This is a genomic window from Acidovorax sp. FHTAMBA, from assembly GCF_038958875.1.
Lineage (GTDB): Bacteria > Pseudomonadota > Gammaproteobacteria > Burkholderiales > Burkholderiaceae_C > Acidovorax.
The window spans coordinates 2,373,172-2,485,184 of record NZ_CP152407.1; the positions used below are offsets into that span (position 1 = coordinate 2,373,172).

At 63.8% G+C, this 112,013-nt stretch carries 103 protein-coding genes, 3 tRNA genes and 4 pseudogenes (2 of these 110 only partly in view); 56 read left to right on the forward strand and 54 right to left on the reverse strand.

What is annotated here, in order from left to right:
• The 3 genes in view from AAFF19_RS11180 to AAFF19_RS11190 are tightly spaced (at most 10 nt apart) and all read left to right on the forward strand, a layout consistent with a single transcriptional unit that may run on beyond the window.
• Positions 1-574, forward strand: the end of a protein-coding gene (locus tag AAFF19_RS11180; protein WP_182120285.1) for a 3-hydroxyacyl-CoA dehydrogenase. Its footprint begins 968 nt before the window's first position; only the last 574 of its 1,542 coding nucleotides appear in the window; its start codon lies beyond the left edge, outside the window; its stop codon occupies positions 572-574.
• A gap of 10 nt (positions 575-584) precedes the next feature.
• Entirely contained in the window at positions 585-1,385 is an 801-nt protein-coding gene (locus tag AAFF19_RS11185; RefSeq protein ID WP_182120286.1) for an enoyl-CoA hydratase/isomerase family protein, read from the forward strand.
• Between the two features lie 4 nt (positions 1,386-1,389).
• Positions 1,390-1,857, forward strand: coding sequence for a MaoC family dehydratase (locus AAFF19_RS11190; RefSeq protein WP_182120287.1), 468 nt, complete (start codon positions 1,390-1,392; stop codon positions 1,855-1,857).
• Positions 1,858-2,226: 369 nt separating this feature from the next.
• On the opposite strand, the pseudogene AAFF19_RS11195 reads toward AAFF19_RS11190, so the two are convergent.
• From AAFF19_RS11195 to parA, 6 genes and pseudogenes are all read right to left on the reverse strand, one after another.
• Positions 2,227-2,544 (reverse strand): annotated as a pseudogene (locus AAFF19_RS11195) (transposase); the annotation flags it as partial.
• A gap of 358 nt (positions 2,545-2,902) precedes the next feature.
• Positions 2,903-4,882, reverse strand: a complete 1,980-nt coding sequence (locus AAFF19_RS11200; RefSeq protein WP_182120288.1) for a relaxase/mobilization nuclease and DUF3363 domain-containing protein — start codon at positions 4,880-4,882, stop codon at positions 2,903-2,905.
• A gap of 448 nt (positions 4,883-5,330) precedes the next feature.
• Positions 5,331-5,930: a S26 family signal peptidase gene (locus AAFF19_RS11205; protein WP_182120289.1), complete on the reverse strand. Its 600-nt coding sequence runs from the start codon at positions 5,928-5,930 to the stop codon at positions 5,331-5,333.
• A complete protein-coding gene (locus tag AAFF19_RS11210; RefSeq protein ID WP_182120290.1) occupies positions 5,927-6,472 on the reverse strand; it encodes a DUF2840 domain-containing protein in 546 nt (181 codons plus the stop codon). Before AAFF19_RS11210 ends, AAFF19_RS11205 begins: the two co-directional genes overlap by 4 nt.
• The gene (locus AAFF19_RS11215; protein ID WP_182120291.1) at positions 6,469-6,741 is read right to left on the reverse strand and encodes a chromosome partitioning protein ParB; all 273 of its coding nucleotides are present in this window, start codon (positions 6,739-6,741) and stop codon (positions 6,469-6,471) included. The genes AAFF19_RS11210 and AAFF19_RS11215 overlap by 4 nt, the downstream gene beginning before the upstream one ends.
• Positions 6,738-7,376 (reverse strand): ParA family partition ATPase, encoded by a 639-nt coding sequence (parA, locus tag AAFF19_RS11220; protein WP_182120292.1) that lies wholly within the window; start codon positions 7,374-7,376, stop codon positions 6,738-6,740. The genes AAFF19_RS11215 and parA overlap by 4 nt, the downstream gene beginning before the upstream one ends.
• On the opposite strand from parA, the gene AAFF19_RS11225 reads away from it, so the two are divergent.
• Positions 7,375-7,524, forward strand: a complete 150-nt coding sequence (locus AAFF19_RS11225; protein ID WP_182120293.1) for a hypothetical protein — start codon at positions 7,375-7,377, stop codon at positions 7,522-7,524. The two genes, parA and AAFF19_RS11225, sit on opposite strands and share 2 nt — an antisense overlap.
• A gap of 141 nt (positions 7,525-7,665) precedes the next feature.
• Here the strand turns inward: AAFF19_RS11225 and AAFF19_RS11230 are convergent, their stop codons facing one another.
• The 4 genes from AAFF19_RS11230 to AAFF19_RS11245 form a co-directional block, all read right to left on the reverse strand.
• Positions 7,666-8,523 (reverse strand): replication initiator protein A, encoded by an 858-nt coding sequence (locus tag AAFF19_RS11230; protein ID WP_182120294.1) that lies wholly within the window; start codon positions 8,521-8,523, stop codon positions 7,666-7,668.
• Between the two features lie 26 nt (positions 8,524-8,549).
• Positions 8,550-8,831: a helix-turn-helix domain-containing protein gene (locus tag AAFF19_RS11235; protein ID WP_182120295.1), complete on the reverse strand. Its 282-nt coding sequence runs from the start codon at positions 8,829-8,831 to the stop codon at positions 8,550-8,552.
• An 83-nt stretch (positions 8,832-8,914) separates the two neighbouring features.
• Positions 8,915-9,712, reverse strand: coding sequence for a DUF2285 domain-containing protein (locus tag AAFF19_RS11240; RefSeq protein WP_182120296.1), 798 nt, complete (start codon positions 9,710-9,712; stop codon positions 8,915-8,917).
• Between the two features lie 340 nt (positions 9,713-10,052).
• Positions 10,053-10,400 (reverse strand): DUF2958 domain-containing protein, encoded by a 348-nt coding sequence (locus tag AAFF19_RS11245; RefSeq protein ID WP_182120307.1) that lies wholly within the window; start codon positions 10,398-10,400, stop codon positions 10,053-10,055.
• Between the two features lie 210 nt (positions 10,401-10,610).
• On the opposite strand from AAFF19_RS11245, the pseudogene AAFF19_RS11250 reads away from it, so the two are divergent.
• From AAFF19_RS11250 to AAFF19_RS11260, 3 genes and pseudogenes are all read left to right on the forward strand, one after another.
• Positions 10,611-10,814, forward strand: a pseudogene (locus AAFF19_RS11250) (helix-turn-helix transcriptional regulator); the annotation flags it as partial.
• Positions 10,810-11,691: pseudogene (locus AAFF19_RS11255) on the forward strand (alkaline phosphatase family protein); the annotation flags it as partial. The pseudogenes AAFF19_RS11250 and AAFF19_RS11255, both read left to right, overlap by 5 nt.
• Positions 11,691-12,836: a hypothetical protein gene (locus tag AAFF19_RS11260; RefSeq protein WP_182120297.1), complete on the forward strand. Its 1,146-nt coding sequence runs from the start codon at positions 11,691-11,693 to the stop codon at positions 12,834-12,836. The pseudogene AAFF19_RS11255 and the gene AAFF19_RS11260, both read left to right, overlap by 1 nt.
• Here the strand turns inward: AAFF19_RS11260 and AAFF19_RS11265 are convergent.
• Complete coding sequence (locus AAFF19_RS11265) at positions 12,833-13,711, reverse strand: hypothetical protein (protein ID WP_182120298.1); 879 nt, start codon at positions 13,709-13,711, stop codon at positions 12,833-12,835. The two genes, AAFF19_RS11260 and AAFF19_RS11265, sit on opposite strands and share 4 nt — an antisense overlap.
• 321 nt (positions 13,712-14,032) lie before the next feature.
• Positions 14,033-14,446, reverse strand: coding sequence for a hypothetical protein (locus AAFF19_RS11270; protein WP_182120299.1), 414 nt, complete (start codon positions 14,444-14,446; stop codon positions 14,033-14,035).
• 66 nt (positions 14,447-14,512) lie between these two features.
• Here AAFF19_RS11270 and AAFF19_RS11275 point away from each other — a divergent pair, with 66 nt between their 5' ends.
• A complete protein-coding gene (locus AAFF19_RS11275) occupies positions 14,513-15,778 on the forward strand; it encodes an IS256 family transposase (protein ID WP_342720204.1) in 1,266 nt (421 codons plus the stop codon).
• A gap of 44 nt (positions 15,779-15,822) precedes the next feature.
• On the opposite strand, the gene AAFF19_RS11280 is transcribed toward AAFF19_RS11275, so the two are convergent.
• From AAFF19_RS11280 to AAFF19_RS11300, 5 genes are all read right to left on the reverse strand, one after another.
• Positions 15,823-16,701, reverse strand: coding sequence for a hypothetical protein (locus AAFF19_RS11280; RefSeq protein WP_182118847.1), 879 nt, complete (start codon positions 16,699-16,701; stop codon positions 15,823-15,825).
• A 19-nt stretch (positions 16,702-16,720) separates the two neighbouring features.
• A complete protein-coding gene (locus tag AAFF19_RS11285) occupies positions 16,721-17,644 on the reverse strand; it encodes a toll/interleukin-1 receptor domain-containing protein (protein ID WP_182118848.1) in 924 nt (307 codons plus the stop codon).
• Between the two features lie 125 nt (positions 17,645-17,769).
• The gene (locus AAFF19_RS11290) at positions 17,770-19,692 is read right to left on the reverse strand and encodes a UvrD-helicase domain-containing protein (protein WP_182118849.1); all 1,923 of its coding nucleotides are present in this window, start codon (positions 19,690-19,692) and stop codon (positions 17,770-17,772) included.
• Positions 19,689-21,644 carry an AAA family ATPase gene (locus AAFF19_RS11295; RefSeq protein WP_182118850.1) on the reverse strand — a complete coding sequence of 652 codons (1,956 nt, stop codon included), beginning with the start codon at positions 21,642-21,644 and terminating at the stop codon, positions 19,689-19,691. Before AAFF19_RS11295 ends, AAFF19_RS11290 begins: the two co-directional genes overlap by 4 nt.
• 427 nt (positions 21,645-22,071) lie before the next feature.
• Entirely contained in the window at positions 22,072-23,148 is a 1,077-nt protein-coding gene (locus AAFF19_RS11300) for a TatD family hydrolase (RefSeq protein ID WP_182118851.1), read from the reverse strand.
• Positions 23,149-23,444: 296 nt separating this feature from the next.
• Here AAFF19_RS11300 and AAFF19_RS11305 point away from each other — a divergent pair, with 296 nt between their 5' ends.
• A complete protein-coding gene (locus tag AAFF19_RS11305) occupies positions 23,445-24,173 on the forward strand; it encodes a hypothetical protein (protein ID WP_182118852.1) in 729 nt (242 codons plus the stop codon).
• A gap of 59 nt (positions 24,174-24,232) precedes the next feature.
• Here AAFF19_RS11305 and AAFF19_RS11310 read toward each other — a convergent pair whose 3' ends face one another.
• A complete protein-coding gene (locus AAFF19_RS11310) occupies positions 24,233-24,874 on the reverse strand; it encodes a hypothetical protein (RefSeq protein WP_220459064.1) in 642 nt (213 codons plus the stop codon).
• Positions 24,875-25,126: 252 nt separating this feature from the next.
• Between AAFF19_RS11310 and AAFF19_RS11315 the strand changes: the two genes are divergently transcribed.
• The 4 genes from AAFF19_RS11315 (at position 25,127) to AAFF19_RS11330 (ending at position 28,426) form a co-directional block, all read left to right on the forward strand.
• On the forward strand, positions 25,127-26,122 hold the full coding sequence (locus AAFF19_RS11315) for a hypothetical protein (RefSeq protein ID WP_182118853.1): 996 nt from the start codon (positions 25,127-25,129) through the stop codon (positions 26,120-26,122).
• Positions 26,116-26,901, forward strand: coding sequence for a hypothetical protein (locus AAFF19_RS11320; protein ID WP_182118854.1), 786 nt, complete (start codon positions 26,116-26,118; stop codon positions 26,899-26,901). The genes AAFF19_RS11315 and AAFF19_RS11320 overlap by 7 nt, the downstream gene beginning before the upstream one ends.
• A 73-nt stretch (positions 26,902-26,974) precedes the next feature.
• A complete protein-coding gene (locus AAFF19_RS11325; RefSeq protein ID WP_182118855.1) occupies positions 26,975-27,220 on the forward strand; it encodes a hypothetical protein in 246 nt (81 codons plus the stop codon).
• 135 nt (positions 27,221-27,355) lie between these two features.
• Positions 27,356-28,426, forward strand: coding sequence for a DUF6352 family protein (locus AAFF19_RS11330; protein ID WP_342720205.1), 1,071 nt, complete (start codon positions 27,356-27,358; stop codon positions 28,424-28,426).
• A 99-nt stretch (positions 28,427-28,525) separates the two neighbouring features.
• Here the strand turns inward: AAFF19_RS11330 and putA are convergent, their stop codons facing one another.
• Complete coding sequence (gene putA / locus AAFF19_RS11335) at positions 28,526-32,284, reverse strand: trifunctional transcriptional regulator/proline dehydrogenase/L-glutamate gamma-semialdehyde dehydrogenase (RefSeq protein WP_342720206.1); 3,759 nt, start codon at positions 32,282-32,284, stop codon at positions 28,526-28,528.
• A gap of 126 nt (positions 32,285-32,410) precedes the next feature.
• Here putA and AAFF19_RS11340 point away from each other — a divergent pair, with 126 nt between their 5' ends.
• From AAFF19_RS11340 to rlmD, 3 genes are all read left to right on the forward strand, one after another.
• Positions 32,411-32,884, forward strand: a complete 474-nt coding sequence (locus AAFF19_RS11340; RefSeq protein ID WP_182118858.1) for an Lrp/AsnC ligand binding domain-containing protein — start codon at positions 32,411-32,413, stop codon at positions 32,882-32,884.
• A 102-nt stretch (positions 32,885-32,986) separates the two neighbouring features.
• A complete protein-coding gene (locus AAFF19_RS11345; RefSeq protein ID WP_008904019.1) occupies positions 32,987-33,280 on the forward strand; it encodes a hypothetical protein in 294 nt (97 codons plus the stop codon).
• A 61-nt stretch (positions 33,281-33,341) separates the two neighbouring features.
• Positions 33,342-34,802, forward strand: a complete 1,461-nt coding sequence (gene rlmD / locus AAFF19_RS11350; protein ID WP_342720207.1) for a 23S rRNA (uracil(1939)-C(5))-methyltransferase RlmD — start codon at positions 33,342-33,344, stop codon at positions 34,800-34,802.
• A gap of 80 nt (positions 34,803-34,882) precedes the next feature.
• Here rlmD and AAFF19_RS11355 read toward each other — a convergent pair whose 3' ends face one another.
• Together AAFF19_RS11355 and AAFF19_RS11360 are read right to left on the reverse strand one after the other, a co-directional pair.
• Positions 34,883-35,257 (reverse strand): hypothetical protein, encoded by a 375-nt coding sequence (locus tag AAFF19_RS11355; protein ID WP_342720208.1) that lies wholly within the window; start codon positions 35,255-35,257, stop codon positions 34,883-34,885.
• Positions 35,258-35,371: 114 nt separating this feature from the next.
• Positions 35,372-36,067, reverse strand: coding sequence for a Bax inhibitor-1/YccA family protein (locus tag AAFF19_RS11360; RefSeq protein WP_008904022.1), 696 nt, complete (start codon positions 36,065-36,067; stop codon positions 35,372-35,374).
• Positions 36,068-36,302: 235 nt separating this feature from the next.
• Between AAFF19_RS11360 and AAFF19_RS11365 the strand changes: the two genes are divergently transcribed.
• Positions 36,303-36,710, forward strand: coding sequence for a heme-binding protein (locus AAFF19_RS11365; protein WP_182118860.1), 408 nt, complete (start codon positions 36,303-36,305; stop codon positions 36,708-36,710).
• A 271-nt stretch (positions 36,711-36,981) separates the two neighbouring features.
• On the opposite strand, the gene AAFF19_RS11370 is transcribed toward AAFF19_RS11365, so the two are convergent.
• Entirely contained in the window at positions 36,982-37,206 is a 225-nt protein-coding gene (locus AAFF19_RS11370; RefSeq protein WP_008904024.1) for a hemin uptake protein HemP, read from the reverse strand.
• 422 nt (positions 37,207-37,628) lie between these two features.
• On the opposite strand from AAFF19_RS11370, the gene AAFF19_RS11375 reads away from it, so the two are divergent.
• A complete protein-coding gene (locus AAFF19_RS11375) occupies positions 37,629-38,681 on the forward strand; it encodes a DMT family transporter (protein WP_182118861.1) in 1,053 nt (350 codons plus the stop codon).
• 172 nt (positions 38,682-38,853) lie between these two features.
• Here the strand turns inward: AAFF19_RS11375 and AAFF19_RS11380 are convergent, their stop codons facing one another.
• The 8 genes from AAFF19_RS11380 to AAFF19_RS11415 form a co-directional block, all read right to left on the reverse strand.
• Positions 38,854-39,264 carry a biopolymer transporter ExbD gene (locus AAFF19_RS11380; protein WP_182118862.1) on the reverse strand — a complete coding sequence of 137 codons (411 nt, stop codon included), beginning with the start codon at positions 39,262-39,264 and terminating at the stop codon, positions 38,854-38,856.
• A 3-nt stretch (positions 39,265-39,267) separates the two neighbouring features.
• On the reverse strand, positions 39,268-39,987 hold the full coding sequence (locus AAFF19_RS11385; protein ID WP_182118863.1) for a MotA/TolQ/ExbB proton channel family protein: 720 nt from the start codon (positions 39,985-39,987) through the stop codon (positions 39,268-39,270).
• 37 nt (positions 39,988-40,024) lie between these two features.
• The gene (locus tag AAFF19_RS11390; RefSeq protein ID WP_182118864.1) at positions 40,025-40,735 is read right to left on the reverse strand and encodes an energy transducer TonB; all 711 of its coding nucleotides are present in this window, start codon (positions 40,733-40,735) and stop codon (positions 40,025-40,027) included.
• Positions 40,736-40,833: 98 nt separating this feature from the next.
• Positions 40,834-41,106, reverse strand: a complete 273-nt coding sequence (locus AAFF19_RS11395; RefSeq protein ID WP_034693432.1) for a (2Fe-2S)-binding protein — start codon at positions 41,104-41,106, stop codon at positions 40,834-40,836.
• 159 nt (positions 41,107-41,265) lie between these two features.
• On the reverse strand, positions 41,266-42,384 hold the full coding sequence (locus tag AAFF19_RS11400; protein ID WP_182118865.1) for an alpha-hydroxy acid oxidase: 1,119 nt from the start codon (positions 42,382-42,384) through the stop codon (positions 41,266-41,268).
• An 81-nt stretch (positions 42,385-42,465) separates the two neighbouring features.
• On the reverse strand, positions 42,466-43,155 hold the full coding sequence (locus AAFF19_RS11405; RefSeq protein WP_182118866.1) for a Fe2+-dependent dioxygenase: 690 nt from the start codon (positions 43,153-43,155) through the stop codon (positions 42,466-42,468).
• Positions 43,156-43,194: 39 nt separating this feature from the next.
• On the reverse strand, positions 43,195-45,477 hold the full coding sequence (locus tag AAFF19_RS11410; RefSeq protein WP_342720209.1) for a TonB-dependent siderophore receptor: 2,283 nt from the start codon (positions 45,475-45,477) through the stop codon (positions 43,195-43,197).
• 222 nt (positions 45,478-45,699) lie between these two features.
• A complete protein-coding gene (locus AAFF19_RS11415; protein ID WP_008904034.1) occupies positions 45,700-46,020 on the reverse strand; it encodes an SWIB/MDM2 domain-containing protein in 321 nt (106 codons plus the stop codon).
• 311 nt (positions 46,021-46,331) lie between these two features.
• Here AAFF19_RS11415 and rraA point away from each other — a divergent pair, with 311 nt between their 5' ends.
• On the forward strand, positions 46,332-46,847 hold the full coding sequence (gene rraA / locus AAFF19_RS11420) for a ribonuclease E activity regulator RraA (RefSeq protein WP_342720210.1): 516 nt from the start codon (positions 46,332-46,334) through the stop codon (positions 46,845-46,847).
• Between the two features lie 36 nt (positions 46,848-46,883).
• Here rraA and AAFF19_RS11425 read toward each other — a convergent pair whose 3' ends face one another.
• Positions 46,884-47,846: a DMT family transporter gene (locus AAFF19_RS11425; protein WP_342720211.1), complete on the reverse strand. Its 963-nt coding sequence runs from the start codon at positions 47,844-47,846 to the stop codon at positions 46,884-46,886.
• A 110-nt stretch (positions 47,847-47,956) separates the two neighbouring features.
• On the opposite strand from AAFF19_RS11425, the gene AAFF19_RS11430 reads away from it, so the two are divergent.
• From AAFF19_RS11430 to AAFF19_RS11485, 12 genes are all read left to right on the forward strand, one after another.
• Positions 47,957-48,364, forward strand: a complete 408-nt coding sequence (locus AAFF19_RS11430; RefSeq protein WP_342720212.1) for a gamma-glutamylcyclotransferase family protein — start codon at positions 47,957-47,959, stop codon at positions 48,362-48,364.
• Positions 48,365-48,637: 273 nt separating this feature from the next.
• Positions 48,638-49,969, forward strand: a complete 1,332-nt coding sequence (gene aceA / locus AAFF19_RS11435; protein WP_008904038.1) for an isocitrate lyase — start codon at positions 48,638-48,640, stop codon at positions 49,967-49,969.
• Positions 49,970-50,290: 321 nt separating this feature from the next.
• A complete protein-coding gene (gene thrS / locus AAFF19_RS11440; RefSeq protein WP_182118871.1) occupies positions 50,291-52,210 on the forward strand; it encodes a threonine--tRNA ligase in 1,920 nt (639 codons plus the stop codon).
• Between the two features lie 81 nt (positions 52,211-52,291).
• The gene (gene infC, locus AAFF19_RS11445) at positions 52,292-52,900 is read left to right on the forward strand and encodes a translation initiation factor IF-3 (RefSeq protein ID WP_085942513.1); all 609 of its coding nucleotides are present in this window, start codon (positions 52,292-52,294) and stop codon (positions 52,898-52,900) included.
• A 182-nt stretch (positions 52,901-53,082) separates the two neighbouring features.
• Positions 53,083-53,286, forward strand: a complete 204-nt coding sequence (gene rpmI / locus AAFF19_RS11450; RefSeq protein WP_008904041.1) for a 50S ribosomal protein L35 — start codon at positions 53,083-53,085, stop codon at positions 53,284-53,286.
• Between the two features lie 26 nt (positions 53,287-53,312).
• Entirely contained in the window at positions 53,313-53,672 is a 360-nt protein-coding gene (gene rplT, locus AAFF19_RS11455) for a 50S ribosomal protein L20 (protein ID WP_008904042.1), read from the forward strand.
• A gap of 101 nt (positions 53,673-53,773) precedes the next feature.
• Positions 53,774-54,826 (forward strand): phenylalanine--tRNA ligase subunit alpha, encoded by a 1,053-nt coding sequence (gene pheS / locus AAFF19_RS11460; protein ID WP_008904043.1) that lies wholly within the window; start codon positions 53,774-53,776, stop codon positions 54,824-54,826.
• Between the two features lie 122 nt (positions 54,827-54,948).
• On the forward strand, positions 54,949-57,396 hold the full coding sequence (pheT, locus tag AAFF19_RS11465; protein WP_342720213.1) for a phenylalanine--tRNA ligase subunit beta: 2,448 nt from the start codon (positions 54,949-54,951) through the stop codon (positions 57,394-57,396).
• A 24-nt stretch (positions 57,397-57,420) separates the two neighbouring features.
• On the forward strand, positions 57,421-57,741 hold the full coding sequence (locus tag AAFF19_RS11470) for an integration host factor subunit alpha (protein ID WP_008904045.1): 321 nt from the start codon (positions 57,421-57,423) through the stop codon (positions 57,739-57,741).
• 97 nt (positions 57,742-57,838) lie between these two features.
• Complete coding sequence (locus AAFF19_RS11475) at positions 57,839-58,264, forward strand: MerR family transcriptional regulator (protein ID WP_182118873.1); 426 nt, start codon at positions 57,839-57,841, stop codon at positions 58,262-58,264.
• 28 nt (positions 58,265-58,292) lie between these two features.
• A tRNA-Pro gene (locus tag AAFF19_RS11480) sits at positions 58,293-58,369 on the forward strand.
• Positions 58,370-58,554: 185 nt separating this feature from the next.
• The gene (locus AAFF19_RS11485) at positions 58,555-58,878 is read left to right on the forward strand and encodes a single-stranded DNA-binding protein (protein ID WP_182118874.1); all 324 of its coding nucleotides are present in this window, start codon (positions 58,555-58,557) and stop codon (positions 58,876-58,878) included.
• A gap of 137 nt (positions 58,879-59,015) precedes the next feature.
• Here AAFF19_RS11485 and AAFF19_RS11490 read toward each other — a convergent pair whose 3' ends face one another.
• Positions 59,016-61,097, reverse strand: a complete 2,082-nt coding sequence (locus AAFF19_RS11490) for a sodium-translocating pyrophosphatase (protein WP_182118875.1) — start codon at positions 61,095-61,097, stop codon at positions 59,016-59,018.
• 235 nt (positions 61,098-61,332) lie between these two features.
• Here AAFF19_RS11490 and ppa point away from each other — a divergent pair, with 235 nt between their 5' ends.
• Together ppa and AAFF19_RS11500 are read left to right on the forward strand one after the other, a co-directional pair.
• On the forward strand, positions 61,333-61,869 hold the full coding sequence (ppa, locus tag AAFF19_RS11495) for an inorganic diphosphatase (protein ID WP_008904049.1): 537 nt from the start codon (positions 61,333-61,335) through the stop codon (positions 61,867-61,869).
• A gap of 287 nt (positions 61,870-62,156) precedes the next feature.
• Positions 62,157-63,962 carry a methyl-accepting chemotaxis protein gene (locus AAFF19_RS11500; protein WP_182118876.1) on the forward strand — a complete coding sequence of 602 codons (1,806 nt, stop codon included), beginning with the start codon at positions 62,157-62,159 and terminating at the stop codon, positions 63,960-63,962.
• A 170-nt stretch (positions 63,963-64,132) separates the two neighbouring features.
• Here AAFF19_RS11500 and AAFF19_RS11505 read toward each other — a convergent pair whose 3' ends face one another.
• Positions 64,133-64,939 (reverse strand): alpha/beta fold hydrolase, encoded by an 807-nt coding sequence (locus tag AAFF19_RS11505; RefSeq protein WP_182118877.1) that lies wholly within the window; start codon positions 64,937-64,939, stop codon positions 64,133-64,135.
• Positions 64,940-65,295: 356 nt separating this feature from the next.
• On the opposite strand from AAFF19_RS11505, the gene AAFF19_RS11510 reads away from it, so the two are divergent.
• The 3 genes and pseudogenes from AAFF19_RS11510 to AAFF19_RS11520 all read left to right on the forward strand — a co-directional run bounded on the left by AAFF19_RS11510 (position 65,296) and on the right by AAFF19_RS11520 (position 69,431).
• Positions 65,296-65,820, forward strand: coding sequence for a chemotaxis protein CheW (locus AAFF19_RS11510; RefSeq protein WP_182118878.1), 525 nt, complete (start codon positions 65,296-65,298; stop codon positions 65,818-65,820).
• Positions 65,821-65,871: 51 nt separating this feature from the next.
• A pseudogene (locus AAFF19_RS11515) lies at positions 65,872-67,421 on the forward strand (methyl-accepting chemotaxis protein); the annotation flags it as partial.
• Between the two features lie 360 nt (positions 67,422-67,781).
• Positions 67,782-69,431 carry a methyl-accepting chemotaxis protein gene (locus AAFF19_RS11520; protein ID WP_342720214.1) on the forward strand — a complete coding sequence of 550 codons (1,650 nt, stop codon included), beginning with the start codon at positions 67,782-67,784 and terminating at the stop codon, positions 69,429-69,431.
• A gap of 51 nt (positions 69,432-69,482) precedes the next feature.
• Here AAFF19_RS11520 and AAFF19_RS11525 read toward each other — a convergent pair whose 3' ends face one another.
• Positions 69,483-70,667, reverse strand: coding sequence for a GNAT family N-acetyltransferase (locus AAFF19_RS11525; RefSeq protein ID WP_342720215.1), 1,185 nt, complete (start codon positions 70,665-70,667; stop codon positions 69,483-69,485).
• Between the two features lie 80 nt (positions 70,668-70,747).
• Here AAFF19_RS11525 and AAFF19_RS11530 point away from each other — a divergent pair, with 80 nt between their 5' ends.
• Positions 70,748-72,406, forward strand: coding sequence for an NAD+ synthase (locus AAFF19_RS11530; protein ID WP_342720216.1), 1,659 nt, complete (start codon positions 70,748-70,750; stop codon positions 72,404-72,406).
• Between the two features lie 54 nt (positions 72,407-72,460).
• Entirely contained in the window at positions 72,461-72,799 is a 339-nt protein-coding gene (locus tag AAFF19_RS11535; RefSeq protein WP_007857855.1) for a P-II family nitrogen regulator, read from the forward strand.
• Positions 72,800-72,927: 128 nt separating this feature from the next.
• Here the strand turns inward: AAFF19_RS11535 and AAFF19_RS11540 are convergent, their stop codons facing one another.
• Genes AAFF19_RS11540 through AAFF19_RS11565 form a run of 6 tightly spaced genes read right to left on the reverse strand, consistent with a single transcriptional unit; the run spans position 72,928 to position 76,501 of the window.
• Entirely contained in the window at positions 72,928-73,521 is a 594-nt protein-coding gene (locus AAFF19_RS11540) for a TIGR00730 family Rossman fold protein (protein WP_342720217.1), read from the reverse strand.
• Positions 73,514-73,924, reverse strand: coding sequence for a diacylglycerol kinase (locus tag AAFF19_RS11545; RefSeq protein ID WP_008905347.1), 411 nt, complete (start codon positions 73,922-73,924; stop codon positions 73,514-73,516). The genes AAFF19_RS11540 and AAFF19_RS11545 overlap by 8 nt, the downstream gene beginning before the upstream one ends.
• Before the next feature lie 54 nt (positions 73,925-73,978).
• The gene (locus AAFF19_RS11550) at positions 73,979-74,530 is read right to left on the reverse strand and encodes an RDD family protein (protein ID WP_034694522.1); all 552 of its coding nucleotides are present in this window, start codon (positions 74,528-74,530) and stop codon (positions 73,979-73,981) included.
• A gap of 42 nt (positions 74,531-74,572) precedes the next feature.
• Positions 74,573-75,463 carry a DUF3106 domain-containing protein gene (locus tag AAFF19_RS11555; RefSeq protein ID WP_342720218.1) on the reverse strand — a complete coding sequence of 297 codons (891 nt, stop codon included), beginning with the start codon at positions 75,461-75,463 and terminating at the stop codon, positions 74,573-74,575.
• A 19-nt stretch (positions 75,464-75,482) separates the two neighbouring features.
• A complete protein-coding gene (locus tag AAFF19_RS11560) occupies positions 75,483-75,935 on the reverse strand; it encodes a DUF3619 family protein (protein ID WP_342720219.1) in 453 nt (150 codons plus the stop codon).
• Positions 75,932-76,501, reverse strand: a complete 570-nt coding sequence (locus AAFF19_RS11565; protein ID WP_008905351.1) for an RNA polymerase sigma factor — start codon at positions 76,499-76,501, stop codon at positions 75,932-75,934. The genes AAFF19_RS11560 and AAFF19_RS11565 overlap by 4 nt, the downstream gene beginning before the upstream one ends.
• Positions 76,502-76,790: 289 nt before the next feature.
• On the opposite strand from AAFF19_RS11565, the gene AAFF19_RS11570 reads away from it, so the two are divergent.
• The 6 genes from AAFF19_RS11570 (at position 76,791) to pbpG (ending at position 84,386) form a co-directional block, all read left to right on the forward strand.
• A complete protein-coding gene (locus AAFF19_RS11570; RefSeq protein ID WP_034694525.1) occupies positions 76,791-78,584 on the forward strand; it encodes an acetolactate synthase 3 catalytic subunit in 1,794 nt (597 codons plus the stop codon).
• 150 nt (positions 78,585-78,734) lie between these two features.
• Positions 78,735-79,226, forward strand: a complete 492-nt coding sequence (ilvN, locus tag AAFF19_RS11575) for an acetolactate synthase small subunit (RefSeq protein WP_007857867.1) — start codon at positions 78,735-78,737, stop codon at positions 79,224-79,226.
• Positions 79,227-79,386: 160 nt separating this feature from the next.
• Positions 79,387-80,403, forward strand: a complete 1,017-nt coding sequence (ilvC, locus tag AAFF19_RS11580) for a ketol-acid reductoisomerase (RefSeq protein ID WP_008905353.1) — start codon at positions 79,387-79,389, stop codon at positions 80,401-80,403.
• 192 nt (positions 80,404-80,595) lie between these two features.
• A complete protein-coding gene (gene pssA, locus AAFF19_RS11585; RefSeq protein WP_008905354.1) occupies positions 80,596-81,429 on the forward strand; it encodes a CDP-diacylglycerol--serine O-phosphatidyltransferase in 834 nt (277 codons plus the stop codon).
• Between the two features lie 225 nt (positions 81,430-81,654).
• The gene (locus AAFF19_RS11590; protein ID WP_008905356.1) at positions 81,655-83,193 is read left to right on the forward strand and encodes a 2-isopropylmalate synthase; all 1,539 of its coding nucleotides are present in this window, start codon (positions 81,655-81,657) and stop codon (positions 83,191-83,193) included.
• 116 nt (positions 83,194-83,309) lie between these two features.
• Positions 83,310-84,386 carry a D-alanyl-D-alanine endopeptidase gene (gene pbpG / locus AAFF19_RS11595; RefSeq protein WP_342720220.1) on the forward strand — a complete coding sequence of 359 codons (1,077 nt, stop codon included), beginning with the start codon at positions 83,310-83,312 and terminating at the stop codon, positions 84,384-84,386.
• 70 nt (positions 84,387-84,456) lie between these two features.
• Here the strand turns inward: pbpG and AAFF19_RS11600 are convergent, their stop codons facing one another.
• From AAFF19_RS11600 to AAFF19_RS11625, 6 genes are all read right to left on the reverse strand, one after another.
• Complete coding sequence (locus tag AAFF19_RS11600; RefSeq protein ID WP_342720221.1) at positions 84,457-85,284, reverse strand: IclR family transcriptional regulator; 828 nt, start codon at positions 85,282-85,284, stop codon at positions 84,457-84,459.
• Between the two features lie 30 nt (positions 85,285-85,314).
• Positions 85,315-86,088, reverse strand: a complete 774-nt coding sequence (locus tag AAFF19_RS11605) for an arginyltransferase (protein WP_182118889.1) — start codon at positions 86,086-86,088, stop codon at positions 85,315-85,317.
• Positions 86,085-86,840 (reverse strand): leucyl/phenylalanyl-tRNA--protein transferase, encoded by a 756-nt coding sequence (gene aat, locus AAFF19_RS11610; RefSeq protein WP_182118890.1) that lies wholly within the window; start codon positions 86,838-86,840, stop codon positions 86,085-86,087. The genes AAFF19_RS11605 and aat overlap by 4 nt, the downstream gene beginning before the upstream one ends.
• A gap of 101 nt (positions 86,841-86,941) precedes the next feature.
• Positions 86,942-87,017 (reverse strand) — tRNA-Asn (locus tag AAFF19_RS11615).
• Positions 87,018-87,066: 49 nt separating this feature from the next.
• Positions 87,067-87,142, reverse strand: a tRNA-Asn gene (locus tag AAFF19_RS11620).
• 67 nt (positions 87,143-87,209) lie between these two features.
• Positions 87,210-87,629, reverse strand: coding sequence for a YbaN family protein (locus AAFF19_RS11625; protein ID WP_182119250.1), 420 nt, complete (start codon positions 87,627-87,629; stop codon positions 87,210-87,212).
• Between the two features lie 92 nt (positions 87,630-87,721).
• Between AAFF19_RS11625 and def the strand changes: the two genes are divergently transcribed.
• Positions 87,722-88,258: a peptide deformylase gene (gene def, locus AAFF19_RS11630; RefSeq protein WP_182119249.1), complete on the forward strand. Its 537-nt coding sequence runs from the start codon at positions 87,722-87,724 to the stop codon at positions 88,256-88,258.
• Between the two features lie 53 nt (positions 88,259-88,311).
• Here the strand turns inward: def and AAFF19_RS11635 are convergent, their stop codons facing one another.
• Both AAFF19_RS11635 and map read right to left on the reverse strand, forming a co-directional pair.
• Positions 88,312-90,903 carry a [protein-PII] uridylyltransferase gene (locus AAFF19_RS11635; protein WP_342720222.1) on the reverse strand — a complete coding sequence of 864 codons (2,592 nt, stop codon included), beginning with the start codon at positions 90,901-90,903 and terminating at the stop codon, positions 88,312-88,314.
• A gap of 96 nt (positions 90,904-90,999) precedes the next feature.
• Entirely contained in the window at positions 91,000-91,815 is an 816-nt protein-coding gene (map, locus tag AAFF19_RS11640; RefSeq protein WP_182119247.1) for a type I methionyl aminopeptidase, read from the reverse strand.
• Positions 91,816-91,910: 95 nt separating this feature from the next.
• On the opposite strand from map, the gene purL reads away from it, so the two are divergent.
• From purL to AAFF19_RS11655, 3 genes are all read left to right on the forward strand, one after another.
• Positions 91,911-95,918, forward strand: a complete 4,008-nt coding sequence (gene purL, locus AAFF19_RS11645; protein WP_182119246.1) for a phosphoribosylformylglycinamidine synthase — start codon at positions 91,911-91,913, stop codon at positions 95,916-95,918.
• Positions 95,919-96,050: 132 nt separating this feature from the next.
• Complete coding sequence (locus AAFF19_RS11650) at positions 96,051-97,040, forward strand: DUF808 domain-containing protein (RefSeq protein WP_182119245.1); 990 nt, start codon at positions 96,051-96,053, stop codon at positions 97,038-97,040.
• A 128-nt stretch (positions 97,041-97,168) separates the two neighbouring features.
• Complete coding sequence (locus tag AAFF19_RS11655) at positions 97,169-97,759, forward strand: OmpW family outer membrane protein (RefSeq protein ID WP_008904150.1); 591 nt, start codon at positions 97,169-97,171, stop codon at positions 97,757-97,759.
• A 106-nt stretch (positions 97,760-97,865) separates the two neighbouring features.
• Here AAFF19_RS11655 and AAFF19_RS11660 read toward each other — a convergent pair whose 3' ends face one another.
• Positions 97,866-98,870 (reverse strand): metal-dependent hydrolase, encoded by a 1,005-nt coding sequence (locus AAFF19_RS11660; RefSeq protein ID WP_342720225.1) that lies wholly within the window; start codon positions 98,868-98,870, stop codon positions 97,866-97,868.
• A gap of 128 nt (positions 98,871-98,998) precedes the next feature.
• Complete coding sequence (locus AAFF19_RS11665; RefSeq protein WP_182119272.1) at positions 98,999-99,589, reverse strand: protocatechuate 3,4-dioxygenase; 591 nt, start codon at positions 99,587-99,589, stop codon at positions 98,999-99,001.
• Between the two features lie 318 nt (positions 99,590-99,907).
• Between AAFF19_RS11665 and egtD the strand changes: the two genes are divergently transcribed.
• A complete protein-coding gene (gene egtD / locus AAFF19_RS11670; RefSeq protein ID WP_182119243.1) occupies positions 99,908-100,825 on the forward strand; it encodes an L-histidine N(alpha)-methyltransferase in 918 nt (305 codons plus the stop codon).
• A gap of 1 nt (position 100,826) precedes the next feature.
• Positions 100,827-102,032 carry an ergothioneine biosynthesis protein EgtB gene (egtB, locus tag AAFF19_RS11675; RefSeq protein WP_182119242.1) on the forward strand — a complete coding sequence of 402 codons (1,206 nt, stop codon included), beginning with the start codon at positions 100,827-100,829 and terminating at the stop codon, positions 102,030-102,032.
• Between the two features lie 39 nt (positions 102,033-102,071).
• Here the strand turns inward: egtB and AAFF19_RS11680 are convergent, their stop codons facing one another.
• On the reverse strand, positions 102,072-102,260 hold the full coding sequence (locus tag AAFF19_RS11680; RefSeq protein ID WP_182119241.1) for a hypothetical protein: 189 nt from the start codon (positions 102,258-102,260) through the stop codon (positions 102,072-102,074).
• On the opposite strand from AAFF19_RS11680, the gene chrA reads away from it, so the two are divergent.
• Positions 102,259-103,524: a chromate efflux transporter gene (gene chrA, locus AAFF19_RS11685; RefSeq protein ID WP_182119240.1), complete on the forward strand. Its 1,266-nt coding sequence runs from the start codon at positions 102,259-102,261 to the stop codon at positions 103,522-103,524. The genes AAFF19_RS11680 and chrA overlap by 2 nt on opposite strands.
• Before the next feature lie 41 nt (positions 103,525-103,565).
• Here chrA and AAFF19_RS11690 read toward each other — a convergent pair whose 3' ends face one another.
• Together AAFF19_RS11690 and AAFF19_RS11695 are read right to left on the reverse strand one after the other, a co-directional pair.
• Positions 103,566-104,849: an aminotransferase class I/II-fold pyridoxal phosphate-dependent enzyme gene (locus AAFF19_RS11690; protein ID WP_182119239.1), complete on the reverse strand. Its 1,284-nt coding sequence runs from the start codon at positions 104,847-104,849 to the stop codon at positions 103,566-103,568.
• A gap of 207 nt (positions 104,850-105,056) precedes the next feature.
• The gene (locus AAFF19_RS11695; protein WP_182119238.1) at positions 105,057-107,093 is read right to left on the reverse strand and encodes a U32 family peptidase; all 2,037 of its coding nucleotides are present in this window, start codon (positions 107,091-107,093) and stop codon (positions 105,057-105,059) included.
• A gap of 235 nt (positions 107,094-107,328) precedes the next feature.
• On the opposite strand from AAFF19_RS11695, the gene AAFF19_RS11700 reads away from it, so the two are divergent.
• The 4 genes from AAFF19_RS11700 (at position 107,329) to AAFF19_RS11715 (ending at position 111,327) form a co-directional block, all read left to right on the forward strand.
• On the forward strand, positions 107,329-108,441 hold the full coding sequence (locus AAFF19_RS11700) for a branched-chain amino acid ABC transporter substrate-binding protein (RefSeq protein ID WP_246330860.1): 1,113 nt from the start codon (positions 107,329-107,331) through the stop codon (positions 108,439-108,441).
• 131 nt (positions 108,442-108,572) lie between these two features.
• Positions 108,573-108,815, forward strand: coding sequence for a hypothetical protein (locus tag AAFF19_RS11705; protein WP_182119236.1), 243 nt, complete (start codon positions 108,573-108,575; stop codon positions 108,813-108,815).
• Between the two features lie 58 nt (positions 108,816-108,873).
• A complete protein-coding gene (tadA, locus tag AAFF19_RS11710; protein ID WP_182119235.1) occupies positions 108,874-110,265 on the forward strand; it encodes a tRNA adenosine(34) deaminase TadA in 1,392 nt (463 codons plus the stop codon).
• Between the two features lie 75 nt (positions 110,266-110,340).
• Positions 110,341-111,327 carry an LD-carboxypeptidase gene (locus tag AAFF19_RS11715; RefSeq protein WP_182119234.1) on the forward strand — a complete coding sequence of 329 codons (987 nt, stop codon included), beginning with the start codon at positions 110,341-110,343 and terminating at the stop codon, positions 111,325-111,327.
• Between the two features lie 41 nt (positions 111,328-111,368).
• Here the strand turns inward: AAFF19_RS11715 and AAFF19_RS11720 are convergent, their stop codons facing one another.
• A complete protein-coding gene (locus AAFF19_RS11720) occupies positions 111,369-111,719 on the reverse strand; it encodes a hypothetical protein (protein WP_182119233.1) in 351 nt (116 codons plus the stop codon).
• Positions 111,720-111,973: 254 nt separating this feature from the next.
• On the opposite strand from AAFF19_RS11720, the gene AAFF19_RS11725 reads away from it, so the two are divergent.
• Positions 111,974-112,013, forward strand: the 5' end (the start) of a protein-coding gene (locus AAFF19_RS11725; RefSeq protein ID WP_182119232.1) for an adenylate/guanylate cyclase domain-containing protein. It continues 890 nt past the right edge of the window; 40 of the gene's 930 nt are visible here — the first part of the coding sequence; its start codon is at positions 111,974-111,976; its stop codon lies off the right edge, out of view.

Here is a 112,013-nt window from a genome sequence, read left to right on the forward strand (position 1 = left end):
CGAGCACATGGCAGCGCGGCTCGCGGCCACGGTGGCGCGCGTGGAGCGCCGGCCCGACAGTGGCTGGGCAGGTATCGAAACCCCCCATGGGCAGTTGCGTGTGACGGACGGGCGCACAGCAGGGCAGTTGGCATTCGAGAGCCAGGTGCCCAACCTCTCGATCTGTGATCTCGCTGTGGTTGGCGCAAACGAAAGCGCGAACGGCGATGCCTTAGCCTGGGCCGCCGCCCCCGCCGCCACGCAAGCATGGCGTGCCGAGGTACAGGCGATGCTGCAGTTTGCGGGCTGGGAACCGGTGCTGTTCGGCGACGTTGCCGGCCTGGTGGTAGCGCGAACCATCGCTATGCTGATCAATGAAGCCTGCGACGCCGTGGTGCAGGGCGTATGCACCGAAGATGGCGCGGATACGGCCATGCAGTTAGGCGCGAACTATCCCAGTGGCCCGTTCCACTGGCTGGACGGTTGGGGTGCGGACGCGGTAGTGGCCGTGCTCGACCACCTAGATGCGCACTACCGCGGCGAACGCTACCGCGCCAGCCCGGGGCTGCGTCAGCGCGCTTGGGTATTAAATTGAAGGAGAACTGATGCCAAAGACGATTCCGGTAGATACCAACGATTTCCGCGTCGAACTGTGCGATGACGGGGTGGCCGAGGTCATCCTGGGCGAGCCGGGCGTCATGCCGACGACGAGCGTTACTGGGCATGGGGCCATCGCGGTGATCTGGCCTCGCCTGGCTGCCGAGCCCGGCGTGCGCAGCATTCTGGTGCGCAGCGAGGGCAAGGGATTTTGCGCTGGTGGGCATGCCGAGCTGGTGCGGCAGATGCTCGATTCCGCGCAGCACCGCGCGCGCGTGATGCGTGAAGCACGGTTGCTGGTTCAGTCAATGGTGGACTGTGACCTGCCCATCGTCTCTGCCATCAGCGGCGCTGCGGTGGGCGCTGGCGCCGCGGTGGCCTTGCTGGCGGACGTGTCGGTTGCGTCGCATACCGCCAAGATCATCGATGGTCACACCAAGATCGGAGTGGCGGCGGGCGACCATGCGGCGGTGATTTGGCCGCTGCTTTGCGGCATGGCCAAGGCCAAGTACCACCTCCTGACCTGCGCGCCCCTGACGGGCGCAGAGGCCGAACGCATCGGTCTGGTCAGCTTGGCCGTGCCCGAGGCCGAACTTCAGCACACGGCGCGGCGCATCGCCAAGGAACTGGCCGCCGGCAGCCCCGCGGCGCTGGCGCACACCAAACGCTCGCTGAACCACTGGCTGCGCGCGGCCTGGCCGGCGTTTGAGCATTCGCTCGCGCTGGAGATGATTGACTTCGCGGGCAGTGATGCGCGTGAAGGCCTTGCGGCCTTTGAAGAGCGCAGGCCCCCCCGTTTCGGTACCTGAAGCCATGAAGTTCGCAGACTTCCACCCCGGACAGGTGATCCACGGCGGCCGCTACCGGGTGACGCCAGCGGAATCGGTGGCTTTTGCCGCTGCGTACGACCCGCAGTGGTTCCACATGGATGCGCAGGTGGCGCAGGGCGGCAGCTTCGGCGGTCTGATCGCCAGCGGATGGCATACCTGCGCCATCGCCATGCGCCTGGTGGTCGAGGCGGCGCTGCAAGGCTCGGAGTCTTTTGCGTCACCGGGTCTGAAGTACGTGCGCTGGCCCCACCCGGTGCGGCCGGGCGACGAACTGCGCTTGGAGGCGCACGTCATTGCCGTCCGGCGCTCGGAAACCCGCAAGGAACTGGGCATCATGGAATGGCGCTGGCAGCTCTTCAACCAAGGGGGGCGGCAGGTGCTGGACCTGGAGGCCACGAGCCTGTTCAAGCTAGCAGTCACGTCCCCAATGGAGCGGCATTGCAGCACTTGATTTGCCTCCATGCGCTGTTTTGTGAACCTGCTGCGACAGCTGCAAAGCATTCCCGATCCGCAAAGCAGCGCACATACGGCTACGATTTGCGGGTTGTCCTGGCCGTGGCTCCGTGTGCACCATCGCGGGTGCAGACATCCTGGGCCGGGGCCCGGCGTCCGCTTCCTCAGGTCACCGTCTTATTCACCCGCCGATGAGCGAGGAGAAACGCATGAGCACCACACGCCACGCCTTAATAGGCAAGCAAATATGCGCTGTGCATCGGCGTGGGGCCGGACCCCGCCGTGGTGCTGGAGCGGGTGTGATAATGAGAGCTCCAGGATTTATCAAATTGATAGCTTCCAACAATTGACCAGCAAACGCTAGAGGCTATGCCAAGGTGGTGAATGCGGGTGTGGCGTTCTTCTGCGGCCGGCTGTAGCGGACCTTGGCCCTGGGTGCTTTGCTCGCTATCAGTGCTTTCTGGCGGGCATAGACCGGGTCGCCATAGACGCGCTGCTCGTTGCCGTGCAGCAAATCGGGCAGTGGGTGTTTGTCATGCACGTTGGCCGCCGTAACCGCCGCGCTTTGGGTCAGCCCCGTTTGGCTGTCCACACCGATGTGCAGCTTCATGCCGAAATACCACTGCTGGCCCTTTCGGGTCTGATGCATTTCGGGGTCTCTGGCCTTGCCTGCGTTCTTGGTGGAGCGCGTCGGTGGCCATCGCAAGGGTCTGCTGCCTCATGGTTCTGTAATTTACCCAGGCTGCAGGTGCAGCGGGGACTTTTCCGCATTGCCTTAACAATTCCCCTTCCAAATTCAACCGAAACTGGGTAGTGCGCACGCTCCACGGCGTGGACCTCCCCACCCGGAGAACGGGCCAACGAGTGCTCGGGCTTCATGTCGGATCTGAGTTAGTGAATTTTGAAACGAGGCGTTTGAACAAGCTTTTCAATGGTGCTCGCCCCGTTGGTCGGACAGAAATAGTCGCTCTACAACCGTTCTATGAGGTCGATTTCGAGGCTTCATGGAGGTTCGGTAGTGAAATCGAAAAGTTCGCAAACTCTCAGATGGACTGACCTTGTTTGCGCCCAGTTTCCCAGGATAGCGTGCTCCCGTGCACGGTCGCGGCGAGCTGCTGTCCCAGCCGCTGATCAATCACGGGCTTCCACGGCACCAGACTGAATCCCAGTCCGTCATCGAGCATGGCGAACCGCCCGCTGGCAAGCGTCACGCGGCGTCGGTAGATGCCGGTCACGCGCTGCCCGTCGGCGGTTGGCCGATGCTCCAGGCCGGTTTCCGTCGCGATGTCCTGCGCGGCCTTTGCCAACTCCTGATCGCGCAGCGTCGACAGCAGATTGCGCGCCAGGATCACGCGCTTGCCGCGCCGCTCAGCCAGCCCCAGTTCGCTCAGGAATTCAGCGCGTTTCTGTAGTGCCTCCTTGGCCTCGCTGCCAAAGCCCAGGTCGCCCAGCCCCTTACCACCGCCGATCAACTGCTGGTCCAGCCAGGTGGCGCCGATCACGCGCGCCTGCCGCTCGATTGGAAAGTGCGATTTCAGTTCCACCGCCACACCGCCGAGGCGCTTCTCGTCGTACTGACGACCACGCTCAGGCAGGTCGTCCGGCACCTTCCATAGCCCTTCGTCCACGCGCTCCACGATGCCGGCTCGACGTAGGGCTTCGAGCCGTCGAACGTGGGCGGCCACGACTTCCTGCGGATCGCGGCCAGCCTTGGTTTGGCCTTGAGCTATCGCCAAATGATGGTCGGCGCGGTACAGGCCGTCGCTCGCCAGCGCGGCGATGTTGCGGTCAGCGGCCCGTACTTCGGCGGAACCGCGCACCTCCACCACCGCCCCGGTGGGGCAGTTCGCCAGCCCGTCGCGGGCGTTGAGCGCGACGTAATGCGCCTTGCCGTCCACGCCGTCAATGACCAGATAGCCCCGATCACGCAGTTCGTCGGCCAGCCCCTTGGCGGCCACGCGGCCGATGATGGAGCGGCCATCGTCCCCCGGCTCGAACACCGCCAACTCACGCTGCTGCCAGCTCATCGCCCGCTGCATGGTGCGGATGATGTCGCCGCGCTCGCCCAGGGCGCGCAAGGTCTTCTCGGCGTCGGCATGGATGGCCCAGGTGCCGGGCTGAGTTTCATCGGCCAGGCCCAGGCGCTGCAAGCGTTGCAGGCGGCCGATCAGCAGCAGGCGCTGACGTTGTAGCTTCGATTCGTTGAAGCGTCCGACCCGCATACGGCCATCGTCGCCAGTCTCGCGTTGCAGCGTGCGATCCAGGCTCGTCCAGCGCTCCTGCTCCACCTCGCGCTGCAAGGTCTGCTGGATCTCCAGTTCGGTGCGCGGCCCCAGCCATTCAGTCGCCAGCTCGGCGGCCCGGTGCCGGAAGCCGTCGGCGATGTAGTCGCCCGCGATGATGAGGTCTTTGCCCGTGTCGTCGTGCCCGCGCACGATGAGGTGGGTGTGCGGGTTGTCGGTGTTCCAGTGATCCACCGCCACCCACTCCAGCCGCGTTCCCAGGTCAGCTTCCATGCGGTTCATCAGGTGACGCGTGTACGTCTGAAGATCATCCAGCTCGACCCCATCCTCGGACGAGACGATGAACCGGAAATGGTGCCGGTCATCGGCGCAGCATTCCTTGAACGCATCCAGATCGGCTTCGTCGGTTTGCGGCCCGTAGGCCCGGCCCGGCTCTCCATCGCGGCCCACGCCATCGCGCTCGATGTAGCGCAGGTGCTTGGCAAGCGACTGCGGACTGGCCTGGCGCTGGTTGACCAACAGGGTCTTGATGGTCACGCGCCGGGACAGCGGCGTGAGCTTCTCCCCCGCGAAGCGCGCCGCCGTGTGGCCGCGCCCCAGGCGCGAGCCGGGGCGCTTTCCGGTGCCGCCAGCCGACGCCGGGCGGCGCACCGAGGACTTGCCGCCGCTGGTCTTGCCGACCTGCTTGAGCACCTTGAACACGAAACCCTGGCCGCGGTTCTTCGGGGCCTTTGGAGGGTTTGGACGGATGCGGAAATCATCGTCGCGGCGGTTGCTCATTGCTGTCTCCCTGGAAAGTCGTGGCGTGTCCTGTCGTGCGAAGCACGCGGACATGCCTGTATTGGCGCGGGCCTCGCGCCCCCGGCGGCACGGCGGCGAAGCCGCGCCGTGCCGCCCAACCCCCACGTGCAGACTGGCTTTGCGGGCAGGCAGGTGCCGCCCCCTTTTGTCTTGCCTTCCGCCTTTGCCTCCCGCTTGCGCTCCCGGCAGCGGCGGCCCGGTGGCGCTGCGCTGCTGGCAGCCAGCCCACCGGCGAACGCGGCCAGGGCCGCAGGCCGGGCGCGTTCTAGGCAAGACTCCTGCACGGTGGGCGGCTGCGCCGGAGGCAGCGCGAAATGCAATGCGAACGCATTTGCACTGCACGCGCGACGATACGGCAGCAGCCACCGGATGGACACGCCTGATGGCACGATGCAATGCACGTCTGCGTGCAGTGAATCGGCGGCCATCATGGGCGAGACTCCAGCCAGACCGGACGCGCAACACCGATCACGGCGGACGCACTGACCGGCCCGAAATAGCGGCTGTCGAACGAGGCCGGGTTGGTCACGCTGAGCAGGAACAGTTCACCGGGGCGAAGCCGCCGGCATTGGCGCCAGGATGGCAGCGGCCGACCCAGGCGGTCGGCACGCAGCACGGCGGCCGAAGGCACGCCGTCGATGCGGACGCTACCGCCAGCGAGGCACACCTCCTGCGGCGCGGCCGCGCCCACGCGCTTGAGCAGCGGAACGCGCATCGGCAGGTAGCCGCGCTGCGCAGCCAGAGTGGCGGCCTCGGCCGGCAGCGGAACCAGCACGATGCTGCCCACGGACAACGAACGTGGCAGCGAGCCGGAGCGATGGTCGAGCGAATCGACGCGATACCAGCCGACCGCCACACTGTCGGACGGGTTGTAGATCAGACGCGGCAGCGGTGATACGAAGGACGCCCAGGCGAGCGCAGCGAGGCCGCAGGCGGACAGCGCAGCCAGCACGATGCGAGCGCGCAGGCGCGAGCGAGGATGCTGCGCGGCTTCAGCGGAATGTAAGGCGGTGGAATGAGTCGTCATGGCAGCGCCCACCCGGCCAGCCAGGCGGCGTGCCGCTCGGCGCTGTAGCCGGGCAGTGGCAAGCGCGCCGCGAGCCGGTTGCCCAGCGTGCGCCAGTACGCGGGCGACACGGCGGCGGGCGCGATGCCCAGCGCCTCGATGCCGTCGATGCGTTCCAGCACGGCGCGGACTTGGTTCTCGCCCTCGGCGTGCATCAGCAGGCGCGCGCCGGGCTGCACGCCGGGGATGCGCTGCGCCGCATCCAATGGCGTGCAAGCCTGCATCACCATGAGCTGCCAACGAATCGTGCCGTAGTCGTTGGACTGCCAGCGGATGCGGCAGAACATGGCGTTCGGCAGGAAGATGGCTACGCTGCGCCAGCGGTCGAGCCGCAGCGTGCGCGCCGACTCGCCAAAGCGCAGGTAGAGCTTGAAACGATGCTCAAGGAAGGCCAGCGAAACGCGCGTCAGCGGCGTTGAGGCCGGCCGGCCCGTGAGCGCAGAAAGTGTCGGCGACGGTACCGCCGTGGCTGCGGTAGCAGCAGGCAAAGCAGATGCGTTCATGGCATGTTCTCCGGGAATTCCCGCTCCAACAGTGCGCGCAAGAGGTCGGCCACCGTCACGCCCTGCGTGAAGGCCGATACCTTGATGCGCGAGCGCATGGCGGGCGTGATGTCGAGGGTCAGGCGGGCGGTGTAGAGATCGCCTTTGTTCAGCGCATCGGCGTCGCCCTGGCGAATCCACGCCTCGGCGTGCGGATTCGCAGGCGGGCGCGCGCCGATGCCGACGCGCTTGCCAGAGCGTGTGCTGTTGGGTGCAGGCTTCGCCGTCATGACGGCCACCGCAGCAGTTCGTCCACCAGCGCGGTGATTTCGCGTGCGGCGGCGCTGTCCGGCGCCGTCTCGCGTGCGAATCGGCCAGCGGCCACGCTGTCGGCGAAGACGATGCGCTGGCGCACTTCCGAGCGCAGCGCAGGAAGTGGCTGCTCGGCCAGCGCGCCGCGTGCTTCGCGTCCGATCACCGTGGTGCTGACGCGCCGGTTGATGACGAAGGCCGCGCGCAACGCAGGCCGGAACACCTGCGCCTCTCGGATCAGCGCCACCATCTCGGCGCTGGCCCACAGGTCGTAGGGGCTGGGCTGCACCGGAATCAGCACGCGCTCGGCCGTCAGCAGCGCGGAGCGCGCCAAGGCGGCGATCCTGGGTGGCCCATCGATGACGACGTGATCGGCCCGCCTGGCGAGTTCTGGCGCTTCCTGATGCAGGGTTTCGCGGGCCAGGCCGACAGCGCTGAACAGCCTTGGCAAGCCTTGCTGGCTTCTGCGCTGCGTCCAGTCCAGCGCGGAGCCTTGCGGATCGGCATCCAGCAGGATGACCGATTGCCCGCGCATTGCCAGTTCGCCGGCAATATGGGTGGCGAGCGTGGTCTTGCCCACGCCGCCTTTCTGGTTGAGCAAGGCAATGATCATGGCGCTGCTCTCCAAGCTGGAAAGCTGGCCAGCGCTTGCCTTGCAAGACGGGGTTGATTTGGGCTTTTGGCTTGCTGCGCCTTCTGCCTTTTGGCGGTTGTCCACCGAAGCGGCGCGCTGCTACTACAAGTTAGAGAATTTAAGTTAGGTAAGTTAAGGGAGGCCGAAACCCGCGCCAGCATTGGCTTTGCGGCCGATTTTGTTGCCTGATAGCACGAGGATTTGTTGCCTGATAGCACGATACCTGTGTTGCCTGATAGCACGAGCCCATCCACAGGCCACGCACCGTTTATCCCCGTGCCGTTGGCGGCACGGGCCGGAACGTCAGCAGCGGCGAGGAAAGACCCGAGACATGCTCGATGCCCAACTGGTAGCCCGGTAAGGCTTGCCGCGCCACCAGTGCCCGCAGGTCGGCGGCGAAGTCGTAGTAACGTGCCACGCTGCCCGATTTGCGGTAAAGGTGCTGGAAATCGAACTGCCAGCCGCCTGGCTGCCTGCCGCCGTGCTTGCGCACGAGCCGGTACAGCCAGCGCTCGATGCCACCCGTCAGCCGAAAATACGCCGGGTCGATGGTCAGTACCAGTGCCGCATCCAACACGCCCGCAAAGAACCAGTCCGGCAGGATCAGCTCGATACCCAGCGGCGTGCCGCGAGCATCGGCCAGCTCCTTCCACTCGTTGATCCACGAGAAGCGGTGCAGCCGCCTTCCCGTGGTCTCCCGGATGGAGGTGGCCACCGTGGTGGACTGCAAGCGATCCAAGGCCGCTTTGAGGCGCTGGTAATCGCGCAGCGACGTACCACGCCCGATGAAGCGCAGGATCTCGTAGGGCGTGGCCTGCATCAGCCGTGACGGACGCACGCCCGCATCGCGCGCTTCTACGATCTGGCTGGCGGCCCAGATCAGCAGGTCCGCATCCCAGATAGTGGCGATGCCGTGCTCGGCCGTGCCCTCCACGCGGATTGTCACGCCGCTGGTGCGGAAGTTGATCGGCGCAACGCGCCGCGACTTCGCCAGCGAGAAGAAAGGAAAGGCCATCAAGTCCTGGCTGTCGCGCGGCGCCATGTCGCCCGGCAGGGCGCGGAACAGGTCGAGTTGTTCGCGCTCCTGCGACGGTCGCTGCCGTGGTGGCAGCGATGGGCTGGACATGGCGAAGGACACCCGCGCGCCAGTGATCAGCGCGCACGGCTGTCCGCCGAGTGTTGCTCGGCGTACTCGGGATCGGACGTGCTCTCGAAGCTGCGCTCTGCAGCCCAGGCATCGAGATCGGCCACGGCGTACATGACGCGCCGCCCGAATTTTCGGAACTTTGGCCCACCACCGATCACGCGCTGCTTCTCCAGCGTGCGCGGCGACAGGCGCAAATAGTCTGCAGCTTCGTCGTTGGTCAGATAGCGCTGGGGCTGCGCGGGAGTAGTCGCGGGAGCGGCGGCAGGCCGCAAGGGAGCAGGACGCATGGTGTGAACCTCCATCGGTGTCAAAGCTCCGGCCACACAGTGCAACCGGATGGAGGCAGTCTCAGAAAACGAAGCTCCCTTGCTCAGGGTCGTTTTGCGTCCCCTTCAAAACGACCCTTCTCAAGCAGCGGCAGTTGTGCTAGGCGGCGATAGCCGCCGCGCATCAACGCATCGCCGCGCCGTACCAGGCGGCGCACCTTGGAGCGCAGGCCGCCGTCGCTGTACCAGTCGGCCGCCGCGTCCTCGCCAAACAGTCCTTCGGCGATCACGCGCAAGGACGCGCCCGCCAGGGTGGCGTCCAGCGCCTGCAAGGTGTGCAGTTCCTGCAGCGCCGACAGCGATGGCCGCACCGATGCCGCCGCCGTAGGCGAGGCATCAGCGGTGGTCGCGAGCTTTTGCAGCATGGCGGTCAGACCCTGCAACTGCGCGCAGGCGCGGATGGCATAGGCGAAGGCCATGCCATCGGCCAGGCCAGGCGCGATAGCCAGCCGCAGGCTGTAGCCCGGCCGGCGCAGCACCAGCATCAGGCGCTTGCCATCATGGATCAGGCACTTGCTGCCGGGCAGACTCCAGAACGCGAAGACGATGGCGTCCATTGGCGGATCAGCGTCCGGATAGAGCTGGAGCACGTCATCGTGGTCGGGGAACCAGGCTGGATGCGCGTCACGCGCATCCAGCGCCGGGTCTTCCAGCAGGTGCAAGCCCCAGCGATGCGCCACTGGCTGTGCCGCCGCCTGCGGCCGGCGATGACGGCGCAGCCAGTCGAGCCGGTAATCGGGATTGCGGCGCAGGTACTCCCAGGCCAGCGCGGGGCCATCAAGATGCAGCACGTAGAGATATGCCGCCGTGGGATACCACGGCTCGGTGCTTCGATCCGCCATGACGCAAGCTCCTGTGAAATTGCAGGAACACCACCGCAGACATCAACGCACAAGGGCTACCGCATCAGCATCCAAACGTGAAAAACTTGGATAGGTCGTAACTTTCGTGTCAAGACGATTTGAATCCGGTACTTTGCGCAAAGCGTCTGAATGCGACGATGGCGCAATGGAAATAGCCGCGCCCTGCAATATCCACCGTGCCGCAAGCCGCGCCGGTCATCGTGACCGTTTTCGCCAGAGTCACCCCAGTGCGCTGCAACAATGCGGATTGAGACCCGACAGGTCTTGAGCCAGACGGAAATAGTCTCAATGCGCCCGGCTTGGCCGGGGCATGAACGGTTCAATCGACGATGGAGCCGTTCTCCTGCGCCAGCCGCAGGTACTCCGACAAGGGCCGCACCGCCTGGAAATACCGATCCCGCATCACCGGCAGCTTGTTCGGGCCGACGATGGAGGCCAGATCGGACAGCTTGATATGGCCCAGCTCGGGCATGCCCAGCCCCAAGTCGACCAAGCCATGGGCGGTGTCCCGGTCCGCCGGATCGAGCGAAGCCAGTAGCCACGTCGCGTGGGCATCCGGCGTGAACAGCCGCACGACCGGCAGCGGATCAACGTCCTGACCGGCAGCGCGGGCCTGGCCGTTGGCCAGCAGTAGCACGCGCTCGTCCTCGGTGGTTAGTGGGTTCATGGTGACGATCCCTTCTTCGATGCACGAATCCGCCAAAGCGTGAAGGCGCAGAACCGCATCGGTGGTAGCCAGGAAAGACACGAATGTGGTTCTGTCGGAAGACACATAAGCGGATTTACTGATTTCCGTAAAAGCAAAAATGAGCCCTATAGATTGTAGTCCTATAGGGCGCAATCGAATGTCATCTTAGGTTTTGGGGAGAAACCTGAGGTGACGGCAAAGCACTCGTTGGCAACAGCATTGAAAACAGTCCGCAAGGTGCGTGGACTGAGCCAAGAAGCATTTTCCGACGTGTCCAGCCGCACGTACATGAGTTCGTTGGAGCGCGACCTCAAAAGCCCGACGATCAACAAGCTGGCCGAGCTGTGCGAGGTCATGCAGGTGCATCCCGTCACGCTGCTGGCGCTGGCCTACACAGGCAAGAGCCCGACCAAACCTGTCGCGCAAAGATCCGCAGTTCGCGCCTATCTCCTGGCGGGCGCTCCAGACCAAAGATCCGCTGGCGCTTCCCTTGATGGACGGTCAGCCTGGGTTCACCTTCGCACACCAGGTCGGCCCTGTCGCGATCATCGCGGCCGACTTGCGGACGGAGCGCTCCCGGACCCAAATCTTGGGCATGGCCACTTGGGACAAGCTTCAGAAATGGCTGTCGGCATTGCCTGGAAAAGGAAGCTCCGCACCGAACATCGGGTGCCAGCATCTGCTATTCCTTTCGTCGGTGCCGGTCGTGCACCCGAAACTGAGCCTTGCGGAAGGCCTGATGGATACGTTCGGTCAAGACCACGTGTTGGACAGCAGTGCGGACGACCTCAAAGACCATTGGGCAAACGACGACCACGAGGGCGAACGCAAGCGCCTGTTGGAAACGCTGGCCCGGACGGCCGAAGACAAGCTGCTACGGGTATCGATCGTGTCGGGTGACGTCCACGTGGCGGCCTGGGGCAGCGCCTACCGCCGCGATATCCCGCCGACTGCGACTTGGGCGCACATCCAGCAGTTCACATCGTCCGCCGTCGTGCATCCATCCTTGATGGGCGTCGCGGAGCGGCTCTTCTTGTATTTGCTCAACAGCACGGCGAGCAAGCCCCAGGTGATCGATGTCCAGCACGTCGTGGAGATGATGCTTTTCCCGGGACACAACCGTTACGTCATGCCGGCTCGGAACTGGCTCGCACTTGAACTCGACCTGGGCACGGATGGGCACGACTGCAAGTTGTGGGCGACCTGGCGGTGCGAAGCCGAAAATGGCTTCTCGAACCATCTGCAGGCGGTGCAACCCGCGCATCTTTAATGTCGTTCAAATGCACTTCAAGCGGTCAGGAACTTCTCTCCATCGATTTCGATGCTGAGGGCTGGGAAGACCTTCGGGCTCGAAACCGCAAGGATCGTGTTTTGAAGATGACGTGCTGCAGCGCTGACGTGACTCTCAGGAAAAAGAAGCTCGGCACACAGTATTTCGCGCATGCAAAGAAAGGGAGCTGTCCAGCTGGTACGGACTCCGCAGAGGTCATGCTGGCAAGGGAGATTATCGCCAAAGCTGTGCGCCGGGCGGGTTGGAGTATTTCGGTCGAGGCGGCTGGGACATTGAGTGAAGAGGACAGGTGGGCGGTCGATGTACTGGCAAGCCGGGAGGGCGAGAAGCCGGTGGCGTTCAAGGTCCAATGGGCGCGCTTGCCGCTGGATGAGGTGACTCGCTACCAAGCCCTGTCCCAGGCAGCAGGGATCCGCACGCTGTGGCTCATGCGGCAGCAGAGCATTCCCGTCGAGAAGGCAGCTCCGGCATTCAGGCTCGACCATGATGTCAACGCCAACATATGCGTTGTGTCACTGCCGGGGCCTTACTACCATTCGGCCTTTGCTACTAGCAAGAACAGTGATGGTCCGAACTACTGGCGTCAGCACATCGAACTGGGCAAGTTTTTCGAAGGGGCATTGGGTGGGAAACTGCGCTTTGCGCCACAAGTCGGCCGCACCTTGCCGCTGGAGGTCTGCGCGGCGTACACCGATTGCTGGCGGTGCAAGAAGACGACAGGCCTCGTCATCGATCTGTGTTTTGCCGCCAGTCGGGTGCTTCAAGGCGCCGCGGATGTGACGGCCAAGATCTACGATTTCGATGACGAGGGCAGGGGGGCCGCGCTGTTGATGTCGACCTTGCCGGCCGCGCTCCTGGCGCTCCACGGCATCGGTCCGATCAAGCCGCGATACAGTCGAACGGAAGGACAGCCCTACCTATCCAACGGCTGCATCCATTGCGACGCGCTGCAAGGGCGCTTCTTTGACCATGAGGTTGCCTACGACGCGCATCCGATCTTCAGCATCGATGTGCTGTTCGATGACCGCTGGGCCTCACACCTGGAAGACCGTGAAGCCATCGATAAATGGTGGTTCGACGATCGACCGGGTGAGGGCGCCGCAGAGGACGCTCCGCAGAGTTAGATTTTTTTAGCATCCCGCCAGGTGGACGTCACCGAACTGTGCACGGGCTGGTATCGAGCCTGACCGACCGGTGTCTGCTGTCCCAGCTGGAACAGCAGGGAGTCCTGCTCCTGCACCGTCATCCTGTCGAACAGCGCCCTCTCCGCTGCATTCAGGAGATGACCAAACTTCTCGTAGCGGGAGCGCTTGTCGTCTGACGGCAGCACGGTGAAACCCGGCGTGGTGGAGAGAACCACTTGGTCGTCCGCCCGGATTTCGGGAACGTCGCCGATGTCGATGAACCTTCCTCCGAGCCAGATATGGGTGGGCGGGAAGAACGAGAGCTGGCGGGTCTGCTTGTAGGCCTCCTCGAGGGAGGTGGGAGCGGCCGCGCCGAAGTAGCGGAAGAGCCGGTAGTTCTGTAGGTCGTCCAGTGCCGTGCCGGCCAAGTCTTCGGGTGACTGTGTCTCGAAGAGCGTAGTGCCAGTTTCGTCGTCACGGTAGTGGACCAGCCCCCGCCACAGATCTCTGGCCGCGAGGTACCAGCCATCGTCGCATTCCGCGTACTCGGAGGTCAACGAAAGCTCTTCCGCATCCTTGACATCCATGGCGAAGACGAACCCTTGGGCGAAAGCTTTCTGTGATTCGGCTGAAGCGGGATTGCGCGCGGCAGCCCGATCCAGAAGATCCTTCAGCGATTCGGGAAGGGGTTTGCTGCGACTTGCGCCGGCTGTCTGTTCAAGACAGACGGTCACATGCTTCCAGTGCTTGTAGCCGTGCTGCTTGGCGACAGCATCCAGCGCGACGGCAAGCGATGTACCCGTGGTTTTACGAAGCGTCTTGGCCAGGCGCTTGAGCTTTTCGGCGGCGGTCGCCGTTGTGGAGATGAATTCCATGGTGCATTCCTTCATGTTGCCGCGGATGTACCCGGTGCTCACTGCCGCGCTCCGCGAAACATGGGAAGCTCAGACGAAGGTCTTCAAGTCGTCCCGGCGAACCGGGTGGGCCATGGTGAGCAGCTAGCGTCGACGAACGCACTTGCAAAGTGTATCGCATTGCACGCGCATTGGGCTTTGGCCACGAGACGTGCGCGCCGTGGGAAGGCCTAATCCTGCCAGTGCGGGCCGGCCCGATCGGTGGCGCCCGATGGCAGCACCAGGAAACATTTCCCCAAGGGTCTTTCCTGGGTGGCGTGGACCGGGCACCATTGCGTGGTCTCAATCGAACGCCCAACATTCGTCCGGGGGGCTCTCTGGTACGAAATAGTGGCAGTAGATGTATTCGAGCTGTTTGTCACCTGGATCGAACTGGCGCGCCGTCGCGAGGATCTTGTCGTAGCGCAGGCGCTCGACCCTGTCTCCTTCGACCGCCTCGAAGCCGATGTGGACGACACACGGCCGACCGTCAGGCAGTTGAGAGGTCGCGTCGGATAACTTCTTGCGAATGTCGCGCGCCTTGCTATCCAAAGCGCCCTCGCTCAGGCTTTCCCAGTTCAGGACGATGGCAAGGTTGCACGCATCGACGTAGCGCGGATTTTCCCCGGGCATGGTTCGCAGCAGCGTTCGGTAACGGGCGTTGCGGACGTAGCGACCCGTCAACAGTTCGAGGATGCGGTGACTGCTGCCCAGCACACGGTCCTTCGACGAGCCTGTCAGAAATTTTGTGTGTGAGGCATAGCATGTCAACAAGGAGCATGAATGCCACGCAAGACGAAGACCACCGCATCAGCGGACAAGGCGGCGCAGCCGCAATTCTCAGCCGAGTTGCTCGAGCAACTCATCCCCGGGCCGGTGACACCGGCCGAGCTGGAGGGTATCTTTCAGCAGTTCAAGAAATCGGTGCTTGAGCGGGCGCTGGGCGCCGAGATGAGCCATCACCTGGGCTACGCGCCCGGTCAGGCCAAGCCCGAAGGGGCGGCGGCCAATCACCGCAACGGCAAGAGCGCCAAGACCGTGCTGACCGACGTGGGGGCCTTACGCATCGACGTTCCCCGCGACCGCGAGGGCACGTTCGAGCCGCAGCTCATCGGCAAGCACGAGCGGCGCTTCACGGGCTTTGATGACAAGATCATCGCCATGTACGCGCGCGGCATGACGGTGCGCGAGATCCAGGGCTTTCTGGCCGAGATGTACTCGGTGGACGTCTCGCCCGACCTCATCAGCCGCGTCACCGACGAGGTGATGAGCGAGGTCACGGCCTGGCAGACACGCCCGCTGGAGTCGATGTACCCGGTCGTGTTCTTCGACGCCTTGAGGGTCAAGATTCGCGAGGACGCCGTAGTGCGCTCCAAGGCTGTGTACCTGGCGCTGGGCGTGCTGCCAGACGGCAGCCGCGACATCCTCGGCATCTGGATTGAGAACACAGAAGGGGCCAAGTTCTGGATGAAGGTCTTCAACGATCTGAAGACCCGCGGGGTCAACGACATCCTGATCGCTGTCACCGACGGCCTCAAAGGCATGCCAGAGGCGCTGGGAGCGGTGTTCCCGGCCACCACGCTGCAAACCTGCATCGTGCACCTGATCCGGGGCAGCCTGGACTTTGCGTCATGGAAGGATCGCAAGGCGCTGGCCGCGGCCATCAAGCCGATCTACACAGCGGTCAACGCCGAAGCGGCCGAGGCCGAGTTGCACGCATTCGAGGCTGGGCCGTGGGGGCAGAAGTTCCCCACTGTCGCCAGCGCCTGGCGCAGGGCCTGGGACAAGGTCATCCCGTTCTTTGCCTTCCCGCCCGAGGTACGGCGCGTGATCTACACGACCAACGCAATTGAGAGCGTGAATGCGCGGCTGCGCAAGATCATCAAGACCAGAGGACATTTCCCTAGCGACGACGCGGCCACCAAGCTGATCTGGCTGGTACTGCGCAACATCACCGAGGACTGGGGGCGGGCGGCCAACAACTGGAAATCAGCGATGAACCAGTTTGCGATCCTCTACGAAGACCGGTTCACGAAATCGAGCACGTAAGATCTTCAACCAGCTTCACAAAATCGGTGAAGGTTCAATGAGCCTCACACACGAAAATTCGGACAAGCCCCCTTCGACAGCACCGCCTGCAGCGGGCGCAGATCCAGTGTGCCGATGGTGCCCGACGCGATGGCGTCGTCCCAGGCAAGCCTATCCTGTCCGGAGGCGAGCCAACTGAGGACTTTGTCCTTCAGGTAGTCGTCAGGCACGTTTGCTAGTTTCACGCAAAAGCCCGCCTGACACAGCGTGCTTCGTTCAAGTCTCGCCAAATGCGCAGAAGAAGCCGACCAAAGCCTTCCAAGCTGCAACCGCTCGCTCTCGCCGTACTCTCCGACTTCCATGCGCTTGCACTCGACCGCCCAGCTTCGACCATGGAGCGTGACATCCATGTCGTGAGTCTGGGCCCTGCCGGGCTGTTCGTCGACGAAAGCAACGCTCGCGCCCGCACGCCTGTAGCAGGCAGCGACCAGCAATTCAAACAGCCCTCCGTTTGGTTGGCCGCGCTCCTTGGTGACCATGCGCTGGACGCGAGTCTGGATGCCTTCGACCTGCAGGAGCAGGTCAAGATCGCGTCCGATGGCTTGAAAAACTGGCACCACACGGGAGCCAAAGACATAGTCGTAGTTGCCGATGTGATCCAGCAGGGATTCGGAAAGGAACAGGTACCAGCCGAAGCTGTCCTTGGCATCGAAAAAGCGTCCACCCTCGTCGCCGACCCCCATGGCGCTCAGGTACAGCCGGCGTGCGGCCTGCTCTCGGCGCTGCACCCACTGCTGATGCGGTATGAAGCTCTTGAACCAGTCGACGGCCCGGCGCAGGTCTGGGTTGTCCGGCCAGAAGTCGGGGCGCGGGTCGGGCGGGTCGAAGAAATCTGGTGGAAACGCCAGTTCTCTGGCCAGGCGGGCTGCGCGGTTGTCGGCCAATGGACAAGCTCCTTGACGACTAGACCGGAGGCTGCCCGAGAGGCGGCAACGGCACGCTGATGTCGTGCAGGTCGCGCACGAGGCGCAGCAGATTCGCATGCTGCTCTGGGCCGTCTGAGAGATCTATATACATACGCACAGCCAGTTCGTCGGGCAACTGCCGAGGGTGACCTGCCTGCCGGATGATCGGGATGAACTTCGAGGTGCCGACCTCCCTCATGATTTGCGCCGTGACAAGCATTTGTTCGTAGCCCACTCCACCTTGGCGTTGCTGTGCTTTTTGCACGTAGGTCTCGGTGCAGATCATCAGCACGCGATCGCTCTCGCGTAGCCCTCGCGCCATGAAGTGCGCCAAGTCCTCACCCGGGCGCACATGCCACTGATCGAGTGTCACTTCGACACCGTTTTGCCTGAGCGTCATGGCCAGCTGGGTGACCCACGAACGGTGCTCCGGTGAATCCCAGGAATACGAGATGAATACCTGGGGCGGGCGCCGCAGCGGCCCCAGCGTGCCCGTGGGTAACAGTCCAGCGCGGTGCAGCACATCTGCGAGATTGACGTTCTTCACGGCCCAATGGCTGCGATTGACTTCCCACTTCGGGTCGATGTCGAGCTCAGCCAGCAGTTGCATGAAACTGGCATGGGGAATGGGCGCAACGGTGGCATCGAAATTGAACGTGAAAGCGAACTCTTTCTGCCGGCGGCTGATGCCGGTGACCCGGCCCACATGGACCGGCGCACCCACGTATTTTTCGTAGGCAAAGAGTGTCGGCAGATCCAGGAGCGCTGCCAACGCCGTATCGTCCAGCGCTTCGAACTGCTGCTTGACCTGTGCGTTCGTATACTCGAACACGCGGTCGTATTCCATGACCCAAGATGTTCCGGTCCAAGCCGCCTCATTGCCAGACATCAAGAGGTTGTACAGGTTCTTCTGGATGGTCATGGCCTTCTATCGAATGAAGGGCCCTTTGCATGACCATGGCGATCCTTGGCAGATCGCATCTTGATGCATTTGCTCATGCCTTCATCAGTTCCTTGTATGGGGGCGGTCATCTTGGTTGGGTGTATCTAAAGTGGGCTGAGCTTGACTACCAGCCAGCCCTTGTCACGCAGGGCCTGCACATGTTGTTCGGGCGCGCGCTCGCTGTTCATCGCCAGGCAAAGCAAATGTGATGGACGGGATGCGGCGACATACAGATTCCGATAGAGACTGCGAGTCGAATCGTTGGCTTTGACGCTCAGAGGCGCGCCGCTGGCGATGCCGACAAGCGCAGCCTGCAGGTCATGGCTCCTTGCTGGATGCGCATGCGCCTCGAGCACAAGCGTCGCAAGGTGGGTCTCGCCCTTGACCGAGGCAATGGTTCCAACGTGCACCGGGATGGATCGTCCTTGGTGAAGGACAACATGCGCGTTGTTCACTCTGGATGTGGGCGTAGGTTCGGTGGCGACTTCAAAGACGCTCAGCGCGGCGAACGCGTCTCTGGTGAGTGCGGTTGGGAGCAAGGCGCTCAGGGCTTCGTACATCGTGTCAATCGTTGAGCGCCACCGTGCTGCCGATGTGTGCCCCGTACTCGTGGCCAGTTGGTGACAAAGCACGCGAATCGGATCAACGTTGGACCCCGCGAGCTCGAGCCGGCGGAGGAGATGGGTGGCATCTCTCAACTCTTGGACCGAGGGGGCAGCGGCGGCACGCAATGCGATCAATATCGCGCGCCTGATGTCGCGAACGCGTTGCTCGAGGCCCATGGCAACAACCCCCAAGGCATCCGGATCCGCCAGAAGGCAGTGGATGCTCTCGGAGCCGCTTGGCGACGTGGTCATCGCCACATATTCAGGCCAGTAATCACCAATGTGTCGGCCGGCAGCGCTTGCCGAATCGCTGCGCTTTCGGGCGCAGATTGCCTTCACCGCGCCAATGCCAAGCTCGGCATCTGAAAACGAGGACAACACATGTTTGCCGTAGGCTTCAATGACGGTCGTGACAGCCGTGGTCGCATAGAGGAACAACACGGGGGCGCGCGCATCGGCCACGACCGGGGCGGCCACCGCTTCGCCATGTTCCTGGACCGCGCGCACGACGGCCGCGATACTTTCCGGAAAACGCTTTGTTGAGGTCACGCTCAACGGATGGGGGCGAGGGAAGGTCAGTCTTGCGGCATCAGTGCCAGACGACAGGATGCGCTGGTTCCTGTCGCCGTAGCGCTGCATGACCACCGTATCGTCAAACAGCCTTGCCAACAGGTCTTCCTGGGCCCAACTTGTGTCCTGCATTTCATCGATCAGAACAAGCGGGAAGCGATGCGACAGCCGTTTGGGCATGTCGGGAAACCGAACCAGTAACCTCTCCGCAAAGGCGAACATGTCGTCGAATCGAAAAACGCCTTTTGCCCGCAGGCGGTCCTTGAGTTGCTGTGCTTCAGTCCACGAAGCCGTGCCCGGTCCCGGAAGGCCGCCGTCCTCATAGCCGAGCGTCAGGTCTGCCCCTTCATAGCGCAGCGACGCAATCGCGGCTGGCCCTCGCTGGGGGTTGTTACGGACCCAGGCATTGAGCGTCCACTTGGTGCGCAACAGGGAAAGTGCTTGCGCCGCAAAGATCTCGTTGTCCACAACGTCCACGGCTTCGCCGTCACTTCGCAACAGAGGCAGTGCCAGGAACTGATTGACGAAGGCGTGGATGGTTCCCACATAGTGCGGATAGCCGAGAAGCCGAGCGCCCGTGCTGGATGTGCTGAGCCGTCTGGAGATCTCGTCTCGTGCGACGTTTGTATGGCTGAGCACACAGATCCCGCGATGAGGGTGCGTCCATTTGTCGGCCAATAACTGAAGCTTCGCCGCAAGCAGCGTGGTTTTGCCGCTTCCAGGTGCGGCTTGTACGTCGCGTGACCCCATTTCCAGAAGGACCGCTTTTCGTTCGGCGTCGCTGAAGTCGAGCGAAGGAAAGTCAATGATGAGTTTTTCCAGGTCATGTTCGACCAGGAGAGGGACGCTCATGGGGTCGCCTTCATCACTGCAGCTGCCGGTGCCGGGTCTGACGTTGCCGTGAGGTGGCGCAGCGCCGCCTTTAGATAGGGTGGCAGTGCGTCCAGTAGAACTTGGTCGATGCCAAAGTTCTTGGTGCGAAGCAACTTGGCGGCGTACTGGGCCGTGACGGCCTTGGACGCGTCTTTCTCGTACAGAGGTCTGTATATCGCGATAGCCAGCGCTTCTGTCGTTGCATGGGCAGCTTTCTCGGCCGGCCAGGCCGCTTTCGCCTCTTCAAGCGTCTTCGCTTCGTCGGTGTCGGTCAGCCGTTCGCCCCTGCTTTTTTCCTTTTTTGCCATGGCAATGGCCAGGAACATGACTTCGGCCAAGCCAGCCGCTGCGAGGTCGTACTCCAGCGTCCAGTGGTTCGACACGAAGACTTTCACGGCAGGGTCGTCGGCCGCCTCCACCCGGGCGATCTTTTTGCCCACGGCCAAAACAGCTTCACCCGGTGGGTAGTCCTTTTCAAATCGGCGACCCTTTGTCGGTATGGACACGTAGCTTGCAGCGTCCGGCACGATGTCGCGGTCTGTGATGCAGGCCACGGGAACGGGAATGGCCTCGCTGGCAACCGATCGCTGAAATATCCTGGCGTAGTGGTACAGGCCAACGTCGCCCACATTGACAATGGAAACGCCATGCTTCGAAAACGAAAGACCTGCCACTTCAGCGATGGCGGGTAGGAGCAACGCTTCTGCCGGGCCTTCGACGATGGCCACGCCACGGGCAAAGAACAGATTCGACTTTGTTGCATCGATGAATCGGTGGAGGTACTCGTAGTCGGCTCGGGCGAGTTTGGTCTCATCCGGGCGCAGCGGAAAGGTCGTCCCCTTGTGAACCAAAGTCATCGATTCGAGGCGCGCGCCTGCGGCCAACGACGGGCTGTGCGTTGTCATGATGACCTGAACGGGATGTTGGTTCGCTTTTGGTCTTTGTTGGATGAGCGCCATCACCCGCTCTTGCAACTGCGGATGCAGGTGCGCTTCGGGCTCTTCGACGAGCAGCAGCCCAAGCTCATCGGTACTGCGAAGCAGGACGAGTTCCGTGGCCATGAACAGCGCATTGTTGTATCCAAGGCCCCGTGGACAGCGCTCGGCGGGATGGATCACGCCTGGAGGGAGTAGGCTGAGTTCAAAACGCTCCAGAATTTGCGTGAGGCTCGCATCCCCCGCGATGCGGATCTGCGAGGCCAACGTCTCACCGGCGAAGGACATAAGACCCAGGTAGTTGTCATTGATGTCGTCCTGCACAGAGCCAACGGCTGCGTGGCTGCCGATCTGGTGTTGCGCCTGATTCATCACCCCCACAAGCGTCTTCGCCGGCACGGTCGGATTCGTTGCGTCGAAGTCGCTCTTGCCTTGTTCGACCATGTCCACGTGGGCGCCCAAGATTTGAGAGAGGCGGGATTGACGGCCAGGCCGCAATTCAGCCTCGGCGTCACGCAGTGGGCGAAGGTATGTGGCACGCACCAGCTCGCGCACGGCGGAGCCGATTTCTGGACCAGTTCCGTTCTTGCCTGCCCGTGTGATGACGTCGATGCGGCCACGCGCGCCCGGCTGCGGCGGCCGCCTACGCGCCTGAAGGCTCAGTATCAGGCTGCGGGAACCATCGGTTTCGTAGGTCAGCCACTCCAAGACGGCGGCCTCTTGAGCGGGGGACAGGTCCCGCAGTGTGGCCTCGATGACAAGGGTGTCCGCACGGTTGGCGCCACGAACAAAGAAATCATGTTCTTGAAGGCGGACGGCTTCAAAACTGGTTGTCCAAAGCAGGAACCGAATGGCGTCGATGATGCTGGTCTTGCCTGCATCGTTCTCGCCGATGAGGATGTTCAGATTTGGATTGAGTTTCCAGTCCAGGGCTGGTGCGGTAGTGCCATCGCCGAAGGCGCGGAAATTGTGAGCGTGAATGTGCTGCAGATACATGTTTGTCCGCAGGTTCTCTGCGCCTGGTCAGGGGTCCCGCCACATCTCCGCAATGTTTTTTAGCGAGCTCATGTTGTCAAATGTAACAAAACAGCACTGTAAATGTGGACCTTCAGGCAATCGACATACCAAGCCTCGGTCAAGCGGGCTCGTACCAAGAGACCAAGGTGAACCTTGGGATGCTCTGTGTCTTTGAGCGCGTGAATCGGGAAGGACCGCCCGCAAGCCTGGAGAAGTGCGTTTGGTATGACGCAATCGTCCCCAGTGGGACACGCGTGGCGCGCCACCATGAAGTGTCTCGCATTCCCGGCTTACTTCGTTCGCCATCAGCACTTTCGGCGAAAGCAGGTGAGCGCGTCAGAGATCGCGCCTCAAGCCGAAGACTGTGCAGCGATACGTCTGAATCGGTTGCCATGCACCGGTCTATTCAATTGCCTGGAAGGTCGAACATCCGTCGGCTGTTGGAGCTGCAGGCTCGAATGATCTCGTCGACATCGCGACCCATGAGCTCTGCCACGCTGGCGGCGACCCAAGGAAGATTGGCCGGCTCGTTGTGTCCACGACGCGTTTCGGCATTCTTGGGAAACAGGTAGGGGGCATCCGTCTCAAGGTGCAGTCGATCCAGCGGTATGGCTGGCAGGGCCTCGCGAAGTGCTTGGCCGCGCTGGAGATCTGTGACCCAGCCCGTGATGCCGATGTCGAGCCCCATCGCGAGAAAGGCTTCTGCTTCCGCGCGGTTGCCCGTGAAACAGTGCACGACGCCGCGCGCTCCGTCGGCCACTACAGGCGTAAGCATGTCGTGGAAATCGATGAAGGCGTCGCGGCAGTGAAGAAAAAGCGGCTTGCGAGTCGCTACAGCCATTGACAGCTGCTGCTCGAAAGCAATGCGCTGTGTCTGCGGAGTCGAAAAGTTGCGGTTGTAGTCAAGGCCACACTCTCCAACCGCCACGACCTCCGGGCACTTCCAGAGTTCGGTCAGCTCGCGGAAGGTGCTTGGGTCGTACGACTTTGCGCCATGGGGGTGTACCCCCGCGGTCGCGAAGACGGTGCCCGGATTGGCTCTTGCAAGCTCTAGGGCCAGACGACTGGATGCCGCCGACGTGCCTGTGGCGATCATCTGGGCAACGTTTGCCGCCCTTGCACGCGTCAACAATTGGGCAGTCAGCGACACCAACTGCACCGAGTGAAAGTTGGCGCCGATATCGACCAGTTGCGCTCGTTCGGATTGTGTTCCCTTGCTCATTCGCCGATGGTACGGGGTGATGCATACGATCCATCGGCACTCAGGTCCGGTACCGTGATGGTGCAAGTCGACGACCGACATGTCGCTGCGAGTGACCGTTGCAGCTTGAGTGCTGACGATCAGCAATTCCCAGCTTGAGATTGTGGTTGGCAGCGAAAGTTGTCGATGACGCCTCTCGCAGCCGATGGCAAGTGTTTCGGTTTCATGCTCGGCATCGCGTTGGCCGAAGGAATGGCGGCCTGCAGGCTTGGCCGTCGACAACAGCTGCTGTGCGGCAAATATCGCGCTTTCAGCGACTTTGCAGGTAACCCGCCGAGACTGTTCCGTGCCAAACAGGGTTGCGCTTGTTCGAACTAGGCAGCGGATGCAACTTTGGATGCCTGTGGTGCGCGTCCGGCTCTATGAGTAAAATTGCTGCTAGGCGCCCGCCCAAGCTCTGGACAGCTTGAAAAAGGCCATTGGCAGTCTCCCGAAGTACTCTCGCCATCAACCATCCGGATACCGGCTGTTCGATAGCGACAAAACGTCCAGCGCTCGAACAGTATTGGAGTATTCCGATGAGTAATTATGTCCGCTCGGCCGCCTATGCGGCCTCCCAAGCACTTGCCGCGCAAGGCTTGACCGTCAAGCGTTCCCATCTTTCCGAAGTCGTCGCCGCGCTACTGGGCTACCGTGCCTACGCGGCTCTGGTCGTCGAAGACGCGAACCCCAAGCTCGACTACCACCTGGACGACGCCGAGATCGTCGTGCTCAACCTCCCGATGGGGGCGGCGCGCGTCCTTGAGCTGGGCCTTGAAGACGGTACGACACCGTCGATAGTGATGCCGGCGTGCGTCGTGGCGTTGAAGGCCAGTGCGGATCAGGTCGGTGTCTACGAGGGCGTCGCTGATTTCTATGATTCGCACGCACGCGAGGCGCTGGCCGAAGCAATCTACAACTCCGACGAGCTGGCAGGTGCAGTGGCTGAAAGCAATGCCGGCTATCCGGACGAACCTGAAATGGACGTCGAATGCCCGGCGACCGCGGACTTGTGGGCTGCGACAGACGAATGGACGATCGAGGCCGACGGGGACATGACCGGGGAGTACGACCCGGAAGGTGACCGCATGTTCAACGGGGACACGCTGAACTGCCGCGGGTGGCTGACCTACCGCAAGGCGGGGCGCGCGGGGTTGGTGTTCGTGGAGGCTGGCGGAACTGGCGGTGCCGATGACAGTTGGCGCGACCTGGATCGCGAAGCTGAGCTGGCGTACGAGCAAAGCCTGGAGGCCAAGCAGGCCGGCTAGCAAGGACGCACATACCGGCGGGGCGTCGATCGCGCCGCCGGTGCTTCAATCACGCAGCGTCACTTGGACGCGAGATGATTCTTGAGCAGGAACCAGCACATGTTGAGCGCGAAGGAGCGGCCAAGGCGGGTCATCTGATCCTCTGGAATGCCCACAGGGCGATGGGCGCCCGGGCTCAGAAATCCGAACACACCCGCCAGGCCCTTTTCCTCTTCGGGTGTGACCTCGCCGCTCGTGCGTAGGAACGCCAGCACTTCGCCCCATTTCGACGGGTTGTAGGTCGCGGGAACTTGCGCGCGTGAAGCCACGTCGGCGGCAACATCCGCCGCCAGCGTTTCCAGCGCGACACGGGCATTCACGAGGGCCGAGTTGTAGTCGGGCGGAGTCGCGAGAAAGGTCCGGGCCGAATCACCGATCTTGGCGATGATCTCCTGCGCGCGCGGCGCTCTCGAGTTCTGCAGCGCCACGATCAGGTCGTCCTCCAGTGGGGCCGCATCCGCAATCGACGGGTCGATCTGCACGAGTTTCGTGTCTTTTACGATGTAGCCGTCCAGGAGCAGGCATTGCGTCAGATCATGCATGCGCTCGTCGAATCGGTACTTCGGATTCACTCTTGCTCGCAGGTCGCCCTTGGTGGCCACGACTTCGGCCAGCACAAGCATGAGGGGGCGTTCGTAAAGCCCGCGCAACTCGTTCAACATACAGCAACTGGCCTGGCGACAACGACAGGTGTTGCACGCCGTACTTGCTGAGCAGCACGATGGACAACATGGGCTCCTGAAGCTCCAGGAATTGTGCGAGGGAATAGCGGGTCCTCGTTCCGATCATGTCTGGCTCCTTTCATCGGACGGCCCTGCAGAACCGTGAACAATCGATAACGCCATGATAACGCCAATTTGCACGATAACATTGCCTGTGTTATCGTGCGGAACTAAAGTTACATAGGATGAGCCTTGCCGAACCTCGCGACCGCCGTTCTGCACTACCTTCAGGAGGTCCTGGGCATTGACGCGCCAGACGTGAAGCCGTGGGCGCGTGCAAACGAACTGCCGTACTTCCTTCGCGATGCTTTCCAGTTCAGCGAGTTGGAACTGCTGGGGCAGCCGGTTGTGCTGGCGATAGGGCGGGCCGACGCCAAGCAGTCCCTCAGTGAAGTCAGGGCCTGGCTGGACAAGGTCAAGGCACTGGCCGGCCAGCCGGCGGTCTATGTCACCGATGCGCTGGCCTCCTATGACCGTCGGCGCTTGATCGAGCAAAAAGTCCCATTCATCGTGCCGGGCAACCAACTCTATCTGCCGGATCTGGGTCTGGACCTGCGCGAGTATTTTCGGCAGCGCGCTCCGGCCACGGAAGCGGCGCTGAGCCCGTCCGCGCAAGCCATGCTGATCACGGCCTTGTTGCGCCAGCCGTGGCAATCTGATTGGCAGCCTGCCAAGGTCGCAGTCGCCTTGGGCTACACGTCCATGACACTGTCACGCGCGGTCAAGGAACTGACTGCGGCCGGGCTGGCTACCGCATACACGGTTGGCCGTGCGCGCTGGTTGCGAATGGAGCTCCCGCCGGAGCATGTCTGGGAGCGTGCGAAGCCTGCGCTGCGAACGCCGGTCAAGCGCACGGTCTGGGTGGCAGCCCACGGGGTCGTTGCACATCGGCCCAGCCGCATCGCGGGCCTGAGCGCACTTGCGCGCTACTCCATGCTGACCGAGCCGAAATGGCCGGTGTATGCGATGACCTCTGCCGAATGGAAGGCCGCGACGGATGCCGGCGTGCGAGAGTTGCCTGAGCCCGAAACGGACGCACAAGAATGGCAGCTGTGGAGCTACAGCCCGACGTTGATGCCAGACGCCACCACGGTGGACCCGCTCTCGCTGACGCTCAGCCTGCAAGAGAACGCCGACGACCGAATCCAGCTCGCATTGGATGAACTGAAAGGACAACTTCCATGGTGAGAGGGTTGGACATTTTCCGGGAGCGGTTTGCTGCATACATCGACCAATACGTCCTGATTGGCGGCACGGCCGCGAGCCTGACGATGGAGGAGGCCGGGCTGGAATTCCGCGCCACCAAAGACCTCGACATCGTCCTGCATGTGGAGGCGTTGACCCCGGCATTTGGCGAGGCCTTCTGGAAATTCGTTGAGGACGGTGGCTACGAAATTCGCCAGGCCAGCGACACCGGAAAACCGATCTTTTATCGGTTCCAGAAGCCTGCTGATGATCGCTACCCGGCGATGGTCGAGCTGTTCGCGAGAGCCCCCGACGGATTGCAACCGGCCGAAGGCAGTCAGCTGACACCCATACCACTGGACGAAGCCGTCTCCAGCTTGTCCGCCATCTTGCTGGACGAGGTCTACTACGCATTCATCATGGCCGGGCGCCGCGAAGTCGATGGCCTGCCCAGGGTCGGCGAAGACCGCCTGATCCCGCTCAAGGCTATCGCGTGGTTGGAACTGACGGCCCGGAAAGAGCAGGGCGCCAAGGTCGATGCCAAGGACGTGCGCAAACACCTCAACGATGTACTGCGCCTTTCGCAACTGCTGGCGCCCGCCACACGCATTTCGGTCGACAAGAAGATCGGCGACGACATGACGCGGTTCCTTGTCGCCGTCGCTGCCGGCACGTCCATTGACCCGAAAACGCTGCAGCTCGGCAACGTCGCCGTCGCCGAGTTGGTGGCCCGCATCGCCCAAGCATATGAAATTGAACTGCCTGGGCAGGCGGCGGGATGATGGATGAGGAAGTCAATCGGAGCGGGTCGATGGGCAGCCCCCGCCCGAACAAATAAACTGAGCAGGATGAGGCATGGCATTGTTGAAGGCTTGGTGCACTGGCACCAAGAACAAAAGCAAGAAAAAGACGTTCCGAACGCACTCGAAAAAAGATGGCGGCCGTGCTGCCGTTCGAAGCGCGCGCTCCGGCGATCTCGGCGAATCCTGGGGTGCGGTGCGTTTTTCGGTATGCTTGCACCTGATTGACGATGATGTCGAAAACGTCGCTCCCCCGCAAATCGCTCCATCTCCCGCGCCAGCAAAAGATCTGCGCTTATGACGGTAAAAGCGACGGTAAAGACCCATGTCGATCACAGCCAAATCCTTTAACCATGCGGGTTTGGGAGCCTTGTTGATGATGGAGTGGGAGTGATCCCTCCCTTTGCGCAGATCACCACCTCCTGATATCTCTGCTATGACGTTTGGGACTGATTTCTGGCTCCATTGCGGCTTTCGCACGCTGGTGCGCACTGAACGCGGGTGGCTGATCCCTACCGGTGACTACTTTGTACAGGTGCTGGCCCGCCCCGAGCTGGCGCTGGTACCCGAGTCATGCGCCGCAGAAATCGCCCTGCACGAATCGTTGGCGGCGCAGCCCTTGCGGGCTGTTTCAGCCAGTGAGCTGGCCGCTGTGCAGGACGACGACGCCCGCGAGAACTACGCGGTGTTTTTGCGCTTTCGCGATGCGCTGCAAACCGCCGGCACGCTAGAGGCCTACTACCTTCAACTCATGCGCAGTGGGGTGGTGAACGTTCCTGCCGTGTTCATCGACGCCGTGGTGCAGGCGCTGCTGCGCAACCTGCTGGACAACTGCAACGACGCCTTCGAAGCCCGCGCCGCCGAAATGCTGTTTCGTCCGCAACGCATTACCTTGCAAGACGGGCAAATGCTGGCGGGCGACCGGGAGACGCTTGACATGCTCAATGAGACCGCGGGCCTGGGCGAGGTGGGGCGCTTGCTGCTGCAAAGCGGCGCACTGCAGCCTACGGCGCAGGTCAAGGTGCTGTCGGCCGACAATGCGGCGCAATATTGGCAGGAGAGCGACCGCCACCACTTTCTGCTCGACCTGACCCATGAGCTGACGCAGGACCTGAGCCATGGGTTGACCTTCAAGATGACCCGCGCCCGCTCGGGCCTCAAGGCGCTGGCGCGGGTGCTGGAGCGCTGGGTCGCCCACTTGCTGGGCGTGCAAGTGCAGATCGAGCCTGTGCACCAGGTCACCGACAGCGCGTGGCGCTGGCATGTGGGGCTGGATGTGGAGTCCACTGCCATCCTGAATGATCTGTACCAGGATCGGCCGGTGGAGGCCGAGCGCATGCAGCGTCTGGTGAGCCTGTTCAAGCTGACTTTTGCCAACCCGGCCGAGATGCGCGCCGATGTGGCGGGCAAGCCGGTGTACTTGGGGCTCGCCACCAATGCTGATGGCGTGGTGCGCATCAAGCCGCAGAACCTGTTGCTCAATCTGCCGCTGGCATCGGCATCTTGATTGCTATTGAATCAATAGCATATAGCGCTTGATGAATAAGCGCTAGCGGCCAATTTGATTCAAATTCTTCACGATGACTGGCCGTCCGGTGCTGGACGCTCATCCAATCGTCATCAGGCTCGCGTTTCCACCAGCAGCTGCCGTGTTCACACTGAGCGCACGCTCGATCAGCAGGCGCTCCAGCGGAATGTCGGTGGCGCCGGGCTGCAGCGCGGTCACGCCCACGATGGGCCCGGCGCGGCGGGCGAGGGCGGTGCACACCGCCTGCAGCGATGGGGCGTCGCCATGGTGCAACACGGCGTCCAGCGCGAGCGTGCCATCGTTCAGTGTGTTGTCCTGCAGCAGGATTTGCGCTTGCACCAGCGTGGGCAATGGCGTGCGCAGTTGGGCCTGGGCGTTGGGCCACAGGGCCGTGCCACCGGTGGCGAGCACGGCGGCCGTCTGCACCAGCAGGTCGTCCGCGCTCTGCGCGAGGCACAGCACGCGGGCACGTGGGGCCAAGGTGTACACATTGCGCTCGCCCGTCGGGCCGGGCAGGGTGCGGGCGGTGCCGCTTTGGGTTTGTTGGGCAAAGCGCTGGCAGGTGGCCGCCAGCGCGGCGTTGCCTTGGAGTTGGGCCCATTGCTCCAGCGTGGTCAGCGGTGCCAGCAGGCGCTCGCGCCGCTCGGTGTCGGGCGGACTGGTGCGGTCAGCCTCGGCAAAGGTGCGCGCCAGCGCATCGGCCGGGCGCTGCGACACCAGGCGCAGCAGGTACAGCGGCCCGCCTGCCTTGGGCCCCGTGCCCGACAGGCCCTCGCCGCCAAACGGCTGCACGCCCACCACGGCGCCGACCATGTTGCGGTTCACGTAGACATTGCCTGCATGGGCACGGTTCACCACGCGGGCAATGGTTTCGTCGATGCGGGTGTGTACGCCTTGCGTCAGGCCGTAGCCGGTGGCGTTGATCTGGTCGAGCAGGCGATCCAGGTCGTTGCGGGCGTAGCGCACCAAGTGCAGCACAGGGCCGAAGACTTCGCGTTGCAGCTCGCCGATGTGGTTCAGTTCGATCAGCGTGGGGGGCACAAAAGTGCCTTGGCTGGTCGCGGTCGCAAGGTGCTGCGGGTGCTGGAACACCCTATGGCCTTGGGCCTTGAAGTTCTCGATGTGTTGGGTGATGCCCGCTTGTGCTTCGGCGTCGATCACCGGGCCCACGTCCACGCGCAGCTCGCCAGGGTTGCCCACGCGCAGTTCACCCATGGCACCTTGCAGCATCTCCACCACGCGGTCCGCGGCATCTTCCTGCACGCACAACACGCGCAGCGCCGAGCAGCGCTGTCCTGCGCTGTCAAAGGCGGACGACACCGCATCGCCCACCACCTGCTCGACCAAGGCGGACGAGTCCACGATCATTGCGTTCTGCCCGCCGGTTTCAGCAATCAGCGGGATGGGACGGCCTGCAGCGTCCAGCCGCCCGGCCACGGTGCGTTGCAGTATGCGCGCCACTTCGGTGGAGCCGGTGAACATCACGCCCATCACGCGGGCATCGCCAACCAGGCGGGCGCCCACGGTCTCGCCCTGGCCGGGCAGCAACTGCACCGCCGCGCGCGGCACACCGGCCTGCCATAGCAGGCGCACGGCTTCAAAGGCGATCAGCGGGGTTTGTTCGGCGGGCTTGGCCAGCACGGGGTTGCCAGCGGCCAGTGCGGCCGCCACCTGGCCCATGAAGATGGCGAGCGGGAAGTTCCAGGGGCTGATGCAGGCCACCGGGCCCAGCGGGATGTGGGTGGCGTTGTCGAAGCTGCTCTGCACCTGGGCGGCGTAGTAGCGCAGGAAGTCCACGGCTTCGCGCACTTCGGCCACGGCGTTGCTGGCGCTTTTGCCCGCTTCGCGCATCAGCAGGCCCAACAAGGGTTGCATGCGCGCTTCCAGCAGGTCGGCGGTGCGCAGCAGGGCGGCGGCGCGGTCGGCGGGCGGCGTGGCGGCCCAGAGGGCTGTGGCGGCCTGGGCGTGGGCCAGGGCCTGGTCGACGTCGGCGGTCGTGGCCTCTTGCACCTGGCCCACAACATCGTTGTGGTCGGCGGGGTTGCGCACGGGTTGGGTGGTGCCTGCGGGCAAGTCAGTAGCCAGCAGGGGCGCTGCCGTCCAGGCGTGGCTTGCCGTGGCTTGCAGGGTGTTGGCCAGCTCGGTCAGCGTGTTTTCGTTCGACAAATCCAGCCCGCGCGAATTGGTGCGGTGCGCGCCATACAGGCCTTGGGGTGTAGCAATGCGGGGGTGGGGCAGACCAGCGATGCCTTCGGTGGCAGCTTGCTGGTCCACCACTTGCACGGGGCTCTTTACCAGCTCATCCAGTGCAATGGTCTCGTCGGCAATGCGATTCACAAACGAGGTGTTGGCGCCGTTCTCCAGCAGGCGGCGCACCAGGTAGGCCAGCAGCGTCTCATGCGTGCCCACGGGGGCGTAGATGCGGCACGGGCGGCCCAATTTACCGGCGGTGATGGCACCTACCACCTGCTCATACAGCGGCTCGCCCATGCCGTGCAGGCACTGGAACTCGTACTGCCCGGCGTAGTAGTTGCTCCCTGCCAGTTGGTAAATGGTGGCCACCGTCTCGGCGTTGTGCGTGGCGAACTGGGGGTATACGGCCTCGGGCGCGGCCAGCAGCTTGCGTGCGCAGGCGATGTACGAGATGTCGGTGTGCACCTTGCGGGTGTAGACGGGGTAGTCCTCCAGGCCATCGACCTGGGCTCGCTTGATCTCGCTGTCCCAGTACGCGCCCTTCACCAAGCGCACCATCAGGCGCCGCTCGGTGCTGCGGGCGAGTTGAACCACGTAGTCGATGACGAAGGGGCAGCGCTTTTGGTAGGCCTGGATGACAAAGCCAATGCCGTTCCAGCCCGCCAGCGTGGGCTCGTGGCACAGGCGCTCCAGCAGGTCCAGCGACAGCTCCAGGCGGTCGGTTTCTTCGGCATCGATGTTCAGGCCAATGTCGTACTGCTTGGCCAGGGCCGTGAGGCGCAACACCAGCGGGTACAGCTCGTCCATCACGCGGCCAAACTGTGCGCGGCTGTAGCGCGGGTGCAGGGCCGAGAGCTTGATGGAGATGCCTGGGCCTTCGTAAATGCCGCGCCCATTGGATGCCTTGCCAATGGCGTGGATGGCTTGCTCGTAGGACTGGTAGTAGCGTTGCGCATCCGCGTTGGTCAACGCGGCCTCGCCCAGCATGTCGTACGAATAGCGAAAGCCCTCGGCCTCCATGGTGCGGGCGTTGCGCAGGGCTTCGTCGATGGTCTCGCCGGTCACAAACTGCTCGCCCATCATGCGCATCGCCATGTCCACGCCCTTGCGGATCAGGGGCTCGCCGCCCTTGCCGATCAGGCGGCTGAGCGAATTGCCCAGGCTGCCTTCGCTGTGTGTGGCCACCAGCTTGCCGGTGATGAGCAGGCCCCAGGTGGCGGCGTTGACGAAGAGCGACGGGCTCTTGCCCAGGTGGGCATCCCACTGGCCGTGGCTGATCTTGTCGCGGATCAGCGCATCGCGTGTGGCCTTGTCGGGGATGCGCAGCAGCGCCTCGGCCAGGCACATCAGCGCCACCCCTTCTTGCGACGACAGCGAAAACTCCTGCAGCAGCCCCTGCACGATGCCCGCGCGCCCGGCGCTGGCCTTGCGTTCGCGCAGTGCTTTGGCAATGCGCAGCGCCAATTGTTCGGCCGACGCCGCTTGATCGGCAGGCAGGCGGGCCTCGGCCAGCAGCGGGGCCAGGGCCTCGGACTCGGGGCGGCGGGTGGCGGCGGTGATGGCGGCACGCAGGGGGTTGTTCAGTGGCGTGCGGGGGGCAAAGTCAGCGAACGGAGCAGAGGGCGGGGCGGTGGGCTGCGTCATGGCGGTGTCTTTCGGTGGATTTGTGGGCCAAAAGCCTCTTTGGCGTGTTGATGTCAATGATCCTTGGGCTGATGCTGAATAAATGTTCGAAAATTGCATCCGACGCCGAACTAATGACTATCCAGAATGCAAGCAGATCCCGATATCGACCGAATTGACCGCAAGATCCTGTCAATCCTGCAGAAAGACGGCCGTATTGCCAACCTCAAGCTGGCCGAGGCGGTGGCCCTGTCGCCCACGGCCGTGCTGGCGCGCGTACAGCGCCTCACGCGCGACGGCTTCATCCTGGGCTATGAGGCGCGCCTGAACCCCCTGAAGCTGGGCGCCGGCATGCTGGTATTTGTGGAAGTGCTGCTCGACCGCACCACGCCCAACGTGTTCGACCAGTTCAAGGCCGCCGTGCAGGTGCACCCCGAGATCATGGAATGCCACATGGTGGCGGGCGGGTTCGACTACCTGCTCAAGACCCGCTCCGCCGACATGAACGCCTACCGCGTGTTCGCGGGCAATGTGCTGTGGCAGTTGCCCGGCGTGCGCGAGACCCGCACCTATGCGGTGATGGAGGAGGTCAAGCACACCAACCACTTGTATCTGCGCTGAGGGTGCAAACGGTCTGGCGGCCTGAAAGCCACAGCCGCATTGGCTCGCTGGGCATAAGCCCGCATAATTGCTTGCAAAATTGCCCGATTGAGGAGAACACCCATGAACGCCATTCCCTTTGCTGCCGCTGCCCTGGTGGCGCTTTTCAGCCAATCGGCTGCAGCCTCGTGCTACGTTGTGTACGGGCCCGACAAGGACATCGTGTACCGCGCTCCTGAGCCGCCAATCGACATGTCCTACCAGATCCACGAAACCCTGCCGCTGGTGGCGCCCGGCGCCACACTGGTGTTCAGTCCTGACAACTACGGCTGCGACCAGACCATCAACAAGCTGCCGCTGGCGTCCGCGCAACGCGGCCTGCGCGGCGGCCGTCCGGCCCGCGCCGACCGGGGCTGACGCCTTCCCCGCCCCACCAAGCCCCCGGTCAGCGCGGCCCCGGGCCTGAGACAATCGGGGGATGAGTGAACCCAAAGAACTGTCCCCCGCGTTTGAGCCGACCGCGTTAGACGCCTCCGACCTGCCTGCCGACTGGCTGCAGGTGCAATCCCTGAACCTCGACGCGCAAGGCGTCGCCCGCAAGCCCGACGGCAAGGTCATCTTCATCGAGGGTGCGCTGCCCTTCGAGCTGGTCACCGCCAACACCCACCGCAAGAAGAACAATTGGGAGCAGGCCAGCCTGACGGCCATCCACCGCGAATCCTCGCAGCGGGTGCGCCCTGGCTGCCCGCACTTCGGCCTGCACGCCGGTGCCTGCGGTGGCTGCAAGATGCAGCACCTGCATGTGGGCGCCCAGGTGGCCGTCAAGCAGCGGGTGCTGGAAGACAACCTCTGGCACCTGGGCAAGGTCAAGGCCCAGACCATGCTGCGGCCCATCGAGGGGCCGTCCTGGGGCTACCGCTACCGCGCCCGGCTGTCGGTGCGCCATGTGATCAAGAAGGGCCAGGTGTTGATCGGATTTCATGAGCGCAAGAGCCGCTATGTGGCCGACATGGAGCAGTGCCCCGTGCTGCCGCCCCATGTGGATGCCATGCTCATGCCCTTGCGCGCGCTGATTGCCGGCATGGATGCACGCGACACCTGTCCGCAGATTGAACTGGCCTGCGGCGACACCGTGACCGCACTGGTGCTGCGCCACCTGGAGCCGCTGAGCACCGGTGACATCGCCCGGCTGCGGGCCTTTGCGGCGGAGCACCATGTGCAGTGGTGGCTGCAGCCCAAGGGGCCCGACACCGTGAAGCTGCTGGACGAGGGCGGCGAGCAGCTGTCGTATGCGCTGCCGGATTTCGGCATCACCATGCCGTTCAAGCCCACCGATTTCACGCAGGTGAACCCGCACATCAACCGCGTGCTGGTGTCGCGCGCGCTGCGCCTGCTGGACGTGCAGCCACACGAACGCGTGATCGACTGGTTCTGCGGCCTGGGCAACTTCACGCTGCCACTGGCCACGCAGGCGCGCGAGGTGCTGGGTATCGAGGGCAGCGAGGCCCTGGTGGCCCGTTCGCGCGAAAACTATGCATCAAATCAGGCTGCAGCGCCCGACCATAAAGCGCTGGCAGCTACTGATTTTGTAGCGAGAAACCTGTTCGACATGACGTCGGAGATGCTGGTCGCTGACGGGTCTGCCGAGAAGTGGCTGGTCGACCCACCGCGCGAAGGTGCGTTTGCGCTGGCCAAGGCCTTGGCGGACATCGAGCAGGCCCGCATCGGTGCCGAAGGCGCAGGCCCGCTGCCTGCCGGTGCCGAGGGCTGGACGCCGCCCAAGCGCATTGTGTATGTGAGCTGTAACCCCGCCACCCTGGCACGGGATGCTGGGCTGCTGGTGCACCTGGCGGGTTACCAGTGCACGGCAGCAGGCATGGTGAACATGTTCCCGCACACGGCGCATGTGGAGAGCATGGCGGTGTTTGACCGGGTGTGAGCGTGCGTGGCCGGTGATCCGGTCACCCGCCGCGGGCTTGCAGCCTTGCGGCACCGCTGGGGGCCGGGGTGGGCACCGCGTCAGCTGCGGTTGCGGCTGGATGCCGGCTCGCCTGTTTCGGTTTCGATGTCGGCGGGCTTTTCAGCGCGTTCGGGTTTTTCGACCTTGCCCAGCACCGACGGCGTGCCCTGGATGTTGTTCTCGCGCATGTAGGCGTCCATGTCCTTCCAGCCCGCAAACACCTGGGCCTTGGGGGCCTTGGGGTTCAGGGTGTAGCAGTCTTCCAGGCCCCGCAATGCGTGGCGGCAGGCGCCACCAATGGCCTTGGCCTCTTCCTCACGCTGGGCGACGCGCGGGTCGGGCCCGAGCCCGGGAATCTTGTCGCAGGCGGTCAGCAGCAGGATGCTGGAGAACGCCAGCAGCCGCAGTGCGGTGGAGGGAATTTTGGGATACATGTACTTGCATTATCGGCACGCTCTCCGCCGTATTGAGGCTTGACCCTGCAAGGCGCCTAGAAAAAAGGCTCCCGAGGGAGCCTTTTTGCCTTTGAGCGGAAATGGCAGCAGTGCTTACTCGCGCTCGCCACCCATGATGCCCAGCAGCGCCAGCAGGCTCTGGAACACGTTGAAAATGCTCAGGTACAAGCCCAGCGTGGCGCTGATGTAGTTGGTTTCACCGCCATCCAGAATGCGCTTGAGGTCGTACAGCATGAAGGCGCTGAAGATGCCGATGGCCGCCACCGAAATCGCCATCATGCCGGCCGTGGAGCCCACGAACACGTTGACGACGGCGCCCACCATGAGCACCAGCGCGCCCACCATCAGCCACTTGCCCATGCCCGACAGGTCGCGCTTGATCACGCTGGCCAGGCTGGCCATCACGAAGAACACGCCTGCGGTGCCGGCAAAGGCCGTCATGATCAGGTCGGTGCCGTTCTTGAAGCCCAGCACCATGCCGATCATGCGCGACAGCATCAGGCCCATGAAGAACGTGAAGGCCAGCAGCACGGGCACGCCGGCGGCCGAGCGCTTTGTCTTTTCGATGGCATACATGAAGCCAAACGCGCCCCCGAGGAACACGATCAGGCCCAGGCCGCCAGACAGCGAGCGCGTGATACCGGTGGCCACACCCACCCAGGCGCCCAGCACGGTGGGGATCATGCTCAGTGCGAGCAGCCAGTACGTATTGCGAAGCACCTTGTGGCGCTCTTCCTGCGAGATGCCATAGCCCGCAGAGTGGCCCAGGGTGGTGACTTGGTCGTTCATCATCTTGTGTCTCTCCTTGTTGGCCTGCACAGCGCAGACACAGCAAATTTTAGGTGGTGACGGTTTTCGGGCCTGCAATACCCGCATCCGGTTACCTACTTTTGGTAAGGGTTCTTTCACCCTGGGTGCGGGTGAAGGGGGCAAGGCATCCCGCTATGCTCCGGGTTCCTGCTGCGGGCAAGCCTCCGGCAACGCGCGTAATTCTGATTTCATTCCCCCATTTTTGGATTGCTCCATGAAAACCAAGCACGAACTCGAACTGGCCGATGTCAAGGCCGTTGCCGCCGCCGCCGAAGCTGAAGCCCTCAAGAACAACTGGGCCGTGACCATCGCCATCGTGGACGATGGCGGTCACCTGCTGTGGCTGCAGCGCCTGGACGGTGCGGCGGCGGTGTCGTCGCACATTGCGCCCTCCAAGGCGCGTACGGCAGCCCTCGGCCGCCGTGAGAGCAAGGTGTACGAGGACGTGATCAACGGCGGCCGCACCTCCTTCCTGAGCGCGCCCACCATTGACGGTCTGCTCGAGGGCGGCGTGCCGATCATGAAGGATGGCCAGTGCCTGGGTGCGGTGGGTGTGAGCGGTGTGAAGTCCACCGAAGACGCGCAGATTGCCCGTGCGGGCATTGTTGCGCTGGGCCTTTGAGGGAGCCCTTCAGCGTCTGTGATGCTATTTAATTTATAGCTTCACGCGCTTGTTGGTAAAGCGCTGGAGCCTGAAAAAGCTTGCAATGCAAGCCCCTGCGCAAAAAACCGGCCATGGGCCGGTTTTTTGTTGTGTGGATGAACCCTGGGGCGAGGGCGTTCAGAAAAAAAAGCCTGGCTACGCGGGCGAACCCGTTGGCTGGCAAAAACGACCTTTCGGGCTTGTGGCAAGCCCTGGAGTCGCCCCACGATGAAACCTGGGTGCCAAGGATTTACTTGGTCAGGATGAGTTTGCCCAGCTTGGTGGCCTGCAGGCGGTACAGCGAGCCGTTGTGGCTGATGGCAACGGCCTTCTGGCCTTGCAGCAGCGCGCTGCTGTCTACAGCACCTGGTACGGCGTCGTTGGCCGCATGGGCCGTGCCGCTGTCTGCACGCGAGACGGGCAGATCGGATGGGACGTTACGCAGGAGCGAGGCGGAGGTCAGTGTGGCTTGCATTGAAAAGTGTTCCTGTTGCATTGCAGTGCGTTTTGCTAATGATAACGATTCGCAATTACGAGTCAAGCAATTTCTGTGTTTCTTTTTGTTCTGTTTTCAAAACCGAATGGCGCATCTCGCGCTTGGGGGCTGAGCCATGCTGCGTTTGGCGCTCCCCGACATGTCTCCCATCGCCTTGTGGCGCTGCTGCAGCCGGGGTGCGGCCGGGGTGCAGCCACAAGCAGGTCAAGGCGCGTAAGCTCGATGTGTCCTCGGCCCCTGTCATGACCGGGAAAATCGAAACCGTGGACGGTTAAAAGGGCCAAGAATGCAAGCTGACCTTCAAGCACCTGGCAATTGCGGACGCCAGCAAATGGACGCTGTAAATGTTCTGCAGCTTGCCCGGCCACTTCATTGCCGCCAACTTCACAGGCCAGTGAGCCATGCGGCGTGATCTTTCCTCACCCGCGCTGCGGGGCGGCTTGCTTGCGCTGCTTTCTGCAGCCTTGTTCGGGTTGAGCACGCCGATGGTGCAAGGTTTTGGCGTGGGCGTCGGGCCGTTCACCACCGCAGCGCTGCTGTATGGCGGCGCGGCATTGGTGGCTGCGTTCATGCGCCGCACATCCGGGCACGAGGCGCAATTGCGCCGGGGCGATTTCCCGCGCTTGCTTGCCATGGCTGGCATGGGCGCAGTGGTAGGTCCGGTGGCGCTGGCGTGGGGTCTGCAACGCACCAGCGGGTCCAGCGCGTCGTTGATGTTGACCCTGGAGGCGGTGTTCACTGCCGTCCTTGCGTGGCGCTGGTACGGTGAGACGCTGGACAGACGCGTTATTGCCGCTGTCACTCTCCTCCTGCTGGGCGGAGTCGTGCTCGTTCTTGAACAGGGCCTGCTCGGCCAGGTTCAACTGCTGGGACTGCTTGCAGTCACCGTGGCCACCATCGCATGGGGCGTCGACAACACGCTGTCGAGGGGGGTTGCGGACCGCGATCCGGGACAGGTGGTCATGGTGAAGGCGGTGCTTGGCACGCTGGCGACCGTGTTGATGGGTAGGGTGTGGGGCGAGCCTTTGCCCGGGGCCGGTGCCGCGTTGGCCTTGCTGGCCGTTGGGGCCACTGGCTACGGTCTGAGCCTGCGGTTTTACCTGCTTGCACAACGGGCGTTTGGAGCGGCACGCACGGGGTCAGTCTTTGCGTTTGCTCCGTTCATTGGCGCCGTGGGTGCGTTCGCGCTGGGCGACCGGTCAGGGTCATGGTTGATGGCAATGGGCGGGGCGTTCATGGTCGGTGGCGTGTTGCTGCACCTTGCCGAGCGACATGAGCACATGCACACCCACGAAGCCCTGGAGCATGAGCACGCCCACACCCACGATGACGATCACCACACGCACGCCCATGCCGAGATGCCCGTGGGCCCACACAGCCACCGCCACAGCCACGGTGTGGTGAGCCACTCCCACCCCCATGTGCCGGATGCACACCATCAGCATTCCCATTGATGCTGTGGGCGCTGCATTCACTTTTTCAAGCTCGCAAGGCGCAAGGCGGCGAGGCGCCCTTCAGCCCCGAAGGCAGAAGAGGAAGCCAAACCCCTGCGGCCCCCGGAACGTGGACTGCCCGGTCGGCGGGTGGCTGGCCGGGCCGGAACGAGGTCACCCCTTGCGACAAGAATCAGGGCGTTGGCTCCGTCACAAACCCGATCTTGCGCACCCCGGCGCGCTGCGCGGCTGCCATGGCCTGGGCCACGCGTTCGTAGCGCACTTCCTTGTCGCCGCGGATGTGCAGGTCGGGCTGGGGCTCCTTGGCGGCTTCGGCCTGCAGGCGGGGCAGCAGCTCTTCGTCGGTCACCTGCAACTCGTTCCAGTAGTACTTGCCATCGGCCGCAACAGACAGGCGCACGGTTTCGGGCTTGATGAGCTCGGGCTGGTTGGTGGCGCGCGGCAAATCAACGTTGACCGAGTGTTTCATCACCGGCACGGTGATGATGAAGATGATGAGCAGTACCAGCATGACGTCGACCAGCGGCGTCATGTTGATCTCGTTCATCACCTCATCGGCATCGTCTTGGGTTCCAAAGGCCATGGCTTAGCTGCCTTTCTTCATGGGCAGCACCTTGCCCGGTTCGCCCCCGGCGTTCACGCGGGCGCCGGTCACAAAGTAGGCGTGCAGGTCGTGCGCAAAGCTGTTGAGACCGCCCAGGATGGACTTGTTGCCGCGCACCAGCGCGTTGTAGCCCAGCACCGCCGGGATGGCCACCGCCAGGCCCAGGGCCGTCATGATCAGCGCCTCGCCAATGGGGCCGGCCACCTTGTCGATGGTGGACTGGCCCGAGGTGCCGATGGCCAGCAGCGCATGGTAGATACCCCACACGGTGCCAAACAGGCCAATGAACGGCGCCGTGGAGCCCACCGATGCCAGGATGGCCAGGCCTGACTGCAGGCGGGCGGTGAATTCGTCAATGCAGTTGCGCAGGCAGCGCGTGACCCAGTCGCTCACGTCCAGGGCGTCGTGCAGGTGGGCCTTGGTGTTGCGGTGGTGGGCGGTGGCCTCGCGGCCTTCCAGGGCCAGGTGGCGGAAGGGGTTGGTCGGGTCCGGGCCCAGCTTGGTCAGGCCGGTCGCAAAGTCTTCGCTGTGCCAGAAATCCTTGGCCGCGCGGGCGTGCTTCTTGAACCGGATGATGTCCAGCGCCTTGATGAGGATGACGATCCACGTGACCAGCGACATGGCCAGCAGCAGCACAGCGACTGCGCGGGTGACAAAGTCGCCCTGGATCCAGACGTTGGCGATGCCGAATTGCGATTCCATGAGAAAACTCCCTGTATGTTGGTATGCGTTGAATGCGTTATTCGAGAACGAAGTTGATGGGCACCAGGTTCCACATGGCTTCCGGCACACCGTTGCGCTTGCCCGGCACAAAGCGCCAGCGCATCACGGCATCCTGGGCCTGCCGGTCCAGCCGGTCGAAGCCGCTGGATGTGCTCACCTCCACCTTCTGCGGCAGGCCGTCGGTGCCAATCAGCACGCGCAGCACCACCTTGCCCTGTTCACCCATGCGTTTGCTGATGGCGGGGTAGCTGGGCCTGGGGTTGTTGAGGTAGGCCGCGTCGCTGGAGGGCAACTCGATCCGGGGTGGCGCCGCTGGCGCGGGTGGGGCAGGAGGCGCCGGCGCGGGGGACGGCGGTACTGCAGGGGCATCCGTGGGTGGCGCGGGGGGCTGGGGCGTGGCAATGCCCGTGGGGGCTGTGGGTGCCGGTGTGGGGTCGGCAACGGCCACGGGCATCGGCGCGGGGCGCGGTGCGATCCGGGGCGGCGCCTTGGGTGCCGGTGTGGGTGGCGGCGGCGGCGCGGGGGGAGGTGGTGCCACCTTGGGCGGCGCGGGTGGCGCAATGAATTCGCTCAGCAGCTCCGCCGGCACGATGACCTCGGCAGCCTTGCGCACCAGGCCCGACTGCAGGGCCCAGATGCCGGCCACATGCAGCGCCACCACAGATCCCACGATCACGGCATTGCGGCTCACGCCCCCGGCGGGGGCAAAACGATCAGGGTGAGACATAAAAATGATAGCTGCCAGCGCTTGATGGATAAGCGCCAGAGGCCAAAAAGACCTAATTTATTTGCGAAAGACCCACCAGGCCGAGCCTGCGACGAGGATCAGGCTGCCTGCGAGTGTAGAGAGGAGTTCCATGACTTGCTTTCCAAAATGGAGCTGGCAAGCTGGATCGGTTGCGGCGCGGCCTCGTTGCGCAAGGCGGCCACAGGGGTCGATGCACTGCACTGCGCGACCACATCGCGGGCGCAGCTTTCGCAGCATCCGCATTGGGTGGCCACGCCCAGTTCGAACTGGATTTCGTCAAAGCTCATGCCTGCGCGTGCGTGGCGGGCAATCTCACGGTCCGAAATCCGGCGGCAAACACAGACGATCATGGCGGCAGGCAGTGTGGCTGGCTGTTGAAGAGAAGGGATGCGTGATTATAAATACGAATCCGTCGCATTTGCAATAAACATTCCTTGTGTCATGGGAAAGGCTACCTGCCGTGGCTGCCGGGCGTCCATATCGCCGCTCACTCGCCGCTCAGTCGCCGCTCAGTCGGGGCTCAGCAGGGCCTGGGTGGCATCGGCCAGGGTGGCACAGCCGGTGAGGGCCATGGCCACTTCCAGCTCGTCGCGCAGCAGTCGTAGCACATGGGCCACGCCCGTTGCCCCGGCGTTGGCCAGGCCCCACACGGCGGGGCGGCCTACCAGCACGGCCGATGCACCCAGCGCCATGGCTTTGAGCACGTCGGTGCCGCGCCGGATGCCACCATCCACCAGCACCGGCACTGCGCCCCCCACGGCCTGCACCACGCGGGGCAGGGCGGTGGCCGTGGGCGGGGCGGTGTCGAGCGTGCGGCCGCCGTGGTTGGAGACGATCAGCCCTGCCGCGCCCGCGGCCACGGCCTGACGCGCATCGGCAGGGTGCAACACGCCTTTGAGCAGCACAGGCAGTGCCGTGATGGACTGCAGCCAGGCCACGTCGTCCCAGGTGGGGGCGTGGTGCAGCAGGCCGTCGAACAGTGCACTCTGGCCGGGGCGCAGGTCGGGCGGTGGGGGCGGGGGCAGGCCGGCCAGGTTGACCGGGCCTATACCCTGGGGCAACCGGAACCCCGCACGCTGCTCGCGGTCGCGCACGCCGCTGGCGGGGGCGTCCACCGTGAGCACCAGCGCTTCGTAGCCCGCCGCCTCGGCGCGCTGCACCAGCGCCTGCGTAAAGCCCCGGTCGTGCTGCAGATAGAGCTGAAACCACAGGGGGCCCCGCCCCGGGTCGGGCAGCACGGCGCTGGCGATGGCTTCGAGCGACACGCTGGCCTGGGTGCTGAGCACCACCCCCGCGCCCAGCGCCGCAGCTGCGTAGGCCATGGCCAGCTCGCCATCCGGGTGCGCCAGGCGCTGAAAGGCGACCGGTGCGAGCAGGATGGGGTGGGCCAGCGTGCGCCCCAGCAGCTGCACACGTGTGTGGCCGCCGGCCAGCGGCTGCAGCACGTGCGGCCACAGGGGCAGTGCGTCCCAGGCGCTGCGGTTGGCGTGCAGCGTGGTCTCGTTCGCCGCACCGCCGCTGAAGTAGGCCCAGGCGTTGTCGTCCAGATGCTGGCGCGCCTGCAGCTCGTGGTCGGCCAGGGTGACGATCTCCGGGGGGATGTTTTGCCGTGCGGGGGTGTGGGTCATACAAGCGAAAAAAGCACCTGGCGCTTATGCAGCAAGCGCGAGGTGCTATTGAAAAGTGAGCTAATGCTGTGTGTGGCCGCCTTATGCATCGGCCCACATGCGCAGCAGGTTGTGGTAGGTGCCCGAGAGGGCAATCGCCGAGGGTTCTTTCTCGCCGTGCGCGTGGCGCAGCTTGAGCAGCGCCATGTCCATGTCGAACAGCAACTGGCGCTGCTCCAGCCCGCGCACCATGCTTTCCACCCAGAAGAAGCTGCTGATGCGGTGCCCGCGTGTGACGGGCGATACCTGGTGCACCGTGCTGCTGGGGTACAGGATCAGGTCGCCGGCTGGCAACTTGATGCGTTTTTCGCCCAGCGCTTCGCTGATGACCAGCTCGCCCCCGTCGTAGTCCTCGGGGGGCGTCAGGAACAGGGTGCACGACAGGTCGCTGCGCACCCAGCAGTTGTCTGCCCTGGAGTGCATGACGGCGCTGTCCACATGGTTGCCGTAGAAGTTGGCGCCATCGCCGTACTTGTTGAACAGCGGGTTGTAGATGCGGCGCGGCAGGGCCGCCGAGAAGAACAGCGCGTTGCGGTGCAGCGCGGCCTTGACCTGCTCCTGCAACCGGGCCGACAGCTCGCTGCCTTGCGCCAGTTGCAGGTTGTTTTTCTGGTGGACGGCCTGGCCACCCGCACTGCGTGCTCCGTCCACCCAGGGGGCTTGTGGCCCCAGGGCCTGGCGGAACATGCCCACTTCGTCTGGCGTGAGGACTTCTTTGATGTGCAGAAACATGCGGTGCGGTGGTTCAGGAAATCCGTCAGCGATATCCGTTCAGAAACGGGTCTTGAGCGTCAGCTGGGCCGAGCGCGCGGCCCCGGCGCCGTAGAAGCCGCGGTACAGCGTATCGGCGTAGAGCTTGTTGGCCAGGTTGGTGATGTTGAGCTTGAGCGAGGTCTTGTCGTCGAAGCTGTATTCCAGCATCGCATCTGCCGTGGCAAAGCCGCTGGCCTTCATGGCACGCGAGCCTTCGGGGTTCTGTGCGCCACGGTAGGTGAGGCCCGCTCCCACACGCAGCTGTGGGGTCACCACATAGGTGGTCCAGATGCTGCCGCTGTGCTTGGGGGTGAGGCCCGGGCGATCACCCTTCACCTGGGCACCGCCACCGTTGGCGGCCAGCACGGTGGTGCTCCGGTCGATCTTGGCGCTTGGAATCCAGGTGTGGTTCATGAAGATTTCCCACTTGGGCGTGATGCGGCCCGCCAGGTTGAACTCCATGCCGGTGGCGTGGCGCTTGCCCGAGAGCAGATAGCCCGGGTTGTCGGGATCGGTGTTGCGCTCGTTGTATTTTTCGCTGTAGAAAGCGGCCACCCCCAGCAGGGCGCGGCGCTCGAACAGCTCCCACTTGCCGCCGATTTCAATGTTGCGGCTCTTTTCGGGCGGCGTGTTGGCCAGGGATCCGGTGCCCGGGTTGGACACCGTGCCGCCAGCGCTCACGCCGCCAAACTGGTAGGTGTCTCCCGAGGTGTTGTACGAAGAGCCATAGGACACGTAGTACGACGACACCTCATCAGGCTGGAACAGCACGCCCGCGCGCGGGCTCCACAGGCCGTCGGAGGTCTGGTCGCTCAGCGAACCATCGGCATTGCGATAGGAGGCCTTGAACCGGTCGTAGCGCAGCCCGCCGACGAGCTTCACGGTCGAGGTGAGCGACATCGTGTCCTGCAGGTACATGCCAAAATTCTGCGCCTTGAACGTGTTGTAGGCCACCGGTGCGCGCGTGTCGGGCGCCCAGGCACCGTTGTCCGGTGTGCCGACGGTGGTGCCCAGCCCGTTGGTGGCCGATGAATTGCCGGCGGGATTGGCGTAATTGGAATTGCGGTTGGCGTCGTCACGGTAGAAATCGACGCCCGCCAGGATGTCGTGCTTCTTGCCGCCCCAGGTGAAGGAGTTGGTGTAGTCGCTCTGCAGCTGCGTCATTGTGCTGTCGCCGATGCGACCCTTGGAGCTGCGTGTGAGCGGCGTGCTGGCGTTGATCTGGTCGAGCGACGTGGTGGGCGTGCCAAAGCGGATCACGCTGGCCAGCAGGTCGCGCTCGTATTTGCCGTGGCGCAGCCGGGTCTGCAGCTCGCCGCCATCGCGGAAGCGGTGGATGTGGCCCAACGTCAGGTACTGCGATGACGTATTGAGGTGGTCGCTGTCCAGGCCGTAGTAGTTGCGGGCGGGCAGGGTGGGCACGATCTTGCCGTTGCTGTTGATCCAGGGGCTGTTGTAGATGGGGCGGCCCTTGACGTCCAGGTAGTACAGGCCCACCGAGAACTCGTCGGCAGTGCCGATGCCCCAGCTGAACGTGGGTGCGATGCCACGCTTGTCCTGCCGTGCACCGAAGTTGTCCGAGTTGTGCACCATCGCATTGAGGCGCACCGCGGCGTTCTCGCCCGTCTTGATGTTGAAATCGCCGGTGAGGCGGTGAAAGTTGCCGGTGCCCAGCGTGTACGAGACTTCGTGCTGGTCGATCAGCAGCGGGGCCTTGTTGACCTGGTTGACCACGCCCCCGGTGGAGCCCTTGCCAAACAGCATGGAGGCCGAACCCTTGAGTACTTCAACGCGGTCGAGGTTGAAGGTGTCGCGCTCGTACAGGGGTGCATCTTTCATGCCGTCGGTGTAGATGTCACCGGCCTGGCCCAGCGAGAAGCCGCGCAGGCGCACGTCTTCCTCGCCGGTTTCACCCGCCTGGAACGTTACCCCCGCGGTGGTGCGCAGCACCTCGCGGAAGTCGTCCTGGTTGCGGTCGTTCATGAGCTTTTCGGTGAACACCGTGACCGATTGCGGGATGTCCTTGATGTCCTGTTTGCCCTTGCCCACCGTGGTCTGCCTGAGCAGCAAGGTGTCTTTGCCCTGGACGTCTGCCGTTTCCTTCACGGTGACGGCGGGCAGTGTGGCCTCAGCCGCATGGGTCTGGGCCATGGCCCCCACCGAGGCTGCCAGCATCAGTGCGCCCAGCGGGAGCAGGGCCTTTTCCGATGCCGCAGTGCGAGCGGGCTGGGTGATGGGTTGTTGGGTTGATTGGGGCGCGCGCAGCGGGATGCTGCGGCGCAGAGCGCGTGATTTTGCCAAGGAGGCCTCCGTGGTGGGAATGTGCTGATGGCGCGCAGGTGCGCCAGGCGCAAGCGAGAGGCAGTGGCTAGATCAACATGGCTGTGCTTCGACGTGCTGCGTTATGTTACATCAAATGCGGGTCATTCTCATTTGCATTGATGTTTGTGAGCCACAGATTGCCCAGCTGCAGACGAAAAAAAGCCGGCATGGGCCGGCTTTCTGGGGCACTGGGTGCGGGGCTTACTTGACGTGCTTGCCGATCAGGCCGGCCAGTTCAAACATCGAGACCTGGGGCTTGCCGAACAATTCCTTGAGCTTGGCGTCGGCGTTGATGTTGCGCTTGTTGGCGGCATCCTGCAGGTTGTTGGCCTTGATGTAGACCCACAGCTTGCTGATGATCTCCGTGCGCGGCAGCGGCGCCGAGCCCACCACGGCGGCCAGCGCGGGGCTGGGCGTAAGTGCCTTCATGAAAGCAGCGTTGGGGGTGCGCTTCTTGGCGGGGGCAGCAGCCTTCTGGGCTGCGGGGGCTGTTTTTGCCGGAGCTTTTTTTGCAGTTGCCATGTCGGGTTTTCCTTGTTGGAAGTAGATTTTTCACCAGAGAAAGCTGGGCTTTCCCATAGGCAGACCGATGCTACTGGGAAAAAAACGCGTTTCCAAGGGAGAAAGGGCTTTTTTTGCCTCGATTTGTAGCAGTGGTGCCGCGTGTGCGCCAATTAGTCGCCCATGCAGCGCCGGTACCTTGACAAAGCGCCCTGGGATGCCGGCGTTTCCAGGTTGCTCACCCGGGCTGTATCACAATGCGCACCCATCCGTGGGGCACGGCGGTTTGCCGCTGTGCCCGTTGTTCATTTCGCCTGAAAGGCTTTCACTCCATGTCTGCTGCGCCATCCTTCCCATCTTTCAGCACCTGTGATTTTTGCGATGTGCACAAGGGCGACATGAGCGGTGCGTTCCGCGTCCTGCCCCCGGTCTTTCACAGTTATGGCGGTGTGGCCGCGTTTGCCGGCCCGGTGAGCACCGTCAAGTGCCATGAAGACAACACGCAGGTGAAGGCGGCCGTGGAGTCGCCGGGTGAGGGCCGCGTGCTGGTAGTGGATGGGGGGGGCTCGCTGCGCCGCGCGCTGGTGGGTGGCAATCTGGCGGCTGCCGCTGCGCGCAATGGCTGGGCCGGTGTGGTGGTGGACGGGTGCGTGCGCGATGTGGCCGAGCTCAAGGCGGCGGCTGTTGGCCTGTGTGCGCTGGCGTTGATACCGCTGCCCACAGAACGCCGTGGCGAGGGGCAGCGCGATGTGGCCGTGCAGATCCAGGGCGTCTGGGTGCGGCCGGGCGACTGGCTGTACGCCGATGCAGACGGCATTGTGGTGAGCGCACAGCCCCTGGTGGTGTAGCGGTCGCGGCCAGGAGGCCGCGCAGCCGGGTTGCCATCAGTCTGCGTGACCCGCCCGTCGGCCCACCCGCAGGCCGGTGCGTGAGGGCAGGGTCGCCAGCAGCACGCTGGCCAGTGCGATGACGAAGGCCATCAGCTGGGTGCCGGCCAAGGTTTCGCCCAGAAACAGCACGCCCACGAGCGCCGCGCTCACCGGCAGCATGACCGAGAACACCCCGCCCTGCGCAGCGGGCACGGCCTTGAGCCCAGTCATCCAGAGCCACACCGTCCACACGCAGGCGGCCAGCGCGTAGAACACCAGCAGCACCCAGGTGCCCCAGCCCACGGCCGTAAAGTTGAAATGCCAGGCGGCGTAAAGCCCCAACGGCGTGGACAGCACAAAACCCCACAGGTTGATGAGCGAGGTGATGCGCTTGGGCCCGAGGCTGGTGGTGAGCTTCTTGCCGATCACCGTATAGGCGGCTTCGCACACCACTGCGCCTAGCAATAGCCAGGGGCCCAACCAGCCCATATTACGAGTATTTTTGGCATCCAGCGCTTGTGCAATATGCGCCGAATGCTCTTGTTTTGATAGTGAAAAAAGCGCAATCCCTGCCACGGCACAGACCACGGCGGCCCAGGTGCGTGGCGCTACGCGTTCGCGCAAAAAGAGCCAGCCCATCACCGCCACAGCCGCAGGAATGGCCGCCAGCGTCACCCCGGCCGTGACCGCATCGGTAAGGCTTACGCCATAGATCATGCAGAGGGTGAACAAAAAGTTGCCCAGGAACGACTGCAGAAACAGCAGCCGCTGGGTGGACCGGGTGATCGGCGGTTCATCCACCGGTTTGCGCAGCCAATGCAGCATGGCTACACCGCCAATGCCAAAACGCATCCACGCGAGCAGGAACACGGGCAGCACGGCAGCCAGCGGCTTGGACAGCGCCACGTAGCTGCCCACCAGGGCCATGCTAAGGGCCAGGCACACATAAGCAAAAGGGCGGCTGGGCGTGGTGTTCACTAGACTGCTGATGAGATGGCCGGGAGCCTGCTCGGGCGGCCGGTGTGGGCCGCCGTCTGGCGCGCCCGGAATACATTGAACCGGTTCTGAACCAAAACGAGGTGCGCATCATGCCCGACAAACCCCCGCCCGCCGTTCGCGCCCGCCATGTCTTTGTTTATGGCACCTTGCGCCGTGGCGGATCCAACGACATCACGCGCCTTCGCCCGGAACCAAAGTTTGTGGGCCCAGCCCGGGTGGCCGGGGTGCTTTACCACCTGGGGGCCTATCCGGGCATGACGCTGGGCGGACCCTTGGTGGTGCAGGGCGAGGTATATGAAATTGGCGCTGACCTGGAGGCCGTTCTGGACGAGATCGAAGGGCTCGGCGCCACCCCTATCGATGAATACGTGAAGCGAGAGGTTGTGGTGGATGTGGGCGGGCAGGCCGTGTCCTGCCTGGTTTACGAGATCAATCCCCGGTATACGGTCGCTGCGCCCCATATTGCCGATGGAGACTGGTTGCAAGCCACTGCGTGAATTTCGGCTTAAACAACGTCAAATATTGCAATGCGGAATTTGATTTTCTCGATGTGGAAAGCAATGAATGTTGCGCCGCCACATTTTTTCTCAATATGAGAAATCAAATTTTGCATTACAAGATGGTGTGGATAACTCGTTGTTTTAAAAAGAGAAAATTTATCTCTTGTATAAGACATAAGAGCTTGCATAAGTCTTATAGAAGACTTAAAGTTGTCTCCAAGGGCAGCACACGCAGCCCGGCGTTTTTAACCTACCTCCTGGAGTGATCTCATGCCCCAATCCCTCAACGAACAACTGAGCCGCGAACAGCAAATTGCCGCCCTGGAAAAAGACTGGGCCCAGAACCCCCGCTGGAAGGGTGTGAAGCGTGGTTACTCCGCTGCCGACGTGGTGCGCCTGCGCGGCTCGCTGCCCATCGAACACACGCTGGCTAAGCGCGGTGCTGAAAAGCTGTGGGACAAGATCAACGGCGGTGCCAAGAAGGGCTATGTGAACGCGTTCGGCGCGATCTCCGCCGGTCAGGCCATGCAGCAAGCCAAGGCAGGCCTCGAAGCCGTGTACCTGTCGGGCTGGCAAGTCGCTGCTGACGGCAACACCAGCGAAACCATGTACCCCGACCAGTCGCTGTACGCCTACGACTCGGTGCCCACCATGGTGCGCCGCATCAACAACACCTTCAAGCGCGCTGACGAAATCCAGTGGGGCCGTGGCATCAACCCCGGCGACAAGGAATTCATCGACTACTTCCTGCCCATCGTGGCCGATGCAGAAGCCGGTTTCGGCGGCGTGCTGAACGCCTTCGAACTGATGAAGAACATGATCGCTGCAGGTGCAGCCGGCGTGCACTTCGAAGACCAGCTGGCCGCCGTGAAGAAGTGCGGTCACATGGGTGGCAAGGTGCTGGTTCCTACGCAGGAAGCCATTGAAAAGCTGATCTCCGCACGTTTTGCTGCTGACGTGATGGGCGTGTCCACCATCGTGCTGGCCCGCACCGACGCTGAAGCCGCCAACCTGATCACGTCCGACCACGACGCCAACGATAAGCCGTTCCTGACCGGCGAGCGCACACAAGAAGGCTTCTACCGCGTCAAAAACGGCCTGGAACAAGCCATCAGCCGTGGCGTGGCTTACGCCCCCTACGCCGACTTGGTGTGGTGCGAAACCGGCGTGCCCGACATCGGCTTCGCCCGTGAGTTCGCGCAGGCTGTGCACGCTGCCTGCCCCGGCAAGCTGCTGTCGTACAACTGCTCGCCATCGTTCAACTGGAAGAAGAACCTCAACGACAAGCAGATCGCTTCCTTCCAGGAAGACTTGTCGGCCCTGGGGTACAAGTACCAGTTCATCACGCTGGCTGGCATCCACATCAACTGGTTCAACACCTTCCAGTTCGCCCATGCCTATGCACGCGGCGAAGGCATGAAGCACTACACCGAAATGGTGCAGGAACCTGAATTCGCAGCACGCGAAAAGGGCTACACCTTCGTGTCGCACCAGCAGGAAGTGGGCGCAGGCTACTTCGACGACGTGACCACGGTGATCCAGGGCGGCTCGTCCTCCGTGAAGGCCTTGACGGGTTCGACCGAAGAAGAGCAGTTCCACTGATCTGCGGAGCTCAGCGCCGCTTTGTTGTGGCGCCAAATGCACTCGACAAAAGCCCGAAGCATCTGCTTCGGGCTTTTTTTCTGGGTGCTGGGGTTAAAATCCAAGGAAATTCACTGCACAAGAGCGAGAAAGGCAATCTGGTTATGACACCGCGAACTACATCGGAGATGTTGACCGGCCGTTGAGGCTGGCTGTTCGCGCCTGCACGAGATTGCACACCCCTCCAAAAAGCGCGGACCTGTTCCGCGCTTTTTTGTTTCCTGGGCCTGGCGCGTGCCCGCACCCATTGCACTGATTGATTGAAAAGAAAGAGTTACTCCCATGATTCACATCACGCTTCCCGACGGTTCACAGCGCGAGTTTCCGGGCCCCGTCACGGTGGCCGAAGTGGCTGCTTCCATTGGCTCGGGTCTGGCCAAAGCGGCTTTGGCGGGCAAGATTGGCGACAAGGTCGTGGACACCAGCTACCAGATCACGACCGATAGCCCGCTGTCCATCGTGACTGCGAAAGATGCCGATGGCCTGGATGTCATCCGCCACTCCACCGCCCACTTGCTGGCCTACGCCGTCAAGGAGCTATTCCCTGACGCACAGGTCACCATCGGCCCGGTGATCGAGAACGGCTTCTATTACGACTTTGCTTACAAGCGCCCCTTCACGCCGGAAGATCTGGTGGCCATCGAAAAGCGCATGGCCGAACTGGCGGCCAAGGACGAACCCATCGTGCGCCGCGTGCTGCCGCGCGATGAGGCCGTGCAGTATTTCAAGGGCCTGGGCGAACACTACAAGGCCGAGATCATCGCCAGCATTCCCAGCAACGAGGACGTGAGCCTGTACCGGGAAGGCGCGTTCGAGGATCTGTGCCGTGGCCCGCACGTGCCGAGCACGGGCAAGCTCAAGTTCTTCAAGCTGATGAAGGTGGCAGGTGCCTACTGGCGTGGTGACCACCGCAACGAAATGCTGCAACGGGTGTACGGCACGGCCTGGGCCTCCAAGGACGAGCTGCAGCAGTATTTGACGATGCTGGAGGAGGCCGAAAAGCGCGACCACCGCAAGCTGGGGCGTGAGCTTGACCTTTTCCACATCGACGAGCACTCACCCGGCACGGTGTTCTGGCACCCCAAGGGCTGGACGCTGTGGCAGGAGGTGGAGCAATACATGCGCCGCGTGTACCGCGACAACGGCTACCAGGAGGTCAAGGGCCCGCAGATTCTGGACAAGACGCTCTGGGAAAAGACGGGCCACTGGGACAAGTACCGCGACAACATGTTCACGACCGAGAGCGAGAAGCGCGACTACGCGCTCAAGCCGATGAACTGCCCGGGCCATATCCTGATTTTCAAGCAGGGCATCAAGAGCTACCGCGACCTGCCTCTACGCTACGGCGAGTTTGGCCAGTGCCATCGTAACGAGCCCACGGGTGGCCTGCACGGCATCATGCGCGTGCGCGGCTTCACGCAGGACGACGGTCACATTTTCTGCACGGAAGATCACATCCTGGCCGAATGCACGGCGTACACGACCCTGCTGCAGAAGGTCTACAAGGACTTCGGCTTCGAGAACATCATCTACAAGGTGGCCACGCGCCCCGAGGCGCGCATCGGATCGGAAGAAAGCTGGGACAAGGCAGAGCATGCGCTCATGGAAAGCCTGCGGGCTTCGGGCTGCGAGTTCGAGATCGCCCCGGGCGACGGCGCCTTCTATGGCCCCAAGATCGAGTACACCCTCAAGGATGCAATCGGGCGCCAGTGGCAGTGCGGCACCATGCAGGTCGATTTCTCCATGCCCGAACGCCTGGACGCCGAGTACGTTGGCGAGGATGGCGCGCGCCACAGGCCGGTGATGCTGCACCGCGCCATCGTGGGCAGTCTGGAGCGCTTTATCGGAATTCTGATCGAGCAGCACGCTGGCGCCCTGCCCATGTGGCTGGCTCCCGTGCAGGTTTCGGTGCTCAACATCACGGATGCGCAGTCCGATTACTGTCGTGAAATCGCAGCAAAACTGCAAAAAGCGCTGCCCAATCAAGGCCTTAGGGTGACGCTGGACCTTCGCAACGAAAAGATTACGTATAAAATACGGGAGCATTCGATGCAAAAGCTGCCTTACATCCTCGTCGCTGGCGACAAGGAAAAGGCCGCAGGTGCCGTCGCAGTGCGAGCCCGGGGCAATCGTGACCTCGGCGTGATGTCGGTGGATGCGTTCATTGAGCTGATCGCCAACGACATTGCCACCAAAGCCTGATTTTGAACACAAAAGCTGCTTTGCCGCTCGCGGACTGTGCGGGAATAGCTACTTTTTTTGTAGCATTTTGATTCAAGGAAGATAGCCATCGCTACTGAATTTCGTGATCGTCGCCACCGGGAAGAGCGCAAGCACCGCCTGAACCGTGAAATCATGGCCCCGGAAGTCCGTCTGTCCGGGCCTGACAACGAGCCTTTGGGTGTTGTCAGCCTCATGGAGGCCTTGCGCATGGCCGGTGAGCTGGATGTGGATCTGGTGGAAATTGCCGCCACGGCAAACCCACCGGTGTGCCGCCTCATGGACTACGGCAAGTTCAAGTACCAAGAGCAAAAGCGTGCGGCAGAAGCCAAAGCCAAGCAGACGGTCATCGAGATCAAGGAAGTCAAGTTCCGTCCTGGCACGGACGATGGCGACTACAACATCAAGATGCGCAACATCCGCCGTTTTCTGGCGGATGGTGACAAGTGCAAGATCACGCTGCGGTTTCGCGGTCGTGAAATCACGCACCAGGAACTCGGTTTGGCGTTGCTGAACCGGATTCGTGACGAATTGGCAGACAGCATCATCATCGAGCAGTTTCCCAAGCTGGAAGGCCGCCAGATGATCATGATGATCGCTCCCGGCAAGAAGAAGCCCGCCGCAGCCAAACCGGCTGCTGAGAACGCCCAGGTGCCGGGCGGGGCGGCCTGAATCGCGCGGATGGGTGCAAAAATTTGAGTGCTTCGCCCGCAAGGGCGAAATACTCGAAGAGGCGGGGCTTTGGCTCTGCCGACCGAGAGGCGAAAGCCTTTCGACAAAAGTGGCTCGGGGCCAACAAGTTTGCAGATCGGTTTGCAAACGCCTCACGAGCACAATGAAAAAGGAGCATTCACATGCCCAAAATGAAGACCAAGAGCAGCGCGAAAAAACGTTTCCGCGTTCGTCCCGGTGGCACCGTCAAGCGCGGTCAAGCCTTCAAGCGTCACATCTTGACCAAGAAGACCACCAAGAACAAGCGCCATCTGCGTGGTGCGGTTGCTGTGCACGAGACCAATATGGGCTCGATTTCACAGATGCTGCCCGGCATGGGCGTTTAATTTACTGACGAACAAGGAGTACATACATGCCTCGCGTCAAACGTGGTGTAACGGCCCGTGCCCGTCACAAGAAAGTTCTCGCCCTTGCCAAGGGTTTCCGTGGTCGCCGCGGTAACGTCTTCCGTATCGCCAAACAGGCGGTAATGAAGGCTGGGCAATATGCCTACCGTGACCGCCGCACCAAGAAGCGCGTGTTCCGCCAGTTGTGGATCGCCCGTATCAACGCCGCTGCGCGTGAACTGGGCATGACCTACAGCCAGTTCGCCAACGGCCTGAAGAAGGCTTCCATCGAGATCGACCGCAAGATGCTGGCCGACCTCGCAGTGCACGACAAGGCTGCCTTTGGCAGCATCGTGGAGCAAGTCAAGGCCAAGCTGGCTGCTTGAGTTCACGATGAGCGGCTATCGTTCTGATAGCTGCTTGCGCAATAACAGCAAGGGCTAGGGCTTGAAAAGGCACTAGCCCTTGTTCATTTTCGAGAGTCGATATGAACGAGTTGGATTCCCTGGTCGAGAGCGCCACGCAACTGTTTGCCCAAAGTGCAACCCCTGCTGACCTCGAAAACGCCAAGGCGCAATTTCTGGGCAAGTCGGGCCGCGTGACCGAGCTCATGAAGGGCATGGCGCAGCTGTCCGTCGAGGAAAAGAAATCCCGTGGCGCTGCCATCAACGTGGCCAAGCAGGCCATCGAAGCCGCACTGACCGCACGCCGCCAGGCGCTGGCCGACGCAGAGCTGCAACTGCAATTGAAGGCTGAAGCACTGGACGTGAGCCTGCCAGGCCGCCAGCGCGGGCAGGGTGGCCTGCACCCGGTGTCGCTCACGCTCGAACGCATCCAGGGCATTTTCGGCTCCATGGGTTTTGACGTTGCCGAAGGCCCCGAGATTGAAACCGACTGGTTCAACTTCACCGCATTGAACACGCCAGAGGACCATCCCGCGCGTTCCATGCACGACACGTTCTATGTGGAGGGCGGCACTGCCACCGCCCCCAACCTGCTGCGCACGCACACCAGCCCCATGCAGATCCGCCATGCAGTACAGCATGTCAAAAAGCACCGGGCCGCGCTGGATGCTGGCCAGCCCATGCCCGAGATCCGCGTGATCGCCCCAGGCCGCACTTATCGCGTGGACAGCGACGCCACGCACTCGCCCATGTTCCACCAGTGCGAAGGCCTGTGGATCGGCGAGAACGTGAGTTTCAAGGATCTGAAGGTCATCTTCACGGACTTCTGCCGCACGTTTTTTGAAAGCGATGACCTCGTGTTGCGCTTTCGCCCCAGCTTTTTCCCGTTCACGGAGCCCAGCGCCGAGATCGATATCCAGTTCCAGACGGGTCCGCTGGCGGGCCGGTGGCTCGAAGTGGCGGGTTCGGGCCAGGTGCACCCCAACGTGGTGCGCAACATGGGCCTCGACCCCGAGAAGTACATCGGCTTTGCGTTTGGCATGGGCCCGGACCGTCTGACGATGCTGCGCTACGGCGTCAACGATCTGCGTTTGTTCTTTGACGGCGACATCCGTTTTCTGTCGCAGTTTCAGTAACGCAAAAAAGTGAGCTGCTGACGCTTGTATTCATTGGCTTTCAAAGCGTTTTGACATCGAAACGCTTGATTGAAAAGCGCTGCCAGCTATATTTTTAAGAGCTAACGCCAAAGAGTCTTCCTATGCAATTCCCTGAGTCCTGGTTGCGCGAATTCTGCAACCCACCGCTGACAACCCAAGAGCTGGCCGACACGCTGACCATGGCGGGCCTGGAGGTGGAAGAGCTGCGCCCCGTCGCGCCGCCTTTCACCAAGATCGTGGTGGGTGAGATCAAGGAGGCCGTGCAACACCCCGACGCCGACCGCCTGCGTGTGTGCCAGGTGGACGTGGGGCAGGGCGCCCTGCTGAATATCGTGTGTGGCGCGCCCAACGCCCGCGTGGGCATCAAAGTGCCCTGCGCGCTGGTGGGCGCCGAGCTGCCGCCGGGTGATGACGGCAAGCCGTTCCTCATCAAGGTGGGCAAGCTGCGCGGCGTGGAAAGCCAGGGCATGCTGTGCTCGGCGCGCGAGCTCAAGCTGTCCGAAGACCATGGTGGCTTGCTGGAGCTCGATGCCTCGGCTCCCGTGGGCCAGGACATTCGTGAGCATCTGGACCTGGACGACACCCTGTTTACCCTCAAGCTCACGCCCAATCTGGCGCACTGCCTGAGCGTTTATGGCATCGCGCGCGAAGTCTCAGCATTGACGGGCACGCCGCTGCAACGCCCGTCGTTCTCTGCCGTAGCCGCAAAGCTGACGGACAAGCTGCCCGTGCAGGTGAGTGCACCGGATCTGTGCGGCCGCTTCTCCGGCCGCATCGTGCGCAACGTGAACACGCGCGCCGCCACACCCCAGTGGATGCTGGACCGCCTGGCACGCTGCGGACAGCGCGGCGTGTCGCCGCTGGTGGACATTTCCAACTATGTGATGTTCGAGCTGGGGCGTCCGTCGCACATTTTTGACCTGGACAAGATCCACGGTGGCCTGGAGGTTCGATGGGGCAAGCCGGGCGAGCAGCTCAAGCTGCTCAACGGCACCACCGTGACCGTCGATGACAAGGTGGGTGTGATCGCCGACGACCGTCAGGTGGAGTCGCTGGCCGGCATCATGGGCGGCGACGCCACAGCCGTGTCGGATGACACCCGCCACATCTATATCGAGGCCGCGTTCTGGTGGCCCAAAGCAGTGGCGGGTCGCTCGCGCCGGTTCAATTTCTCGACCGATGCGGGTCACCGATTCGAGCGCGGCGTGGACTCCGCCCTGACGGTGGAGCACATCGAGCGCATCACGCAACTGGTGATCGACATTTGCGGTACACCCGACACGGCGTGTGGGCCCATGGACGATCAGGCCGTCAATCTGCCGGTGTCCCAGCCCGTCACGCTGCGCGTGGCGCGTGCGGCCAAGGTCATCGGCATGCCACTGACACAAGCCCAGTGCGCCGATGCGTTGCAGCGCCTGGGCCTGCCGGTGGTGGAGGGCGACGGCACGCTCACCGTTACGCCGCCTTCGTTCCGTTTCGACATCACCATCGAGGAAGACCTGATCGAAGAGGTTGCCCGCATGGTGGGCTACAACAACCTGCCGACCACGCCCCCCCTGGCGCCGATCACGCCCAAGCTGGCGCTCGAGGCCACGCGCAGCCCGTTTGCGGTGCGCCGCTCGCTGGCAGCGCTGGGGTATCAGGAAACGATCAACTTCAGCTTTGTGGAAGAGCGGTGGGAGCACGAGCTGGCCGCCAACACCCAGCCGATCAAGCTGCTCAATCCGATTGCCAGCCAGATGAGCGTGATGCGCTCCACGTTGCTGGGTTCTTTGCTGCAAGTGTTGAAGTTCAACCTCGACCGCAAGGCCGAGCGGGTGCGCGTCTTTGAACTGGGCCGCGTGTTCCTGCGCGACGGCAGCGTGAGCAATACCGACACCACAGTCGAAGGCTTCCATCAGCCGATGCGCGTGTCGGGCCTGGCCTATGGCCCGAACGACATGCTGCAATGGGGGCGCAAGGAGCAATCCATCGACTTCTTTGATGTGAAGGGCGACGTGGAAGCCCTGCTGGCACCGCTGCGCGCGACGTTCGAGCCGGGCACCCATCCCGCCATGCACCCTGGCCGTTGCGCTCGCGTGCTGGTGGATGGCCGCGCCATCGGTTTTGTGGGCGAACTGCACCCGCAGTGGCGCCAGTCGTGGGAACTGCCGCAGGCTCCTGTGATGTTCGAGCTGGAGCTGGACGCCGTGCTGCGGCGCATGGTGCCGGAGTTCAAGACAGTGTCCAAGCACCAGGCGGTCGAGCGCGACCTGGCCGTGGTGGTGGCCGAGCGTGTCACGCATGCGGACATCATGGGGGCAGTCGAGCAGGCCGTTCCGGGTGGCATGCTGCGCTCTGCCGTGCTGTTTGATGTATACCGACCCAAGGCGCTGCGCGCAGGCGAAGAGGCGCCGGCAGGCGGGCTGGCTCCGGGCGAAAAGAGCCTGGCGGTGCGCCTCACGCTCGGACGCGACGAAGCGAGCCTGACGGAGGCTGAAATCGAGGCGGCGGTCCAGTCCGTGATGGCGCAACTTGCGCAGCGCACGGGCGCGCGGCTGCGGGTGTGACGATGTTCAGGGGAATGACGAGCCATGATTGAATTTGCAGTCGAGAGCCTGGAGACACCGGCACTGACCAAGGCGCAGCTCGCCGATCTGCTGTTTGACCAGATCGGCCTGAACAAGCGCGAGTCCAAGGACATGATCGACGCCTTCTTCGATCTGATTTCACAGAGTCTTGTCGAGGGCAAGGACGTGAAACTGTCGGGGTTTGGCAATTTCCAGATCCGTACCAAGGCGCCACGCCCCGGGCGTAACCCGCGCACGGGCGAGGCGATCCCGATCAAGGCGCGCCGGGTCGTGACATTTCACGCGAGCAGCAAACTCAAAGAGCAGATTCAGGCTGCGGCGTGAATTTGTTCCGATTTGTGTCTCATTGCGGGCGCCATGACTGGCGGCTTTGGCGGGACTGCAGTACGCTTGTCGGCTTTCGCGTTTGAACTTGCATCCCATGGGCACTACGCTACCTTCCATACCCGCCAAGCGGTACTTCACGATCGGAGAGGTCGCGGAGTTGTGTGGCGTGAAGCCGCATGTGCTGCGCTATTGGGAGCAGGAGTTCACGCAGCTGCGGCCCATGAAACGCCGTGGCAACCGGCGCTACTACCAGCACCACGAGGTGCTCATGATCCGCCGCATCCGCGATCTGCTGTATGACCAGGGGTTCACCATCAGCGGGGCGCGCAACAAGCTTCAGGAGCTGGTGCACACGGACCGCAGCGAGGTGGCTGGTGATCAGTTGGTGGCGGATGTTGTTTTGCCCAGCATGGTGGTCGATACGGCGCGCGACCTTTCCATTGCGCCGGGGTTGATGCTGGATCCGCTTGCCATGCGCAAAGAATTGTTCGAGATTCGTGCGCTTCTCTCTTTGAACTGAATTTTTCAGCATATAATCTAAGTCTTGTCGGCGTGTAGCGCAGCCTGGTAGCGCACTTGCATGGGGTGCAAGGGGTCGCGAGTTCGAATCCCGCCACGCCGACCATTGATAGCAAAAGCCCAGAACCGAAAGGTTCTGGGCTTTTTTGCTGGGCGCGAGCCAAACGCATTGTCCAATGCGCCAACCGCGCGAGCCATGGCGCGGTTGGCGCGGCAGGTAGCGCGCGAACCGGATGCGAGGTTGGGTACCCGGCTGGTGCTTCGGCGTACTTTCGACACAAGAGGAATCTCATGATCGATGGATTGGTGGCCGGCAGGATCTTTGGTGAATCTGCGCAACGGGTGGACAAGGCAGGCAAGGCATTCACCGTTGCCAAGGTGCGCGCCACCACGGGGGATGGCGAGCTGCTCTTTGTCAATGTGATTGCCTTTGAAGAGCGGGTGTGTGATGCGTTGCGCACATTGCGCGACGGCGACTCGGTGGCGCTCGCCGGAACCCTCACGCCCCGCGTGTGGACGGACAAGCAGGGCAATGTCCGCCCTGCGCTGGACATGCTGGCACTGCGCGTGCTGACGGTGCAGGAGGCTCCGGCACCGGACGCTGCTGGTACCTAAACGAAGAACACAGATCCTGCAGTCCGTTTGGCGGAACGGGCACACGTAAAAAAGCCCGCCGTAGCGGGCTAAGGCCCTGACAAATCCTGGCGGTATGCCGGATGTGGCGAAGCCCTGGAGTGGTCAACGCCAGCGTATCACCCGCCGTGGAATTTGACCACCAGCGGAACGATCAGCAGCGCCACGATGTTGATGATCTTGATCAGCGGGTTGATGGCCGGGCCGGCCGTGTCCTTGTAGGGGTCGCCCACGGTGTCCCCGGTCACTGCGGCCTTGTGGGCCTCGCTGCCCTTGCCGCCATGGTGGCCGTCCTCGATGTACTTCTTGGCGTTGTCCCATGCGCCGCCGCCCGTGCACATGCTGATGGCAACGAAGAGGCCGGTGACGATGGTGCCCATGAGCAAACCGCCCAGCGCCTTGGGCCCCAGCAGCAGGCCCACCACGATGGGCACCACCACAGGCAGCAGGCTGGGGATCACCATCTCCTTGATGGCGGCGGTGGTCAGCATGTCCACCGCCTTGCCGTATTCAGGCTTGGCGGTGCCCTCCATGATCCCGGGAATATCGCGGAACTGTCGGCGCACCTCCACAACCACGGCCCCGGCCGCGCGGCCCACGGCCTCCATCGCCATGGCGCCGAACAGGTAGGGGATCAACCCGCCGATGAACAGGCCGATGATGACCAACGGGTCGGACAGGTCAAACGTGATGGCCTTGCCGTAGCTCTCCAGCTTGTGCGTGTAGTCGGCAAACAGCACCAGCGCGGCCAGGCCCGCCGAGCCAATCGCATAGCCCTTGGTCACGGCCTTGGTGGTGTTGCCCACGGCGTCCAGCGGGTCGGTGATGTCGCGCACGCTGCTGGGCAGCTCGGCCATTTCGGCAATGCCGCCGGCGTTGTCGGTGATGGGGCCATACGCATCCAGCGCCACCACGATGCCCGCCATGGACAGCATGGACATGGCCGCCACGGCAATGCCGTACAGGCCCGCGAGCTGGTAGGCCGACAGGATGGCCAGGCACACGAAGATCACCGGCCAGGCGGTGGACAGCATGGAAACGCCCAGTCCTGCAATGATGTTGGTGCCATGGCCCGTGGTCGATGCCTGCGCGATGTGCTGCACGGGCGAATACTGCGTGCCGGTGTAGAACTCGGTGATCCACACCAGCGCGGCCGTGAGCAGCAGGCCGACGGCGCAGGCGCCAAACAGTTTCAGCTGGCTGCCGGTAGCGGTGATGGCGTTGTCCGGCATGATCCAGACGGTCACGAAATAGAAGGCGACGAGCGACAGCACGCCCGCAATCGCCAGGCCCTTGTACAGCGCAGGCATCACGTTCTTCATGCCGGGCGAGGCCTTGACGAAAAAGCAGCCGATGATGGATGCAATGATGGACACGGCGCCCAGCGCCAGCGGGTACACCACGGCGTTCACCGGGGCGCTCACCACCAGCAGCGCGCCCAGCACCATGGTGGCGATCAGCGTCACGGCATAGGTTTCGAACAGGTCGGCCGCCATGCCGGCGCAGTCGCCCACGTTGTCGCCCACGTTGTCCGCAATCACCGCGGGGTTGCGCGGGTCGTCTTCAGGGATGCCCGCCTCCACCTTGCCCACCAGATCGGCGCCCACATCGGCGCCCTTGGTGAAAATGCCGCCGCCCAGGCGCGCAAAGATGGAAATCAGCGACGAGCCAAACGCAAAACCGATCAGCGGGTTGAGCAGCGTGGCCAGGTTGGTGGTGGGATTGTGGTTGCCGTTGCCCGCCAGAAACCAGTAAAAGCCCGTGACCCCCAGCAGGCCCAGCCCCACAACCAGCATGCCGGTGATGGCCCCACCGCGAAACGCCACATCGAGCGCAGGGCCGATGCCGTGGGTGGCGGCCTGTGCCGTGCGCACGTTGGCGCGCACCGATACGTTCATGCCGATGAATCCGCAGGCGCCCGAGAGCACGGCGCCCACCACAAAGCCCACGGCCGTGGTGGCGTCCAAAAAGACGCCGATGAGTACCGCCAGCACCACGCCCACGATGGCAATGGTCTTGTATTGGCGGGCCAGGTAGGCGGCAGCGCCGGCCTGGATGGCCGCGGCGATCTCCTGCATGCGGGCGTTGCCCGGGTCTTTGGCGAGGATCCAGCCCCGGGCCCAGATGCCGTAGGCCACGGCAATGAGCCCGCAGACCAGGGCGAGGATGAGAGGGGAGGTCAGTGCTGAGCTTGCAGCCATTCAATTCTCCTAGGGTTTGTTGCACGGAGGGGGACCAACGCATCGGTGGCATCCCCGCTGCGTTGCTTCCTCGTGCTCCCTGTGCAATTGCTGCAGGAGCCGATTGGCCAACAAACCCAATTTACAGGCAAACGCAGGTCTGCAAGCGGGCAGAAAGGGGCATGCGCCTAAAATCAGGGTTAATCCCGACGCTGCATGCTGCGTGGATTGTCGCCAATCAACTTTTCAACCAAACATGTCCCTCAATAACGTCCCCCCAGGCAAGAACGTTCCCGACACCTTCAATGTCGTCATCGAGATCCCGATGAACGCTGACCCGATCAAGTACGAGGTGGACAAGGAGTCTGGCGCCATTTTTGTGGACCGTTTCATGACCACGGCCATGCACTACCCCACCAACTACGGCTATGTGCCCCAGACGCTGTCGGGCGACGGTGACCCGGTGGACGTGCTGGTGATCACGCCGTACCCGCTGTTCCCCGGCGTGGTTGTGCCCTGCCGCCCGCTGGGCATCCTGATGATGGAAGACGAGGCCGGTGTGGATGGCAAGGTCATTGCCGTGCCCACCTCCAAGGTGTTGCCCATGTATGACCACTGGAAGACCATCGACGACGTGAACTCCATGCGCCGCAATGCCATCGCCCATTTCTTTGAGCACTACAAGGACCTGGAAAAGGGCAAGTGGGTCAAGGTGCTGGGCTGGGAAGGCATTGACGCCGCGAAGAAGGAAGTCTCGGACGGGATCGAGAATTACAAGAAGTCCCAGGCCTGAAATTTTTTAGTGAAATATGCCTCTGGCGCTTGCTGATAAAGCGCCGCCAGCTATCAAAAAGATACTGAAATGAGGCCGCCACCAAGCATGCGGGCAGCAATGCCCGCATGCTTTTTTGTTGCCCATACGGGACGACGAGGGCGGGCGTGCGCACGGGTTGCGGCGCGGGGCCGGTGAGGGCGCTGATAGACTGCAATTAGTTACAGATCAGCAGGGCGGCTTTGCGCCCTGGGTATTGCTGCGGGCTGGATGGGGCGCCGCAAGCGCAGAAATTTGAGGGGTGAGTCATGAGAGTTTCCGATTTACGCATTGGCGTCAAGCTGGGTGCGGGTTTTCTGGCGGTGGTGCTGCTCACCACCGTGCTGGGGCTGATCGCGCTGGTGCAGATGGCGCGCATCAACGCCAATTCCGAACAGATCGCCACCAACCTGCTGCCCAGCGTGGAAAAGACGGGCGATCTGCGTGTGCTCTACAACCGCATGCGCCGCTCGGAGGCCGGTATGGTCACTTCGCGCAGCCAGCCTGAAGTCAAGGCCTTTTCCGAGCAGGTGGCCCTGCGCGCGAAGGATATCGCGCAGCTGGAATCCACCTACGAACCCTTGATCGACGGTGACAAGGAGCGCGAAATCTACGCCGCCTACAAGCAGCGCAAGGCTGAATACGCCGACATGCAGGCCAAGCTGACGGAGATTGCCAACGGTGTGGACTTCAGCACCGCGGAAACCCTGGAGATCACCGGTGATGCGCTGTCGATGATGTATGCCGGTGAATCTGAAGCCGCGTTTGTCGCTGTGGCCGAGACGCTGGGCCAGATGCAGAAGCTCAACTCCGAAAACGCACTGCAGGCCAGCGAAGAAGCCCGGCAGGTTTTCAACATGGCGCGTGCGTCCCTGTTGATCACGATGGGTGTGTGCGTGCTGCTCGCTGCCTTGCTGGGGGTGGGTATCACCCGGGCCGTCACGCGCCCGGCCGACCATGCCGTGCGTGCAGCCCGTGCCATTGCCGAAGGCAACCTCACGGCAGACGTGCCCCCAGGCGGCAAGGACGAGATGGGCCAGCTGCTCAACGCCTTGCGCGACATGCGCGACAACCTGGCGCGTGTCGTGTCGGGCGTGCGCGGCAACGCCGAAGGCGTGGCGTCTGCCAGCTCACAGATTGCCTCGGGCAACAACGACCTGTCGGCGCGCACCGAGCAGCAGGCCAGCGCACTGGAAGAAACGGCAGCCTCCATGGAAGAGCTGGGCTCCACCGTACGCCAGAACGCCGACAACGCCCGCGCAGCCAACCAGCTCGCTGTCAGCGCCTCCACCGTGGCCGTGCAGGGCGGCGACGTGGTGGCCGAAGTGGTCGAGACCATGAAAGGCATCAACGACAGCAGTAAGAAGATTGCCGACATCATCAGCGTCATCGACGGCATCGCCTTCCAGACCAACATCCTGGCGCTCAACGCCGCCGTGGAAGCCGCCCGCGCCGGCGAACAAGGCCGCGGCTTTGCCGTGGTGGCCGGAGAAGTGCGCAGCCTGGCCGGGCGCAGCGCCGAAGCCGCCAAGGAAATCAAAAGCCTCATCACCGCCAGCGTCGAACGCGTGGAACAAGGTACCGCCCTGGTCGATAAAGCCGGAGCCACGATGACCGAAGTGGTGAGCGCCATCCGGCGCGTGACCGACATCATGGGCGAGATCAGCGCCGCCAGCAGCGAACAAAGCGCTGGCGTAGGCCAGGTGGGCGAAGCCGTCACGCAAATGGACCAGGCCACCCAGCAAAACGCCGCCCTGGTGGAAGAAATGGCCGCCGCTGCCAGCGCACTGAACGCCCAGGCGGGAGAACTGGTCAACGCCGTAGCCGTCTTCAAGCTCGACGCCAGCGCCACCACCCGCACCGCCAGCCCTGTGGCCCGCAGCGCCCCGGCCGCAGCACCCCGCGCACCCATCCCCGCGCCCCAGCGCACAGCGGCCAAAAGCGTGGGCAGCGCAACGCGCAAAGCCAGCGCCCCGGCCAGCCTGCAAGCGCCCAAGGCCAGCGCGGCCAGCAAGCCGCCAGCGCCAGCCCCGGCGGCCAAGGGCGGCAGCGAGGACGACTGGGAAAGCTTCTGAGCGGGGGCGGCAGGCCCCTGAGAAGCAGAGCGAAAAATAGCAGTCAAAACAGGCTCCAGCGCTTATCCATAAAGCGCTGGCAGCTATCAAAATAAAGCACGCAGGGGGCAACCCTTGCGTGCTTTGTGCTTGGTGAGGGATGGGCGGTGGCCGCGCCAGGGCGCGACGGCTTACCGGTGCGGGTCCGGATAGACCAGGTGCAGCCCCGGAGCCTTGGGCCGCTGAAACGGCCGCCACGCCATGCTGGGGCCCTGGGGTTGGCCCAGGCGGTCGGCCACGGCCCACCAGGCGCTGGGGTTCAGGCCGATGCCAAAGTGGCTTGCCACCACCTCGATGTTTTCGGTGTTCGGGTTGTGCGGTGCGGGGGCCTGAATGCTGCCGCGCCAGGCCACCACGCCATCGGTGCGCGAGTAGATGCTGGTGGTGGGCACGGGCGGCGCCTCGGGCAGGTTGTAGCTCTCGGTTTCGCGCTCGATGCTGCGGCCGCTGGCAAACTGGTAAATGCGCCAGGCATTGGTGGACGTGTGCGGCCCGGCAAAGGGCGTGCCCAGTGTCACCACGCAGCGCACCAGCTCGGGCATTTCCTTGGCGAGCTCCCGCGCGTAAACGCCGCCCAGGCTCCAGCCGATCAGGCTCACCTTGCCGCCACTGGCCTGGGCGGTTTCCTGCAACTGGCGCTTGGCGTTTTCCAGCACGCCCTCGCGGGGGCCCAGGTTCAGGCCCTGGCCCCAGCCCTGGGTGTCGTAATTGCGCGAATCCAGGTAGCGGCGAAGCGGCGCGGTGGTGGCGTCCCCTGCCGTGAGGCCGGGAAACACGATCACCGCGTGGCCGTCACCCAGGGGTGCGCGCTGCAGCACCGGCCACGCGGGCAGCACCGCGCCAAACTCCCAGGGCGCGCGCAGCTCCAGCGCCAAAAGCGGCAGGCCGGGCGGCGGCATGTGGTCGGGGTCGGTGTTTCGGGTCCTGAAAAGCGGCATGGGTCGTCGGTGAAAAAGCAGGGGCAAGGTGGCGCCCCAGGGCAGGCGGGGGCGGTCACCCCCAAAACGCATCCCGAGGGACGCTGGTGGACGGTAGCATTTTTTTGACCGCGACAACCGGTGCGCCGTGGAGCTAGCTCTCCAAACCCAATGCGTGCTGCGAGGTGGTGATGGCGCGCCCCCAACGGGGTTACTGCCAAGTTGTTAGCAAATGCAACGGCAGCCTGCTATCCTGCAAACCACGCCTGCACCGCACGGGTTGCGTTCGGCAGCCTTGTTGGCACCCCTTTGGGGGATCTCGCATGGGTGCCCTGAACCGCGCGCCCTTCCCATTCCGTTCCGAGAAAGTACGCGCCATGACCGCTGTTTCCGCCCACGCACCCTCCGCCTCCCGCTCTTCTGCCGCGTCCGGGGTGGAAGCGGCCGGCGAGTTCCTGACCTTTCGCCTTGGCTCCGAGGAATATGGCATCGACATCCTGCGCGTGCAGGAAATCCGCTCGTACGAGCGACCTACGCGGCTGGCACAGTCGCCTGACTACATCAAGGGCGTGATTGACCTGCGCGGTCGCATCGTGCCCATCCTGGATCTGCGCCTGAAGCTGCAGTGCCCCGACGCCAACTACACCGACTTCACCGTGGTCATCATTCTGGACATTGGTGGCACCGTCATTGGCGCGGTGGTGGACGCGGTGGCCGATGTGGTCACCCTCACGCCGGACGTGATCAAGCCTGCCCCGCAGTTCGAACGCCACGGCAACGTGGACCCCAGTTTCGTCACCGGCATCGCCAGCCTGGGCGACCGGATGCTGATCGTGATGGACATCGAAGCGCTGCTGAGCAGCGACGAGATAGGGCTGGTGACAAAAGTTGCAAACGGGTAAGGTAAGCACACCCGCAGTTTTCTGGCCCAACGTTTTGAGGAGGCAGCAACGATGAACAAACTGAAGATTTCGACCCGTCTGGCGGTTGCGTTTGCGATCATGGTGCTGCTTCTGGCGACCCTGGGTTCGGTGGCGCTGCTTCGGTCTGCCACCCAGCGGGCAGCGCTGGACGACATTGTGGAAATGCGCATACCGATCACCAAGTCGCTGGGCATGGTGGCAGACGGGGTGAACGTGCAGGCCATTCAGCTGCGCAACCTCGCCATCTTCAGCACGGAGGCCATCACCAGGTCCTCGCGCGAGCGCATCACGGCGGTGCGCGGCACGCTGGCCGAGCAGTTCAAAGTGCTGGACTCGCTCATCCACTCCGACAAGGGCCGCGAGATCCAGGCGCGCATGCAGCAGCACCGCGCAGAGTTCCTGAAGCTCGGTGACCAGTACATTGCCATGCTGCAGCAGGGCCAGAAGGATGAAGCTCTTCGCATGCTGGAAGAAACCCTGCGGCCCGTGCAGCAGGCTTACCAGGCCACCGTGGCAGAGCAGGTGACCTACCAGGCGCAGGTGACTGTAGAGGCCGGTGCGCGGGCAGACGCTGCCGCCAGTGCCTTGATGCGGGATGTGCTCATCGCCGCCGCCATCGCCATTGCCATGGCGATCTTCCTGGCGGTCTCCATCTGGCGGTCTCCATCATCCGCTCCATCACCCGCCCTCTGGCGCAGGCTGTGGGCGCCGCAGACCGCGTGGCCGCGGGCGACCTGAGCGGCCAGATCGTCGTGCGCTCCACGGATGAAACCGGGCAACTGCTGGGCGCCCTGCAGCGCATGCAGCAAAGCCTGGTGAATACCGTGAGCTCGGTGCGCCAGAACGCCGAAGGCGTGGCGTCTGCCAGCTCGCAGATTGCCTCGGGCAACAACGACCTGTCGGCGCGCACCGAGCAGCAGGCCAGCGCACTGGAAGAAACAGCAGCCTCCATGGAAGAGCTGGGCTCCACCGTGCGCCAGAACGCCGACAACGCCCGCGCAGCCAACCAGCTCGCTGTCAGCGCCTCCACCGTGGCCGTGCAGGGCGGCGACGTGGTGGCTGAAGTGGTCGAGACCATGAAAGGCATCAACGACAGCAGCAAGAAGATTGCCGACATCATCAGCGTCATCGACGGCATCGCCTTTCAGACCAACATCTTGGCCCTGAACGCCGCGGTAGAGGCCGCCCGCGCCGGCGAACAAGGCCGGGGCTTTGCCGTGGTGGCCGGCGAGGTGCGCAGCCTGGCCCAGCGCAGTGCCGAGGCTGCCAAGGAGATCAGGCACCTCATCCACGCCAGCGTGGAGCGCGTGGGCCAGGGCACCGCGCTGGTGGACAAGGCGGGCGCCACCATGACCGAGGTGGTCGCGTCCATCCGGCGGGTGACCGACATCATGGGCGAGATCAGCGCCGCCAGCAGCGAGCAGAGCACGGGCGTGTCGCAGGTGGGCGATGCCGTCACCCAGATGGACCAGGTCACGCAGCAAAACGCTGCACTGGTCGAGCAGATGGCGGCCGCCGCCAGCAGCCTCAGCCACCAGGCCCAGGCGCTGGTGGGCGCGGTGGCCGTTTTCAAGCTGACCGAAGATCAGACGCGCAGCGGCGCACCCCCGGTGCCCGCTGCCGAAAGCGGTGCAGTGCGGCGGGTGGCGCTGGCGTCTACGTAGCGGCGCCCAGGCCGCCGGAGCTGCTGACGTTTTCTGCTGCGCCGTCACTACCTGTTGGCACCCGCTGAGCTGACGACCCTTGAACGCTACTCAATGCATAGCGGTCAGCCTGAGCCCTGCCGATTATTTTTTTCACTTTGTGGAAAAATAAAACGTATGCTTACTAAAATAACCCCACAAACAACGTGCGAATGACCCACGCAAGCACCTGCGTTCCGCATATCCATGGTGGGCAAATATTTGCTGCGTACCTCCCCATCTCCCACAAGGAACCCCATGAACAATTTCAAGATCGGTACCCGGCTCGGGCTGGCGTTTGGTCTCGTGCTGCTGATTACCGCCGCCATTGCCACGCTGGGGGTCTGGCGACTTGCCGTGCTCAAGGACGCCAGCGTCCAGATCGCCAACGTCGAGATGGAGCGCAATGCGCTGGCGCAGGATTGGAAGGCGGCGATCGATCTGAACTGGGTGCGGGCTTCGGCATCGCTCAAGGCCACGGACGAGGCGTATGTTCAATCGCTTTCGGCAGACATGACGGCCACATCCCAGCGCGCCAGCGAGGCGCAAAAGAAGCTCGAGGCGCTGGTGGACGACCCGCGCGGCAAAGAGCTGCTTGAACGCGTGGCCGCTACGCGGTCGGCCTATGTGGGCGCGCGGGCCAAGCTGCTCGAACGCAAAAAGGCGGGAGAAGACGTCTTTGCGCTGGTCGACAGCGAGCTGAAACCGCTGGCGAGCGCCTACCTGCAATCGCTGGCCGATGTGGCCGACAACACGCGCAAGCAGCTCAAGGAGTTCGAGACCACCAACATCGCGTCTGCAGAGGTGAGCCAGTGGACCCTGGCGCTGGGTGCGGTGGCATCGGTGCTGCTGGGTGCGTTGTTCGCGTTGTGGACGGCGCGCTCCATCGTGGTGCCTGTGCAGCGCGCAGTGCAGACGGCCGACGAAATCAGCCATGGCAACCTGTCGCAGAACATTCAGACCGAAGGACGTGACGAGATGGCGCAACTGCTGCGTTCGCTGGGCGCGATGCAGCACAACCTTGCGCGCATCGTCGGGCATGTGCGTTCGGGCTCAGAAAGCGTGGCGACGGCGTCGCAGGAAATTGCCCAGGGCAACCACGACCTGAGCGCCCGCACGGAGCAGCAGGCCAGCGCGCTGGAGGAAACGGCCGCGTCGATGGAGGAGCTCAACTCCACCGTGCGCCAGAACGCCGACAACGCGCGCCAGGCCAATCAGCTGGCCCAGAGCGCCTCCACCGTGGCCGTGCGCGGCGGCGAAGTGGTGGGCCAGGTGGTGGGCACCATGAAAGGCATCCACGACAGCAGCAACAAGATCGCCGACATCATCGGCGTGATCGATAGCATTGCGTTTCAGACCAATATCCTCGCGCTCAACGCAGCGGTAGAAGCGGCGCGTGCCGGCGAGCAGGGGCGTGGCTTTGCGGTGGTGGCGTCGGAGGTGCGCAGTCTGGCAGGCCGCTCGGCCGATGCCGCCAAGGAGATCAAGACACTGATCAGCGACAGCGTGGAACGCGTGAGCGCGGGCACCACGCTGGTCGATCAGGCGGGGGCGACGATGGCAGAAGTGGTGAGCGCCATCCGGCGGGTGACCGATCTGATGGGGGAGATCAGTGCCGCCAGCTCGGAGCAGAGCCAGGGCGTCGCCCAAGTGGGCGAGGCCGTGACGCAGATGGACCAGGTCACCCAGCAAAATGCCGCGCTGGTGGAGGAAATGGCCGCTGCGGCCAGCAGCCTGAACAACCAGGCGCAGGACCTGGTGAGCACGGTGGCGTTCTTCAAACTTTCTGCGGAACAGGGCACCGCGGCAGGCGCCGATGCGCGACCCGCCGGCCATCTGCCGTCAAGCCGCGGGGCGTCGGCTGCAGGCCGTTTGCCCTTGGTCGCACCACAAAAGGCGCTGTCCTGAACCGCGCTCCTGGCCTCCTGTATGGCCCCCGGAAGGGGCGAACTGAAGGCCTCAGGCGCCCGTCCTGAACGGGCTGCGGGCCTGCAGGTCACTCAGATAGCCCTCCACCCCGAGGCCTTCGCGCGCCAGAAACCGCTCCACGGCGTCTGAAAAGGCCGGGTGGGCCATCCAGTGCGCGCTGGTGGCCTGCACGGGCAGCAGTGCGCGGGCCATCTTGTGTTCGCCCTGGGCGCCGCCTTCAAACCGCTGTACACCGTGGTCGATGCACCACTGCAGGGGCTGGTAGTAGCAGGCCTCAAAGTGCAGGCAGTCCACGCGCTCCAGCGCGCCCCAGTAGCGGCCGTAGGCGACGAAATTGTGGTCTTTTTGGCCGCTGGCGCTTTCTGGTAAAGCGCTGATAGCTATTAAACTGGTAGCAATCGGTTTGCCCTCACGCTCTGCCACAAACAGCAGCCAGGCCTCGGGCATGTGCGCCGCCATGCGGGCGAAGAAGTCGCGGGTGAGGTAGGGCGGGTTGCCGTGTTCGAGGTAGGTGCGTTCGTAGCAGCGGTAGAAAAAGTCCCAGTCGGCCGCGCTGATGTTGGCCCCGCGCGACCAGCGGAATGTGACCCCGGCTTCTGCCACGCGGCGGCGCTCCTGGCGGATCTTCTTGCGCTTGTCCTGGGCGAGGCTGGCGAGGAAGTGGTCGAAGTCTGTGTATTGGGCATTCTTCCAATGAAATTGCACGGTATGCCGCAGCATCAGGTCTTGCTGTGCACTGGTCAGCACGTCGTCGTCGCTGGCAAACAGGATGTGCACGGACGACACGTTTTCATCCTCGCACCACTGGCACACCGCCTGCACCAGCAGGGCGCGCGTTGCTTCATCGCGGGCCATGAGCCGGGTGCCCGGCACGGGGGTGAAGGGCACGGCGATGACGGCCTTGGGGTAGTAGGGCACGCCGTGCTGCTCGTAGGCGCTGGCCCAGGCCCAGTCGAAGACGTACTCGCCGTAGGAGTGGCTTTTGAGGTACATGGGGCAGGCGGCGATCAACGTGTCACCATCCCACAAGGTCATGAAGCGCGGTGCCCAGCCGGTGCGCGGGGTGGCGCTGTCGCTTGTTTCCAGGGCGGCCAGGTACTCGTGGCGCATGAAGGGTGTGGGGTGGCTTTGCTGGGCCAGCAAGGTGTTCCAGGCGGCGGCGTCCACATCCAGCGGCGACGCAAGTACGCGGGCGATAATGGCAGCTTCAGCCATGCACACCCCGGTTTTGTCTTGCAAGCTGCGGGCCCGTGTGGGCGGTGTTCAACCTGGCCGCAGGGGCCGATTCCAGTTCCATGACGCTCTCCATTTGCACTGCGCAGCTCAACTTTGTGGTGGGCGACATGCCCGGCAACGCCCAAAAGATCATTGCGGCGGCCCGCGAGGCCTACGCCCAGGGGGCCAAATTGCTGCTGACGCCGGAACTGGCGATTTGCGGCTACGCGGCCGAAGACCTGTTCCTGCGCCCCGCCTTCATGGCGGCCTGCGATGATGCCGTGAAAACCGTGGCCCGCGAGACGGCAGGGTTGAAAGGCCTGGCCATTGTGCTGGGCCACCCGCAGGCCGTGGCGCCCAATGCTCCGGCGTTCAGCGCCTGCTTCAATGCCGCCAGCGTGCTGCGCGATGGGCAGATCGAGCAGACCTATGCCAAGCGCGAGCTGCCCAACTACCAGGTGTTTGACGAGCGCCGCTACTTTGTGGCGGGGGACCAGGCTTGCGTGTTCGAGGTGGAAGGCCTGCGCGTGGGTGTGCTGGTGTGCGAAGACGCCTGGTTTGCTGCCCCCGCACGCGATGCCGCTGCGGCCGGTGCGCAACTGCTGGCGGTGATCAACGCATCGCCGTTCCACCTGGGCAAGAGTGCCGAGCGCGAGCAGACCATGCGCGAGCGCGTGGCCGAAACCGGCCTGCCCCTGGTGTACGCGCACCTCGTCGGTGGGCAGGATGAGGTGGTGTTTGAAGGCCGCTCGTTTGCGCTTAACGCCGATGGATCGGTGGCCTGCCGGGGGCCGGGTTTTGAAGAAAAACTGGTGTTTTCGCAGGCCCATCAAGCGCAAGATGCTATCAAAATTGAAGCAGATGTAGCCCCCGAAAAATGCCTGGAGGCCGACCTGTGGGACGCCCTGGTGCTGGGCGTGCGCGACTACGTGGGCAAGAACGGCTTCCCCGGCGCGCTGCTGGGTTTGTCCGGCGGCATCGACTCGGCCCTGGTGCTGGCGGTTGCCGTGGATGCGCTGGGCGCAGACAAGGTGCGCACTGTGATGATGCCCTCGCCCTACACGGCCGACATCAGCTGGATCGACGCACGCGACATGGCCACGCGCCTGGGCGTGCGCTACGACGAGATCTCCATCAAGCCGCAGTTCGAGGCCTTCAAGGCCGCACTGGCCAGCGATTTTGCTGGGCTGGCCGAAGACACGACCGAAGAAAACCTGCAGGCGCGCATTCGGGGCACGCTGCTCATGGCGCTGTCCAACAAGTTCGGTGCCATCGTGCTCACCACGGGCAACAAGAGCGAGATGGCCACCGGCTACTGCACGCTGTATGGCGATATGGCAGGGGGCTTTGCGGTGATCAAGGATGTGGCCAAGACGCGGGTGTTTGACCTGGCCCGCTGGCGTAATGCGAACGACCCTTACGGCACGGGCGCGAGCCCCATCCCCGAGCGCATCATCACTCGCCCGCCCAGCGCCGAGCTGCGGCCCGACCAGAAAGACCAGGACAGCCTGCCGCCCTACGAGGTGCTGGACGCGATCGTGGCCCGCTACATGGAAAACGACGAGCCCATCGAGTCCATCATCGCCAGCGGCTTTGAACGTGCCGATGTGGAGCGTGTCACGCGCCTCATCAAGCTCAACGAGTACAAGCGCCGCCAGGCGCCCGTGGGGATAAGGGTGACGCGCCGCAGCTTCGGCAAGGACTGGCGTTACCCTATCACCAGCAAATTCAGGGCCTGACGCTTCGGCGTTTCGCCTTCAGCCCCATTTTTTACATCCTCCAGGAGACCCACCATGAAAATGATCACCGCCGTCATCAAGCCGTTCAAGCTCGAAGAAGTCCGCGAAGCACTGGCCGAATGTGGTGTGACGGGTTTGACGGTGACCGAGGTGAAGGGTTTCGGCCGCCAGAAGGGCCACACCGAGCTGTACCGTGGCGCCGAGTACGTGGTGGACTTCCTGCCCAAGGTCAAGGTCGAGGTCGTGGTGAAGACCGAGGACGTGGACCGCTGCGTGGACGCCATCGTGAACGTGGCGCGCACGGGCAAGATCGGTGACGGCAAGATTTTTGTGACGGCCGTGGAGCGTGTGGTGCGTATCCGCACGGGTGATCTGGACGACGCAGCGGTGTAAAGGTACCCCCCTGAGTCGCTTCGCGCCTTCCCCCCAGGGGGACGACGCCCTCGCTGCGGGGCGGCCCTTGCTTGGCGTCTCTCGCCTGGGGCGCGCCAGTCTCGGTGAGCAGGGGCTCTGTTATTAAGTTAGATCACCGAGCGCAGCGGGACAGGGGCTTGGTCCGGCCCCGCGTTTTGCACCAGGGTGCGCAGCAGGGCTTCGGCATCGGCATCGGTGTGCAGCAAGCCCATCTGCCATTCGCCCATGAAACCGCTGGCCACGCTGTGGTTCAGAAAACCCATCAGCCCGTCGTAGTAGCCCGCCACGTTGAGCAGGCCCAAAGGCTTGTCGTGGTAGCCCAGCTGGCGCCAGGTCCACACTTCGAACAGTTCTTCAAACGTGCCAATGCCACCGGGCAGGGCGAGAAAGGCGTCGCTGCGTTCGGCCATCAGGGCCTTGCGTTCGTGCATGGTTTGCACGATGTGCAGCTCGTCACATTGGCGGTTGGCCAGCTCTTTGTCGACCAGGGCCTGGGGAATCACTCCGACCACCCGGCCACCCGCCAGCCGCGTGGCTTCGGCCACCGTGCCCATCAGGCCGCTGCGGCCGCCTCCGTAGACCAGCTGCCCGCCGTGCTCGCCAATCCACCGGCCTACGGCCTTGGCCGCCTCGCCATAGGCCGGGTTCTCCCCGGGGCGCGAGCCGCAGTACACACACACCGAAAATGCGGGTTCAGCCATGAAAAATCCTCTGAAAGACAGCGGCGCCCCAGATGCCCATGCACAGCAGCAGGGCCAGCAGCACGGCAGCGCTGCCCATGTCCTTGGCGCGTTTTGAAAGGTCGTGCCATTCGGGGCCAATACGGTCGATGGCGGTTTCGATGCCGGTGTTGAGCAGCTCCACGATCATCACAATGATCACCGAGCCTGCCAGCAGCGCGGTTTCCACCCAGCTTTGCCCCAGCCACAGGGATACCGGCAGCAGCACGACGGCGGCAATGGCTTCCTGGCGGAATGCTTTTTCGTTCCACCCGGCGCGCAGGCCTTCCAGGGAATAGCCTGCCGCGTGCCAGATGCGGTTCAGGCCCGTTCGGGCCTTCTGGGGGTTGGCGGGCGCGGGGGGCTCTGGGCGGATGGCGGGCATGAAGGGATTTTCTCGCAGCCGGATGGCGAATTGGAGCCAGGCGCTTCGGCCGGGCTACCGTTTGGGGATTTCGTGGTGCACCAGGCGGGTGCCGGCCATCGCGTCGTGCCAGAACTGGCGCTGGGGGTGGAAGCGGCTGAGGATGGCCCAGATGGCCACCCAGCCGAACAGCAGCACCAGAACCTCGATCGCCGACACGCCCAGCGCATACGCCGTCAGGGGAGGAAGAAACCAGACCCAGCTGAGCAGATAGCGCAGCAGCGCGCGCGCCTGTGTAACAGGGCGCCCGGCCTTGTCCACCACCCGGATCAGCCAGGTTTTCTGCGCAAGCGTCTGGCCCTTGGCCCAGAACCAGGTGAAATAGATGCCAAACACCACAAACAGAAAGGCCTGCAGCGCATGGCGATTGTCCAGGGCATGGCGTGTCTGGCTGAGGGTGCCGAACAGGTAGCCTGCAATGAACACCACCCCGAACATCAGCATCCCTTCATACAGCCAGCAGGCCATGCGGCGCCAGAGGTTGGGGGTGATGGGGGCCGCAGAGGCAGCGCCGGGCGTTGGCGTGTGAGACGCCTGCGTCGAGGGAACGGTTGGGGGTAGGGTCATTCCAGAAAGCGATAACAGAGCGGGCAGGGGGCCCGCCGGACCCTACTGAATATACAGGCCGGAATGGTCGGGCAAGGGCGAGGGCGTTGCCGTTGCAGGGGCGTCTGAGGAAGCGGGTTCCAGCGGCGGCAGGGCCGCAGGGACAGCCACCGGAACAGACACCGGTGCCGTTTCGACGACCCCCGGGCCGGTGTTTGGTGACGGCGCGCCGATCGCAGCGGGTGCCGCGGGCGTCACGGGTGCCGCAGTGCGGGGCGCATTGATGTCCAGCACGGGGGGGATTTTTGGCGCATTGGGCCGGCCCGGGTTGGATTGGGCAGCGGCAGGGACCTGGGCCAGCTTTTTGGGCGAAACCGGTCGCAGCGCAGTGGCCGCCCCCTTGGGCCTGGGGGCAGCGCGCGCCGCCAGAGCGCGTTTTTCTTCTTCGGTGAGAGCCTGGTAGGCCTCCCACTGCGCCCGCTTGTCGTCGCGGCCGAGGCGGTTGGTGACTGCATAGTTCAGCCGCGCCTGGTTGCGCTGCTGGGCACTCAGGCTCGCCCATTCGGTCATCCGGTCGTGGAACCTGGCCTGCTCGGTCTCAGGCAGAGTCGAAAAGTTTGCAGCCAGCGCAAGCCAGCGGCGCTTTTGGGCCTCGCTGATCAGAGCCCAGCGCTCTGCCAGGGGGTATAGCGCCAGCTTCTGGGGCTTGTCCAGCGTTTCCCAGCCGGGGCCTGTTTCGACGCGAGGTGTTGCCGGGCCGCCCTGAAGGAGGGAGTTGCGTGCATTGTTGGGGCTCGCCACCGCGGCTTCTGCACCTGCCGGGAGAACCGTTCCCGGCACCATGCGCATCTGCACCAGCACCTGGCTGCCGACTGCCGCGAGCGCGCCCAAGAGCGCCAATGCCAGCACGAAGGCTGGCAAGACGGGGGAAGCATCGGGGGGGCTTGGGTGCATGCAGTAGTCTGCGTGGCGCTCAGTTCGGCGTTGCGGAGGTTTTGAGGAATTGTACGAAGCCGGGGTCCGCATAGGCGGCAGGCGGCAAATCGTCCGTCAGCAGGGCTGCATCCACCTCGGCCAGGTCGTTTGCGCTGCTTTCGTCTTGCGCAATGTTGATCACCACCAGGCCGACCACCAGCGCCATCAAAGGCACGGCCGACACCAGGGCGCTCCACCAGCTGCCACTGTCCTTGCCACCGTGCCCCAGGGCCGCGCTACTTCCGTTGTGAACAACCACCGGCGCCGCCAGCCGCACCGGGACCTTGTCTTTCTTGCGTTTGGCCAAGGCCTGCATGCGCGAGGCCCGCAGCCGTTCCGAAATGTCGTAGGGAAGCTCATCCGCACCGCTGGTCAACCGTGCTGTGACACGCAGCGCAAAGCGGTCGGCAGCAGCTTGTGCGTGCGCTGAGGGAGTCCGTACAGTGTTCATGGCTCGATTCCTTTGGCCTTCAGTGCCTTGCTGAGGGTTTGTATGGCGCGAAAACAGTGCGTTTTGACGCTGCCCTCGGAGCAGCCCATGGCGGCTGCCGTTTCTGCTACATCCATTTCTTCCCAGTAACGCATCAGGAACGCTTCCCGTTGACGGGGCGGCAGCTCTGCGATCTCGGCTTCAATCCCGTGAAAGATCTGGGCGCGGCGGGTCAGATCCTCGGCGCTCTCTGCGCGTTCCCCGTTCTCTGGCCCAGAGTACGCTTCGAGCAGATCAAAATCCATGCCATCTTCGCCGGGCCCCTCGAAGTCGCTCATGCTCGAAAACAGTGCATTGCGGGTTTTCTGCCGCCGAAACCAGTCCAGCGTGCAGTTGGAAAGAATCCGCTGGTACAGCATCGGTAGCTCATTGGCCGGTTTGTCGCCGTAATGCTCGGCCAGCTTGAGCATGCTGTCTTGAACTATGTCGAGCGCCGCTTCCTCGTTGCGAACGTGGTAGACCGAGCGCTTGAAAGCGCGCTTTTCTACACTCTTGAGGAAATCGGAAAGTTCTTGTTCGGTTGCCAAGAGGGATCAGCCCGGGAGGGGTGCCGGCAGACACCAGGAAATGTGGCTATCTGGCACGGAGAAGCCGCTGATTATCGCATCGCGCCATGAATTTTTTGGTGCGTGCAGGTTTTGATTGTGTTGCAGTGCGATAATCGCGGCTGCAAATCAAAAGGCAAACGGGTCACGGTCCGGCGGGCATTCATCCCGCTCATGTCCTTGGCCTCAAGTCCCAAGCTGGCTTCACAAGAGCGCGTGCGAGGGGCACCCAAGGTTTTTCGTCAGAGAAATTCACAAAGGTTGATCGATCATGGAAATCTCCAAGGCTGAGCTCTCCTCGGCTGCCGCTGCTTCGCAGGGCAATACTTCTCCTTCTTCCGGCGCTCAGGACCTCATGGGGGCCGAGATCCTCATAAAGTCGCTCCAGGCCGAGAACGTCCAGTACATCTGGGGCTACCCCGGTGGTGCGGTTCTGTACATCTACGACGCGCTATACAAGCAGGACACCATCCAGCACGTGCTGGTGCGCCACGAGCAGGCGGCTGTGCATGCCGCCGACGGCTATGCCCGCGCTACCGGCGAAGTCGGCGTGGCGCTGGTCACCTCCGGCCCCGGCCTGACCAATGCCGTTACCGGCATCGCCACGGCGTACATGGATTCGATCCCCATGGTGATCATTTCCGGCCAGGTACCCACGCCCGCCATCGGGCTCGACGCCTTCCAGGAATGCGACACGGTCGGTATCACCCGCCCCATCGTCAAGCACAACTTCCTCGTCAAGGACCCGCGCGATCTGGCCGCGACGATGAAGAAGGCCTTCCACATTGCCCGCACCGGCCGCCCCGGCCCCGTGGTGGTGGACGTGCCCAAGGACGTCTCGTTCAAGAAGGTGCCCTACGCCGGCTACCCCGCCAGTGTGGAAATGCGCTCGTACAACCCCGTGCGCAAGGGCCACGGCGGCCAGATCCGCAAGGCGCTGCAGCTGCTGCTGACGGCCAAGCGCCCCTATATCTACACGGGTGGCGGCGTGCTGCTGGGCAATGCCACCAATGAGCTGCGCACGCTGGTGGACATGCTCGGCTACCCCGTCACCAACACGCTGATGGGCTTGGGCGCCTACCCCGCGTCGGACCGCAAGTTCCTGGGCATGCTCGGCATGCACGGCACGATCGAAGCCAACAACGCCATGCAGAACTGCGACGTGCTGCTGGCTGTGGGTGCGCGTTTTGACGACCGCGTGATCGGCAACCCCAAGCACTTCGCCCAGAACGACCGCAAGATCATTCACGTCGATATCGACCCGTCGAGCATCTCCAAGCGCGTGAAGGTCGATATCCCGATCGTCGGCGATGTGAAGGATGTGCTCACCGAGCTGATCTCCATGATCCGCGAGAGCAGCACCCGCCCGGATGCGGGTGCCTTGGCTGCCTGGTGGGACACCATTGAAGGCTGGCGCAAGCGCGACTGCCTGAAGTACGACATGGGCGGCCCCGACGTCATCAAGCCGCAGTACGTGGTGGAAACGCTGTGGAACATGACCAAGGACGCGGACACCTACATCACGTCCGACGTGGGCCAGCACCAGATGTGGGCCGCGCAGTACTACCGCTTTGACGAGCCGCGCCGCTGGATCAACTCCGGTGGCCTGGGCACCATGGGCGTGGGCATCCCTTATGCCATGGGCATCAAGCTGGCCAAGCCGCAATCCGAGGTGTTCTGCATCACCGGCGAAGGCTCGGTGCAGATGAACATCCAGGAGCTGTCCACCTGCCTACAGTACAACACGCCGATCAAGATCTGCTCGCTGAACAACCGCTACCTGGGCATGGTGCGCCAGTGGCAGGAGATCGAATACTCCGGCCGCTACAGCCACAGCTACATGGATGCGCTGCCCAACTTCGTGAAACTGGCTGAGGCCTATGGCCATGTGGGCATGCTGATCGAGCACCCCAAGGACGTGGAGCCAGCACTGCGTGAAGCGCGCAAGCTCAAGGACCGCACCGTGTTCATGGACTTCCGCACCGACCCCACCGAGAACGTGTTCCCGATGGTCCAGGCCGGCAAGGGCATTACCGAGATGCTGCTGGGGTCGGAAGACCTTTAATTCAGCATCAAATCGGCCTCCAGCGCTTGTCCATCAAGCGCTACCAGCTATCGAAAAGATAGCATTCACTTTTTTTGACGAATCTATTGCCTGCCAAGCCCGTGCATTACCGTGCACGGGGGAGGGCAGCGAGAAGAGGAATCTGCACCTATGAAACACATCATTGCTGTCTTGCTGGAAAACGAGCCCGGTGCTCTTTCCCGCGTCGTGGGCCTGTTCTCGGCCCGTGGCTACAACATCGAGTCGCTCACCGTGGCGCCCACTGAGGATCCATCGCTCTCGCGCATGACGATCCAGACCACGGGCTCCGACGACGTGATCGAGCAGATCACCAAGCACCTGAACCGCCTCATTGAGGTCGTGAAGGTGGTGGATCTCACCGAAGGTGCCTACACCGAGCGCGAGCTCATGATGGTGAAGGTGCGCGCCGTGGGCAAAGAGCGCGAGGAGATGAAGCGCATGGCCGACATCTTCCGCGGCCGCATCATCGACGTGACCGAGAAGAGCTACACCATTGAGCTGACCGGCGACCAGTCGAAGAACGACGCTTTTCTGCAGGCCATTGACCGCACGGCCATCCTGGAAACCGTACGTACGGGTGCCAGCGGCATTGGCCGCGGCGAGCGCATCCTGCGCGTGTAACGGATTTGCCTTCAACCGGCTAACGTCGTTGGGTCGTCTTGCCGTGCTACAGCACTGTCTGCGACTCCCCGCCTAGTTATCCGGCTGAATTCAAATCCTATGTAAGACAATCCCCTGTTTTTATTTTTCACCCAACAACGCATTTCTACCGGAGCGACCCATGAAAGTTTTCTACGACAAAGACACCGACCTGAGCCTGATCAAGGGCAAGACCGTGGCCATCATCGGCTACGGCTCGCAGGGCCACGCGCACGCACAAAACCTGAACGACAGCGGCGTGAAGGTTGTGGTCGGCCTGCGCAAGGGTGGTGCATCGTGGGACAAGGTTGGCAAGGCTGGCCTGAACGTGCTGGAAGTGAACGACGCGGTCAAGTCCGCCGACGTGGTCATGATCCTGCTGCCCGATGAAGACATCGCAGCCGTGTACAAGAACAACGTCGAACCCAACATCAAGCCAGGCGCCTCACTGGCATTCGCCCACGGTTTCAACGTGCACTACAACCAGGTCGTGCCCCGCGCTGACCTGGACGTGTGGATGGTGGCACCCAAGGCCCCTGGCCACACCGTGCGCAACACCTACACCCAAGGTGGCGGCGTGCCCCATCTGGTGGCTGTGCACCAGGACAAGTCCGGCAAGGCCCGTGACCTGGCCCTCAGCTACGCTGCAGCCAACGGCGGCGGCAAGGCCGGCATCATCGAGACCAACTTCAAGGAAGAAACCGAAACCGACCTGTTCGGCGAACAGGCCGTGCTGTGCGGTGGCGCGGTCGAGCTGATCAAGATGGGTTACGAAACCCTGGTCGAAGCTGGCTACGCCCCTGAAATGGCCTACTTCGAATGCCTGCACGAGCTCAAGCTCATCGTGGACCTGATCTACGAAGGCGGCATAGCCAACATGAACTACTCGATTTCGAACAACGCGGAATACGGCGAGTACGTGACCGGCCCCGAAGTGATCAACGAGCAGTCGCGCGCCGCCATGCGCAATGCCTTGAAGCGCATCCAGAACGGTGACTACGCCAAGATGTTCATCCAGGAAGGCCGCCTGAACTACCCATCGATGACGGCGCGCCGCCGCAACACGGCCGACCACAGCATCGAGAAAGTGGGCGGCCAGCTGCGCGCCATGATGCCCTGGATCGCCAAGAACAAGCTGGTTGACCAGACCCGCAACTGATACTTTGCACGAAGCATCTCAAGGCCACCTCGGTGGCCTTTTTTCATGGACGTAACGGGACGTTGCCAGGCGCTACACTGCGTCCTTCGCCTCGGGGGAGAGAGGTGATTCCGGCACGCGCCGGGAGATTCTTGGTACTATAAATTTGATAGCTGCTTGCGCTTTTCAGGCAAGCGCTGGAGGTCTTTTTTGATGCACGATGGCAATGAACACACCACCAACGCCGAGGTGATGGTGCGCAAGCGGCGCAAGGGCATTTACATCCTGCCCAACCTGTTCACGCTCGCAGCGCTGTTTGGGGGCTTCTATTCCATTGTGATGGCCATGAACGGCCGATTTGACCTGGCTGCGGTGGGCGTGTTCTGTGCCATGGTGCTCGACAGCCTGGATGGCCGTGTGGCGCGCATGACCAACACCCAGAGCGCGTTCGGCGAACAGATGGATTCTCTGTCTGACATGGTGTCTTTTGGTGCTGCGCCAGCCCTGATTGCGTATGAGTGGTCACTGCGTGGTCTGGGGCGTTGGGGCTGGATTGCGGCTTTTGTCTATTGCGCCTGTGCCGCGCTGCGCCTTGCACGTTTCAATGTGAACACCGGTGTGGTCGACAAGCGTTATTTCCAGGGTTTGCCGTCCCCGGCTGCGGCCGCTTTGGTCGCAGGCTTCATCTGGCTCATGACGGAGCTGGGTGTGCGGCGGGGGGAAGACCTGTGGCTGACATGGAACCAGGTCACGTGGATCATGTTTGCGTTCACCCTGTACGCGGGCCTCACCATGGTGACGAACGTGCCGTTCTACAGTTTCAAGGACGTGCAGATGAAAAAGAGCGTGCCCTTCGCCGTCATCGTGCTGATTGCGCTGGCAATTGCCGTGATCAACATTCACCCACCCATTGTGCTGTTTGGAGTGTTCGTGCTGTATGGCGTCAGCGGATACGGGGTGTATGCATGGCGCAAGGCCAAAGGGCAGCACAGCAGCGTGATCAGCACATCGACCGATGAACCCGACGAACGCGGACTTCACAAGTGACGGCAACCGTGCCGGGCGAGTTGTGCTACATTGCAACGCATGAATATGTTCGCACTGGCCCTACTGCTACCTCCCCACGGGCGGAGACGGTAGGCGCACGCGCACACTTTCACTCAAAGGCCCGTATGCACCCGCAACGGGCCTTTTGTTTTGGGCGCCAGATTTTCAACGTTGCGGGTGAACCCCACTTTCACCTTCAACCCCACCAGACCCAGGAGAAACGACATGGCTGACAAACTCATTATTTTCGACACCACCTTGCGCGACGGCGAGCAGTCTCCCGGCGCCTCGATGACCAAAGATGAGAAGCTGCGCATTGCGCGCCAGCTCGAGCGCCTGAAGGTGGACGTGATCGAGGCCGGTTTTGCCGCCAGCTCGAACGGCGACTTCGAAGCGGTGCAGGCCATTGCCAACGCAATCCGCGAGTCCACCATCTGCTCGCTCTCGCGGGCCAACGACCGCGACATTTCCCGTGCGGCAGAGGCTCTCAAGGGCGCGGCCAGCGCCCGCATCCACACGTTCATCGCCACTTCGGCTCTGCACATGGAGAAGAAGCTGCGCATGACGCCAGACCAGGTTCTGGAGCAGGCCAAACAGTCCGTGCGCTTTGCGCGCAATCTGGTGGGCGACATCGAGTTCAGTCCGGAAGACGGTTACCGCAGCGATCCGGACTTTCTGTGCCGTGTGCTGGAGGCCGTGATTGCCGAGGGCGCTACCACCATCAACGTGCCTGACACGGTGGGCTATGCCGTGCCCGAGCTGTATGGCAACTTCATCAAGACCCTGCGGGAACGCATTCCCAACAGCGACAAGGCCATCTGGTCCGTGCATTGCCACAACGACCTCGGCATGGCGGTGGCCAATTCGCTGGCCGGTGTGAAGATCGGTGGTGCCCGTCAGGTGGAGTGCACCATCAACGGCCTGGGTGAACGTGCTGGCAATTGCTCGCTGGAAGAGGTGGTGATGGCCGTCAAGACGCGTCGCGACTACTTTGGCCTTGACTTGGGGATCGACACCCAGCACATCGTGGCGGCCAGCCGCATGGTCAGCCAGACGACGGGTTTCGTGGTTCAACCCAACAAGGCTGTGGTGGGGGCCAATGCTTTTGCCCATGCCAGTGGCATCCACCAGGATGGGGTTTTGAAGGCACGCGACACCTACGAGATCATGCGCGCGGAGGATGTGGGCTGGAGCGCCAACAAGATCGTGCTCGGCAAGCTCAGTGGCCGAAATGCCTTCAAGCAGCGTTTGCAGGAGCTGGGTGTAAGTCTGGACAGCGAAACCGAGATCAACATCGCATTCACGCGATTCAAGGAACTGGCTGACCGAAAGAGTGAGATCTTTGACGAGGACATCCTCGCCCTCGTCAGTGACGAAAGCGTGACCAGCGAGAAGGAGCAATATGGCTTTGTCTCCCTGTTCCAGCAGAGCGAAACCGGTGAACACCCCCGTGCGCGCATCGTCTTTACGGTGGATGGCCATGAAGTGCGGGGCGAGTCGGAGGGGAATGGTCCTGTCGATGCATCGCTCAAAGCGATCGAGTCCCATGTCAAAAGCGGTGCCGAGATGGTCCTGTACTCGGTGAACGCCATCAGCGGCTCCACCGAGAGCCAGGGTGAAGTCACCGTGCGGTTGCAGAACAGCGGCCGGGTGGTCAACGGCGTGGGTGCGGATCCCGACATCGTCGTCGCCTCCGCCAAGGCCTATCTGAGTGCGCTGAACAAGTTACAAAGTAAAGCTGATCGGGTAGCCGCACAGGGGTAGCCGGCGAATTTATAATTTCACTCACTTTCTTGGAAAGTCGCGCAAGGTATTGATCTTGCGCGACTTTTTTTGATTCTGTACACTGCACAACACTTATTACCGTTTGGAGCACTTTGATGCACCATAGCCACCGCGCCGCAGTGAACCGTTTTATCCAGTTTCTGGGTTTTCTCATCGTCAGTACGGCGCTGGTGACGACCGCACACTCCGGTGAGCGCGCCAAGGCATCGGCAAAAAAGCAGCAGGTGAATTCAGCCAAGTCCCAGCGGGCAGTCCCTGCCCGCAAGGTGGCCGGAAGTGGCAAGGCGGTGCGTGCTGTCGCCAAGACTGCCAAGGCTCCCACCCGGGTTGCATTCGTGCCGCCCAGACAGTCGTTTGGGCAATTGGCCGGCTTGCATGAGGTGAGCGATCCGCTCGACCTCAAATCGAGCGTGGCGCTGGTGGTTGACCAGGACACCCATGAAGTGCTGTTCCGCAAAAATGACCATGCCGTGCTGCCCATTGCGTCGCTGACCAAGCTGATGACCGGCATGATCATCTCCCAGGCCAGCCTCCCCATGGATGAGCCGATCACCATCACGCAGGACGATGTGGATACGGAAAAGGGCAGCCGCTCGAGGTTGACTGTCGGCACCACGCTGACGCGCGGGGAGATGCTGCATCTGGCCCTCATGTCCAGCGAGAACCGCGCAGCACATGCGCTTGGCCGCACTTACCCTGGCGGCATGGCGGTTTTTGTGGCGCAAATGAACGCCAAGGCCCGTCTGATGGGAATGACCGACACCAGATACGTGGAGCCCACGGGCCTGTCCAGCCGGAACCAGTCCAGCGCCCGCGATCTGGCAACGCTTGTGAACGTGGCGCATGGGGATCCCCTGCTGCGTGAACTTTCCACCTCCCCGGGGTATGAGGTGGCTGTGGGGCCGAAAACACTGCAGTACAACAACACCAATGGGTTGGTGAAAAACCCCACTTGGGACATTGGCCTGCAGAAGACAGGTTACATCTCCGAAGCCGGGCGTTGCCTTGTCATGCAGACACAGATTGCAGGGCGCAAGCTGATCATGGTGTTTCTCGACTCGGCGGGCAAGTTCAGCCGGCTGGGCGATGCGGAACGCGTGCGCAACTGGCTCGAAGAGTCACTGCCGTCACTGTCCGCGCCGCTGCACGTGCGCACAGGTTCGAACGGCTAGCGCTGAGAACCCCGCGCGCGCTAAGTGTGGCTTGGTAGCGTTGCAGCGGCGGGTTGCCGTTCGCAGTACCTCAGCGAAGCCCTGTTCGAAGGGTGATTTCGCCTGGCGCGGGGCGGTCTTGGCGAGGGGTGTAGCCCAGAGCCAAGGAGATTTCATCGGCGGTCGCCTGGAGCTTGGGAAGCCAGCCTTCGTCGAGCCGGTCTGCGGGGGCTGATATCGACAGGCCCGCTACCAGCTTGCCCTGATCGTCATACACACCCGCGGCCATGCAGCGCACGCCCAATTCCAACTCTTCATTGTCGCGGGCAATGCCATACTGGCGGGCCTTGGCGAGCTCCCGCTCCAGATTCGGTAATTGCGTGATGCTGTTGCGCGTGTGCCCCGCCAACCCGGTGCGCGTGGCGTAGGCCCGCACACGCTGCGGATCGTCCAGAGCCAGAAACAATTTGCCCGTGGAGGTCAGGTGCAACGGTGCGCGCCCCCCGATGGCGCGCACCACCTGCATGCCAGAGCGTTCGCTGTAGGCCCGCTCCACATACACAATTTCATCACCCTGACGCATGCTCAGATTCACGGGCTGCTGGATGAGCTTGTGGAGGTTGCGCATGGGGGTCAACGCGGCGTCGCGCACGCTCAGCCTCGCCTTGACCAGGTTGCCCAGCTCCAGCAAGCGCATGCCCAGCCGGTAACTCCCCGATTCGGGCCGTTCCACGAAGCGGCCGATAGTGAGATCGTTCAGGATACGGTGCGTGGTGGAGGGATGCAGGCCCGTCTTTTCACTGATTTCCTTCAGAGAGATTGCTTCCTCCCGAGAGGCCAGAACATCGATCAGCGTAAACATGCGTTCAAGCACCTGAACGCTGGGTTTGAGGGGGATGCCGGGATCAATTTTTTTCATGGACTGCGATGCGGTGAGGGCCGTCGCATTTTATCTTGTGAAATTCAGGGTTCGTTCATCCACGTTATGGCGGTTTCGTCGCCACTCTCCGTCCCTGCGGATTTCGTGGGGGTGAAAACGCGCTTTGTAGTTCATCTTGGGGCTGGCTTCGATCCAGTAGCCCAGGTACAGGTGCTTGAGCCCCAGGGAGCGCGCCTGGGATATTTGCCACATGATGTTGTAGGTGCCGTAGCTGCAGTGTGACTCCGGTTCATAGAAGGTGTAGACGGCTGAAAGTCCGTCGTCGAGCAAATCCAGGATCGACACCATCTTGAGGGCGCCGGGTTCGCCCGCTGTGTCGGTTTCGCGGAACTCCACCAGCCGCGAGTTCACGCGGCTTTGCAGCAGAAACTGCGTGTATTGATCGATGCTGTCGTGGTCCATGCCGCCGCCCGCGTGGCGTCCGTTCTGGTAGCGCCGGTAGAGCTGGTAGTGCTCGGGGACAAAGCAGAGCCGAAGCACTCGGGCCTGTAGTGTGCCGTGGCGCAGCGCAGCACGGCGCTGGCTCCGATCCGGTCGGAACTCGTCCACCAGGATGCGCAATGGTGTGCAAGCCTGGCAGCCGTCGCAGTACGGACGGTACGTGAACATGCCGCTGCGGCGAAATCCCTTGGCCACCAGGTCGGAATACACATCGCTCTGTATCAGGTGGCTGGGCGTGGCGACCTGCGACCGTGCCTGCTTGTCCGGCAGATAGCTGCAGGGGTAAGGGGCTGTGGCGTAAAACTGCAGGGTCTGCAGCGGAAGGTCGTTGAGTTGCGTCATGCCGGAGGCGGGCGGGAGGGCAGCAGCTCGTTCCAGTATACGGGGTCAAAAGACCACGGAAGAGCGGGGCGCTGCAGGTTCTGGCGGACGTTGGTCAGAAACTCGGCGCGGGTCATCTCGCGTGCCCCCAGAGATGCGAGATGTCGCGTGTTCTGCTGGCAATCGATCATTCCAACCCGGTGATGACGGCACAGGCTCACCAGCGCTGCAAGGGCAATCTTGGATGCATCCGTGGTGTGGGCAAACATGGATTCGCCAAAGACCGCCTGGCCAAGGGCTACGCAATACAGGCCACCCACCAGTCTGCCGTCAACCCATGTCTCCATGCTGTGCGCATAGCCTGCCCGATGAAGGGTGGTGTATGCGTCGATCATCTCGGGCACGATCCAGGTACCTGCCTGTCCTTCGCGCTCTTTGGTGGCGCAGGCTGTGATGACTGTCCGAAAGCTGTGGTCTACGCGGATCTCGCACGTCGGGTTGTTGCGAAACGCCTGCAGGGTCCTGCGCAGCGAACGATGCAGTTTGAAATCGTTCACCGGTAGCACCATGCGCGGATCGGGCGCCCACCACAGGATGGGTTGCCCCGGGCCGTACCACGGAAACGTGCCTTGGCTGTAGGCAGCTCGAAGGCGATCCACATCCAGCCTGCCACCGGCGGCCAGCAATCCGGGCGCTGGAGCGTCAGGCCCCCAGGCGGCTGAAGGGTCAGGCAGCGGGTCGTCGGGTTCCAGCCAGGGCAGTTGCGGGGGCATCGGGATGGCAATACAAAGGCAACATTTTTCCAGCAAGCGCACAGCATGCAAGAGCGGTCGAAAAAAAACCCACCATGCGTGAACAGGGTGGGTTTTTCGGCTGGCTCCTCGACCTGGGCTCGAACCAGGGACCTACGGATTAACAGTCCGGCGCTCTACCGACTGAGCTATCGAGGAATGATCGGTATGTAAAAGGCCCCGCGTACACATGCAGGGCCTGAAATTCTGGCTCCTCGACCTGGGCTCGAACCAGGGACCTACGGATTAACAGTCCGGCGCTCTACCGACTGAGCTATCGAGGAACAAGACTTAGATTATATACACAAAAACGGTGCCAAAAACGAATCACGGGCGCGTTGTGAACCGGCTCTAGGGTTCCGGTCTGCGCCACAGCCATGCCGCCACGCACACCATGCTGGTGGTGGCGACACCGATGACCCATGGCCGGGCACCGGTGGCTACCAGCACGATGCCGCTGAGCGCCATGAGCAGTGTGGCGCTCCACTTTGCGCGGCGGCTGACCCTGCCGCCTTGCGCCCAGTTGCGCAGCAAGGGCCCGAAAAGGCGATGGTTCCATAGCCAGCGGTACAGCCGCGGCGAGCTGCGCGCAGCCGCCCAAGCCGCCATCAGGATAAAGACGGTAGTGGGCAGCCCCGGGACAATCACACCGATGATGCCCAGTGCGAGGCAGCACACCGCAAATGCATGGAGCAGCCAGCGCAGGGGCCACGGCAGCGGGCGCAAGGGCGGTGCGTCGTCTTCGGGGGGCTCGGGCGGATGCGCAGGCATGCCCCGTATTGTGAATGCGGCGCCGCCGTGTTCACGCTATGCTGCCGCAAGCCGAGCAACGGTTTTTTCTTCTTGACTAGGACATACCTCCCATGACCATCCGCACCATTTTGAAGATGGGCGATCCGGGCCTGCTGCGCATCGCCCAGCCGGTCACCGCGTTCGATACCGAAGCGCTTCACTTTCTGGTCCGCGACATGTTTGACACCATGCGCTCTGTCAACGGCGCGGGGCTGGCTGCGCCGCAAATTGGTGAGGACCTGCAACTCGTGATCTTTGGCTCCGCTGAGCGCAACCCGCGCTACCCGGACCGGCCCCTTGTTCCTCCCACCGTCCTGCTCAACCCGGTCATCACCCCGCTGGGCAGCGAGGAGGAAGAAGACTGGGAGGGCTGCCTTTCCGTGCCAGGATTGCGGGGGAAGGTACCGCGTTGGTCGCGCATTCGCTACACCGGGGTGGACCTGCACGGTGACCCGATTGATCGCACGGTGGACGGCTTTCATGCGCGGGTGGTGCAACACGAATGCGACCACCTCGTCGGCAAGCTCTATCCCATGCGCGTGCGCGACTTCACGCAGTTTGGGTTCACAGAGGTACTGTTTCCGGACATCAGTGACGCTGAGGAGTAGGCCGGTACCCGCCAGAAAATTGTCAACCCAACGCCCTTGGAGCGCCGCGCTTGTTATGCAGACAACTCGCGCAGCAGTTCCGTCTCGATCTCGATCTGGCGGGCGTTGTTCTGCAGTTCCGGGCCCTGTATCAGGAACGTGTCCTCCACGCGCTCGCCCAGCGTGCTGACCTTGGCAAGCTGCACGCTCAGTTGGTGCTGCGCCAGGATGCGCGCCACCACATAGAGCAGGCCCGCGCGGTCGCTGGCTGAGATGGCCAGCAGCCAGCGCTGCGCCTTTTCGTCGGGTCGCAGCGTGACGCGCGGGGCCACGGGAAAACTCTTCACCCTGCGCGACACCCGCTTGCGCGCAGGTTCGGGCAACGGGCCGCCGGCTTCAATCACGCGCACCAGATCGCTTTCGACCATGTGCGTGAGCTCCCGGTAGTGCCCTGGTTGCGAGGAAGCGACCACCTGGAAAGTGTCCAGCGCGTAGCCGTTGTTCGCAGTGTGGACCCGGGCATCCAGGATGCTGAAGCCCGCCCGGTCAAAATAGCTGCAGATGCGCGCGAAAAGATCCGGTTGGTCCGCGGCGTAGACCATCACCTGCAACCCATCGCCCGCCAGGGACTGGCGCGCGCGCACCACCGGCCTGGCAGTGCCCACATGGCGCGAAAGGTGGCGGGTGTGCCAGGCAATATCGGCGGCTTCGTGGCGCATGAAGTAGCTCACATCGAGCGTGCCCCACAAGGCCTTGTGGGCCTCGAAGGGCAGGGCGCTCAGGGCCAGCAGCACCAATGCCTCGCGCTTGCGGGCCTCGATTTCTGCGGCAGCATCCGGTGCCCGACCGCCCAGTGTGCGCAGCGTGGCGCGGTACAGGTCTTCCAGCAACTTGCCCTTCCAGGCGTTCCAGACCTTGGGGCTGGTGCCCCGGATGTCCGCCACCGTGAGCAGGTACATCGCGGTGAGGTTGCGCTCATTGTCAACGCGGCGTGCAAATGCGGCGATCACGTCGGGGTCGCTCAGGTCCTGCTTTTGCGCCACCGTGCTCATGGTCAGGTGCTCACGCACCAGAAACTCGATGAGCCGGGCGTCTTCGCGGTCCACGCCGTGCTGGCGGCAAAAGCGTCGCACTTCTTCGGCGCCGATCTGCGAATGGTCGCCTCCGCGCCCCTTTCCAATGTCGTGAAACAGCGCAGCCAGGTACAGGATCCAGGGCTTGTCCCAGCCGCCCGCCAGCTGCGAGCAGAACGGGTACTCGTGCGCATGCTCGGCCATGAAGAACCGGCGCATGTTGCGCAGCACCATCAGGATGTGCTGGTCCACCGTGTACACGTGAAACAGGTCGTGCTGCATCTGCCCCACGATGCGGCGAAACGGCCACAGGTAGCGCCCCAGCACCGAGGTCTGGTTCATCAGCCGCATGGCATGCGTGATGCCTGAGGGCTGCTGCAGAATCCGCATGAAGGCACCGCGGTTGACCGGGTCGCGCCGGAAGGCGCTGTCCATCACGCCGCGCGCGTTGTACAGCGCGCGCAGGGTACGGGCCGACAGGTCCTTGAGCCCCACGGTGGTCTGGTAGAGCAAAAAGGTCTCCAGAATCGCGTGCGGGTCGCGGGTGTAGAGGTCGTCGCTGGCGACCTCGATGAGGCCCGCCTTTTCGAAGAAACGCTCGTTGATCGGGCGCGGCTCGTGCGTCGAGGGGCTCAGGCGCTCTTCGATGTTGAGCAGCAGGATCTGGCTGAGCTGCGACACGGCCTTGGCCGCCCAGTAGTAGCGCCGCATCAGGCTCTCACTGGCGCGCATGGGCAGGCGCGAGCCATCGGGCGCTTGCGAGCGGTAGCCGAACGACTCCGCCACGGCGGTCTGCAGGTCGAACACCAGGCGGTCTTCATGCCGCCCCGCAGCCGCATGCAGGCGCGCGCGGATGAGACACAGCAGCGCCTCGTTGCGCTCGATCTGGCGCACCTCGAAGGCTGTGGCCAAGCCGCTTGCGGCCAGCTCCTTCCAGTTGTTTCCCAACCCGGCGGCCTGGGAGACCCACAGGATCATCTGCAGGTCGCGCAGCCCTCCCGGCGACTCCTTGCAGTTGGGCTCCAGCGAGTAGGGCGTGTTCTCGTACTTGGTATGGCGCTGGCGCATTTCCAGCGTCTTGGCCACCAGAAAGGCCTGGGGATTCATCTGCGCCCGGTACTGGCGCTGGAATTCGGCAAACAGCGCAGCGTTGCCGCACACCAGCCGCGATTCCAGCAGCGACGTCTGCACGGTGACATCGCCCGCGCTCTCGGCCAGGCATTCGGCCACGGTTCGCACGCTCGATCCGATCTCCAGGCCCGCGTCCCAGCAGCTGCCGATGAAGCCTTCCAGCTGGGTGCGCAGCGCGCTGCCTGCCTCGGGGGCAGCGCCATCGGGCAGCAGCAGCAGCACATCGACATCCGAGTAGGGAAAGAGTTGGTCCCGCCCAAAGCCGCCCACTGCCACCAGGGCCAGGTCGGCGGGCAGCCCGGCCCGCTGCCACAGCGTTTGCAGCAAGGTGCCTGCGAGCGAGGAGAGCTTGCGCAGCAGCACGCGGATGCCGCGTGTGGAGGCGCCAGTCGATTGCATCGCGGCCAGCAGGGCCGCCTTGTCGCTGCGGTAGGCGTCTCTCAGGGCATGGAGTTCAGTCATGGTCATTGGGTGCGCGGTGGATGGGCCATGAAAATGCCATGCAAGAGTTGTGCGAGCCAGTGCGATAGGTGCCCCGCGCGCCGTCGCCGGGCTGGTTCAGGTGGCTGTGGCGGTGACAAAGGGCGGCGGCGGTGGCGAGCCTGCCGACAGCGTCATCACTTCATACCCCGTGGGCGTGACCAGCACGGTGTGCTCCCACTGGGCCGACAGGCTGTGGTCCTTGGTCACGATGGTCCAGCCGTCGTTGCCAAAATCTTTTACCTCGCGGCGGCCTGCGTTGATCATGGGCTCGATGGTGAACACCATGCCCGGCACCAGTTCTTCGAGCGTGCCGGGCTTGCCGTAGTGCAGCACCTGGGGTTCTTCGTGAAACTTCTTGCCAATGCCATGGCCGCAGAACTCGCGCACCACCGAGAAACCGTTGCCTTCGGCAAACTTCTGGATCGCGTGGCCGATATCCCCCAGCCGCGCGCCGGGCTTGACCTGCACGATGCCATGCCACATGGCTTCAAAGGTCAGCGCCGACAGGCGCTTGGCGGCGATCGAACATTCGCCGATCAGGAACATGCGGCTGTTGTCGCCATACCAGCCGTCTGGCGTGATCACCGTGACGTCCACATTGACGATGTCACCCTTTTTCAGCGGCTTGTCGTTGGGGATGCCGTGGCACACCACGTGGTTGACCGAGGTGCACAGTGACGCGGGGTAGGGCGGGTAGCCGGGTGGCTGGTAGCCCACGGTGGCAGACACGGTGCCCTGCTGCGCCATGCATTCGGCGCCCAAGCGGTCGATTTCCTTGGTGGTGATGCCAGGTTTGATGTGGGGAGTGATGTAGTCCAGCACTTCAGAGGCCAGGCGGCAGGCCAGGCGCATGCCCTCAATGTCTTCAGCGCTTTTGATGGTGATGCTCATGCCGCAATTATCCCATTGGCCCCGTGTTGCCGCTGGGCGCGCAAGCCGCCCAGTAAAATGCCGGGTTCCCCTCACACCCCCAACAGGCCGCTACCGTGACCTTGCACATGACCACGCTGGCGGGCGGTAACGCCCTCAGCTCCTTCCGCGCCCAGCAACTTCAACCCGCCCTGGAGGCGATCCACCCCAAGATCAGCGGTATTGCAGCGCGTTTCGTGCACCTGGTCGCCACCGACGCGGCCCCCACACCCACCGAGCAAGAACGCCTGGCTGCGCTGCTGACCTATGGCGACCCGTACGCCGGCCCCGAAGACGGCGCCGCGCTCATCGTCACGCCGCGGCTGGGCACGCTGTCGCCCTGGGCTTCCAAGGCCACCGACATTGCGCGCAACTGCGGCATCGCCATCCGCCGTGTGGAGCGCATTACCGAGTACCGCATCAGCCTCAAATCCGGCCTGCTGGGCAAGACGCCCGAGCTGACGGCCGAGCAACTCGGCCAGATCGCGGCCCTGCTGCACGACCGCATGACCGAATCGGTGGTGGCCGACCGCAGCGCCGCAGCCGCCCTGTTCACCGAACTGCAGCCCGCCCCCATGGAGCATGTGGATGTGCTGGCCGGTGGTCGCGCGGCACTGGAAGCCGCCAACACCCGCTTTGGCCTGGCACTGGCCGACGATGAAATCGACTACCTTGTGACTGCGTTCACAGGCCTCGCGCGCAACCCCACCGATGTGGAACTGATGATGTTCGCGCAGGCCAACAGCGAGCACTGCCGCCACAAGATCTTCAACGCCCAGTTCACCATCGACGGCGTGGCGCAGGACAAATCGCTGTTCGGCATGATCCGCAACACCCACCAGCTGGCGCCCCAGCACACGGTGATCGCGTACTCGGACAACGCCTCCGTCATGGAAGGCCATCAGGTGGAGCGTTTTGTGGCAAAAATGGCCGCAAGCGCTAGTAAATCAAGCGCTAATAGCTATCAAAAAAGTAGCGTTACCCAGCATGTGTTGATGAAGGTGGAAACGCACAACCACCCCACTGCCATCTCGCCCTTCCCAGGCGCATCGACCGGCGCGGGCGGCGAGATCCGCGACGAAGGCGCCACGGGCCGGGGCTCCAAGCCCAAGGCGGGCCTCACGGGTTTCACCGTGTCCAAGCTATGGGGCTCCACCGTCGGCAAGCCCGAGCACATTGCCAGCCCGTTGCAGATCATGGTCGAAGGCCCCCTGGGCGGCGCGGCGTTCAACAACGAATTCGGCCGCCCCAACCTGAACGGCTACTTCCGCGAATACGAGCAGAACGTTGGCGGCGTGCAGCGCGGCTACCACAAGCCCATCATGATCGCGGGCGGTGTGGGCGTGATCGATGCGGAGCTGACCAAGAAGATCGAATTCCCTGCCGGTTCGCTGCTGATCCAGCTGGGCGGTCCCGGCATGCGCATCGGCATGGGCGGTAGCGCCGCCAGTTCCATGGCCACGGGCACCAATGCGGCCGAGCTGGACTTTGATTCGGTGCAGCGCGGCAACCCCGAGATCGAGCGCCGCGCGCAAGAGGTCATCAACCACTGCTGGGCTCAGGGCACGGCCAACCCGATCCTGGCCATCCACGACGTGGGCGCGGGCGGCTTGTCCAACGCCTTCCCCGAACTGACCAACGACGCAGGCCGGGGCGCACGCTTCGATTTGCGTGCGGTGCAGCTCGAAGAATCGGGTATGGCGCCCAAGGAAATCTGGTCCAACGAGTCGCAAGAGCGTTACGTGCTGGCCATTGCGCCCGAGTCGCTGCCCCTGTTCCAGGCCTTCTGCGAACGCGAGCGCTGCCCGTTTGCCGTGATCGGCATCGCCACCGAGGAGCGCCAGCTGGTGCTGCACGACCCCGCCGCCACGGCCGACGACCAGAAGCTGCCCGTGGACATGCCCATGAACGTGCTGCTGGGCAAGCCGCCCAAGATGCACCGCGACGTGAAGACCGTGGAGCGCCAGTTCGCACCGATGGACTTGACCGGCGTGCCGCTGCAAAAGGCCGTGATCGACGTGCTGGCCCACCCCACGGTGGCGTCCAAGCGCTTCCTGATCACCATCGGCGATCGGACTGTAGGTGGCCTCAGCCACCGCGACCAGATGGTCGGCCCCTGGCAGGTGCCCGTGGCCGATTGCGCCGTGACGCTGGCTGACTACAAGGGCTTTGCGGGCGAGGCCATGAGCATGGGCGAGCGCACGCCGCTGGCCGCCATCAACGCGCCCGCATCGGGCCGCATGGCCGTGGCAGAAGCCATCACCAACCTTCTGGCCGCACCCATCGAGCTGCCGCGTGTGAAGCTGTCCGCCAACTGGATGGCCGCGTGCGGCGAGCCCGGCGAAGACGCTGCGCTGTATGAAACGGTAAAGGCCGTGGGCATGGAGCTGTGCCCGGCGTTGGGCATCAGCATCCCCGTAGGCAAGGATTCGTTGTCCATGCGCACGCAGTGGTCTGAAGGTGCGGACAAGAAAAAGGTCACTTCCCCCGTCAGCCTGATCGTGAGCGCGTTTGCCTCGCTCGCCGACGTGCGCGGCACGCTCACGCCCCAGCTCAACGCCACTGAGGCCGACACCACGCTGGTGCTCATCGACCTCGGCAAGGGCCAGAACCGCATGGGCGGCAGCATCCTGGGCCAGACGCTGGACCAGAGCGGCGACGTGGTGCCCGATGTGGATGACCCGCAAGACCTGGTCAACCTCGTCAACGCCGTGAACGCACTGCGCGCCAAGGGCCAGATCCTGGCGTACCATGACCGCAGCGACGGCGGCCTGCTGGCAGCGGCTGCTGAAATGGCCTTTGCGGGGCACGTGGGTGTGTCGCTCAATGTGGATCTGCTGGTGACCGAGGGCGACGGCATCACCGACAGCCGCGCCGAAGTGGGCGATGCCAAGAACTGGTCGGGCCAGGTCAGCGCGCGCCGCGAAGAACTCACGCTCAAAGCCCTGTTCAACGAAGAACTGGGCGTGGTGCTGCAGGTCAAGACCAGCGAGCGCAATGACGTGATGCAGACCCTGCGTGAGCACGGCCTGTCCAGGTTCAGCCACTTCATCGGCAAGACGCGCCCCGCGTCGTCGTCCATTGATGCGGGCAAGGGCGAGCTGCAGGTGTGGCGCGATGCCAAGGCCGTGTTCAGTGCCTCGCTGGCCGACCTGCACCAGGTGTGGGACGCGGTGAGCTGGAAGATCTGCCAGCAGCGCGACAACCCTGCCAATGCTGATGCTGAACATGCCGCAGCGGGCGAGCCCACCGACCCCGGCCTGCACGTGCACCTCACGTTCAACGCGGCTGACAACGTGGCCGCGCCGTACCTGCAGCTTTCCAAGCCCAAGGTCGCCATCCTGCGCGAGCAGGGCGTGAACTCGCACATCGAAATGGCCTACGCCTTCACCGAGGCGGGCTTCGAGGCCTATGACGTGCACATGACCGATTTGCAGACCGGCCGCGTCAAGCTCGAAGACTTCAAGGGCGTGGTCGCCTGTGGCGGCTTCAGCTATGGCGACACGCTGGGCGCGGGCATTGGCTGGGCGCGTTCCATCACCTTCAACCCGGTGCTGGCGGCACAGTTCCAGGGCTTCTTTGGCCGCACCGACACGTTTGGTCTGGGCGTCTGCAATGGCTGCCAGATGTTTGCCGAGCTGGCCGACATCATCCCCGGCGCACAAGACTGGCCGCGCTTCACCACCAACCAGAGCGAGCGCTTCGAGGCCCGCCTGTCGCTGGTGGAAGTGCTCGAATCCCCCAGCCTGTTCCTGCAAGGCATGGAAGGCAGTCGCCTGCCGATTACCGTGGCGCACGGCGAGGGCTATGCCAACTTCAAGTACCGGGGCAACGCCGACAAGGCCATTGCTGCCATGCGCTATGTGGACAACCATGGCCGCGCGACGGAGCAGTACCCGTTCAACCCCAACGGCAGCGCGGGTGGCCTCACGGCCGTGACCACGGCAGACGGCCGCTTCACTGCCATGATGCCGCACCCCGAGCGCGTGTTCCGCAACGTGCAGATGAGCTGGACCAGCGAGGACAAGGCCCAGTACAGCGGCTGGATGCGCATCTGGCGCAACGCGCGCAAGTGGGTGGGGTGACCGGCTGGCGGGACGCAGCGCGGCACGCACACTGAAAACGCTATAAAAATAATAGCTTCTGGCGCTTAATAGACAAGCGCTGGAAGCTTTTTTTATTCATAATCCGCACTTCTTCATTTTTCGGAGCCTCTTATGGCCGGTGCCAGCTTGTTGACCCTGCTCGACGATATTGCTGCAGTTCTGGATGACGTTGCGCTGATGACCAAGGTCGCGGCCAAGAAGAGCGCGGCCATGGCCGACGATGTGTCGGTGATGACCAAGGTGGCCGCGCAGAAGACGGCGGGAGTGTTGGGCGACGATCTGGCGCTCAACGCGCAGCAGGTCTCGGGCGTGCGGGCCGAGCGTGAGATCCCCGTGGTGTGGGCGGTGTGCAAGGGCTCCTTTGTCAACAAGCTCATCCTGGTGCCTGCGGCGCTGCTGATTGGCCACTTTGCGCCATGGGCCGTCACGCCGCTGTTGATGGTGGGCGGTGCGTTCCTGTGTTTTGAGGGCTTTGAAAAGCTGGCCCACAAGTTTCTGCATGCACCGCACGAAGACGCGGCCCAGCACGAAAGCCACGCCCTGGCCAACGCCAATCCGGCGGTGGACCTGGTCACGTTCGAGAAGGACAAGATCAAGGGTGCCGTGCGCACCGACTTCATCCTGTCGGCCGAAATCATTGCCATCACCCTGGGCACCGTGGCCACGGCACCCTTTGGGCAGCAGGTGGCCGTGCTGGCGGGCATTGCGCTCATCATGACCGTGGGGGTGTACGGGCTGGTGGCCGGCATCGTCAAGCTGGATGACCTGGGCGTGTGGCTCAACAACAAGACCAGCAGCGTGGCGCGCGCCATGGGTTCGGGCATTCTGCGGGCGGCGCCCTGGCTAATGAAGGGGCTGTCGGTGGCGGGTACGGCGGCCATGTTTCTGGTGGGCGGTGGCATCCTGGTGCACGGCGTGCCGGTGGTGCACCATGCGGTTGAGGCGGCCGGCGCCGCCGCGGCCACATGGCCGGTGGGCCCGCTGTGGGCGGTGCTGGTGCCCAATCTGCTCAACGCAGTCGTCGGGATCGTGGCGGGTGGCCTGGTGCTCGCTGCCGTCACGCTGGTACAGCGCCTGCGCCGCAAGTCCATAACGGCATAGTGGGTTTTGTTGATGTAGATCTAAGGGTTAACACCAAGTCCTTGAGGTAGGGCAAGGGGTGCGGGCAGGCTTGGCGGTTCAATGCATGCACGGGGGTCGTCCCCGTCCAACCGATGCGAAGAATCAACATGAAAAAGAACCTGCTGGCTGTCGCTGTACTGTGTGCCCTGTCTTCTGGCGCCGCCCTTGCCCAACAGGCCGAGGGCCCCTTCATGGTCCGGGCCCGTGTGGTGCACCTGGACAGCGCCAACAAGGACAGCACGCCCCTGGGCCTTACGGTCAACAACAAGACGATTCCCGAAGTCGACATCACGTACTTCTTCAACCAGAACGTCGCCGCCGAGCTGATCCTGACCGTGCCGCAAAAGCACACGCTGCGCGCCGGCGGAACGGCCATCGGCTCGCTCAAGCACCTGCCGCCCACGCTGCTGCTGCAGTACCACTTCGATGCACCCGGTTTCAAGCCCTATGTGGGCGCGGGCCTGAACTACACGCGCTTTTCCAGCGTGAACCTGCCCGCGGGCGTCAACATTGATCGCAACAGCTTTGGCGCTGCGCTGCAGGTGGGTGTGGACATCCCGCTGCAGAAGAACCTGTACCTCAACTTTGACGTCAAGAAGGTTTTCATCAAGACCGATGTGAAGGCCGGCGGCGCCAAGCTGGGCACGTTCAAGGTCGATCCCGTGCTGGTGGGCGTGGGTCTGGGCTGGCGCTTCTGAGGCGACGCAGCAACGCGTGTTTTCCAAGGGGAGGGGACCGGTGTCTGCGAGGGCACCGGCCCTTTTTTTGCCGTATGCGGCTGTGTTGAAAGGCGCTGCGGCCCGGTCAATGCAGGCTCACATCGCGGCCCCACATGCGTTGCCATAGCCAGGGCAGGGCGGTGGCCAGGTCGGGCCTCTGCCACTGCTGGGTGGTGACATGCCCGCCCTGGGCGATGTGCTCGGCCGGTCCCAGGTTGAAGTGGAAGGTGTAGGTGGGTTCGTTCCCCATGCGCAGGTCGGTGATGTACACATTGCCGCCTGCTTCCGTCATCTTGAAGAACCCATGGCTGAAGTTCGCCACGCGCTTCACCAGCGGGCTGGACTGATGCTGGGCATACAGAGGCGCCCCGCGCGGGTGCTGCGTCCAGCGCACGGGGCGGCCGCCATCCAGCAGCGAGCTGTAGCCTTCGTAGTAGTGCGTGGGCGTAACCACTACGGCGCGCCACAGCAGCGTGTTGAACGGCGCGGGGGTGACCAGGACCTGGCCCGGCGCCAGGTGCGGCTCGGGCGGTGACGCCATGATGTTTTGCACCGCCTGGTGCTGCGCTACCACGCTCCAGGCGATGTAGGCCGTGCTGAGCGCCAGCCCGCCGCGTGCCCATGCCAGCCCGCGGTCTTGCCGCATGGCGAGCGCGGCCACCACACCCACCAGCAGCGGCAGGGTATAGAGCGGGTCGATGATGAACAGGCTGCCCACGGCGTAGGGAAAGCTGGTGAATGGCAGCAGCAGCTGCGTGCCGTACACCGTGAACCAGTCCAGCAAAGGGTGGGTGATGAGCGCCAGCCACAGCGCCAGCCACCAGCGCCTGAACAGTGCGGGCTCGCCGTTCAGGCGCGACACTGCCCATGCCAGGGGGAGCGAGAACACCGTGAGATAGAACAGCGAATGGCTTTCCGAGCGGTGCAGCACCATGTTCAGGATGGCGTCACCGTGGTCGATGAACGCATCCAGGTCGGGCAGCGTGCCTGCAATGCCACCCCACAGGGCGGCTTTCCAGGCGGCGGTGCGCCGCCCCATGGTGGAGAGGGTGACGGCGGCACCCAGAACAAGTTGGCTGACGGAGTCCATGCAGGGGTGGGAGGTTGGGTGCAAAGAGGGAGAGCGGCACTGTACCGGCTGGCGCGGCGTGGCGCGCGGCACGGGGCCAATCGCCCCAGCGCGGGTTCAGGCTCTGCGCTCCAGGGCGGGGCGCGGGCTCAGGCCTGCACCACCAGCGCAAATTCCGCGCGCGGCCCGTCGCTGGAGGATGTGAACGGCACGGTCAGTGCCGCGCGCCCGGCGGGGCTCAGGCGGCTCCACAGAAAATCCCGCGCGTTGCCGGGCTCTCCCTCCACGTACATCTGGGTGGTCAGCAGATCGCGTTGGCCAAGGCGCACCTTGAAATGGATGTGCGGCGTGCGCCCGGTATAGGGCGCAGGGCGGATGGTGCGGAACCGGTAGCGGCCGTCGCGCCCGAGGGTGACGCGACCAAAACCCTGGAAGTCCGGGGCCGCCCGGCCCCCGTCGCCCGGATGGTGGTAGTGCCCGGCAGCGTCGCATTGCCAGATCTCCACCACGCCGCCGGCCAGCGGTACGCCGGCGGTATCGGTTACCCGGCCTTCCACCCACACGGCCTGGCCCTGGGCGTACTGCAGCGGGCCGTTGCGCAGCAGGTCGGCGTCGCTGTCGGCCGGCAGCGCGATTGGGTAGAAGGGGCCCTCCGTCTGGCGGGGCGTGGGCGCAAGCGGCGCCTGCGCCCACGCAGTCTGCACCAGCGCGGGCGCGCCCACCCAGGCAGCGCCCCACACGCTGCGCTGCAGCAGGGCGCGCCGCGTGCTCCCAGCGGGTGCTTGACGCCCGGATGAATGCGGCCTGGGACCAAGGGGTGGAACGGAATCGGACATTCTTCACTCCTCGAAAGCGGTGTTGGAAGCGTGATGCCCACCGATAGTGCCGCATCGCGCTTGTCCTTTGTCAGCCCGGGGTTGGGTTGAAGGGGTGCGGCGCAGTAAGGTTTGGCCTACATACAGCGGCCACCATTGCGCCCAAAATGGGCGGTTTCCTGGCGGCAGGGCTTCCAACGCCCCTGCCGGACCCGCGCTCCGCCGCGCCGACGAGACCCACCCATGCCACGGACAGCTACCGACGACATCACGCAAGGGCTGCGCCAGCGCCCCGCCCGCATCTCCCCCAAATATTTTTACGACCAGCACGGTTCGCGCCTGTTCGAGGCCATCACCGAGCTGCCCGAGTACTACCCCACCCGCACCGAGAACGCCCTCATGCAACGGCACGCAGCCGACATCGCGCGCGCGGTGGGCACGGGGCGCACGCTGATCGAGCTGGGCGCCGGCAACTGCCAGAAGGCCCGGGCGCTTTGCAGGCTGGTGCAGCCAGCGTGCTTTGTGGGTGTGGACATTTCGGCGGACTATCTCAGCGAGGCCGTGGCCGGGCTGCAGAACGATTTTCCGGGGCTGGACGCGCGCGCACTGGGCGGCGACATGACGCAGGGCGTGGAGCTGCCACCAGACATTCCGCGAACCGGACGGCTGGTGTTCTACCCGGGTTCGTCCATTGGCAACTTTGACCCGCCCCACGCGCTGGAGCTGCTGGCCCACATGCGCGACATGGTGGACGACGACGGGGGCCTGCTGATCGGCATTGATCTGCCCAAGGAGGTGGCCGTGCTGGAGGCCGCCTACGACGACGCCGCGGGCGTGACGGCAGAATTCAACCGCAACGTGCTGCGCCATGTGAACCGGCTCATCGGGAGCGACTTCGACCTGGCCCAGTGGCAGCACCGTGCGTTTTTCAACCACGAAGCGTCGCGCATCGAGATGCACCTGGAGGCCATCGCCGATGCCGATGTGCGCTGGCCGGGGGGCGGGCGCACGTTTGTGCAGGGTGAGCGCATCCACACCGAAAACAGCTACAAATACCCGCTGCCCGTGTTCACAGACATGCTGGAACGCGCCGGTTTCAGAGAAGCCCAAGCGTGGACCGACGAGCGTGGATGGTTTGCCGTGGTGCACGCGCGGCCCTGACATGACCACCAACCCTGTCGATCTGCATGCCCGCTACACGGGCGTGCGCAACCGCTCGCGTGCCATTGCCGCCCCGTTGTCGGCCGAGGACTGCGCCGCGCAGTCCATGCCCGACGCCAGCCCCACCAAATGGCACCTGGCCCACACCACCTGGTTTTTTGAAACCTTTGTGCTGGAGCCCCACGAGCCGGGCTTTGCGCCGTGTCACCCCGCATTCCGTGTGCTGTTCAATTCCTACTACAACGGCGTGGGCGCCAAACACCCGCGCCCGCAGCGCGGCCTGCTCACCCGCCCGTCGCTGGATGAGGTGCTGGCCTACCGCGCCGATGTGGATGCGCGCATGGCGCGGCTGCTGCCCACGGTGCTGCACAGCGGCGCCGTGTGCGCGCTCATCGAGCTGGGCCTGCAGCACGAGCAGCAGCACCAGGAGCTCATGCTGACCGACATCCTGCACCTGCTGTCGTGCAACCCGCTGTGGCCCGCGTACACGGCGGCACCTGCATCCGCGGCCGCCACAGCGCGCGCCGCAGCGCCCGCGCTTGAGTGGCTGCGGCATGAAGGTGGTGTGGCCGAGATCGGCCACGCGGGCGGCGGCTTTGCCTTCGACAACGAAAGCCCCCGCCACCGCGTGTACCTGCAGCCCTACACCCTGGCCTCGCGCCTGGTCACCCAGGCTGAAGTGGCCGCGTTTGTTGCCGATGGCGGCTATGCCAACCCCGCGCTGTGGCTGGCCGAGGGGTGGGACTGGCGCACCGCCAACGGCCTGGCGCACCCGCTGTACTGGCAGCAGTGCGACGGCGCGTGGCGCACCTTCACGCTGACCGGGTTGCAGCCCCTGGATGGCGATGCGCCGGCCGTGCACCTGTCTTACTACGAGGCCGATGCCTTTGCCCGCTGGGCCGGTGCGCGACTGCCCACCGAAGCGGAATGGGAGCATGCCGCGGCGCAGGATACCGCCCGGCAACCGCACCAGCTCTATGGCGCGGCCTGGCAATGGACGCAGTCGAGCTATGCGCCGTACCCCGGCTTTCGGGTGGCCGATGGCGCAGTGGGCGAATACAACGGCAAGTTCATGGTCAACCAGTACGTGCTGCGCGGCAGCTCCAGCGCCACGCCGACGGGGCATGAACGCCTGACCTACCGCAACTTCTTTCCGGCCACGGCGCGCTGGCAGTTCACCGGGCTGCGGCTGGCAAGGGATGTGTGAGCGGGAGCCTGAACGACAGCCCCCATCAGCAGCAGTGAATCAAAAAACATAGCTGCTGGCGATTGACTGGTAAGCGCTGGAGCCCAAAAACACCTGAAGTTTGCAGCCGGCAGACGCCCTGCCTGCGGCGATTTCGCGGCTGTCATCCGGGGCGCTTAACATCGCAGCCGGGCCTGTGCGCTTCACCTGCGTGGCCTGCATTTTCAGCGACGCCGTCACCGCACCCATGCCCAGCCACCTTGTGCCTCCCTCTTCATCCACCGAGCCGCCGGACCTTGCCGGTGGCCCCACCGCGGCCGTGCCCCCCGTGCCGCAAGGGTCCGCCCTGGAGGTGTTGCTCGCCTTCTTCAAGCTCGGGCTGACGTCGTTCGGCGGGCCGGTGGCGCACCTGGCGTACTTTCGCACCGAGTTTGTAGAGCGCAGGCGCTGGCTGAGCGACCCGGACTACAGCGACCTCGTGGCGCTGTGCCAGTTTCTGCCCGGCCCGGCCAGCAGCCAGGTGGGCGCGGCGCTGGGCCTGTTGCGGGCCGGGTGGCGCGGGGCGCTGGCGGCGTGGGCGGGTTTCACGCTGCCGTCTGCGGTGCTGCTGGTGCTGTTTGCGCTGGGGGTGACGCAGTGGGCGGTGCAGGGCGCCTCAGGCGCGCTGCACGGGCTCAAGGTGGCGGCCGTGGCGGTGGTGGCGCAGGCGGTGCTGGGCATGGCCAGGTCGCTGTGCCCCGACAGGCTGCGTGCCGGGCTGGCCGTGGCTGCCGCGCTGCTGGTGCTGGGCCTGCCCGGCACCTGGGGGCAGCTGGCCGCCATCGCGCTGGGGGGCGTGGTGGGCTGGCGCGTGTTGAACGTTGGCCCCCTGGCGCCTGCACAGCACCGGGGCTACGGCGTCAGCCGCCGCGCTGGGGCGGTACTGCTGGCGCTGTTTGCGCTGCTGCTGGCGGCGTTGTTGCTGTGGGCCTCGGTGGCCGACTCGATGGTGGCATCGGCCATGGCCGTGTTCTACCAGGCCGGGGCTTTGGTGTTTGGCGGCGGGCATGTGGTGTTGCCCCTGCTGCAGGCGGGCGTGGTGCCGCCGGGTTGGGTGGGCAACGACGCGTTTCTGGCCGGTTATGGCGCAGCGCAGGCCGTGCCGGGGCCCTTGTTCACCTACGCGGCGTACCTGGGCGCGGTAATGCCGCACCCGCTGGGGGGCTGGGGCGGGGCGGCGCTGATGCTGGCGACCATATTTGTGCCCGCACTGCTGCTGGTAGCGGGTGCACTGCCGTTCTGGGAGGTGCTGCGCCAGCGCCCTGCCGTGCAGCGGGCTGTGGGCGGCGTCAATGCTGCCATGGTGGGTATTCTGGGCGCGGCGTTGTACGACCCGGTGTGGACCAGCGCCGTCCACTCCAGAACCGATTTCGCGCTGGCCCTGGCGGCGTTCGGGCTGCTGGTGCATGCCCGCTGGTCGCCCGTGTGGGTGGTGGGGCTGGCCGCCATGGCGGGGTGGTGGCTGGGGCGGTGATGAAGGCCAGTTACCACGGTGGGTAGCAACTGGCTTCGGCTTTACACCTTGTCGAGCGCCTGGGCCAGGTCGGCCAGCAGGTCATCGATGTGCTCGATGCCCACCGACAGGCGCACCATGCCTTCGCTCACGCCGGCCTTGGCCAGCTCTTCGGGGTTGAGCTGGCGGTGCGTGGTCGATGCCGGGTGCGTGGCCAGCGATTTGGCGTCGCCAATGTTCACCAGACGCGTGAAGAGCTGCAGCGCATCCAGGAAGCGCGCACCGGCCGCACGCGGGTCGGCGTCGCTGTTCTTCACGCCAAAGCTCAGAATGCCGGATGCCTTGCCGCCCGACTGGCGCTGCACGAGTGCGTGGTCCGGGTGGTCGGGCAGGCCGGCGTAGCGCACCCATTCCACCTTGGGGTGCTTTTGCAGGTATTGGGCGATGGCCAGCGTGTTCTCGCAGATTCGGTCCATGCGCAGGGCCAGCGTCTCGATGCCCTGCAGGAGGAGGAAGGCACTTTGTGGTGACAGGGCAGCACCGGTATTGCGCAGCGGCACCACGCGCGCGCGGCCGATAAAGGCGGCCGGGCCCAGGGCCTCGGTGTAGACCACGCCGTGGTAGCTCACATCAGGCTCGTTCAGGCGCGGGAAGCGCGCCTTGTGCTCGGCCCACGGGAACTTGCCGCTGTCCACAATCGCGCCGCCCACGGTGTTGCCGTGGCCGCCCAGGTACTTGGTGAGCGAGTGCACCACGATGTCGGCACCGTGCTCGATGGGGCGCAGCAGGTAGGGGCTGGGCACGGTGTTGTCCACGATCAGCGGCACGCCATGGTCGTGCGCCACCTTGGCCAGCGCGGCGATGTCGGTCACGTTGCCCAGCGGGTTGCCGATGGACTCGATGAAGATCGCCTTGGTGCGCGCGTCGATGTGCTGCGCAAAGCTGGCCGGGTCGCGCGGGTCGGCAAAGCGCGTGGTGATGCCCTGCTGCGGCAGGGTGTGGGCAAACAGGTTGTAGGTGCCGCCGTAGAGCGTGCTGGCCGACACGATGTTGTCGCCCGCCTCGGCAATGGTCTGGATGGCATAGGTGATGGCGGCCATGCCCGAGGCCACGGCCAGCGCGGCGATACCGCCTTCCAGTGCCGCTACGCGCTTTTCCAGCACGTCGGTGGTGGGGTTCATGATGCGGGTGTAGATGTTGCCCGGCACCTTCAGGTCGAACAAATCCGCGCCGTGCTGGGCGCTGTCAAACGCGTAGGCCACCGTCTGGTAGATGGGCACGGCCACGGACTTGGTGGTGGGGTCGGGGCTGTAGCCGGCGTGGACGGCCAGGGTTTCGATCTTCATGCGCTGAGGTCTCCGGGTTGAAGGAATGAACCCCGCCCCGTAACGAACATTGCAGGGCGGATGACGGCAGCCATTCTTGCACCCCGATGGTGCGCATGGGTCGAATCTTTGGCTATGTGCTTATGCGCGCCGTGCTGGCGGCATTGTTATGCCAAAATTTGGATCCAAAATGGCCTCCAGCGCTTGATGGATAAGCGCCAGAAGCTCTTATTTTGATAGTGTATTGGCCGCTGGCCGGGTGCGGTAGAACTGCAGCGGCACGGTCTGCATGTCCCGGGCGTGCTGGTTGAGCACCGATTTTTTCATCTTGCCCACCACGTGCATCTCGCAGGGCTTGCAGTCAAAGCGCAACGTGAGTTTTTCCTTGCCGTTGATCAGCATCAGCGGCTCGGCCTTGATGGTGCCCTGCACGCCCGTCACGCCCTTGGCCTGCTTGGGGCACAGGCTCATCGAAAAGCGCACGCAGTGCTTGGTGATCATGAGGCTGACTTCGCCTTCTTCCTCGTGCGCCTCGTAGGCCGCGTCGATCACCTTCACGCCGTGGCGCACGTAGAAGTCGTGGGCCTTGTGGTTGAACACGTTGCCCAGGAACGAGAGCGTGTCTTCGGGGTAGGGCGCAGGCGGCTCCACCGGCGTGGCGCGTGGCAGGCGGGCAAAGTTGCGGGAGCGGTGGGCCTCCAGGTCGGCCACGGCATCGCGCCGCAGCGCGTTGAGCACCGAAGCGGGCACAAACCACGGCTGCGACAGCTGTAGCGCAATGTCATGCACCGCAAACACCGTCGCGCCAAAGCGGCCGAGCTGCTCGCGCAGGCTGGCTTCGGCCTTGGCGGCGTCGGTCGCAACCTGATGCGGCTGCTGCACGGAGGCAGAGCCCACATTGCCGTCTTCGTCGGTCAGCAGCAGGCGAAAGCCGTTGGGGGTTTCGCTCAGGTGGGCCCACAGGCCGATGCGGCGGTCGCTGGACTTTTTCTCCAGCGTGCGCACCCAGTCCATGTCGCGGTTGCGGTTGACTTCGGTGCCCTTGCGCAGGTCCTTGAAGCTCTCCATCGGGTCTTTGGGGTACACGCGCCATTGCGTGATGAGCTTGCCCACGCTGCGCGCCGACACGGGCTCGGCCACGTTGATGGCCATGCCCACCAGCTCCTTGTGCAGGTCGTAGTAGCACAGGCCGTCGCCGTTGTGCAGCACGGTGGCCGGGTCGCTCACTTCCAGCTCCACAAAGTCGGGGCCTACCTTGGTCACCCAGCCGATGGCCTGGCCGGGGTTCTTGGGGGTGTCGAAGGCGCCAATGTCTTCCTTGCGACCGGTCACGAAGTAGTCGGTGAACTCGCGGTTGAAGTTCTGCAGCGGGTCGGGCGTGAAGGTGAAGGTGGTGCGCCCGCTGGATGAGCGGCCGAGGGGCCGGCCCTGGGCCTCACGCTCTTCGATGATCTCGTCGAGCAGCGTGCGGTAGTGGGCCGTGATGTTCTTCACGTAGCCCATGTCCTTGTAGCGCCCCTCGATCTTGAAGCTGCGCACGCCCGCATCGATGAGGGCGCGCAGGTTGTCGCTCTGGTTGTTGTCCTTCATGCTCAGCACATGCTTGTCGTGTGCGATGAAGCGGCCCTGCGCGTCCGTCACCTGGTAGGGCAGGCGGCAGGCCTGGCTGCAGTCGCCGCGGTTGGCGCTGCGGCCCGTCTGTGCATGGCTGATGTTGCACTGCCCGCTGTAGGCCACGCACAGCGCGCCGTGGATGAAGAACTCGATGTTGGCGCGGCCGGGGGCATCTACGGGGCCGAGCGCCTTGTGCACGGCAGCGATCTGTTGCACCGTCAGCTCGCGCGCCAGCACGATCTGCGACAGGCCGGCGTCCTGCAGAAAGCGCGCCTTCTCGGGCGTGCGGATGTCGGTCTGTGTGCTGGCGTGCAGCTGGATGGGGGGCAGGTCGATTTCGAGCAGGCCCATGTCCTGGATGATGAGCGCGTCCGCGCCTGCCTCGTACACCTGCCAGGCCATCTGGCGCGCGGCCTCCAGCTCGTCGTCGCGCAGGATGGTGTTGAGCGTGATGAAGATGCGGCTGTTGAAGCGGTGCGCGTGCCTGACCAGGCGTTCGATGTCCCGGATGTCGTTGCCCGCGCTGGCGCGCGCGCCAAAGGCCGGGCCGCCGATGTAGACGGCATCGGCGCCGTGGTTGATGGCTTCGATGCCAATGTTGGCGTCGCGCGCAGGCGAGAGCAGTTCGAGCTGGTGGGGCAAAAGGGACATGGGCCCGGATTATCCCAGTGTGCCCGCCGCTGCGGGCGGGGCGCTTTGCATTAGCCGGATTAATGAATTGGCAAATTGCTAAGTTCGCTTAGCGGTTGGCGCCAAATCGCCGTCGGGCTGGCTAGGATGCGGGGCCTGTTGCACGCTCTCGCCGTGCACAGCCGTTTTGATCGACCCCTGGAGACCTCTCATCGTGTTGCGCCTCGCTTCTTCACCCGCTTTTCCCCTGTCTGCCGTGGCCCTGGTGGCCTGCTCTCTGGCCACCGCCAGTGCGTTTGCCCAGGATGTGCAAACCGTCAAGATCGCCCACGCGGGCCCCGTTTCGGGCGGCATTGCCCACATCGGCAAGGACACCGAAAACGGTGTGCGCCTGGCCATTGACGACCTGAACGCCCAGAACCTCGTCATCGGCGGCAAGAAGATCAAGTTTGAAATTGCGGCCGAAGACGACGCGGGCGACCCGCGCCAGGCCACCGCGGTGGCGCAAAAGCTGTGCGACCAGAAGGTTGCGGGCGTGGTGGGCCACCTGCAGTCGGGCACGTCCATCCCCGCATCGGCCATCTATGCCAAGTGCGACCTGCCCCACATCACGGCCTCGGCCTCCAACCCCGACCTGACCAAACCCGGCCACAAGACCACGTTCCGCCTGATCGCCAACGACAACGCGCTGGGTGCGGCGCTGGCGCTGTTTGGTGCCGACCACCAGAAGCTGAAAAGCGTTGCCATCATCGACGACCGCACGGCCTACGGCCAGGGCGTGGCCTCGGTCTTCAAGGCCACCGCGCTGCAAAAGGGCCTGAAGGTGGTGGGCGAGGAGTTCACCAACGACAAGTCCACCGATTTCATGGCCATCCTCACGTCCATCAAGAACAAGAAGCCTGACGCGATCTTCTACGGCGGCCTCGACGCGCAAGCCGGCCCCATGCTGCGCCAGATGGAGCAGCTGGGCCTGGGCAACGTGAAGTACTTTGGCGGTGACGCACTGTGCACCGAAAAGCTGCCCGAGCTGTCGGGCAAAACCCCCGCGCTCAAGAACGTGACCTGCGCCACCGGTGGTGCGTCGGTGGACAAGATGCAGGGCGGCGCAGACTGGAAGAAGCGCTACGACGCCAAGTTCCCCGGCCAGTTCCAGATCTACAGCCCCTACGCCTATGACGCCGCCATGGTGCTGGCCGACGCCATGAAGCGCGCCAACTCGGTGGACCCCAAAGTCTTCGCGCCCTTCATCGCCAAGACCGAATACAAGGGCGTGACCGCCAACATCGCCTTCACCGCCAAGGGCGAGCTGACAGCCCCCGCCGTGACGCTCTATACCTTCAAGGACGGCAGCCGCGTGGCGCTGAACTGACGCCTGCAGCGCTTGCGCTGAGTTGGACGGCCGCCCTGTGCGGCCGTTTTTGCGTGCGCGCTTTGGCTTTACAGTCAGGCCCCTGTGCAAGATTGCAGGCGGGCCATCGGTGTCCGCCAAGGAGCCAAGGTATGCGCGCAATGCTGGGATTGGTCGGGCTGGTGGTGGTACTGGCGGTGGTGGGCGTACTTGCCAAGAAGCAGACGTCCGCCACGCGCACGCCGGTGCCGTCGCTGCAGACGGCGCCCGGCGCTGTGGCGCCTGCGTCGGCACCGACGGTGCGCGACCAGAGCCAGCAGATCCAGCAGCAGGTGAAGCAACAGGTAGAAGGCCTGCTGCAGCAGACCCGGCCCATGCCGGATGAAGAAAAATAAGCCAAATCGGCCTCTGGCGCTTATCCAGAAAGCGCGAGTAGCTATTAAATAAGTAGCAATGACGCTGGACAACGACACGCACTGGATGCGCCTGGCCCTGGCCGAGGCGCAAGCCGCCGCCCGCGCTGGTGAGGTGCCCGTGGGCGCCATCGTGGTCAAGGACGGCCAGGTCATCGCCACCGGCCGCAATGCCCCTGTGGAGGGCCACGACCCCACGGCCCATGCCGAGATCGTGGCCCTGCGCGCAGCGGCGCAGCGCCTGGGCAACTACCGGCTGGACGGCTGCAGCCTGTATGTGACGCTAGAGCCCTGTGCCATGTGCAGCGGCGCCATGCTGCATGCGCGGCTGGCGCGCGTGGTGTACGGCGCGGCCGACCCCAAGACGGGCGCGGCGGGTTCGGTGCTCAACCTGTTTGGCCACTCCGAAATCAACCACCAGACTGAAGTGCTGGGCGGTGTGCTGGCCGAAGAATGTGGCAGCATGCTGAGCAGCTTTTTTCGGCAGCGCCGGCAACAGCAGCGCACCGAGGCACTGGCCCGCCACCCCTTGCGCGACGATGCGTTGCGCACGCCCGATGCAGCGTTTGCCGATTTGCCCGGTTACCCGTGGGCGCCTCGGTACCTCAGCGACCTGCCCAGCCTCGCGGGCCTGCGTTTGCACTATCTTGACGAAGGCCCCCGCAAAGCGCCGCGCACCTGGTTGTGCCTGCACGGCAACCCGGCGTGGAGCTACCTCTACCGCCGCATGCTGCCCACCTTTCTGGCCGCAGGCGACCGCGTGGTGGCGCCCGACCTGATCGGCTTTGGCAAAAGCGACAAGCCCAAAAAGGAGGGCGCCCACCAGTTCGACTGGCACCGCCAGGTGCTGCTGGAGCTGATTGAGCGGCTGGACCTGCGCAATGTCGTGCTGGTGGTGCAGGACTGGGGTGGCATCCTGGGCCTGACGCTGCCCATGTCGATGCCCGAGCGCTTCGACGGACTGCTGGTGATGAACACCCTGCTGGCCACGGGCGCTGCGCCCTTGCCTCAGGGCTTTGTGGACTGGCGCGCCATGTGCCGTGACAAGCCGCTATACGGGGTAGGGCGCCTGCTGGCACGTGGCAATCCGCACCTGAGCGCCGCCGAATGTGCCGCGTACGACGCGCCCTTCCCGGACAAAGGCTACCGCGCTGCGCTGCGTGCTTTCCCCGAACGTGTCCCTGCCGCGCTGGATGACCCTGGCGCGGTGCTGTCGCGTGCAGCCCGCGATTTCTGGCAGCACCAGTGGCAGGGCCGCAGCCTGATGGTGGTGGGCGCGCAAGACCCGGTGCTGGGCCTGCCCACCATGCAGGCGCTGCAACAGTGCATCCAAGGCTGCCCCGCGCCTGTCGTGCTGCCCCGTGCCGGCCACTTTGTGCAGGAGCATGGCGAGGCCATTGCCGCACAGGCTGTGGAATACTTCGCGCACTGACTTGCCCGGCGGCACCCTCTGCTGCCCGGCTTTCCCCCTGTTTACGGAGCAGGCCCCTCGGCGGGCCTGAGCGCTTTGCACGAACACCACGATCACGACCCTTCGCATTGCGGCCACGACCATGGTCCCAGGCACATCTACATTTACTCCCCGGCCAGTGCCATCCGCGACAAGGCCGCCTTCAAGCGCGGCATTGCGCGCCTGAAGGCCCTGGGCCACGAGGTGGAGGTGGACCCCGATGCGCAGGCCGTGCACACCCGTTTTGCGGGCGATGACGCCACACGCCTGGCGGCCATCCACCGCGCTGCGGCCAGTGGTGCCGACGTGGCGCTGATCACGCGCGGCGCCTATGGGCTCACGCGCATCCTGCCCGGCATCCGCTACAAGGCCGTGGCCAAGGCGATCGAGCGCGGCATGAAATTTGTGGGTCTGAGCGATTTCACGGCGTTTCAGAACGCAGTGCTGGCCCAGACCGGCGCCACCACCTGGGCCGGGCCCGCGCTGATCAGCGACTTTGGCGTGGAAGGCGAGCCCGACGACATCATGATGGCCTGCTTTGACGACCTGCTGACCGGGCACGGCGAAGGCACAGGCTGGCGCATGAACAAGGAGCAGCCCCATGCGGTGACGGGCAAACCTGCCGTGCCGGACGTGTATGTGAAAAACGCCACGCTGTGGGGCGGCAACCTCGCCGTGCTGACCGGGCTGGTGGGAACGCCTTACTTTCCACAGGTCAAGGGCGGCATCCTTTTTGTGGAGGACGTGAGCGAGCACCCTTACCGCATCGAGCGCATGCTCACGCAACTGCTGCATGCCGGGGTTCTGGGGCAGCAAAAGGCGGTGGTGCTGGGGCAGTTCACCGGCTACCGGCTGGCTCCGCACGACAAGGGCTTCAAGCTGCAGTCGGTGGTGGACTGGCTGCGTACCCAGATCAAGGCGCCCGTGCTGACCAACCTGCCGTTCGGGCATGTGCAGACCAAGGTGCTGCTGCCGGTGGGCGCCACCGTGTCGCTGTCGGTGGAAGAACGGGATGCGCTGATTTACTGGGGCCACCAGCACTGAGGTCTTGCCAGCACCCGCCGCAGTGCAGGTGTCGCGCCGCGTCAGGGCCGGATGTGGTGCGCCAGTGCCGGGCGCGGCGCGCGGGGCAGTTGCCCCTGGAAGAGCAGTGTGACTTCGTCCATCACCCGTTGGGCAGCGGGTTCACCGCGCAGCGGCACCAGCATGCTGAACAGGTCGGAGCGCAGGTACCACAGGGCCTCGATGTCGGCCGCATAGCGCAGCCGCATGTTCATGCGCGCCACTTCACAGCCGGTGATGCCGGCCAGGCTTTGCAGCATGGCGCGCCGGATGTCCTCCATCCCCGGGTGGCGCACCCACGCCGTCGACGACGGCTTGTCGCGGCCGAGCAGGTCGTGCAGGCTGTTGCGGAGGTTGGGCTTGTTCCAGCGCATGAGGGGCGGGCAATGCGTTTGCGTAGCAGGGTCGGACAAAGTAAGCGGGAGCGAGGCGCAGCGCAAGGGCCGTGCTCCTTTTTTTGCGCAAAGACAACAGACGGGGCCGGATTGTTGCCAACTATTACCGGTTCTTCGCACGCAGTGTTCAATGGCATCTTCCACCCGTTCAGGCCCGTGGCAATTTGAAAGATGCACGGCGCGGGCGCTTGCACTAAACTGGTTCACATGATGTTACCAATGGCCCGTCGTTCATGAGTGTGTTGTCGACCATGGTCTTTGCGGACATCTCGG

What these genes read in the sequence shown, in the direction of transcription:
- AAFF19_RS11650 (WP_182119245.1), top strand. Translation starts at nt 96,051, where the DNA reads ATGGCCGGTGCCAGCTTGTTGACCCTGCTCGACGATATTGCTGCAGTT.
- pbpG (WP_342720220.1), top strand. Translation starts at nt 83,310, where the DNA reads ATGCACCATAGCCACCGCGCCGCAGTGAACCGTTTTATCCAGTTTCTG.
- ppa (WP_008904049.1), top strand. Translation starts at nt 61,333, where the DNA reads ATGTCCCTCAATAACGTCCCCCCAGGCAAGAACGTTCCCGACACCTTC.
- AAFF19_RS11530 (WP_342720216.1), top strand. Translation starts at nt 70,748, where the DNA reads ATGACGCTCTCCATTTGCACTGCGCAGCTCAACTTTGTGGTGGGCGAC.
- AAFF19_RS11295 (WP_182118850.1), bottom strand. Translation starts at nt 21,644, where the DNA reads ATGTATCTGCAGCACATTCACGCTCACAATTTCCGCGCCTTCGGCGAT.
- rplT (WP_008904042.1), top strand. Translation starts at nt 53,313, where the DNA reads ATGCCTCGCGTCAAACGTGGTGTAACGGCCCGTGCCCGTCACAAGAAA.
- putA (WP_342720206.1), bottom strand. Translation starts at nt 32,284, where the DNA reads ATGACGCAGCCCACCGCCCCGCCCTCTGCTCCGTTCGCTGACTTTGCC.
- tadA (WP_182119235.1), top strand. Translation starts at nt 108,874, where the DNA reads ATGACGCTGGACAACGACACGCACTGGATGCGCCTGGCCCTGGCCGAG.
- AAFF19_RS11600 (WP_342720221.1), bottom strand. Translation starts at nt 85,284, where the DNA reads ATGAAAAAAATTGATCCCGGCATCCCCCTCAAACCCAGCGTTCAGGTG.
- AAFF19_RS11390 (WP_182118864.1), bottom strand. Translation starts at nt 40,735, where the DNA reads ATGTCTCACCCTGATCGTTTTGCCCCCGCCGGGGGCGTGAGCCGCAAT.
- AAFF19_RS11400 (WP_182118865.1), bottom strand. Translation starts at nt 42,384, where the DNA reads ATGACCCACACCCCCGCACGGCAAAACATCCCCCCGGAGATCGTCACC.
- AAFF19_RS11695 (WP_182119238.1), bottom strand. Translation starts at nt 107,093, where the DNA reads ATGTCCCTTTTGCCCCACCAGCTCGAACTGCTCTCGCCTGCGCGCGAC.
- AAFF19_RS11375 (WP_182118861.1), top strand. Translation starts at nt 37,629, where the DNA reads ATGCGGCGTGATCTTTCCTCACCCGCGCTGCGGGGCGGCTTGCTTGCG.
- AAFF19_RS11385 (WP_182118863.1), bottom strand. Translation starts at nt 39,987, where the DNA reads ATGGAATCGCAATTCGGCATCGCCAACGTCTGGATCCAGGGCGACTTT.
- AAFF19_RS11235 (WP_182120295.1), bottom strand. Translation starts at nt 8,831, where the DNA reads ATGCGTCCTGCTCCCTTGCGGCCTGCCGCCGCTCCCGCGACTACTCCC.
- AAFF19_RS11305 (WP_182118852.1), top strand. Translation starts at nt 23,445, where the DNA reads ATGAGTAATTATGTCCGCTCGGCCGCCTATGCGGCCTCCCAAGCACTT.
- AAFF19_RS11190 (WP_182120287.1), top strand. Translation starts at nt 1,390, where the DNA reads ATGAAGTTCGCAGACTTCCACCCCGGACAGGTGATCCACGGCGGCCGC.
- AAFF19_RS11570 (WP_034694525.1), top strand. Translation starts at nt 76,791, where the DNA reads ATGGAAATCTCCAAGGCTGAGCTCTCCTCGGCTGCCGCTGCTTCGCAG.
- AAFF19_RS11200 (WP_182120288.1), bottom strand. Translation starts at nt 4,882, where the DNA reads ATGAGCAACCGCCGCGACGATGATTTCCGCATCCGTCCAAACCCTCCA.
- AAFF19_RS11475 (WP_182118873.1), top strand. Translation starts at nt 57,839, where the DNA reads ATGGGCACTACGCTACCTTCCATACCCGCCAAGCGGTACTTCACGATC.
- AAFF19_RS11395 (WP_034693432.1), bottom strand. Translation starts at nt 41,106, where the DNA reads ATGATCGTCTGTGTTTGCCGCCGGATTTCGGACCGTGAGATTGCCCGC.
- ilvN (WP_007857867.1), top strand. Translation starts at nt 78,735, where the DNA reads ATGAAACACATCATTGCTGTCTTGCTGGAAAACGAGCCCGGTGCTCTT.
- chrA (WP_182119240.1), top strand. Translation starts at nt 102,259, where the DNA reads ATGCCCAGCCACCTTGTGCCTCCCTCTTCATCCACCGAGCCGCCGGAC.
- AAFF19_RS11510 (WP_182118878.1), top strand. Translation starts at nt 65,296, where the DNA reads ATGACCGCTGTTTCCGCCCACGCACCCTCCGCCTCCCGCTCTTCTGCC.
- AAFF19_RS11325 (WP_182118855.1), top strand. Translation starts at nt 26,975, where the DNA reads ATGGCATTGTTGAAGGCTTGGTGCACTGGCACCAAGAACAAAAGCAAG.
- pheS (WP_008904043.1), top strand. Translation starts at nt 53,774, where the DNA reads ATGAACGAGTTGGATTCCCTGGTCGAGAGCGCCACGCAACTGTTTGCC.
- AAFF19_RS11430 (WP_342720212.1), top strand. Translation starts at nt 47,957, where the DNA reads ATGCCCGACAAACCCCCGCCCGCCGTTCGCGCCCGCCATGTCTTTGTT.
- AAFF19_RS11215 (WP_182120291.1), bottom strand. Translation starts at nt 6,741, where the DNA reads ATGACGGCGAAGCCTGCACCCAACAGCACACGCTCTGGCAAGCGCGTC.
- aat (WP_182118890.1), bottom strand. Translation starts at nt 86,840, where the DNA reads ATGCCCCCGCAACTGCCCTGGCTGGAACCCGACGACCCGCTGCCTGAC.
- AAFF19_RS11285 (WP_182118848.1), bottom strand. Translation starts at nt 17,644, where the DNA reads ATGACCATCCAGAAGAACCTGTACAACCTCTTGATGTCTGGCAATGAG.
- AAFF19_RS11225 (WP_182120293.1), top strand. Translation starts at nt 7,375, where the DNA reads ATGGCGCTGCTCTCCAAGCTGGAAAGCTGGCCAGCGCTTGCCTTGCAA.
- AAFF19_RS11505 (WP_182118877.1), bottom strand. Translation starts at nt 64,939, where the DNA reads ATGCCGCTTTTCAGGACCCGAAACACCGACCCCGACCACATGCCGCCG.
- AAFF19_RS11320 (WP_182118854.1), top strand. Translation starts at nt 26,116, where the DNA reads ATGGTGAGAGGGTTGGACATTTTCCGGGAGCGGTTTGCTGCATACATC.
- AAFF19_RS11485 (WP_182118874.1), top strand. Translation starts at nt 58,555, where the DNA reads ATGATCGATGGATTGGTGGCCGGCAGGATCTTTGGTGAATCTGCGCAA.
- AAFF19_RS11555 (WP_342720218.1), bottom strand. Translation starts at nt 75,463, where the DNA reads ATGCACCCAAGCCCCCCCGATGCTTCCCCCGTCTTGCCAGCCTTCGTG.
- AAFF19_RS11550 (WP_034694522.1), bottom strand. Translation starts at nt 74,530, where the DNA reads ATGACCCTACCCCCAACCGTTCCCTCGACGCAGGCGTCTCACACGCCA.
- AAFF19_RS11205 (WP_182120289.1), bottom strand. Translation starts at nt 5,930, where the DNA reads ATGACGACTCATTCCACCGCCTTACATTCCGCTGAAGCCGCGCAGCAT.
- AAFF19_RS11470 (WP_008904045.1), top strand. Translation starts at nt 57,421, where the DNA reads ATGATTGAATTTGCAGTCGAGAGCCTGGAGACACCGGCACTGACCAAG.
- AAFF19_RS11625 (WP_182119250.1), bottom strand. Translation starts at nt 87,629, where the DNA reads ATGCCTGCGCATCCGCCCGAGCCCCCCGAAGACGACGCACCGCCCTTG.
- AAFF19_RS11345 (WP_008904019.1), top strand. Translation starts at nt 32,987, where the DNA reads ATGAACGCCATTCCCTTTGCTGCCGCTGCCCTGGTGGCGCTTTTCAGC.
- AAFF19_RS11260 (WP_182120297.1), top strand. Translation starts at nt 11,691, where the DNA reads ATGTCGTTCAAATGCACTTCAAGCGGTCAGGAACTTCTCTCCATCGAT.
- pssA (WP_008905354.1), top strand. Translation starts at nt 80,596, where the DNA reads ATGCACGATGGCAATGAACACACCACCAACGCCGAGGTGATGGTGCGC.
- AAFF19_RS11720 (WP_182119233.1), bottom strand. Translation starts at nt 111,719, where the DNA reads ATGCGCTGGAACAAGCCCAACCTCCGCAACAGCCTGCACGACCTGCTC.
- AAFF19_RS11330 (WP_342720205.1), top strand. Translation starts at nt 27,356, where the DNA reads ATGACGTTTGGGACTGATTTCTGGCTCCATTGCGGCTTTCGCACGCTG.
- AAFF19_RS11405 (WP_182118866.1), bottom strand. Translation starts at nt 43,155, where the DNA reads ATGTTTCTGCACATCAAAGAAGTCCTCACGCCAGACGAAGTGGGCATG.
- AAFF19_RS11210 (WP_182120290.1), bottom strand. Translation starts at nt 6,472, where the DNA reads ATGAACGCATCTGCTTTGCCTGCTGCTACCGCAGCCACGGCGGTACCG.
- parA (WP_182120292.1), bottom strand. Translation starts at nt 7,376, where the DNA reads ATGATCATTGCCTTGCTCAACCAGAAAGGCGGCGTGGGCAAGACCACG.
- AAFF19_RS11500 (WP_182118876.1), top strand. Translation starts at nt 62,157, where the DNA reads ATGAGAGTTTCCGATTTACGCATTGGCGTCAAGCTGGGTGCGGGTTTT.
- AAFF19_RS11605 (WP_182118889.1), bottom strand. Translation starts at nt 86,088, where the DNA reads ATGACGCAACTCAACGACCTTCCGCTGCAGACCCTGCAGTTTTACGCC.
- AAFF19_RS11340 (WP_182118858.1), top strand. Translation starts at nt 32,411, where the DNA reads ATGCAAGCAGATCCCGATATCGACCGAATTGACCGCAAGATCCTGTCA.
- pheT (WP_342720213.1), top strand. Translation starts at nt 54,949, where the DNA reads ATGCAATTCCCTGAGTCCTGGTTGCGCGAATTCTGCAACCCACCGCTG.
- AAFF19_RS11635 (WP_342720222.1), bottom strand. Translation starts at nt 90,903, where the DNA reads ATGACTGAACTCCATGCCCTGAGAGACGCCTACCGCAGCGACAAGGCG.
- egtD (WP_182119243.1), top strand. Translation starts at nt 99,908, where the DNA reads ATGCCACGGACAGCTACCGACGACATCACGCAAGGGCTGCGCCAGCGC.
- aceA (WP_008904038.1), top strand. Translation starts at nt 48,638, where the DNA reads ATGCCCCAATCCCTCAACGAACAACTGAGCCGCGAACAGCAAATTGCC.
- AAFF19_RS11590 (WP_008905356.1), top strand. Translation starts at nt 81,655, where the DNA reads ATGGCTGACAAACTCATTATTTTCGACACCACCTTGCGCGACGGCGAG.
- AAFF19_RS11265 (WP_182120298.1), bottom strand. Translation starts at nt 13,711, where the DNA reads ATGGAATTCATCTCCACAACGGCGACCGCCGCCGAAAAGCTCAAGCGC.
- AAFF19_RS11275 (WP_342720204.1), top strand. Translation starts at nt 14,513, where the DNA reads ATGCCACGCAAGACGAAGACCACCGCATCAGCGGACAAGGCGGCGCAG.
- AAFF19_RS11540 (WP_342720217.1), bottom strand. Translation starts at nt 73,521, where the DNA reads ATGGCTGAACCCGCATTTTCGGTGTGTGTGTACTGCGGCTCGCGCCCC.
- AAFF19_RS11365 (WP_182118860.1), top strand. Translation starts at nt 36,303, where the DNA reads ATGAAAACCAAGCACGAACTCGAACTGGCCGATGTCAAGGCCGTTGCC.
- AAFF19_RS11290 (WP_182118849.1), bottom strand. Translation starts at nt 19,692, where the DNA reads ATGAGCGTCCCTCTCCTGGTCGAACATGACCTGGAAAAACTCATCATT.
- ilvC (WP_008905353.1), top strand. Translation starts at nt 79,387, where the DNA reads ATGAAAGTTTTCTACGACAAAGACACCGACCTGAGCCTGATCAAGGGC.
- AAFF19_RS11415 (WP_008904034.1), bottom strand. Translation starts at nt 46,020, where the DNA reads ATGGCAACTGCAAAAAAAGCTCCGGCAAAAACAGCCCCCGCAGCCCAG.
- map (WP_182119247.1), bottom strand. Translation starts at nt 91,815, where the DNA reads ATGAGCATCACCATCAAAAGCGCTGAAGACATTGAGGGCATGCGCCTG.
- AAFF19_RS11535 (WP_007857855.1), top strand. Translation starts at nt 72,461, where the DNA reads ATGAAAATGATCACCGCCGTCATCAAGCCGTTCAAGCTCGAAGAAGTC.
- egtB (WP_182119242.1), top strand. Translation starts at nt 100,827, where the DNA reads ATGACCACCAACCCTGTCGATCTGCATGCCCGCTACACGGGCGTGCGC.
- AAFF19_RS11240 (WP_182120296.1), bottom strand. Translation starts at nt 9,712, where the DNA reads ATGGCGGATCGAAGCACCGAGCCGTGGTATCCCACGGCGGCATATCTC.
- AAFF19_RS11705 (WP_182119236.1), top strand. Translation starts at nt 108,573, where the DNA reads ATGCGCGCAATGCTGGGATTGGTCGGGCTGGTGGTGGTACTGGCGGTG.
- rlmD (WP_342720207.1), top strand. Translation starts at nt 33,342, where the DNA reads ATGAGTGAACCCAAAGAACTGTCCCCCGCGTTTGAGCCGACCGCGTTA.
- AAFF19_RS11370 (WP_008904024.1), bottom strand. Translation starts at nt 37,206, where the DNA reads ATGCAAGCCACACTGACCTCCGCCTCGCTCCTGCGTAACGTCCCATCC.
- AAFF19_RS11525 (WP_342720215.1), bottom strand. Translation starts at nt 70,667, where the DNA reads ATGGCTGAAGCTGCCATTATCGCCCGCGTACTTGCGTCGCCGCTGGAT.
- AAFF19_RS11360 (WP_008904022.1), bottom strand. Translation starts at nt 36,067, where the DNA reads ATGAACGACCAAGTCACCACCCTGGGCCACTCTGCGGGCTATGGCATC.
- rpmI (WP_008904041.1), top strand. Translation starts at nt 53,083, where the DNA reads ATGCCCAAAATGAAGACCAAGAGCAGCGCGAAAAAACGTTTCCGCGTT.
- AAFF19_RS11690 (WP_182119239.1), bottom strand. Translation starts at nt 104,849, where the DNA reads ATGAAGATCGAAACCCTGGCCGTCCACGCCGGCTACAGCCCCGACCCC.
- AAFF19_RS11560 (WP_342720219.1), bottom strand. Translation starts at nt 75,935, where the DNA reads ATGAACACTGTACGGACTCCCTCAGCGCACGCACAAGCTGCTGCCGAC.
- AAFF19_RS11655 (WP_008904150.1), top strand. Translation starts at nt 97,169, where the DNA reads ATGAAAAAGAACCTGCTGGCTGTCGCTGTACTGTGTGCCCTGTCTTCT.
- thrS (WP_182118871.1), top strand. Translation starts at nt 50,291, where the DNA reads ATGATTCACATCACGCTTCCCGACGGTTCACAGCGCGAGTTTCCGGGC.
- AAFF19_RS11185 (WP_182120286.1), top strand. Translation starts at nt 585, where the DNA reads ATGCCAAAGACGATTCCGGTAGATACCAACGATTTCCGCGTCGAACTG.
- AAFF19_RS11680 (WP_182119241.1), bottom strand. Translation starts at nt 102,260, where the DNA reads ATGGGTGCGGTGACGGCGTCGCTGAAAATGCAGGCCACGCAGGTGAAG.
- AAFF19_RS11245 (WP_182120307.1), bottom strand. Translation starts at nt 10,400, where the DNA reads ATGAACCCACTAACCACCGAGGACGAGCGCGTGCTACTGCTGGCCAAC.
- AAFF19_RS11380 (WP_182118862.1), bottom strand. Translation starts at nt 39,264, where the DNA reads ATGGCCTTTGGAACCCAAGACGATGCCGATGAGGTGATGAACGAGATC.
- AAFF19_RS11490 (WP_182118875.1), bottom strand. Translation starts at nt 61,097, where the DNA reads ATGGCTGCAAGCTCAGCACTGACCTCCCCTCTCATCCTCGCCCTGGTC.
- AAFF19_RS11520 (WP_342720214.1), top strand. Translation starts at nt 67,782, where the DNA reads ATGAACAATTTCAAGATCGGTACCCGGCTCGGGCTGGCGTTTGGTCTC.
- rraA (WP_342720210.1), top strand. Translation starts at nt 46,332, where the DNA reads ATGTCTGCTGCGCCATCCTTCCCATCTTTCAGCACCTGTGATTTTTGC.
- def (WP_182119249.1), top strand. Translation starts at nt 87,722, where the DNA reads ATGACCATCCGCACCATTTTGAAGATGGGCGATCCGGGCCTGCTGCGC.
- AAFF19_RS11660 (WP_342720225.1), bottom strand. Translation starts at nt 98,870, where the DNA reads ATGGACTCCGTCAGCCAACTTGTTCTGGGTGCCGCCGTCACCCTCTCC.
- AAFF19_RS11545 (WP_008905347.1), bottom strand. Translation starts at nt 73,924, where the DNA reads ATGCCCGCCATCCGCCCAGAGCCCCCCGCGCCCGCCAACCCCCAGAAG.
- AAFF19_RS11230 (WP_182120294.1), bottom strand. Translation starts at nt 8,523, where the DNA reads ATGTCCAGCCCATCGCTGCCACCACGGCAGCGACCGTCGCAGGAGCGC.
- AAFF19_RS11355 (WP_342720208.1), bottom strand. Translation starts at nt 35,257, where the DNA reads ATGTATCCCAAAATTCCCTCCACCGCACTGCGGCTGCTGGCGTTCTCC.
- AAFF19_RS11310 (WP_220459064.1), bottom strand. Translation starts at nt 24,874, where the DNA reads ATGTTGAACGAGTTGCGCGGGCTTTACGAACGCCCCCTCATGCTTGTG.